Below are 115,343 nucleotides of genomic sequence, written 5' to 3'. Positions count from 1 at the left end.
CCCGACCGCTGGCTTTTTGCCCGCGACCCTTGGGAGGTACGCCGCTCCGATTTGAGCGTTAAGGTCTACTTTGGAGGTATTCCTTCTTCCCGAACCTCCGAAAGCGGGAGACTCTATTATGATCTAAATGGGGCAGAAGAAATTATTGCCACCCCTTATGATATGCCGATTGTAGGTTACGGTACGGACACGGTAAACACCCTCCGCCTTTGGGAAGCTTCTTCCGATGACGGCTTTGATCTTCCGCTTTTTAACAGCATGGAATATAACAGGGCCTTCCAAAAACAGATAGATGCCGAGAGCATCTCCTGTATTCTATATCCGAATGATTCGGGCCCGCCCGGAATGAATTTACGCTTAAAACAGCAATACTTTTTTACTTCTGCAAGTTTACAGGATATTATACGCTCCTTTATACATAGAGAAGGTACGGATTTTACCAAGCTGCCCGACTATGTTGTAATCCAGCTAAACGATACCCATCCTGTTGTGGGAATCCCTGAGCTTATGCGTATTTTGATGGACGATTATCATCTTGAATGGGATGCCGCTTGGGATATTACAAAGAAGGTTTTTGCTTACACAAACCACACGATTTTAGCGGAAGCCTTGGAAAAATGGCCGATAGATGTTTTTCAAAAACTTTTGCCTAGGATTTATCAAATCGTTGAAGAAATAAACAGGCGTTTTTTGGCAAAGCTTTACGAAAAATATCCGGGGGACTGGAAAAAGCACAATAATATGGCGATTATGGCTGACGGAAAAATTCACATGGCCCGTCTTGCCATAGCCGGCTCTTTTTCGGTAAACGGAGTGGCCGCTCTTCATACCGAAATTCTAAAGCACAAAGAACTCGCCGATTTTTACGACCTCTATCCGAATAAGTTTAACAATAAGACAAATGGAGTAACTCAGCGGCGCTGGCTTTTAACGGCCAATCCTCTGCTTTCCGAGTTTATCACAAAATACATAGGCGGCGGCTGGATAACTAATTTAAATGAATTAAAAAAACTTGAAGCCTTTATAGATGATGAAGAATTTTTAGAAGGTTTTATCGAGGTTAAACATAAAAACAAAATCAGGCTTGCCGAATACCTTGAAAAAAATCAAGGCATATTTATCAATCCCGATTCTATCTATGATGTTCAAATCAAACGCCTCCACGAATATAAAAGGCAGTTACTGAACATTCTCCATATAATGACCCTTTATAATAGAATTATCAATGACCCGTCCTATGACCCTGTTCCGCAAACCTTTATCTTCGGAGCAAAAGCTGCGGCAGCCTATAGGCGTGCAAAGGAAATAATAAAACTCATCAACACGGTTGCCGACAGAATAAATAACGATCACAGGGTTGCCGGAAAATTAAGAGTTGTCTTTGTTGAAAACTACCGCGTATCTGCTGCGGAAAAAATCTTCCCTGCTGCCGATATTTCGGAGCAAATTTCTACAGCCGGAAAAGAAGCCTCCGGTACGGGCAATATGAAATTTATGATTAACGGAGCCGTAACCATCGGTACCCTTGACGGGGCTAATATTGAGATTATCGAAGAAGCCGGAGCAGAGAATGAATTTATCTTCGGGCTTAAGGCTGAAGAGATTTTAAAGATGGACAAGGAAAACACCTATAATCCTAGGGAATATCTTGCAGCAAATCCCGAACTGGAAAAGGCCGTCAATCAGCTTATTGACGGGACCTATACCTTGCCGGGAGAACAAACCTTTAGAGGGCTTTACGATTCTTTGATTTACGGTGTTGAAGGACAGAGGCCCGATACTTATTATATTCTTGCCGATTTTAAGAGCTATCAAAAAGCTCACGAGCAGATTATAAGCGAGTATTATCACCGCCATTCTTGGGCAAAAAAATGCATTTTAAATATAGCACGCTCAGGAAAATTCAGTTCGGACAGGACTATTCAAAATTATGTTGATGAAATTTGGAAACTGGAAAAAATAAATGTCAATCAATAAAACAAGAAAGTATGATTTTGAAAATACTCTTCCGCGAAAAAACATAGGTTCCGCTAAGTGGGAACTTATGTACCGATGGAATCCGGATGTTCCGGACGGCATAATTCCGCTTTCCGTCGCCGATATGGAATTTAAAAACCCGCCCGAAATAACTGAAGGCTTAAAAAGCTATCTCGATAGACTGATTTTAGGTTATTCTATGAGATACCCCGATTATGATAATGCCGTAATAAATTGGCTTAAGCGTAAGCATGATTATACCGTAAGTGCCGAAATGATTCTTCAGACTCCCGGTGTTGTAAATGCTTTTTTTGCTGCAGTAAATGCCTTTACCGAAAAAGGAGACGGCGTAATAATTATGAGGCCGGTATATTATCCCTTTTCTATGGCAATCGAAATGAATGACAGGGAGCTTGTAAATTGTCCTCTTCTATGTGATAAGGACAATTATTATACAATAGATTATGAGAAATTTGAACGTTTGGCAAAGCAGCCTAAAAATAAACTTTTGATATTTTGCTCTCCTCATAATCCTGTCGGCCGTGTATGGAAAAAAGAGGAATTAAAAAAACTTGCCGAAATAGCTTTGGCAAATAATGTTATAGTTTTTTCCGATGAGATTTGGAATGACCTTGTAATGCCCGGCTATAAACATACCATCATGGCAAGTATTTCCAAAGAAATAGGTTCAAATACCATAACTGCGACTGCTCCTTCAAAAACCTTCAATGTTGCAGGACTTGCTACATCAAATATAATTGTCGAAAATGAAAATCTTAGAACAAAATATTATGATATGCTTCAGAGGATGAGATCTTCAAGTGTAAATGTTCTCGGGTTTAAAGCTTGCGAAATAGCTTATACTCAGTGCGACAAATGGCTTGATGAGCTTCTTCAAGTTCTCGATACTAATCAAAAGCTGGTTAAAAACTATTTTGATTCCAATTTTCCTATGCTTAAAAGCCGATTTATCGAAGGTACTTATCTTCAATGGATTGATTTTAGAGCCCTCGGAATGGATAACCAAACTTTGGAAAATTTTATGCATAATGAAGCTCAATTTTTTACGGATGAAGGTTATGTTTTCGGCTCTGAAGGAGACGGTTTTGAAAGAATCAATGTCGGCTGTCCTACTAAAATTTTACAGCAGCATTTGGAGATGCTCGGTGATGCATTAAAGAAAAAATTGTTATCGTTATAATATCGTATTATTTATAAGGAGTATATATGTCTGAAAAAAAATTATCTTATTCTATGATTTTTTTGGCTATTGCCGTGATGTCTACAGTTTTAGGGCTTGTATGTATTTTTAACCCTGACAGTATAACAAGAATTATTGTGACTATTGTAGGTATTTCGTTAATCGTTTACGGACTTGTCGAAATTTATCAGTTCCTTTCAATCAAAATGAATACCTTTTTGGTTTTGGGTATCATTCTTATAGGACTGGGGCTTTTGTGTCTGGTAAATCCAAGTGCCGTTCTCGGTCTTATCGGGCTCGTCCTCGGGCTGTTTTTGATTTGTTTGGGAGCTGTTGAGGTCAAAAAGTCCTTTGATCTAAAAAGATACGGTGTGAAGCTGTGGTGGCTTTGGCTGATTTTTGCCGGAATTGTATGCCTAATAGGGCTTTCGGGGCTTTTTAATCCTGCAAGCATTTCAGGCCTCTTTGCAAGTTTGATAGGTTTTGGTTTTTTGATAAACGGAATAAGCAGCATTTGGCTCTTCTTTGTATTGAAGAAAAGGATCTGATTTTTATATTATCACTATTGACATAAAATCCGTTTTTTTTTATACTTATTCGGTTGATATAACTATAATCTATAATATTTTACTAGGAGGCAAGTATGGCTGGTGCAAGTAAAAACTCACGAACTGCTGCTGCTACTCAAAAATTTAATTGTCCCTGCGGCGGAGACATCGTATTAAAAACAATGGTCGATAACGGTAAGATTAAAAATATTGCAGAATGTTCAAAGTGTAAAAGAGTTGAACGACGACCTAAAGACTTTCATTAATCGATCTGGTTTAAAAGTTCTTAAAATGCCGAAGAAGGGAGGCTCTTTCTGAAAGATGAAAGGTCTCCCTTTGTTGTTTTTTGATTAGATTTAGGAGAATTTGAGAAAATGAGCAAGGATGATATTTTTAAATCGAGTTTAGGGGAAGAATGCGGGATCGCAGCTGTCTGGGATTCAAACTCCTATAAGACGGAAAATCCGGAAAGGCTGCCTTTCAGGCCGGATGACGCTGCCCGCTCGGTTTTTTATGCTCTTTTTTCTCTTCAACACAGGGGACAAGAAGCTGCCGGAATGGCTGTTTCAAACGGAAAACATATCCGAGTCTTCAAAAAACCGGGCCTTGTTTCCAACATTTTTACCGAACACGATATATCGAACCTTCAAGGTTATGCTGCCATAGGCCATACCCGCTACTCAACTACAGGTTCTTCTTCTTTTGGAAATATCCAGCCCTTTTATATAGAAACAATGCACGGGCCTATAGCCCTTGCTCATAACGGAAACCTTGTAAACGCTCCGCATTTAAGGCAAAAACTTTTGGAAAGAGGGGTGGGGCTTTCTTCTACCTCCGATACCGAAGTTATGATTATGATGCTTGCCGCTGCCAAGGGCGATTCTTGGGCTGAGCGTATAGCTTCATGTATGAGAGAATGGGAAGGAGCTTTTTCGATTGCCGTTTTAACGGTTGAAGGAATTTACATAGCCAGAGACCCTTGGGGATTCAGGCCTCTTTGTGTCGGAAGTTTTCAGGATGGTGTATCGGTTGCGGCAAGCGAATCTTGTGCTCTTTTAACGCTGGGCTGTAGGGATGTTACTGAGGTAAAAGCCGGTGAGATTCTAAAGCTTGTCGATAACGGAGCCGAGCTTTGTATGCGCATTCCGCCTAAGGAGCCTCTTTCCCCATGTATTTTTGAGTATGTCTATTTTGCCCGCCCCGACTCGGTTTGGAACAATGCTTCGGTTCACGTATCCCGTGTAAATTTCGGCAAGGAGCTTGCAAAAAGCTCCCCCGTTGAGGCCGATATAGTTATAGCCATTCCCGACTCGTCCCGTTCGGCAGCCATAGGCTACTCCCAAGAATCGGGTATTCCATATGATGAGGGCTTTTCAAAAAACCGCTACATAGGACGCACATTTATTCAGCCTACCCAAAAATTGCGTGACCAAGGCGTTGCGATGAAATTCAATGTTCTTTCCGAAGCTGTCGAAGGAAAACGCATCGTAGTGGTCGATGACAGTATTGTCCGCGGAAGCACCATGGGGCCCTTAATCAAAATGCTTAGGGGAGCAGGTGCAAAAGAAGTACACATCAGAATATCTTCTCCTCCGGTACGATACTCCTGCTTTATGGGTGTAGATATGGGAGACCCCGAAAACCTCATCGCCCACAAAAAATCGGTTGAAGAAATCAGGATACACATCGGTGCAGACTCCTTAGTCTATCTATCCCAAGAAAGTATGCTCAAGGCGATGAAAGATGCCGGAGCAAACACCCGCTTTTGCTGTGCCTGCTTTGACGGAAAGTACCCCGTCGATGTCAGCGGCGCCGCCGATAAAAACAGCTTTGAGTAAAAGGATATCGGCTTTTAAAGATATTTAAAAATTAGCCGATATTGGTATAATAGGTATTTATATGAGATTAGATTGTTCCAATGTAGGAAAAATAGAAAAAGCCTCAATAGAATTAAATTCTATAACCCTTATAGCCGGATTAAACAATACAGGCAAGAGCACTATAAGTAAAACTTTGTATTGTATTTTTAACAGTTTTTATAATGTCAAAACAAAATCGGAAGAAGTTCTTAAAAATAATATTGATAGCGTTTTTAAAATGTCTTCGTTTGACTTCTTTATTGAATATCCAAGAGTAAATTTAAGGCAAATAAGGAATACAATAAAAGAACTTCTTGAAAATAGGGAAAATATTACTGAAAAAATAATCACTGATATAATTACTAAAAATCTAGGTAACGATTTTGTTAAGGATACAGGAATTGATATAAGCCGTCTTTTTTCAATTTTGACGCTTTCTCAAGCAGATATAAATAAAAAAATATTGGAAAATTTATTTAACTCCGAATTTGAAGGTCAAATTCAAAATTTTGCTACCAAAAAAAGTGCCTCAATAAATTTACAGGTTAAGGATGAAAATGTAAAGATAATAATAAAAGATAATGTTATTACCGAATTGGAAAATCCGCTTAATTTAACCCATGAGGCTATTTATATTGATGATCCTTTTGTGTTAGACGGAGTCTCAGTATTGAGAAGATTTAACCGCATACCTCATAGGTCAAGTATCGAAAAAAAATTACTGCACAATAAGTTTGAAGAGCAAACTATCGGACAAAATATTGATACTCTGTCTGTACAAAAAGCTATAAATGACTTATTGGTAGAAGGTAATTTAAAAAATATCTACGCTGAATTAAATAAGGTTTGTGACGGTTCTTTGGTAAGACAGGAGTCGGGAATTTTATCTTTTATAAGTAATTTTGATGGTAGGGAAATAAGTATAGCAAATTTGTCTACAGGCTTGAAGACATTTACAATCATAAAAACATTGCTTTTAAACGGCTACTTAGAGGAAAAAGGAACTTTGATTCTTGATGAGCCTGAAATCCATTTACATCCTGAGTGGCAAATAGTATTGGCTAAAATAATAGTACTTTTGCAGAAAGAATATAAAATGCATATTTTGATTAGTTCTCATAGTCCTTATTTTATTCATGCAATAGAGGTTTATTCTAAAAAAGAGAAGATAAACAACCCCAAATTTTATTTGACACAAGAAAATAAGAATGGTTTAATAAGTATGAAAGATGTTTCAGCTAATTTGGAGCCTATTTATAATTTGTTATACAAACCCTTACAGGAGCTGGAAAACTTAAAAAGTTTTTCTGAAGATTAAATGTTGAATTTTCAAGCTTTAGAACAAGACTATAATTTTACAACAACATTAGAAGACTCCTCCTATGATTCTGCCAATCAAATTTATCTAACTAATTTATCCATCGAAGTATATGATTTTGATAAAATAAAAGATGAGTATGTAAATCGTATTATAAAAAACTACCAAGGTTTATCTGATGATAGTTTTAGATCAAATGATGCTCTTTATCGGAAAGAAAACAGATTAGTTTTTATCGAATTTAAGAATGGAAACATTACCTCTAAACTTGAAAAGGAAAAAATACGCAGTAAAATAAGTGAAAGTTTATTAATTTTAACTGATATTCTTAACACTACATTAAGCGAAATAAGAAAAGATTGCTGCTATATTCTTGTATACAATAAAAAGAAAAATTCTTCTTTTGAAAAAGAGCGTAATTCATCAATAAACATGATTAGTGATTGTATGGCAAATTTATCCGGTACAAACCATCTGATTAAAGGTTTTTATAGGTATAAAGTTTTTTTTGATAAGGTTTATACCATCAATGAAACAGAATTAGAAGGTATTGTGAATACTTTATAGCCTATATCTTGTAAAAAATCAATTGCAAAATTTGCCTCTTTTTGATATAATATCCCTAGTAATTATTTAGGGGGAAATATGATTTATACATCGGAAAGTCTGCTTGAAGCTGCAAAAAACGCCGTTCCTAAGGCGGAGCTTGTAACTTTACGCATTCACCGCACAAGGGAAACTTTCTTTGCGGCTCAGGATGGAGCTTTTGAATCTTCCGGTTATTCGACTGATCAGGGGTTTATGGTTGAAGTCTTGTATAAGGGGCATATTGCTTATGGGGCAACTCAAAATATGACGCCTCAAGGGGCCGCCGAAGCTGCCTGTCAAGCTTTTAATGCCGCTCAAAGCGCTTCAGCCTTTAAAATTGCCGATTTTGACAAAAATGTCAGGCCGGATACGGAATTAAAATACGAGACTCTTAGGGGTAAAAAGACCCGCCCTTCCAAAACGGAAATTTTCGATTATCTTTTTGAGATATGCAATATTTTAAAAGTCTCTGATGAAGTTATTGACACTCATGCTTATGTAAATTTAGGCGAAGAGATGATAGAGCTTTTAAGCTCAGGCGGGGCAAAAATCTTACAAGATTTTTACACAATAGGTTCAAGTTTCGGTGCTGCTGCCCGCCGAGGGGACATAATTCAAAGACGGACTTATAATGGCTCAGGTGCCCGTACCTTTCAGGGAGGCTATGAGTTTTTAAACTTTGCCAAATCCAAGGTAGAAGCTAAAAGGGTTGGGAATGAAGTAATAGAGCTCTTGGGAGCCGAGTCCTGTCCTTCCGACAGGCGTACCCTTGTTCTTATGCCCGACCAAATGCTTTTACAAATTCACGAAAGCGTCGGCCACCCCTTGGAAATTGACCGCATTTTAGGTGATGAAAGAAACTTTGCTGGCGGCAGTTTTATAAAGCCTGAAGATATAGGAAGCTTCCAATACGGCTCAAAGCTTATGAATATCTGCTACGATCCTACAATTCCATATCAGCTTGCCACCTTTGCCGCCGATCAAACAGGAGCTCAGGCAAAGAAAACCTTTATAATCAAGGACGGAATTTTAGTCTGTGCCTTGGGAAGCCTCGAAAGTGCAGGTCGCCTCTATGCAGGTAAACCCGTTCCGCCGGACAAGATGGTCGCAAACCAAAGAGCAACCTCGTGGAACCGGCCGCCGATAGACAGAATGGCAAACCTAAACCTTGAACCGGGAACCAGCAGCTTTGATCAAATAATTTCTTCAATCGAAAAAGGAATTATTATGACATCGAACCGCTCATGGTCGATAGACGATTACCGCAATAAATTTCAATTCGGATGCGAATACGGCCAATTAATCGAAAACGGAAAAATTACCAAAACCGTACGCGACCCGAATTACCGAGGCGTATCTCAAAACTTTTGGCGAAACCTCTGTGCCGTAGGCGACAAATCCACATTCCATGTTTACGGAACGCCTAACTGCGGTAAGGGAGAACCGAATCAGGTTATCAGTGTAGGACACGCAAGTCCTGTATGCGCATTTTCTGATGTAGAAGTTTTTGGAGGCGGAAAATGAAAATGAGTTTTAAAGAATATTTTGAATCGATTGCCGATTTTATGCTTTCGGAACTGCTTGAGGGAGAAAAAATTTCGATTTCTTTTTCGGGCGAAAAGAGCTATTTTATGCGTTTTAGCAAGGCTAAGGTACGCCAAAACGGAATGGTTGATCAAGGCTATTTTTCTTGCACTTTTTGGAAAAAGAACCGCACCCATGATTTCCGTTTCGGTATTCAGATGAGTATGGAAAAGGATAAGAGGATGGCTGCAGCGGCTCTTCAAGAAGCTAGAGACTCTATAATGCTTCTGCCCGAAGACAAGTACCAGTCAATCCCGGAAGCCTCGCAAACCTCTTCGGCAATATACACGGGAAAACTTTTGCCCGAAGATAAGATACCCGAAACTATTTTATCTCCCGTTAAAGGCCTTGACTTTGCAGGCCTTTATTCTCAGGGCGTTATTTGTAAGGGTGTTATAACTTCAGCAGGGGCAAGCCATTGGTTTCAAACCGAAACCTTTGTTTTGGATTATTCGGTCTGGCTCGAAAACGGCCGCGGTATAAAATCTCTTTATTCGGGAACGGAATGGAGCGATGCTCAATATAAGGTAAAGATAGAGCAAGCTCGAAAGGGCTTGGAGGTTTTACATACGCCTCAAAAAAAATTAGCTCCCGGAAAATATAAGGCATTTATAAGTGCCGATGCCCTTCTTGATGTAACGGACTTTTTTTCGTGGAACGGTTTTAGCGAGAGGAGTATGCAGCAAGGCTCAAGTGCTTACCTTGCCTTAAAAGAGGGAAGGGAGCATTTTTCAGATAAGTTTAATTTGACTCAGGACTTTTCACTTGGGCTTGAACCTGCCTTTAACTCAAATGGAGAGTTAGCCCCCGAAAAATTAAGCATAATCGAAAAGGGTAAGCTTAAAAATACCTTGGTCAGTTTAAGAACCGAAACCCAGTACGGGGTAAAATCCAACGGTGCTCCTTTAAGTGAAAGTATGCGTTCAATAATTATCGGAACGGGAAACTTAAACGAAGCTGATGCCGTAAAAGAGCTGGGTACGGGTATTTATATTTCGAACTTTAACTACCTAAATTGGAGCGATACCTCATCGGCCCGCGTTACGGGAATGACCCGCTTTGCCTGCCTTTGGGTAGAAGACGGAAAAATCGTTGCCCCCATTGCCGATATGCGCTGGGACGAATCCTTGTACAATATGTTCGGGGAAAACCTTTTGGCCGTAACAAAGGAAAGCCGCATCTTTGCAAACACCGGCACCTACGGCAGCAGAAGCACCGGAGGAGCTTCGCTTCCCGGCATCTTGGTAAAGGATTTTAACTGCACGCTCTAAGGTAAAAATAAATGTTATTAAAGCAAAGGCAGCAGCAGATTTTATCTCAAAAAATGGTGATGAACCAGCAAATGCTGAATGCTGTTGCCATGCTTAATTTATCGAGCGAAGAACTTCAGGAAGAGGTAATAAAAGAAGTAAAGCGGAATCCGGCCCTTGTTTTTAAAACCTCTTCCCGAGTGAGTGCCGCCTCCGCTGAAGAGGGGGATAAGCATCAAAGTTTTTTGGAGAGCATCGAAGATGATTCCCGCAAAACCCTTCAAGCTCATCTGATTGAACAAGCAGGAGAATCGATTGCGGACGAGTATGTCTTAGATGCGGCAATGCTCATAATTCAAAATTTGGATCAAAACGGTTTTTATTGGGTCCCTCTTGAAGAACTCTTTGCAGATCTGCTTGCCGAAAAAAAAATAAACCATGCGGAAATAAAAAAAGCTCTTAACATTGTCAGGCGCTTTGAACCGATAGGCTGTGCCTGTTCCGGTTTTAAAGAATCGCTTATTGTGCAAGCCGGAATCCTTTGCGAGTCGCCTAAAACACATGAAATCCTTGATATTTATAAAACCATACATTCTCTTTGCGTAAAGATAATAAAAGAACACTACGAAGTTCTTGTCTTTGTTTCCGATTTAAAACTTTTTATAAAAAAACTTGCTCAAAAAAAAATCGATATAGATTTGGAAACGGCGGAAGAACTTGCAGGATTGATAGGTGCCTTAAACCCTAAGCCGGGGCTTGCCTATGCAAGCAAAGGAGACGGCGAAAAATTTATTACGCCGATTGCCGAGATAAAACGGGAAGGGAATGAGCTTAAGATTATAATAAATGATGAAGAAGTTCCTGCCTTGGAGATTTCACCCGAGTATGAAAGAATAAAAAATTCCGGTTCAAAAGAAGAAAAAAAGGAGGCTTCGGAGTTTTTAAACAAGGCAGCTCTTTTTATGAATGTGCTTGCCTACCGCAATCAGACTATATTAAAAGTTTTAACTGCCCTTGTAAATTTTCAAGAGGCCTTTTTTTTAGGCCGTCCCTGCAAACCGTCCTCTGAAGGGGAGAGTGACAAAATGCAGGCAGGCTATTTAAAGCCCTTAAAACAAATCGATATTGCAGAAATTGTGGGCCTAAGCCCTTCTACCGTTTCGAGAGTTTCAAACCAAAAGTACATAAGATGCGAGTGGGGTCTCTTTGAAATTAAAGACCTGTTTTCGCCGGAAGTAAGCGGCGGCCTTTCAAAAGACTTTGTAGAAAAAGCCATACAAGAAATCATCGAATCGGATACCGAAAAAAAAACCGATGCCCGTATTTCGCAAATCTTAAAAGAACGCGGAATCGATATCGCCGTAAGAACGGTAAATAAGTACCGCAAAGAAATAGGCCTTCCTTCTTCTTATCATCGCAATTGACATTTTTATAAAATTGCCGTATAAAAAAGGTATGGAAATTACGGAGATTTATACCGGCCCGCTTTTTGTAAAGACTTGGGCTCTTCCCTTGGATAAAAAAACGGTTCTCCTCGTTGATCCGGGCGGCACGGATGAGGAATTGATGGAATACCTAAAAAACAAAAATGCCGAAAGACTCGAAATTATGCTTACCCACGGACATTTTGACCATGTGGGCGGCGTGCCAGAACTTATGCTAAAATATCCCGGTTCTTCTTTGTGGATTCATCCTGCAGATGCGGGCTATCTGGGCAAAAACGGAAAAGAAAAACATATTGCATGTTTTAGTCAAATCCGTGCAGAAAGATATATAAAAGCTTTAAAATACGATTTTCCGGAGCCTACTGCCTTAGTAAAAGACGGAGATATTGTAAACGGTTTTAAGGTTTTATATACTCCCGGTCATACCGAAGGCTCTGTTTGCTTTTGGAATGAGGAAGCAAGAGTCCTCTTTTCGGGAGATACCCTTTTTTACCGCTCCCATGGAAGAACAGACCTTTTGGGCGGAGACGATCAAAAGATGAAGGCTTCACTAAAATCTCTTTTAAATTTGCCTGATGACACTACCGTTTATCCCGGGCACGGTTCCAATACTTCGATAGGAGCTGAAAGAGGCTGGATAGAAAAAATTTAGAGAATCTTAAATATTCCCCGGATAAACATATTTTAAATTTCTTTGGGCTGTCTTACATAGGTGCTTGATTGTTTCAGGCCTTGTGGGGGGCTTATCCCTCATCTTGTAGGCTGGATAGAAGGCCGAGATATGAAGGGGTATGTCGGGTCTTATTTTTGAAAGCATTTGGGAGAGGGCGTCTATTTCATCGTCTCCGCTGTTATACCCTTCTATAACCAAGCAGGTAACTTCAACATGAATTTGTGAGGCAGCTCTTTTTATAGTGTTTATTACGGGTTCTATTTTTCCCTTACAGATCTTGGTATAAAATTGCGGGGAAAATGACTTTAGATCGATATTCATCGCGTCAACCATCGGAAGAATTTTATGTAAGGGTTCTTCTTCGATAAAGCCGTTTGTTACAAGCACTGTTTTTAAATCTTTTTCTTTTGCAAGCGGGAGGACATCCTTTATATACTCATACCAAACCGTGGGCTCGTTATAAGTAAAAGCTATGCCGATAGAGGGCGTTTTTAAAACAGCCTCAATCAGTTCCTCAGGGCTGACCTCATCCCGATAATTGTTAGGTTTCTTTTCTGTTTTTTCTTCTATTGGAACGGAATGAACGAGGGAATGGTTTTGGCAAAACAGGCAGTCAAAGTTGCAGCCGAATGTTCCTACCGAGAAGATATAAGAAGAAGGATAAAATCGGTATAGGGGCTTTTTTTCGATTGGGTCGAGGGCTGCTCCCAGTACCTTGCCGTAGTTTAAGCTGTAAAGTTTTCCGCCTATGTTTTTGCGGCTAAGGCATCGGGAGCTTTGCCCCTCTTTTATAAGACATCTGTGAGGGCATAAAAGGCAGCGTATTTTATCGTCTCCATTTTCTAAAAAAGAAGATTCGTTTTTCCAAAATTCCGCTTCTTTCATAGCCCTCCTAAAGTTCTTTTAAAAAACTATTTTTTTAAAAGTCAAGGTTTACTTCTTTTTTGCAGTTCCCTTGGAAGGTTTGGCTGCCGGTTTCTTTGCTGCTGCCTTGGGAGCCTTTTCTGCAGGTTTCGCCGGTTTTGTCGTCTTAGTAGGCTTCGCCGACTTTGCCGGTTTTTTAGCGGCAGGAGCCTTAGCTGTGCTTACCTTTACTGCGGCAGGTTTTGCATTCGGAAGCTCGATTCCGAGTTTTTCACTCAATTTTTCGAGCATATCCTTTGTCATGCTTTCAAGGTTGTACTTGGGCTTCCAACCCCATTCTTTTTTGGCACAAGAATCATCGAGGGAGTTAGGCCAAGAATCCGCTATAGCCTGACGTACGGGATCGACATCATAGCTCATCTTAAATTTGGGTATATGCTTTTTGATTTCTGCAGCTATCGTTTCGGGAGCAAAGCTCATAGCCGTTATATTAAATGCGTTTCTGTGTTTTAATTTTGCAGGGTCTGCCTCAAGAAGTTTAAAGATAGCGTTTAAGGCATCGGGCATGTACATCATGTCCATAAGGGTCCCTTTTTTTATAAAGGAAGTATAGGCTCCTTTTTTTAAGGCCTCATAGTAGATATGAACTGCATAGTCGGTTGTTCCGCCGCCGGGGAGAGCCTCATAGGAGATAAGGCCGGGGAAGCGTACACCTCTTGTGTCTACGCCGAATTTTTGGTGATAGTAATCGCACAAAAGTTCTCCGGCAACCTTTGTAACACCGTACATTGAGGTAGGCCTCTGGATTGTGTCCTGCGGAGTCTTATCGGCAGGAGTCGAGGGGCCGAAGGCTGCGATTGAGCTGGGCACAAAAAGAGAATATTTTTGTTCTCGTGCAAGTTCCAACATATTATGTAAACCTGTAAGGTTAATCTGATAGGCTAATTGAGGGTTTTTTTCGGCAACGGCTGAAAGAAGGGCTGCAAGGTGGATTATCGTGTTGACCTTATATTTTTTGCAAACCTCAAGAGTTTTTTTGCCGTCAAGGACATCTAGTTTTTCAAAGGGGCCGCTTCCGATAACCTTGGGTACATCTTTTTTTTCGATATCGGAAGCTATAACATTGTCGTTTCCGTACTCTTTTCTTAAAAACATAACCAATTCACTTCCGATCTGTCCGAGTGAACCGGTAACCAAAATTTTTCTTTTAGTCATACTATCTCCTTTTTTTTGCAGTATGTATTCCTGCCAAAAAATCTGTTTTTAAGTTTACCATATTTTTATTTTATGTGCTAGATGTTAAAAAGCCTGCTTTTAAGAAAAAACTTAAAAGCAGGCTTTAATTTATAGATAATATTTAACTATACAATATTATAAGGATAAGGGATTCCCTCTAAAAGTTAATGTTGACTCTGCTGTTCCTCCTTCGGTAACTTTTACTCTTATAGTACCATTTTTGTTATCGGTAATAGTTGCAGTGATTTGTTCTCCGGGATTATCTTCTCGGCTGCCGTTGAAGGTATAGTTTGGACCGTTTCCGGTGATTGTTCCGCTGTAGCTTTTGTGATTATAGTGTCCTCCTTGATTTTCTTGCATTGATAAACCTCCTTCGATTGTTCCATTAGGGGCGTTCCTTACATATATATTTGAAATCCAAGAGGGTTCAGAAGACGAGGATTCTGGATGATACTCCCATCTACCTTTATTTTCATACCAAGGTTTTGAAGGATTGTAAACTTCGCTTGTTTCAAAGCGCAAGTTTCCTTCCGAGTTTTTTACTATAGAGTAAGTATAGGTGTGAGGTTCTTTGAGGTTTTTTATCTGTTGAGCTACAAATTTCTGAAATCGTTTTTTATATTCAGCCAATATATCTTCTGTTGATGTATTTTCAGGTAAACCTACACTCCCAGCCATTTCTTTTTTTAATCCTATAAGTATGGCTTTTATTTTCTCTGTTTGTTCTTCAGCGGAAAGAGTTACAAATTCTTCATAGGTTTCAGTAAATAAGTAGGGCGGTTTTTTTAGAACATTTTTAAAAAATTCTTTATCATCGTATCCTGACATATCTTCATGAGTAAAGTTTTTAAAAGCTTCTTTTAGTTCTGTGATACTTATAGTGGGTTTACTTAAAAGAGCATCAATGCTTTCCAACTGATTTTTTAGAGCAGTAATCTTCATGTCTGTCATAAGACTAGCGTATTCTTCAATGGTAATCCATTTATTGTCTTCCGGTGAAAGAACAGATGTCAGTCTTACGGTAATTTTTTTGGTTTCACCATCTAATGTATATGAGTACAGGATACCTCCTGAAAGCTTATCCTCCCGAAATCTTTTTATAGTTATACTGTTTTGTGTAAACTCATAAACTTGTTTAGTATTCGGACCGTGGTTAATTTCAATCTTTACAACAGGTAAAACTGTAACTTCAAAGTCTTTTGTTCTTCCGTTTGCGGTTGCTGTCAGCTTTACCTTACGCTCTACAATATCAAACACAATTAGGGCCTTTGGATTTGTCCCTGAGTCGTCAATTTTTATGATATTTTCATTTTCAGATGACCAAGTAATTTGTGTACCGTTTTGTAATCTTTTAGGCAGATCAAAATCATCGCTTGCTTTTTCGGGAATAGTTAAGGCTGCCAAATAGTCTTCTTCTGATGGGGTTCCTCCGCTTTTAAATACTTTTACCGTAAAATCCCTTGATTTTGAAGTACTATTTTTTGTTAGGGTAATAGTAATTTTTACATTTGCGGTTTCCGGAGGTAATGCTTTGACCTTCAACTGATTAGGTGCTTCATATTCGATAAGTTCGATGTTATTTGAAGATATTTCAGCCGTTACCCCTGCTGCTGAGGGTAAATTGGAAATTGTAATAGTTTCGAGGGCTGCGGTAATAATAGCTTTGTCTAAGCTTATTTTTCCTAAAAGAGCTGTCAACTCGGTTTCTTCCGCATTGACAACAGGCGGGGTTAGCGTTCCTCCCGAATTGTTATTGCCTGATGGGCCTGTTCCCGTAGGACAAGCTGTAACTAAAAATACGGCACTTAAAGCTAAGATTAAAAGTGCGGCCATTGAAACAAAATTCTTCTGTTTCATAAAAAACTCCTTGTTCTGCATTCTGCAGGATTATAATTTTATGAGCTTTCATTTTTTATATAAATCCGTTTAAAAACAGCCTTATTGCAAAATATGAGAACTTTCTTCCATTATACCCCCCCCCCCGAAAAAGTCAATACTACGATATTTTAAAATATTAGAATATTCAGCACTCTTGACTTTTATCCCTTTTATTGATATAATCCACAATCTTTAATGTGTATTGTCCTTAACAGGATTGTATTGAAATCTTTGAGCGGGGTTTCCCGCTCTATAATATAAGGAGTCTAGTTTATGAAACGGACATATCAACCAAGTAAAACAAAGCGGGTTCGACGCTTCGGATTCCGTGCACTTATGAAAACAAAGGGCGGAAGGGCTGTTTTAAGCCGCCGCAGAGCAAAGGGCAGACGCAAGCTTTCAGCTTCCGACGAAAAAAAACCGTTCTAAGTTTCTCTTGAGTGAGTAATTTTACATTTTCCGGAGAAGAACGGTTAAGGGATAGGTCATGTATTAAGGCCGTATTTCAAAAAGGTCTTAAACTGAGCTTAAACGGAGTTAGTTTGTTTCTCCTGCCTAATGGATTGGAGTACAATCGATTCTTATGTACTTTTCGACGAGGTTTCGGTTCCGCAGTTATGCGGAACAGGTCTCGGAGAATATCAAAAGAAGCCTATAGACATATAAAACATAGGTTAAAAACGGGAAACGACATTATCCTGCTGGTTTTTTCAGAAAAGGATTCTTATTCTCTTCGTTTAGAACAACTTACCGCCCTCTTTTTAAAAGCGAAAATGTATAATGATGAGGCTTTATGAGAAAACTTTTAGTAAGTTTTTTGTGTGCTTGTATAATCTTTTATCAAAAGGCTATTTCTCCTCATTTCCCGCCTAGCTGCAGGTATGAACCTACTTGCTCGCAATATGCTATCGAAAGCATAAAAAAATACGGCCCATTTAAAGGTACCGGTATGGCTTTACTTAGGATTTTGAGGTGTAATCCTTTTTGTAAGGGAGGATACGATCCTGTTCCTTAAAATGATTAACCTATAGAAAAATTTAGGAGTTATAATTGAAAAAAAATACTGTTTTGGCCGTTGTGCTGTCAATGCTTGTTTTCGGAGGGTGGCTGTATATCCAGCAAAAATACTTCCCTACCGAATATAATGTTCCACAAAAACCTGTTGCTCAGGCTCAGGGACAAAATCCGGCTTCATCTGAAAATGCCGTTCAAACTTCTTCAAATCAAATTTCTAATTTGATGATTGAGGCTGTTGCAGATTCGGACTATCCTTCAAGAGAACAAACCTACGTTATTGAGACCGATATTATTCGTGCTGTTTTTACAAACAAGGGCGGAGATATTATTTCTTATAAATTAAAGGAACATGCTTCAGCAGGAAGTGATGAGCGTGTTGAAATGATAGAAAATGTTACCGAAAGGAACAGAGCCCTTTCTTTGGCTTTCGGCGGCTCTGATGCTCAGGCTGTAGATTTACTTTTTAATGTAAAAGAAGAAAGTCTTTCCGACGGGCGAAAGCAGATAGGCTTTTACCGGGACATAAAGCTAAAAAATACGGACGGTTCGGAAACCGTTTTTACTCTTGCAAAACGCTATACCTTTATCCCCGGTGATTATATGTTCACCCTTGAGGTTACTATTGACGGAAAAGAGGGAATGAGGGGTCTTTCTTTCGGGGATAGTGCTTATACTTTACGAAGTGCTCCTCAGATCGGCCCTGAATGGGATAAGGTAAACGATAAATACGAATACAGAGCACTTTCTTATTTTGCAAATGAAAAGAAAAAGGAAGACCGCAGTATTACAGACGGAAAAACAAAGGCTGTAAATGATTTAGCTTCATGGGTAAGCGTTTCAGGCAAGTACTTTTCCTTTATCATTATACCCAAAGATCCAATCCAAAAAATATTTTTTTCAGGGGCAAAGGAAGAAGGAGCAAAACTTCACAATTCCCAATTTTTTATTTCACGGCAGCCGATTGTGGGAAATGCAGCCTATGACCAATACAGGGTCTACATAGGACCGAGTTCCGAAAAGATATTAAACTCTTATAATTCTGCAGCAGCCAATAATTACGGTTACGAAAATTTAAGAATAGACAGCCTTGCTGCATCAAGCGGTTTTTTAGCTCCCTTGGAAAGAGTTTTAAAATTCGTTATGGAAATTTTTTACAAAATTATTCCTAACTGGGGTGTAGCCCTTCTATTACTTACTCTTTTAATGCGCATCATCTTTTTCCCGCTTACCAAAAAAAGCTCGGAAGCCACAAAGCGTATGCAGGAGCTTCAGCCCCAGATTAATGAGCTGCAGCAAAAGTATAAAAATAATCCTCAAAAGCTCAACGCAGAGATGGTCAAGTTCTATAAAGAAGCAGGTTATAATCCTGCATCGGGCTGTCTGCCTCTTCTTATTCAGCTTCCGTTCTTGTTTGCGATGTTCGGATTATTCAATAATTATTTCGAATTTAGAGGGGCTAGTTTTATTCCCGGCTGGATTCCTGACCTGTCGGTGGGTGACAGTATTTTGAAATTCGGTTTTACTATTCCGTTTTTAAATTGGACGGATTTAAGATTGCTTCCCATCATTTATACCGCTTCTCAGCTTTTGCATGGTAAGCTGACGCAAACTCCGGGGCAATCTCAGCAAAATCCTTCTATGAAGATAATGATTTATTTTATGCCTTTGTTCTTCTTCTTTCTTTTTTATAATGCTCCTTCGGGGCTCTTATTGTTCTGGACCTTTTCCAATATTTTGATGCTTTTACAGCAGCTTATAATCAATAAGTCCATGAAGAAATAAAGGATAATTATTTTAGTACTAGGAGAATAGATATGATATATGAATTTGAAGGAAAGACGGAGCGGGAGGCTATCGATATTGCGGTAGCCAAGCTCGGTCTTGAAAAAGATCAGTTTGATGTTGAAATTTTAGAAATTCAAAAAAATTCTTTGTTTAAAAAAGGTCATGCAAAGATAAGGGTGCATGTTGATGAGTCTTTAAGGACTAACATGAGAAATAATTCCGAACAGTCTGAAGAAGAGCAAACCCTTAAAGAAGATAAGGATTTAAGAACCTCTGAAGATATTTCGGAAGGAGCGGAAAAGACAAGGCTCTTTATTCAGACCCTCGTTGAAAAAATAGGTTATGACTGTTCCGTTTCATTAATCGCTTGCGATAAAAAACATTTTTCTTATAGAATTAACTCTAAAGATGCTGCCATGCTTATAGGTAAGAAGGGGAAAAATCTTGACTCCATACAGCTTTTGGCAAATGTATACGCCGGTACCATAGGTCATGCCTACGCCAGGGTGTCGGTAGATTGTGAAAGCTATAGAATGAGAAGAGAGGAGCTGCTTATCCGAATGGCTTACGATGTAGCCGATAAGGTCCGCATGACAAAGAAATCTCAGCTTTTAGAGCCTCTTAATCCCTATGAGCGCAGAATTATACACACAACCTTAAATGCCGTAAACGATATTGAAACCAAAAGCGAGGGAGATGGTTTATATAAGCAGGTTCGTGTGTTCTATAAAGGTATATAAGTATAGCAGGCGGACTCAATCCCCGCAGAGGGAAACCATGAATTTTAGGAGATTTTTATGAAAAAAATTAAAACGCTATTCATATTTTTTGCAGTCTGTCTGTTCCCTATTTTTTCAGATAAAGGCGTAGATACACGCAATATTGAGCAGAGACTCTCGGATATTCTTGATCCAAAGATAGCTGCGGAGCTTGTTCAAAAAAAAGAAATAATTAAATTAAAATATGGAGCTTCAAACATGAACCCCGAAATGCGGCCGGTTTCGGCTCTTTCGGAAAAAATGTTTCCATTGTTGGCGAAAAAAAAGCCTGCTTTTTTAGGTGAGTTTATATCTTTGTATAAAAAAGAGGGGCCGAATAATCCTGATGTTTCTAAAATATTGCGTCATATTTCCGGTCTTGAAGGTATTGAATACTTTTCAAACAGCTATCAGGAAATGAGGACTCTTTATTTGACTTCCCATGCAGTAAAAGAAGTAAAAACTTCGGGCAGTGTTGTTTATGAGCCCATAGATGATCCTTTAAATGAGGGCTTTGACGGCTTGGAAATTCTTGCCCGGCACATCGATGCAACCTTCGGAGATTTTATTTATAAATACAGATATTTAAAAGAAGGCAATGATATTGGTATGATATGTGTAAATACACAGAAGATTACGCATCCGGATATGAGTCTTATAGCTCTTCAGCCTGAAGCGATGATTTTATCTTTGGCTGTATATGATCTTGATGATTATATTTTAATCCATTGTTTAAGTACTGCAAAATTTCCTACAATACCTTTTATAGGCGGCAGAGTAAAAAGTGCTTTTTCTTCACGGTTGACGGCTGTTTATAATTGGTTTATGGATGAATATAAATGTGCCGAACAAGGCATCGACTATAGTGCCAAAAAAAAGAAGAATTCTGATAATTAAGGAAAGATAAAATGAAAAAATTATGGATCATGATTATTGCAATTGCGTTTATGATTTTAGTTGCAGGAACTGCTGCGGCTATTATAATAACAAATTCCGGTTCGGAAAAAGGAGATAAAAATATGAACAATTTAAAGAATATAGAAGCTTTAAAAGAAGATGGGCTCTATGCTGCTATCGATACCGATAAAGGTTTGATTGTATTAAAACTTTTCTACAAGGATACCCCTTTAACGGTATGTAATTTTGTAGGATTGGCTGAAGGAACCCTTGATTCCGCCAAGGGGAAACCATTTTATGATGGACTCACCTTTCACAGGGTAATAGCCGACTTTATGATTCAGGGCGGAGATCCTACCGGTACAGGTTCAGGCGGCCCCGGTTATAGATTTCCTGATGAGATTGTTGATGCTTTAAAGCATGACGGCCCCGGTGTTTTGTCAATGGCTAATTCAGGTCCCGGAACTAACGGTTCACAGTTTTTTATTACCCATGTTGAAACTCCATGGCTTGACGGTAAGCACACGGTTTTCGGACGAGTTGTTGAAGGTCAAAATGTTGTAGATTCAATTCAACAAGGCAACAAAATTAAAACCGTTAAAATTATAAGAACAGGAAATGAAGCAAAGGCTTTTAAAACCGACCAAGAGGCCTTTTATAAATACCTTGCCGAAACTAAGGAAAGCGAAAAACGCAGAGCAGAAGCCATTGCAAAAAAAATGGAAGATTTGATTAAAACGAAATATTCTCCTGCAAAACTTGATGATGATGGTGTATATTCTTTTGTTATAAAACAAGGTAAGGGAGAGACTCCTAAACAAGGGCAAACCCTAACTATGAAATATAAGGGTTCCCTTTTGGAAAACGGAAAGGTCTTTGATGATTCCGATATGCATAAGCCTTTAGAATTTCCTGTGGGACTTGGCCGTGTTATTCCGGGCTTTGATTCCCAATCGGCAAAAATGACTTTGGGTGAAAAACGAATTATCATTATTCCTCCTCATCTTGCTTACGGTGAAGCAGGTGCAGGCGGAGTCATTCCCCCGAATGCTTATCTGGTTTTTGAACTTGAATTGTTAAATATAAAATAACATAAAGAATAAGGAGTTGTTTATGAAAGTAAATTTTGTTAAAAAATTTGTTTTACTCTTGTGTGTTTCGTTATTTGTCTTTGCTTCTTGTACAAAGGAAGACGCAACGTCAAAATCCGAATCTGAAAAACCTGAGTCTATTGATTCAATGGAAAAAGATTCTCCTAAAGAATCAATGACTGGGGTAAATGAAGACGGAGTTATCTATGTGCATCGTGCAGGACTTTATACCGAAACGAATGACGGTAAAATGAAATGGACGGCAGAAGCTTCATTGGGCGATGTTGCTATTTATCTTGGCGAGAAAAAGGAAGCTCAGAGAACTGACGGCCAAAAGCGGGAATTCTTCCATATTTCTTTAAAAGATAAGGAATATTGGATTCAAGACTATTGTTATGAGCCTAATACGGTTGCAGGATTTATTTCTGCTACAGATACGGTTTTATACAAATCGGATTCTTTAACGGCAGTTACAGATGAAATCATACCTCAGTATTTTATTGTTGCCGTTTATAAAGACAGTTTAAACAGCTCTAATCAAAAATTTGTAAAGATTGCAGCTTATTGCCCTGAACTGGTAACTTCGTGGATCGTAAAAGAAAAGTATGCCAAACGAGATACTGTCGAATTTCAAAAAGAAAATGTGGCAGCAATGGTTCTTGCACAAATTGCAATGGAAACTCAAAGTGAAACAAGCAGGGCCGAGCTGTTTCAAAATGCTATTGAAATGGATTCGAGATATAGTGATGATATAGCAATTTTACAAAATCTTGCTCAAGTGATGGATGCTGAGGCTGCTTTTTTAAAAAAACTTGAAGCCGAAAAAGTAGAAAAGAAATTTACGGCAAAAGAAGATATAGATCTTTTGAGTATTCCGTCTTCGGAAGGTGAGCCAAGAGTATTGGCATCCGTAAAAGCCGATACCATTCTTCATGCTTCAAAAAAGGTAATCATTATTAATGATGATAGCTCTCAAACCGAATGGTACTATGTACAAAACAAACAAAAGAAAGGTTGGGTTCAAGCTTCATATCTTGAAGAAAAATAAGTTTTTTAGCGAAAACCGTCTTGGCTTTAAAAGGCCGGACGGTTTTGTTTTAGATTAGTTCTATATTAGACTTAAGATCTATCGTCAAAATGAATTTTAATTTTTTAAGTTTTTCCGATTTTATTTTTTCACACATTAATTTTTTTATTTTATTGTCTGCAATCATTCTTGATTTTATTTTAGGGGATCCTTATTCTTTTCCTCATCCCGTAAAATTTATCGGGAGCCTTATAAAAAAAGAAGAAGCCCTTGCACGGTTTTGTTTTAATTCTCCGAGAGGCTTAAAGTTTGCAGGTTTTTTAATTGTTGTTTTCAATATTAGTTTCAGCTTTTGTCTTGTTTTTTTCTTTTTAAAATTATTATATCCTTACAAGGTTTTATACTTTATTTTTTCCGTATGGATCAGCTATACCTGCATTGCAGCCCGCTGCCTTCAAAAAGAATCTATAAAAGTTTTTAAAGCCTTGCGTATAAGTCTTGAAGAAGGAAGAAAGCAGATTGCAAATATCGTCGGCAGGGATACCGGGCTTTTGGATGAAAAGGGAGTGAGCCGTGCTTGTGTTGAAACCATAGCCGAGAATACAAGCGACGGGGTTATAGCTCCATTGTTCTTTATGATGCTTTTAGGCCCTGCTGGCGGTATAGCTTATAAGGCTGTAAATACCATGGATTCTATGCTCGGCTATAAAAATGAAAAATATGCCGACTTGGGATTTTTTCCGGCAAAGGTTGACGATATTGTAAACTATATTCCTGCCCGTCTTTCGGCCTTGCTTATTCTTGCAGGTTCTTTTTTTTGTAAACTGCGAAGGCCCTCACAAAACGGTTCACAAAAAAAAGTTTCAAACAAAATAATGACGAAACTAGCTGCAATAAAAAGAGGTTTTAAAATTTGGCGGAGGGATTGCAGAAAACATTCAAGTCCCAATTCCGCTCATCCTGAAAGCGCTGCTTCCGGTCTTTTAGGTTTAAAGCTTGGCGGCCCGAACTATTACGGCGGAGTGCTTGTCGAAAAACCCTTTATAGGGGATGATATTTTTGAAATTGAAGATGAAGATATAAAAAGATGCATACAGCTGATGTATGCATCCGAGATTTTTATGTTTGGGCTTTATGCTTTTTTTATTTTTCGGGAATATCTTTTCGGTTTTTAGCTATTTTTGAAATAAGACCGTATTCTACGGATTCTTCTGCATTTAGCCAGCAATCCCTGTCCGTATCCTTTGCAACCTTTTTTTCATCAGTGCCTGTTTCTTCTGCAATGAGCTTATTTATTTTTACCCTCATCTTCTCAAGTTCTTTGGCGTGTATTTCTATTTCGGTTGCGACTCCCTTTATGCCGGATAATGGCTGATGGATAAGGTAGTGGCTGTTAGGCATACCGAAACGGCGTTCCTTGCTTGCTGCAAGAAGAATGATTGAGGCTGCGCTGGCAACAAGGCCCATACCTATTGTGTAGACGGGTGCCTTGATAAATCTTATCATATCGAAGATTGCAAAACCGGCATCGGCATCTCCCCCGGGAGAATCTATATAAATATAAATAGGCTTTGTTGCCGACAAGGATTCCATGAGTAAAAGCTGGCGTACTATTTTTTCGGAAAGCTCCTTGTTGATTTCTCCGGCCAAAATAATTTGGCGTGTATTAAGAAATTTTTGCATCAAAGCATCGTCATCATTTGTTTTATTTTTTTTCTCTTCGTTTGTTTCATTTATAAAATTCATGTAAGCTCCTAAATTTTTTTCGTTCACAATGACTAATATACAAAAAATTTAAACTATTGTACAGGGGGTAATTTTTTAAACCCTATTGTACAAGATATTCCAAAGTTTCAATTTTTCGGTCATCTCGCAGTTTTCATAAGAACCGGTTACCCTCCATTGCCAGTTTCTTCCGACTGTTGAAGGTGCATTCATTCTTGCTTCAGAATTTAAGAACAAAAGGTCCTGCATCTGCACGGCTGCAAAATCCGCCACGGAAGAAAACGCTTTTCGGATTATTTCGGAGGCCAATTCTTTTTTAAATTCATAAGTGTTTAAAATGGAGCAAATCCTTTTATCTTCTTTTTTTCCATAAAGATAGGTATAAATAAATTTCAGCATCTCATCGGAAGAACCTTCAAGCCAACCCATGATTGTGTCGTTATCGTGGGAACCGGTATATACGGCACAGTTTTTTTTGTGGTTATGAGGCAGATAAGGATTAGTCATATTTTCCGATTTTAATTCGTTTAAGTCAAAGGCAAATTGCAATATCTTCATCGTCGGGAAATTAAAATCATCTCGTAGGCGGGCAACTTCAGGGGTTATAACTCCCAAGTCTTCAGTTAGTATGGGAAGTTCTATCCTATATTTTTCATCCAATGAAATCAGATCCTTTTGTATTTCTTCGAAAAAATGATGGTCAGGTCCTTTCACCCATTTTCCTTCTTGAGCCGTTTTTGCATCTTGGGGGATAGCCCAAAAGGCTTCAAAGCCTCTAAAATGGTCGAGGCGTATTATGTCGAATAGTTTTAGAGTATGTCTTATTCGGGCCTTCCACCAAAGGTAGCCGTCTTTTTTCATCTTAGCCCAGTCATAAAGAGGGTTGCCCCAAAGCTGCCCCGTAGGACTAAAAAAATCGGGAGGCACACCGGCGACAGCTTTAGGCTTAGCTTCTTCGTCCAGTAAAAATAAACTTTGGTTTTGCCAAACATCGGCTGAATCCATTGCCGCAAATATCGGAATATCCCCTATAAGTTGTATGCCGTTTTTTTTGGCGTATTCTTTTAATTTTTTCCATTGAGAAAAAAAGAAAAACTGTATAATCTTTTGGGCTTTATATTCTTCGGAGTGTTTGTTTAAAAATTCTTTTATCTTACTTTCTTTATTTAAGGCAAGTTCCTTGGGCCAAGCCGCATTCCAGATTCCTTGCGCTAAATTTTCTTTATTTGCTCTTTCTTCATATTCTTCTTTAATTGTCATAAAGGCTGCATACCCGTCCAGCCAAAAACTTTCTCCTTGGTAGAAATGTTCAAGTTCTTCTTTTAAAGATGAGTCTGTTTCCGTTTTGTGCAATAAAAATGCTGCCGCTTTTTTTAGCATTTTTGTTTTATGGTAATGGATTAAACCAAAATCCGTTCTTTTAGGATCAGTATTTTCTTGTACGATTTTTTTGTATTCGGCAAAATCTTTTTCTTCTAAAAAGCCTTTTTCACAAAGATCTTGAAGACTTATAAGATAAGGATTTCCTGCAAAGGCCGAAAAAGATGCATAGGGTGAGTCGCCGTAACCTGTGGGTCCTATCGGAAGCATTTGCCAAACTCTTGTTCTTGTTTTTTTTAACCAATCTATAAAATCAAAAGCTTCCTTACCGATTGTCCCTATGCCTTCATCATTAGGTAACGAGGTGGGATGTAAAATAATACCTGAACTTCTTTTCATAGGTTTTGCTCCTTTATCAGTTTATAATTTATCAGTTTATAATTTTCTGCTATATAAAATATAATTCCCGTAATTCCCGGAAATATAAATAGGGCAGGGAATGAAACAAGTAATTTTAGGGCACTGAAAAATAAAATTTTATATGTAAAAAAAGAATTTTCAAAAAAAAGATAAAAGGATTTTTTTACGTTGCAGATTATTCCTCTCTTCTTTTTTTGAAGACCGATTATTGCAGGATACCAAAAAAGAGAAAGCTCAAAAATAAAAAAAATAAAAATAATGAATACTGAAAAAAAATATCCCGTAATGGTTTTTAGTTTTAAAAAGTATCTTAATAAAAAAATCAGTGCCGATAAAAATGATAATTTTATTACAGATATAATTAAAGCTTCAATAAAATTTTCTTTTACACCGGATATAAGACTTTTTATATTTGCCTCATCCTCTTTATAGTAAAAAGAATATAAGGCAAAACTTATTATCTGAAAGATTATATAAAAACTTATGTTAAAGCCTAGAGCTATAAAATAATTTTTAGGTAAAATTACCGGCATAAAAATAAATAGAATGAGTAGAAAAATAAAAATTATGTTTAAAAAAAATATTTCTTTTTTCTTTTTTATCATCATGCTATTTAAGATTGACGGCAGGTTTTGAGTTTTCTGTCTGTCTTAAATCTATCTATTGCAAGCTCTATTAAGTGCATTATAAGCTCGTTATATGGAAGACCTGAAGCTCCGCACATTTTGGGAAACATTGAAATCGATGTAAAGCCCGGAATAGTGTTTACCTCGTTTAAGTATATCTTGCCGGTTCTTTTGTCGATAAAAAAATCCACGCGAGAAAGGCCTGATAGATCCAATGCTTCATAGGCCTTGATAGCGGTTTCTCTGATTGTCTTTCTTTGAGTTTCATTTAAATCGGCCGGAATCTTTAATTCGGCTCCGTTTGGATCCGTGTATTTTGCTTCGTAGTCATAAAATTTATGGGTGGGAATTATTTCTCCCGGAATGTAGGCAACAGTTTTTGTGTTTCCCGTAACCGAACATTCTACTTCTCTGGCCTCAATACATGCTTCGACTAAAATTTTATTATCCCATAAAAAAGATTCTTCTGCCTGCTCTAAAAGTTCGTTTCTGTTTTTTACCATTCCGGCGCCTACCGAGCTTCCGGCCCTGCACGGTTTTATAAAGAGAGGATATTCCAAGTCCTTTTCGGCCCTTGCTAAGATTGCTTTTTTCTTTTCAGGATCATCCCAGTCCTGCCTTTTGATTGCTATATAGGGTACAATGGGAAGGCCCGAATAATCCCAAATCATCTTGGTTTTTTCCTTATCCATCGAGATGCTTGTGGACATTACATCGCCCCCTACATAGGGTAGGTCGGCCATTTCAAAAAGACCTTGAATTGTGCCGTCTTCTCCGAATCTTCCGTGTAAAACGGCAAAGACCGCATCAGTCGGTAAAAACTCGTCTCCTGCTTTTAAACCTTTTTTTGCGCCGCCTCCGGGAATTACGGTTACTCGCTTTGCCTCATCTTTTTTTATTTTTAAAACGGCCTTTTCATTTTTTATAATCCTTTCTCTTTCTTCATCTCCATGTAAATACCATGCTCCGTTTTTAGAAATACCTATTAGGTGAAGTTTGTGTTTTTTATCTATTGTCCTTATAATCGATGATGCCGACTGTAGGGAAACCTCATGCTCGCTTGACTTTCCGCCATAAATGATTGCTATATTCATATCTACTCCTGATAGCCTTTATAAACTAACCTTAAAATTCATTCTATCATTATTTTATAAAATTTTCAATCAGATGAGATTTTAAACCCCATTAAAAACTTCAATACCTTTATAAGTGATTTTATCTTTGTTATCCGATAAAAAAACTTCTAAGATGCTGATTGTAGAATTTTTAGGAGCAAATTTATTTCTTAAAGAAAAATTATCCAAGGCCCATGCGAGAGCCATAGTTATTGTGCCGTAGTGAGTTACGATGATTATGTTTTCGCCTTTTAAGGCTGCTTCTTCTAAAAAGTCGGAAGTTCTCTTAAAATGCTCAAAGGAGGTTTCGCCTTCAGGCGGGGCTGAGCTGTCATTGTTTTCAATCCAGCTTTTTGCTTCAATAGGATATTTTGTTTGAGCTTCTTCAAATGTTAAGCCCTTAAAAATACCGAAGTTATATTCTTGGAGTCTCTTATCGGTTTGAATGTTTTTTAAGCCTAAGTACTCGGCTGTTTGTAAGGCTCTTTTGAAGGGGCTTGAATAAACTTTAAAAGAAGAAAAATCCTTTAGTTTTGGTTTTAAAGCGTCAAGCATGGGATAGGCTTCTTCTGCCAAGGGGCTGTCATCAAAACTAAAAACTTTTTTTTTGTTTGTTACAGTGATTCCGTGTCTTATTAAAACTATTTTCATATTTTATCCTTGGATTTTTATAAATGGACGTTTATAAAAAAACTTGTGCTTAAAACTGCCAGTTCCGTTAATTCGACAATGAGGCCGTTTACATCTCCTGTGGTGCCGCCTATTTTTTTATATGAAATTCTTATTACTATAAATGTTAGAATAAATGCGGTTAAGGGAAGAAGTAAATATTTTAATCGTTCTGTTAAAATAAAAGTTCCTTGCATTTTTGAAAAAACGGCTATCTCAGGCGTAAAAAGGGAAAGGAAACATACGAGGACCAGCCAAAAGAAAAAACTAAACTTTGATGCCGACTTATGGAAGAGCAGGCCAAGGCCCGTATCCTTTGCAGGTTTTGAAAAAACTACAACTGCCAAACCTGAAAGCCTCGAAATTATTCCGGCTAATATGAGCAGGCCTGCATCAGGCATTATGGTAGAATAGTTTATGTACCTAAGAAGCAAAAAGACATTAAGCCCTATTGTTCCGTATGTTCCTATTCTCGGATCCTGCATAATTTCCAATATTTTTTCTTTTTTTCTTGCAGAAAAAAAACCGTCTATAGTGTCTCCGACTCCGTCAAGGTGAATGCTGCCTGTTAAAAATAAATAGAGGAGCAAACTTATAAATCTCGACATTGCAATATATTTTTGCGGGATAAAATAGATTGGAAGAAGAACAATACATGCAATAAGTCCTCCTATAAGAGGTAAAAAATAAAAAGCTCTTTTAATGTTTTTTTCGTTAAAGTCTATGTTTATGTTGATGGGGATGCGGGTAAAAAACTGCAAGGCTAAAATAAAACCTTTCATATTGATGCTCCGTCTTTTATTTTTATGGGTAGGCCGCAAACGCAGAGAACAACCTCATCTGCAAGTTCGGCGATTTTTGCATTTACTATTCCTTGAATATCAGAAAAAGCTCTTGATACGGGATGCATAGGTACAATAGAAGAACCTACTTCATTGGTTACAAGAATTAAAGAGCCGTTTATTTTTTTTATTTCTAAAATAAGATTCTTAATTTGAGTTAATGAAGTTTCTATTGTTTTTTGAATGTCCTCTTCGCTGGGCTTTTCTTTTTCTCCTGTTATTTGAAAAAGAATTCGAGAAATTAAATTTGTTATGCAGTCAAGTAAATAGTGTTTTTGTCCGTTGACGGCTTTTTCTAAGTTTAAAAAGCCTTCATAGGTACGCCACTTTGGGTTGCGTCTTTTAATATGTTTTTTTACTCTTTCCTGCATTTCTTCATCATAGATTTTGGCAGTCGCTATATAGACAACATCATCTATTCCGTCTAAAAGTTTTTCGGCATAGGCCGATTTTCCGCTCCTCGATCCGCCTGTTATAAGTGTTATCATAAGATAATTATATCAAAAAAAAGGAAAATGGTAAGAGGGTAAAGAAACTGAGTAAGAGATTTTAAAGAGCCTTATTTTTAAAAAATGCCAAACGCATAAAAAAGCCTTTTACGGCAGGGAGACTTTCATAATAAACCGTTCCGTCCGTCTCTTTTACTCTTTCTTCGATAGCTTTTAAGCCTATTCCTTTTTTGATGTCGGTACAGCCGTCTCCATTGTCCTTCATAGTAACTATTAAAGATGCTTCGGTATAAGAAAAGTGAATCGTAATTTTTGAAGCATTGCTGTACTTTGCAGAATTGGATAGAAATTCCTGAACAGCCTTATATACTGCATGGCTTTGTTTTTCGTTTAAACTCCAAATATCTTTGGAAAAAGTAAACTGTACATTGATATTTGTCATTTTTTTAAATTCCCCTATCAGATTGTGGACTAGGATTATTATTTCATATTTATTATAATCTACCGGTTTTAATTCTCTCAAGGCAAACCTTACTTCTTCTAAATTTTTTTTAGCAAAGGCGTTTAAATCTAAAATTTTTTGAGGTAAATCATTGTTGTTGTTCTTTGCAGCAGCATAGAGTACATTTAGCTGAATAATCATTGTAGAAAGTCCGTGCCCTACGCTGTCATGTATTTCTCTGGAGATGCGGTTTCTTTCTTTTAAGGTCATAAGGTCTTCTATCGACTCATTGTAGATTTCCAAATCATGAATGGAATTTAAAAGCTCGTCTCTTTGAATATTTAATTCTTCTATTTTGTTTTGGGAAGAAATAATTTTATTTTGATTTAGCTTAAAATATTCTAAAACTCCTCCGCTTAAAATAAAAAGAGCCGTATAGTTTATGATTATTCCCATATCAAAATTTTTTAGTGAAAATATACAGACTGCAAGTCCTATTATTCCCAATATGTAGGTATACGGCTTTGAATTATAATAAAAACCGTCTATCAAGGGAATTAAAAATAAGAGGAAGGGAATTGTAAGACCCGTAATATGTAGAAAAAAACAAAGAGCCCAATCGGTTAAACAAAGAGCAAAAAAAAGAAAAGTTTTTCTATCTATATAAAAGAGCCTAAGATTAAATAATATAATAAAACAAAGATATAATAAAAACTGAATTCCTGTAATCCTATCTCCGGTTACACTTATTTGGATGAGACTTGATGCTATTAAAAAATAATGGATAAAAATAAAAAACTTATTTTTCATAAAGCCGATTATATTATAATAATTAAGTTTTTGCAAGGTTTTAACCCAAAAAAAGGAGGCAGAAGCTGCCTCCTTTAAATTGATTTTAATTTATTTCGTTGTTAAACTCTTTTATTTTCCAGCTTCCGGCTGTAAAAATAGCGGCAGTCATCGCCCAGACTATCAATATGTTTGGAAAAAGTTTTTCTTTATCCAGCATTTCCAACAGCCAATATAGGGGTGAAAACATTGAAATATTTTTAAACACAGGCGGGATTGAAACAAAGGGCATTACAGAAATAATAGCAAGGAAAAATAAAACTATTGTAAGAAGGCTTGTTATATTCGAAGCAAGAGCCAGTTGAGATTCTTTTTTAAAAATTCTCGCTATTAAAATAGCTATGGATAGAGCAAAAAAACTTGTTGAAACCACGGCTAAGAATATCAATGGAAGTCCCGTAATTTCTAATTTAAATATTATTGTTGCAGAAATAAAGACTATCATATTTACTACCACTTGAATAAAGACAAAGGCTAATAAAAAGCTTCCCACCATTTTAAATTCGGAGTTTGGGCTTATTATTGCACGTGCCAACATCTTTGTTTCCCTAAATTTTATTAAGTCGGTTACAATCGCTGTTGAGCCGAAAATAATCATATACAGTACAACTAAGGTCATTATCTTTAAGCCTAAACTTATAATATTTTTATTGTTCGGTGTTTTAAATACAATATTTATATTGTTGTTTAAAAGGTTTTCTCCATTTTCGGCTAGACCCGAACTTTTAATAAAATTATCCATGAGATAAGCATTTATACTTAAATTGAGTGCTTGGACTCTATTGTCAAGAATAATGCTTTCTTCCGTTTTTAAAATTTCAAGTTCCGGTTTTTCATTTTTTGAAATTTTTTCGGAAAAATCTTTGGGTATAATTATAAGACCGGGTATTTTTCCGGTTGCAAGTTTTTCCTTAACCTTTGCTAATTCCTCTTCTCTATTTTCAGGATGAACTGTAGATTCGGAACCGGCAAAAAAGTTTTTCCATAAATCTCCCGTATCATCGACAAAATAGTTTACCTCACCCATTTGAACGGTATAATCGGTCTTTTTAGCTTCCGAATCATCGGTATCTTTCGGATCAAGAACAAATCTTATTACAAAAATAAGAATTATCATCGCAAAAGGGAAAATAATCAACATACTGGCATTTGTTATATTTTTTGATATTCTTTTTAGCTGTGCTAAACATAAACCTACGAATTCCTTCATATCATACTCCTTAAATTTTTGTTTTTTTAAAACTTGCCATCAGTAAACCCAGAGTATAAAATACTGCACCAAAGGTGAGCATTATGAGCAAACTGCCTATCATTCCTCCAAAAGAATTTTCTACAACAATATTCCTAAGAGGGTTTGTTATAATTTGTGAAACGTTACATTTTAAAAATAGTTTTGCAATTTTGTTTTCATTTGGAATTGAAAAGAGAACTGTTCCCAAAACTCCAAATACAAAAAATATGATTATAACTATTGTGTATACAAGTTCTTGTTTGTTAATACTTACTAATGAACATGCAATACATCCGGTTACAAGGGAAAAACTTGCAGCGTATATAAGAAGAAGAATGGGGTTACCCATAAAAGAAATTCTTAACAATCTAAAGATTAAAAGATAAATTGTTATAGCAACAAATACTTTTAAGGCCAGACTTATTATTTGGGCATTAAAGATATAAGCAGCCTTTTTAGGCATCGAGTTAATACGCAGGGTAAGACCGGCAGCTTTTTTCTTATATGTGGGATTAAGGATTTCCATAACAAACATAAAAAATAAAAAGATGCTTATGGATATTGCATAGACTTCATAACTTGACATACTATGCAGGGCGGGATGCATAAAAGTTTTTCCTATAGGTTTAGCCGCTTCTTTTTGAATATTAAGATACTTATCCATAAGCTCTTTAGATTGTCCGGAAGCTGTAATCGCCTTAGCCATTTTATAATTCCCGTTAATGGAACTGCTTATGTTTTTAATTATATTCGATAAAAAAGTAATTGATGCAGAAGACTTCTCTTTACCGATAATTAAAATATCAAACTCTTTGTTTTCTTCAACTGCGGTTTGGTAACCTTTAGGAATTTTGATTTTATATTTGGCATTTGTTTCATCTTCAATTTGTATAAAATCTTTTAAAGAGCTTGAATTTAAAGTACTGATTAGTTGTTCCGATAAGAAAGTCTTATCTTCATCATCTAAAAAAACGGAAATGGTCTTTTCATTAGTTTCAGCTTTAAATCTATCTTTTTGTAAAAAACCGTTATAGCCTACAAAAAAAATCGGAAGACAGAGGTAGACTAAAATAAAGGTAATAAAGTTATCTTTTATCGCTATAAGCGTAATTTTTAAAAATGCTTTCATTTATAATTCTCCTACTCACGTAATTTTTTTCCTGTAAGCTGTAAAAATACCTCGCCTAAATTCAGCTCATTTATTTGTATGGCCTTGATTACGGCTCCGGATGTTTGCAAAATTTTAATAAGCTCATCAAGATTGACCTTGCTTCGTTCATAAAGGATATTCAAGGTATTTCCTTCTTTTCCTACATTTAAGGCCCCATCTAAAAGGCTGATTTTTTCTATTAGGTCTTCATTTATGTTGTCTGCCTTTATTTCGATGGTTACTGTTCCGTTGGCCTTTTCCTTTACGGAATTAAGGGAGCCGTAGGCGATCTCTCTTCCTTCATCGATTACAAAGATATTTTTGCAAAGTTCTTCGACCTCTTCCATATAGTGGGATGTATAAAGAATTGTAGTTTTATCTTGCGAATTTACCTTGCGCAGATATTCAAAGATATTGTTCCTTGACTGAGGGTCAATGCCTACCGTGGGCTCATCTAAAATTAAAAGACGGGGCTTGTGCATAATGGCTGCAGCAAGGTTGAGCCTTCTTTTCATACCGCCTGAAAATTTTTTCACTTTTTCTTTTTTCTTTTCGGTTAAGCCGACCACTTCCAAGGCCTCATTTACAGCTTCTTTTAATTTTTTTCCTGAAAGGCCGTATAGGCTTGCAAAAAAATTGAGGTTGTCGATTGCCGATATATCCTCCGATAAGGCTAGTTCTTGAGGTACGAGGCCTATGAGTTTCTTTGCTTCTATCGGCTTTTTTTTGATACTGTGCCCGCCTATAAGCACCTCACCGTTTAGCGGATCCAATATTCCGGTTATTATATTTATCAGGGTGGATTTTCCGGCTCCGTTAGGTCCGATTAAACCGAAGATATCGCCTTCTTCAATATCAAAAGAAACGCCGGAAAGTACCTGTTTTTTTCCGTATTTTTTTGATACATCCTTAACTTCCAATATTTTCATAAAACACCTCCAAAAAGTTTTTTTGATTGATATGCCTCAATTTTAATCGATTTTGCCTAAAATAAAAGTGCCGAAAGTCATTTTTTATAGGGAAAATAGTAATGATTTTTTTTCTTCCATAGGCTCTTGTATAAAGGGCTTTTTTTTGCGAAAATGAACATGATGAATTTTTATGATGAAATAAGAAACCGATACGGGAATGTAAAAAGAGCACGGGGCTTTTATCTTTATACCGAAAAAAATGTAAGACTTTTGGATATGTACCTCGATGGAGGAATGTCGATTTTGGGTAGAAGAGAAAATCAGGCTCCATTGGTTTTTAAACAAAGTATAGATAGGGGCTTAAATGCCTTCCTGCCTTCTTCAGGCGATTACAGGCTTAAAAAAGCCTTAAATTCCCTTTTTCCGGAACATCCTCATTTTTACCTTCTTTCGGAATGGACCAAGGCACTTTCGTTTTTGGAAATAGAAGATAATAAAACCTGTCTTAACTCTTGTATTATGGAAAATGTTTGGAAGCCTTTTTTGCCCTCATCTGGAAATTTAAAGAAAAAAAAAGTCTTTTTTGTAAATCCCCCGTTTTGCACTTCAATAAAAATTGCGGTTTCTAAAGATGTTCTTCCTATTTTATCGTGTGCAGTTTCTGCGGCCGAAAAAGAAGTTTTAGCTAAGGCTTTTTTTGACTTGATAGGACTCATTAACCTGCGGGAACACGAGAATAGGCTTTCGGATGAAGAATTGATAAATTCGGCCCGAGGAAAAAAGAAAAAACAGCAGCTTGCAAAAAACATAAAATCTTATAAAAGGGTTGCGGAGTTATGCTCCCATTTTTGGAATATGGAAGGTCCTTATCTTTTCCCAAAATTGAATAAAGAAAAATATGAGGACTTTTTTAAGAATGCCCTAGACTCTCATATTCTTTTGTCTCCTTATTTTACTATTCCTTCGATATTGCCGAAAATAAGGGTATACACCGAGCTTGAGAATTTTCTTAAAACTCAAACACAAAACGTAAGGATTAAATAATGAATGATTTGATGAAATTTTTATCGGAAGGTTATCCTATTTTATTATTTACAAAATTGTTTTTAGGAGCGGTTGCCGTTTTTTTCGCAATTATAGTATGGAGCAAAACCAAGAGGCTTTCTATGATTCTTTTTGTGCTTGGTATGTTTTTAATGTATATTTCGATTTTAACCGATACGCTTACATATTTCGGTTTTATAAATACCAAATTTTTTACTATCGGAAGTCTTCCTTTGCTTTCCATAATTTTTGAAAATGCGCCGATAGTTTTTTTTATTGCGAGCTTTTGTGTGTTTTTACGCGAGAGAATTTTTTAATTCCGATTTGGTTTTTGAAAGTTTAGCTTTTATAAGCCCTTACAATGTAGATGGGATTTTCTCCCTTAAAAAGACCGGCCCTTCCCATTGATGCGGTTTGAATAAGATCGGCCTCAATTTCGGTATATCCGTATTTTGGGAGGAGTTCTAAAAATTCGTTTAAATTTTTTATAAGAATAAAATTAGCGCAAATTATCCCGCCTTTTTTTAAATGGCTTTCCAGATAATCAAAAATATTTTTTAACTCGCCGCCGCTTCCGCCTATAAAACACTTATCGAACTGTAAGTCCTTATATTCGCTGGAAAAAAGAGCTTCGGGTGCTTTCCCTAAAATAAGATTTATTTTAACTCCAAATTTTTCTGAGTTTTCTTTTATGAGTGCGTAAGCCGTTTTATCGAATTCAACTGTTGAAACTTCTGCTCCCTGCAAGGCCGCCTCAACCGAAACGGAACCCGTGCCTCCGCCGATATCCAAAAACTTATCTCCTTTTTCTATTTGAAGATGAGCGATAGACAGGCTTCGTATGTTGAATTTGGTCATCGGCACCTCGCCTCTGATAAATTCCGAATCTTTAATATTTTTCATTTTGAACCAATACCGTATTTAAAAAAGATTTTACTATAATTTTATCTCCTATGGTATATTCTTCAATCGATTCATCCGGATATGAAAGATTATAGCCTACAAAAAGCCTTCCTTTAAAGCCTTCTTCTTTTAGCCTTGCCGAAATTGTGCCGGGATTGTTTGTCTTATCGGTAAGAATAAAAAAGCTTTCTTTGCTGTGCATTTCCGTAAAATCCACCTCTCTTCCGTGAAAGGAATAGAAGGGCAGGGCTTGCCACTGTTTTTGAATTTTTGCCATAAAATATTGCATTGAAGATATGCCGGTTATTACTTTTTCTATTTTTATATTTTTATTTTTGATAAACTCGGTAATTCCGAAAAAACAGGGGTCGCCTGAGGCAAGAACTAAAACTTTTTTTGTTTCTATAGGAAGATCAAGAATTTCTGAAATTCCCTTTAGAGTTTTTACGTCATTTCTTATCGGCCTGACATCGGAAGCTATACGCTCAAAGCCTGCAACTATATCCGCATCTTTGATTGCACGTATAGCTTCTTGGGTTAAAAGTTCTATATTTCCGGGTCCTGCCCCGGCGACCGTTAAAGGCATAATTTATTTTTAGTTGACAGCTTTTAGGGCTTTATCAAAAAGTTTTTCAAAACCTTCCTTACTTAAACTTCCAAGGTGAAGGGTTCCGGGAATAAGTTGTCCTTTTTTATCTACCATAAAGCTTGTAGGAAAACCTGCAAGCTGCTCATACATGGGCAGAAAGCTGTCAACGGTTACAAGTGCCTTAAAGGTACATCCTGCATCCTTCCATATTTCTTTGGCCAAGGCCAGAGTTTCTGCATCGTCTTGAGGGAGGTCGGCCGTAATACCAATAACGTTTACTTTTTTATCGGCATAAGCTTTGTAAGCGGCTTCCAAATGAGGTAATTCGGTTTTGCATGGACCGCAAAATGTTCCCCAAATATTTACCAATGTAACATCGTAGTTTTCAAAAATGTCGCTGGTAACCGTATTCCCGTCAAGATCCTTTGTTGAAAATGTAAGGCGGTTTTTGCTAGCTTTTAAAATGTTTGATTCTGCTGCTGTTGCTGCAAGTTCTTTTGCGGTTAAAGGCTTTTCTGCCTCTTTATCTCCATGTGCTTCGGTTTTTGTGCATGAAGCAAATAAAATACCCGCAAAGATTGCGGTTAGTACATAAAAATGTAACTTCTTCATTTGTAAACTCCTATAGTTTAAAATAATTCTAAATTTCCCAGTCAATATACCTAGTACTTACAGAATAATCAAGGGTTTTGAGAAAATTTATTATTCTTTTTTTATGTTTAACTTCATATTTGTATTTTTTTCCGTAAAAAGAAAGCTGTGCTCGATAGCTTTTACGGGACAAGCCTTGATGCATTCTCCGCATCTTATACATTCAGGGCTGTTTGGGGTCTTATATGTCGGGATATCCAGCTTACAGGTTCTTTCGCATTTTCGGCATTTTATACACTTGCCGTTTATTTTTAAACGGTAGAGGCTTATAGGATTGAACATTCCTAAAAAGGCTCCGAGGGGACATAAATAGCGGCAAAAGGGCCTGTAAAAAATCATTGAAAGCATTGTGATGATTGCTAAAACCGTAAATTTTAGGCCGAATAAGGCTCCTAAGGAAGCCGTGAGAGCTTTGTTCATCGAGATAAGCGGAATTGCTCCGAATAGGATGCCTGACGGGCAGATATATTTACAAAAGTAAGGGTCGCTCATTCCGTATTTGTCCTGCAAGGCAAAGGGGAGAACAAATACAAAAAATACAAGGATAAAGTATTTTAGATATTTTAAAACCTTGTTTACTCTTTGCGGAACCTTAATTTTTTTTAAGGGAATCTTATCCAACAGGTCTTGGAAAAGTCCGAAAGGGCAAATATAGCCGCAAAAGAGTCTTCCTGCGGCTATTGCGAATAGCGACAATAGACCTACTACATAAAAAGCAAAGTTAAATTTGCTGCTCCCAATGGTTGCCTGTATCGAGCCGATAGGGCATCCGAATAAAGCTCCCGGGCATGAATAACAGTTTAAAACAGGCATACAGACTTTTTTCATAGGGCCCTTATAAATTTGCCCCTTTAAAAAGCCTATAAGGTTTCCGTCTATTGCCAACATTCCTAATGCTTGAATTGCATGGCGTTTTTTATTCAGTGTTTTTTGTTTGTTTTGTTTAGCCAATTCCTATACACTCCATACATATATTTACAGCCTTTTTGAGAACTACAGCAACTTCTCCGCGGTATATTCCTATAAGGGTAAAGCTTAATGCTAAAATAATAACAAGTATTGCCGCTATTTTCTTTTTCATTTATTTTCCTACAGCTTTTAAAGCTTTTTCCATGGCTTCGGTAAATTCTGCAAGATCGCGGCTTCCAATGATGATATCATTAACGGAAGACACTATAATATTTCCTTTTTTGTCTACAAATATAGTTGTAGGCCAAGCCGCAAGATTATCCAATATAGGCTTTAATGTGTCATTGTATTGAACCACAGTGTACTTGCATCCGGCTTTGGAAATTAATTCTTTGGCTGTTGGAAGAGCATCTTGTTCATCAGGGCTTACATCACCGGTAATACCGATTATGTTACAACCCTTGTCCTTAAAGGCTTCATATAGTTTTGCGATTTCAGGTAACTCGGCTCTGCATGGAGGACACCATGTTGCCCAGATATTTATCATTGTAACATCGTATTTTGCGAGGATATCACTTGTTATTTTGTTGCCTTCAAGGTCAACAGTGTTAAAGTTTAAGCCTTTTACATTTTTTATCATTGCCGCTTCAGCAGAAATAGGGTCGGTACACTGAATTGTCGGAATGATGGGGCGGACTTGAGAAATCATATCTTTATAAATTTCAGCAGCCTTTTCGCTTAAGCCTTCGGCATTAAAATCGGCGATAGCTAAAACTTGTGTGAATTCTTTTGTTTTTCTGATGACTTCGTTGTTGGGAAGCCCCGTCAGCTCGGCAAGTGTTTTTTTACCTATTAGAGGGGTGCGCAAAACAACGAGTTTATAAATAGGTTTAAGATAGGGATTCACTTCGTTGTTTATCTTTTCAATTTTTTGGTTTCGGCTTAACTCTTTGTCGCTTACAATTGCATCATATTTTTCATTTAACTCATCGGAAGCAAATTCATACAAATAAACTTTGTATACGACCTCATCGGTTTTTTTGTCTTCTTCGCCGACACTGCTGTCTGCATTAACATTCTCGACGTAGGTGTCAAAGAATGCGGGACGGTGCAGCTTAAATCCGATGGCTTTAAAATAACGCCATCCGGCTTCTCTTTCTTCTTTTGTCAGTTCTTCAATTTCCACCTTTTTAGAGCAGCTTACGAAAATTATCGATGTCATAAACAAAAAAACAACAGCTGTCATAAAAATTTTGTAAAATTTTTTCATGCAAATCCTCCTAATTAATTGAAATGCTTTTTCAGTATATAGGTTTAGTTATAACTCGTCAAGTGAAATGTTTTTTGTTTTGTTTTTGCAAGAAAAAAACTTATTTGCTCACGCTTACCCATGCTACGGCTTTTGATGCTTTTTCAAGTTCTTGAACATTCATGCGGACGGCCGTATTTTCGGTTCCCGCTGCAGGATAGACCCAATCCAAGGGCCTTATGGATTCGTCTATATAAACAGGAACTTGAGTCTTTAAACCGAAGGGGCAGACTCCGCCTGCAGGATGGCCGATAAAATTGAAAAGCTGTTCTTCATTCATCATTTTTGTTTTGCAATGAAAGGTCTTTCTGAATTTTGCATTGTCTATGCGGGCCGAGCCTGCAAGAAGGATGAGTATAGGATCTTCTTTTACCATAAAGGCTAGGGTTTTTACGATGAATTCGGGTTTACAGCCTACCGCCTCTGCTGCAAGTTCTACGGTTGCACTTGAGGTGTCGAATTCTATAATCCTGTCTTCCAGTGAAAATAAGCTTAAATGATCGCGTGCTTCTTTTAATCCCATTTATTTCCTCCTTAAAAGATAAACGAAAAAAGGGCCGCCGACCAAGGCCATCAGGGTGCCGACGGGTAATTCTATGGGGGCTGCTATTGTGCGTGCAAAGGTGTCGGCTATCAGTAAAAATATCCCTCCGTTTAATATTGAAAGGGGTAAAAGATATTTATAGTTGGGGCCGGTGATAAGCCTTACGATGTGGGGAATTACAAGGCCTACAAAACTTATGACTCCGACGAGGGAGGTGGAAATAGCTGCCAAAAAGGAGGCTGTGAGCGAAATTAGAATTCGGCTCCTTGTAATGTTTAAGCCTAAACTTCCTGCCTTTTCGTCTCCGAATAAGAGGAGATTGCTCGGACGGATAGCTGCAAGGGCGGCTGCAAGGCCTATGAGGGAGTAGGGCAAGATAAGCTTAACATCGTACATGCTGCGTCCCGAAAGGTTTCCGCTTAGCCAAAGCATGATGTTTTGAATCTTGTCGTTGTTTAAGATTGTGATAAGATAGCTTACTCCTGCAAAAAAAGCGTTTACTGCAACACCTGCCAAAATAAGGCGGACGGTTTTTACTCCGCCCTTCCAAGCAAAAAGGTAAACCAAGACTGCCGCACCCATTGCCCCTATAAATGCGAAGAGGGGGGCTGCCGTAACAAATTGCGGAAAAATCAAGAGGGCCAGTAAGAGGCCAAGCTTTGCTCCGCTTGAAATGCCTATTATTCCGGGGTCTGCCAATGGGTTTTGAATAACCGCTTGGAGAAGGGCACCTGAAGCTGCAAGGTTTGCTCCGACTATCAAAGCTAAAATAATTCTGGGAATTCTTATGTCCCAAATAATTATGGCAAAATCGGAATTTCCATGATAGAATATGATTTTTATAATCTCACTGAGGGGGATTTTTGTGCTTCCGAAATAGATTGCAGCCAGAACGGATAAGGCCAGAAGAATGCAAGAAATAAAGAGAAAGATGAGTATTTTTCTTCGGCGTTCTTCCAGCATTTTTTTACCCTTTAGAATTTAGTCTTCGGTTTCTCCGTAGATTATTTCTTTTAAATTATCGACAGCCTGCATTATTTTAATATTCCGTGAAACGGTGTATAAATTACTGTCAAGGTCGTAGATTTTATCTTCTTTTACGGCCCTTACCTTCTGCCAAATTTCATTTTTTGCGAACTCGGCCCTGAGGCTCTCGGCAGTGTCTTCGGAATTTGTGTGGGTAAGGCGTATGATGACATCGGGCTGATGTTTTACGATTTCTTCTATATTTATGGGAACGTATGATTTGTCGAAGTTTCCTATATCGTTTGCTATATTGTGAATTTTTAAAACTTCCATCAAGCTTCCTGTGTAACAGTTTTTTGTTCCCATCATCAATTTTTTTGGAGAACCTAAAAGCATCAAGACCTTGGGACTTTTTTTGCCGTAAATGGCGCGGCGTACTTCAAGGGTTTTTGCTTCAATTGTTTGAATAACATGTTCCGCCTCTTTTTGTTTTGAAGTCATTTCTCCCAGATGTCTGATAGTATTTAAACATGCCTCATAGGAATTTAAATCGACATATTCCGTTTTTATGTTTTGGTTTTGAAATATCTTATCCAATGTGGGTTTTGAGCCTAGGGAAGCCAAATAGATATCCGCATTCAGCCGTTTTACCGTTTCGATATCCGGCTGCAATGGCATTCCGATTTTTTCGGTTTTTGCATAAAGCTCAGGCATAGCGTGACGGCTTGAAGGCACGCCTGCAACATTTTTATAGCCGAGGTCATCTAAAATTTCGACTATGGACATAGTGCCTGCAATAACACGCGGCCCTGCCTCTGCCGTTGTCCGGTCAGGCAAGTCTTTTTTATCTTGTTTAAAAAAATTATTAATTTTTGAACAGCTTGCGGCGAATAAAGTTAAGGAAACAACTAATACGAAGTATATAAGAGTTTTTTTTGTTTTCATAGCAGAGTATTCTAATGTTATACCTATTTCTTTTTAATATGCAGTTCAGGTAGGTTAAGCTCGGTATCGCGGACTAAGGCTGCCCTGTTTTCGTTTTGAATTTCTTGGTAGATTTCTTCACGGAAAACCTTGACCGAAGGCGGTGCATCTACACCTATTTTTACCTGATCTCCCCGAATGTCGATTATGGTAATCTCTATATCATCTCCGATAAGTATTTTTTGGTTTGTTTTACGGGACAGTATGAGCATCAGTTCCTCCCCGCAGCATTCAGCTCTGCAAGAATGTCGTGTTTGGTATTCCATTTTCCGTCATTTAAGACAGCCTGAAAAGCCTTCTTATTCTTTTTGTTTATGATAAGAGGTCCCTGCAAATTTGCGGTAATCGGGCTTCCTGCAGGCGGAATGGTAACAAGGGCAAAAACCAATAGGTCTTTAGGAGATTCTGCCTCAATAGGCTTTAAGAGTTCATCATCTATATCCAGCTCATAATCGGGTCTGAACAAAAAGGGATCGATAACGATGAAGGCTAAATTTTCATCGTCAAGGGATTGAACCCAAAAGAAGGGCTCCTTTCCCGAATCCAATAAGGCGTATTTATGAAATTCTTCAAATCCGTAAAATCCGTCAACCAATTCTATTATCTGTTCATCTTGAATCTCAACAAGCCCCATAGCTTTTGTCTTAATTTCCATCGTAAATTCCATCCTATTTTATCTTAAGTAGTTTAAAAGCGAATCCCTGTAAAGTCTTCCCAATACGCTTAAAGAAGCTTGATGCGTATGTTCAAACATCTTTAGGTCGGTTATCGCCTTTGTAATATCCAAGTCGGCTTCGCGTGATTCTGCTGCCGTTACATTTAATGTTTGCGTATCAATTCGTGCCAAGATAACTTCGGCTCTTGAATACTTGGAACCTGTTTCGGCCATTCTTGTAGTAAGATTATGTATGCCCTCATCGAGGCTTCCCAAAACCTTTCCGCCCAAGGCTTCTTGATCTCCCGAAAGGAAGGCATCGCGGACGGCAATGGCTGCATCAAAAAGAGAGCCTCCCGAAACGCGTACCGAATTTGCCAAATTGTAGGGAGGCCGTTGTTCGGCCTTTATCAAGCCCAATTCGGATAAAACGGCGCTTCCTTCCGCATCTCTCAGCCAAAGCTGGCGGGCATCGGTAGTTGTAAGGTTTAAGCCGCTTGTTATCGGGTCAAGACTTGCTTTTACTGCGGCTCCAGAATCGTTTATCTTTGACATAATTGCATAAACATTGTCGCCTGCAATTAAGGGAATCTCAACCCCGTCAACCTCGATGCTTGTGTCTTCTTTTATGACAAAGTTTCGGGCATCGGTTTCTGAGATAAGAATTTGCCGCTCGGCCCAAAATACCCTGTTACCGGCCTGATCTGCCCTCATAAAAGAAAGCTCATCGGTTTCAACTTCCTTTGAATCGACTGTGCCGTTGTATCTTACCTGAGTTATAAGGGCGGAACCTGCTCCGTCCACATCTCCCATTACGGTTTCAAAGGGCTCGGTAAAACTTTTTGTTCCCGAAAAAACTCTGACACCGTCCGAGTTTACGGCATTTCCGTTTTGAACAAGTTCTTTTAAAAGTTCATCGGCCTCGGCTGCCATATCTTTTAAGTCGTCCGGCGTATAGGTTCCGTTTGCTCCCTGTACTGAAAGCTCTCTTAAACGCTGAACAACTTGGAGCGAATTATTCATATAGGTTTCGGCCGACATATATTGATCTCTCAAGGTTTTTGTGTTCTTTTCAAACCTTTCGAGGCGGGCAAGGTAGGATTTATATCTTACCGAGTGTCCTGCAGAAACGGGGTCATCTCTAAGCTGGTTTATCCTTCGTTGGGACTGAATCTGATTATTTAGATTATGAAGCCTCGACTCCTGATTCCTCATCGAAAAATTGCTGTCCGTGTGCTGAATATTCGTACTAATTCTTTTCATCATATTTTACTCCAAAACTTAAAAGCTAGACACCCATTCTGTTTATAACTGTGTCTATCATTTCGTTGATTACCGAAACAAATCTTGCAGAAGCGTTGTATCCGTGCTGAAATTTGATAATATCCGATAGTTCTTCGTCTATGTTTACGCCCGATACGGAATCTCTCATATCGTGTAATTCCTTTACAATGGCTATCTGTGTGTTTAAGGTCATTTCTGCCTGCTCGCCTTTTAGACCGATTTCGGTTACCGTATCGGCAAAAAAGTCGTCAAATGTGGCTGAGTGCCCTACCATTACGGGAGTATTTCTGATTGCAGCTATTGCAAGAGCGGCTCTGTTGTCTCCCGGATAGGCGACTCCTTCGGGGCCCTTATAGCCCGAAGCTATATTTTGTATATCGCTTTTGATTACGGGATTTATTTCCATCCAGCCTGAAGGATGGGCTATAGGAGAAACCGCATATTGGGCTCCTGCCAATACATCAACTGCATTTGCTCTTCCCCAATCATAGGCACCTTCCGGCCCGGCCTGAGAAAGCACACCGGAATAGCCTGCTAAAAATCTTCCCGAATCCTCGATATGACGGATAACAAAGTCAGGATTTTCTTTATCAAGGCTTGTCATACCTTTTAAAACAAGTTTATTGTTTTGGTCAAGGTAAGCAGCCACTTCGGAGCCTGATCTGTTAATCCTTTCTACAAGGTCTGAAACCATATCCGTCGAATAATAGGGTACCTGCACAATACCGTCCCCCGAAGAAAGGGTTAAAGTTCCTTCAAGTCCTATTTGTTCACGCGGATCCAGGGTGTTGGTGCCTATAATTCTGAAGATATAGGAAGAATCATATTCCCCGTCGCCGTTTCTGTCAAAATTACCGAGAGTATTGTTTATAAAATATTGTTCTTTAAAAAAATCGATGCCTGTTTTTCCGTTGGGACTCATAGCATTTCTGTGTACATCGTTTACCAAATCGACAAAGTTCATTGTCATTGTATCCAGTTTTCTGATTTCGTCCCGAATATCCGTATCCCTAAGCTCAATCAAAGCGGCCAGTTTTCCCGATTCAAAATGAGCTAAATTACCGGAATCCTCCCAGATAACATCTGCATATTTATCGTTTTCAGTTGAGGCCTTAAAATCAAAGGTTCGGTGTGTTCTTCCCTGTACTATTTCAAGACCGGCTGTATGAATGACATAAGTTTCGTCTTCATCTCTTTTATCTACGGAAATATCAATAAGAGAAGAAAGTTTTTCGGTTAAAAGGTCTCTTTTATCCATCAAGTCATTGGGATTATCCCCCATAGCCTTAACTTTAACTATTTCTTCATTTAGTTTGGCTATCCGGCCTGTTAAGTCGTTAATCTGCTTTACGGTTGCTTCTATGTCGCCGTGTACCATGTCTCTTATGCCCTGTAAACCGCGGAATTGATGATGAATGGCATCCGTTAAGGTTTCGCTTCGGGTGCGGACAACCTGACGGGCAGCATCCGACTCAGGGTAGAGCGACAATTCCTGCCAAGCCTCCCAAAATTGGTCCATTCGGGTTCGGACGGAAATGTCTTCGGGCTCATTGTGAACCTGTTCCAAAAGGGCTATATAAGAATTTCTTGTTTCCCAATAACCAAGGTCATCGGTAGCCCCTATAATTCTTTGATCTAAAAGTTCATCCCTTAATCGGGTAATAGAGCCTATGGTAACACCCTGTCCTATTTGCCCGGGAGTTTCGGCTCTGGTTAAATCGGGTCTGTAAAGAGGCTCAAAAGCATCGAGGTTTACCCTCTGCCTTGTATATCCCTTTGTCGAAGAATTCGAAATATTGTGACCTGCCGTTTGAATCGACTGTTGGTGAGCAAACAAACTCCTTTTTCCTAATTCTATTGCATCAAATGTCGCCATCTATATCCTCCTTTATAAGACCTCATTTAAAACGAGGCTTGTTATTTCCGTATTAACCCGTTTTCCTGCTGCCGTATAACATTTTCCGTTTCTTTCTTCCGAAATAATATCGACCACGCCCTTAACCAAGGCTTGAGCATGGGAAACATAATTTGAGAAGACGTCATTTTCAATCTTTGAATAAAAAACTTTTTCTTTTAGTTTTTCATATAAAGAATCGATCTTTTTTTTCTCAGATGAAGTAAATTGCTTTGTATGCATGTAAAAGTCAAATTCTTGAGAATCTTCATCATCAGCCTGCAAAAGTCCGTATAACCTCTTGTCCAAATCCGAAAATTTTACGGAAGCCTCATTTAAGGAACTCAAATTTTTTTCACTTTCCTGCCAATCTCTATCTAAAACGCCTTGGTACATAGCCTTTTGTAATTTATAGATATTATCGATTAAATCGATTTGTTCATGTAAAATGCTTTTTATGTCTGCTGCAACCGAATGTTTTTCCATAGCAATCTACTCCTCAGAACCAGTATCGGCATATAGAAAAAAAGCATTAGAGATTTTTTAATTTATGAAAGAGGTAAAATTTCAGTTGACGTAAGCCGAAAATAAATGTATTATAGATGGTATGAGAAAGACTTTTTATTTTTTAGGCTTATGCCTTGTTCTAATTTTAATAGGTTCATGTGCCTCCGCACCCGAAACAAAGCCCGTCCCTGCGGCTGAAGCTCAGGTAAATGAAGAAAAACCTCAGCAAGCTCAAAAACCCGCAGTTGTTGAAAAACCTGTAGAAGAGGCAAAACCTCAAGCTGAAGCCCCCAAATCGGCTGATGAAGAGGTTATAGCTCAATTTGAGGGCGTATCAATTACTAAAAAGGACAAAGAGATAGCAAAATCCGAAATTGAAGAGGTTGTAAAAAAACTAAACGAGATAACGGCAAAAAAGGACTATGGACGTTGGAGATACTGGCTTTCAAAAGATTATATAAAAGAATTTTCAAAGCCTGAAGTGTTAAAAAAAACCAGTGAAGGCCTTCCCTCAAATTTAAAGGGAAAGCAGTTAAAAAGCATCGAAGATTATTTTTACTATGTTTTTGTACCATCAAGGCAAAACGGAAGGGTAGATGATATTGCCTATTTAACACCTACTAAGGTTCAGGTTTTAATGATGACTTCTACTCAGAAGCTGATATTTTATAATCTTGAAAAAATTGATGACAGATGGCTTTTAGTACCTTAATAAGACCTAAAAATAGACCTAAAAGTAGAAAAAGCCGATTTTACTACTTGACTTTACAATGAAAATGATTGAAAATAGAGATATACGTACCAAACTAAGGGGGTAATTGGAAATGCGACGAAAGTCTTTAGTTTTTATAATGATGATATTGTTTTTGGGATCAGCCATGGTCTTTGCACAGGACCAGAGCTCCGATTCTATGATGACTGTCGAAGAGGCCTATCTTAATTCGATGGAAGGCATAATTCTTAGAGAGATGGTTCTTTCTGAAGGAAGAGATTCTAAATTTGTAGCCTTACAAGTAATCGAAGAAGCTATTGAAGGCGGAAGGGTAACTCCCGAATTACAGGAAGCTCTTGATTCTCTTGCGACTGTAGGTCTTACCTCGGTTGTACGTGAAAACGGAAGGCTTGCAAACAACTATCCTGATGTCAGAAGAGAAGCCTGCCGCCTTTTAGGAAAAGTTAAAAACGAGCAGGCAAAGAAGTCTCTTATGACGGTTATGTACACCGATAATGAGCCGATAGTAATAATGGAAGCCGTTAAATCCTTAGGTGAGTTAGGTTTTAACAATAATGATGAAGTTGTAGACATGATAAACTTTATCAATCGAAAATTCGACATTATCAATCCTACAAGCTCCTTAGCTCTTGAAGTTCTCAATGCTTATGAAAAATTAGCTCCCACCGTAAAAAATAAGAGAGGGATGACTGAAAGTATTATGAGAATTGCCAATAACTTTAACTACATAACTCCTGTTAGAAACAGAGCTCTGGAAGTTTTAAAATCAATAATGGCCGGACAAAATAAGAACTAAAATTTAACTAAAATAATGAAAGAGCTGATTTTAGCCTCTGCATCACCCAGACGAAAAGAGATACTCGATTCGCTGGGTGTTTTATTTTCCGTTGAAATTTCAAATTTTGATGAATCTTCAATAACCGAAAAGGATCCCGTAAAAAGGTGTATTTTAACTGCGCGGGGTAAGGCTGAAAGCCTTTTTAAGACCTTGCCGCAAAATGAGGTCTCTCAAAAGCTTATCTTGGCGGCAGATACCCTTGTTTTTGCCGAAAATACTGCCTTTCCAAACGAGAAAATAATCTTCGGCAAGCCTAAAAACGAAAAAGAAGCCGAGATGATGCTCAAAAGTCATTCCGGCTCGTTTCATTTTGTGGTGAGTGCAATCTGCCTGCTCGATTGTAAAACAGGCCAAATAAACGAAAAACACAGCGTTTCTAAAGTTTTCTTTAAAAAGCTTTCCGATAAAGAAATTTCCGCCTATCTAAAAACCGATGAATGGAAGGATGCTGCAGGGGCTTATAAAATTCAAGGTAAGGCTTCCTTTTTTATCGAAAAAATCGAAGGCTCATATACCGGCATAGTCGGTCTTCCGGTCAGGGAATTGTATGAAATCTTAAATAAAACCGAATTTAGGATTCTTTAAACGAAAAACCGCCGAATTTCAAGTTTTTAGATAAAACTCTTTTAGGTAAATCTTGTCAAGCACTATACAAAATCTTCAAAAAACTATATAATAGCCCCATGCCGTTTTTTACGGTAAATATCCGGGAGGATGTACAGCTCTAAGATCAGCCCCTAGGGGGGCTTGATGGGCTGTAGTCTGTTCCGAGAAATAGAGAAGGCAGGAGCTTTTTAGCTCCAAAGGAGAAACACATGGCAGTAGTAACCATGAAAAACTTACTTGAATCAGGCGTACATTTCGGCCATCAAGTAAAACGCTGGGATCCGAGAATGAAAAAATACATTTTTTCGGAAAGAAATGGAATTCATATCATCGATTTGCAAAAAACAATCGTTGCAATCCGTGAGGCCTATGAAGCTGTCCGCAAAACAACTTCTGAAGGAAAGTCGGTTTTGTTCGTAGGAACAAAAAAACAAGCCCAGCAGACAATTCAAAAAGAAGCTGAAAGATGCGGAATGTTCTATATTAACAACCGCTGGCTCGGCGGAATGCTCACAAACTTTTCAACAATCAAAAAGAGCTTGGCTCGTCTTAAGAAAATCGAAAAAATGGAAGTTGACGGAACATTCGATAACCTAACAAAAAAAGAAATCGCTTCCTTACAAAAAGAAAAATCAAAGCTCGAAAAAAACTTAGGCGGTATCAAAGAGATGAAGGACCTTCCCGGAATTCTCTTTATTATCGATACCCGAAAAGAAGAAATTGCTATCAGAGAAGCCCGCTCCTTAGGTATTCCCATCATCGCTGTCGTAGACACCAACTGTAACCCTGAGGGCATCGACTATCCTATTCCCGGAAACGATGATGCTATCAGAGCTATTTCGCTTTTTACGGGCGTAATCGCCAATGCCGTTATCGAAGCCGATAACGAGCACGGCCTTAAAATCATCGAAAACCTTCAAGAAGATGAAGAGTCCGGCGATTCAGGCGTTGATCCCTATCAGGATAGAGAAGAAGAAATTACCGATTATTCAAACTACACTCCCAAAGATGAAGCTTCCGGAGATGATGAGGATGAAGAAGATAATTCTCTCGTAAGCGATGAGGATTTATACGACGACAAATAAGGAGAAATTTTATGGATATTAAAGCATCTGATGTAAAAGAATTACGCGATAAAACCGGTGCAGGTATGATGGAGTGCAAAAAGGCCTTGCAGCACTGTAACGGAGACGCTAAAGAGGCTGAAAAATACTTAAAAGAAAAAGGTTTGGCCGCTGTCGAAAAGCGTGCTGACAGAGTAACCAGCGAAGGTATCATCGTTATTAAAAGCGATCACAAAAAAGCCGTTATGCTCGAAATGACTTGCGAGACGGACTTTGTTGCAAAAAATGCGGACTTTATCGCTGTCGGAGAAGACATTGCAAAAACAGCCTTTGATAAGGACATTTCTGAAGTTACACCCGAGCTCAATGATAAGCTCTTGGATTTAGCTACCCGTGTACGAGAGAACATGAACCTTACACGCTTAATCAACGTAAAGGCCGGTGCAGACGAGTACCTTTCACGCTATATTCACTCCGACAAAAAAACCGGTGTTATTATAGTTTTAAAGTCGGATAAGCCTGAAATCTTTGAAAAGACTGAGGTACAGGAATTTGCTTATGACTGCTGTTTACATGCAGCCGCCTTTATGCCTCTCTATGTTAAAAAAGAAGATGTAGATGCATCTTATATCAAAGAGCAAGAAGAAATCTTTAGAGGCCAGGTTGCCGAGTTGAATAAGCCGGATAACGTAAAAGAAGGAATTGTTAAGGGAAAAATTTCAAAGCACTTATCCGAAATCTGCTTCCTTGAGCAGGCCTTTGTTAAAGATGATAAATTTTCCGTTTCAAAGAAAATGGCTGAGGTCGGCAAAGACGCCGGCGGCTCTTTGAACTTGTCAAAATTGGTTATTTTTCAATTAGGACTTGGAATGTAAATTAAGACCTTTTAATGCTGCGGGGTTTGTCCTTGCAGCATTAATTCTTATGTGTTAAAATAAAATGTAATCGGAGGCAAATTATGATAGAGGAAGTTAAAAAAAATTGTGAAGAAAAAATGAAAAAAGCGGTTGCTGCATTAAAAGAAGAATTCAATATGCTGAGAACCGGACGGGCATCTTCTGCTCTTTTTGATAAGATAAGAGTAAATTGCTATGGCGAGTCCACTCCTCTTAACCAACTTGCAAATATTTCTATTCCCGAAGCAAGGCTTGTAGTAATTCAGCCCTGGGATAAGGGTTTATTGGTCGAAATCGAAAAGGCTGTTTTACAGGCAGACCTTTCGGTTAATCCTACAAATGACGGAAAGGTTATCCGTATTGCAATTCCGCCGTTGACCGAAGATCGCAGAAAGGACCTTGCAAAAAAGGCAAAGACCATTGCCGAAAATTCAAGAGTTTCAGTGCGTAATATCAGACGTGACGGAATTGATGAGGCAAAAAAATTACAAAAGGACGGAAAGATAAGCGAAGATCAGTTAAAGACGGCTGAGGACGCTTTCCAAAAATCCACCGATGCTTACATTGCCGAAATAAACAAGGTACTTGAAGCAAAAGAAAAAGAAATAATGGAAAACTAAATGTCCGATGAGCTAAAACATATCGCCATTGTCATGGACGGCAATGGCAGATGGGCAAAAAAGAGAGGCCTTCCCCGTTCTATGGGACATAAGGAAGGGCTTAATACGGTAAAAAGGATAACAAAGGCCGTATCCGATTTAGGAATTCCTTATATAACGCTTTATATATTTTCTACCGAAAACTGGAAAAGAACCGAAGCGGAGGTGGGCTTTTTAATGGGGCTTATTAAACAGCATTTAAAAGCCGAGCTTAAATTTTATGCCGATAACAATATACGCATTGAGCACATAGGCAATTTAAGCGGATTACCTCAAGACATTCAAGATGAAATTAATTCTGTAAGGGATAAAACTTCCTCTTATACGGGAACTTCAATTGTGCTTGGTATAAATTACGGAGCACATGATGAAATCTTACGAGCTATAAAGAAACTGAATTCCGATGAGCTCGCTTCGATAAATGAAGAATCGTTTTCTTTAAAATTGGACACGGGGAAAATTCCGCCTGTAGACCTGCTTATCAGGACAGGAGGAGAAAAACGTTTGAGTAATTTTTTGCTTTGGCAAAGTGCCTATGCGGAACTTTATTTTACGGATACCTTGTGGCCCGATTGGACTGTAGAAAATTTATATGAAGCAATAGAAGATTATAAAAAAAGAAACAGGCGTTACGGAAATGCCTAATGTAATAAAGGGAGAAATAAAATGAAAATTAAAAAACTGATTGAAAGGCTTATTATATTTTTTGTAGGAGCACCTTTAGTTTTAGCTTCAATTTATTTTTTACCTCATTATAATTTTTTGGTTTATCATATCGAATTGTTTATTGCAGCCCTTATTGCAAATTATGAGATCTACAATATTTTGTCCCAAAGGTCTCCTGCCTATCCTAAAAAGATTCTTGCTTTTTTCGGTACAATTTTAGTTCTGTCATCATACCTGATAGGCTTACATGCCGTACCGTTTCAATATATCTTCATTGTGTTCGGCTGTGTAACAGTCGGAATGATGTTTATGGAAGTTCTATTTTCATTCTCGGGAAATTTTACCAACAGCATTGCCCGTCTCACGACCGGAGTGTTTATGCTGATTTATCCTTGGGGATTGACGGTTTTTTTATCTGCAATTGCGAGCCTTCCAAATGCAGGCGCCCTTATCATCATGTTTTTCCTTATGACATTCGGCTGTGATTCCTTTGCATGGCTTTTCGGTATGCTGCTCGGAAAAAACAACAGAGGTTTTATTAAGGCAAGCCCCAAAAAAAGTATTGTAGGTTTTATAGGCGGTTTTATAGGTTCCATCACAGCTGCCGTTGCTTCATTTTATTTTTTTAATAAACAATTTAACGGAAAATTAAGAGAGCTTATAATCATAGCTCTTTTTACAGCCCTCTTTGCCATAATCGGAGATATAATAGAATCTATCTTGAAGCGTTCTGCAGACGTAAAGGATTCGGGGAAGGTAATTTTAGGACGCGGCGGAATTCTTGACAGTATTGACTCCTTGCTTATAGCAGCTCCCGTATTTTATACCCTTTGTATGTTCTTATTAGGCGGCTTTTAATGGGGAAAAAAAGGGTTATCGTTCTTGGTGCCGGAGGCTCAATCGGAAAAAACAGTCTGGAAATAATAAGGAGATTTTCCGATAGGTTTGTTCTTGCAGGTTTTTCGGTTCATTCGAATTCTGGTTTTGCAAAAACTCTTCTAGCCGAATTTGCTGATGCACAATTTGTTTCTACAAAAAAAAAGGATTCTAATTTAAAACACGAGATAGATGCGGAAGCTGTTAGACGACTGATTGAAAAATCAAAGGCCGACATTGTTATAAACGGTATAGCGGGTTCGGCAGGTTTAAGGGCCTCGGTAGAAGTTATAAAAAGCGGCTTGGATTTGGCTCTTGCCAATAAAGAAACTATAGTAGAAGCAGGGGAGCTGATTTTTCAAGATGCCGAAAAGTCGGGCAGTACAATAATTCCCGTCGATTCGGAGCACGCTGCAATTTTTCAGCTTATAAATGCCCACAAAAAAGAAAATATCGAAAAGATTATAATTACCGCCTCAGGCGGCCCCTTTTTAAATACGCCGAGAGAAAAGCTTAGCACAATTAAGCTTGAAGATGCTTTAAAGCATCCGACATGGAAGATGGGCGGAAAGATTACGATAGATTCGGCTTCTCTTGCAAATAAGGCCTTGGAAGTGATTGAGGCCGTAAAGCTCTTTTCTTTTCCTCCGGAAAAAATCGAAGTTACGGTTCATCCTCAAAGTATAATCCATTCGATGGTACAGTGTAAAAACGGAGAGATATTTGCTCAAGCTTCTCCTCCCGATATGAAAAATCCTATTTTAAATGCTTTAAGTTTTCCGAAGGTGCCTGAAAGCTTTTTAAAGCCCTTGGATTTTTCTCAAATTATAAAGTTTGAATTTATGCCTCCCAGAACCGATGATTTTCCCATGCTGTCTTTGGGTTTTGAAGCGGCTAAAAAAGGCGGAGCCTATCCTATAGCCTTTAATGTTGCAAATGAAGAAGCCGTTGATGCTTTTATCAAAGGAAAAATAGGCTTTACGGATTTAGCCGATATTACGCAGGAAGTTCTAAATTCAGATTGGACTATGAAACCTTCTTCTTACGAAGAAGTTTATGACTATGAAAACAGGGCAAGAGCGATAGCTTTGGCTAGGATACTTGACAGAGCAAACGGCTTGCAATAAAAGTAAAACGGAATAATTTATGGTTAAGATTTTAATAGGTTTGATTATATTGAGTATCATGGTCTTTATCCATGAGCTTGGACATTTTATTGCCGCAAAACTCTGCGGTGTTGTGGTCGAAAGTTTTTCGATAGGCTGGGGCCCTGTTCTTTTTAAAAAAAAGAAGGGAGATACTGAATATAGAATTTCTGCAATTCCCATGGGAGGTTATTGCGGCATGAAGGGTGAAAAGGCCTTTCAGCAAGCTATTGAAGAAAACCTTGCTGCAATCCCGAAAAAGGAAGGAGAGCTTTACGGAGTACATCCTTTTAAGCGGATTATAATTGCCTTTGCCGGTCCCTTTGCAAACTATATAAGTGCTGTTCTTGCTCTTGCTATTGTAAGTGCTATAGGTTCAAGCTATTACACAAGCTCGAATAAGATAGCTCCCGTTTACTATTATAACGAAGCCGACGATTCTCCCGCCCGCGAGGCGGATTTAAGGATGGGGGATGTAATTTTAAGCATTAACGGCGAAAAAACCGAAACCTTTGCCGATATCGTGCGCCTCATTGTGCCTGAAGCAAAGGAAGAAGTTACGCTGGAAATAGAAAGAGAAGGACAAATCCTCACAAAAAAACTTAGGCCCAAGCTCGATCCAAAAACCGGTGCAGGCATAATAGGTTTTTATTCTTTTATTCCTCTTGAAATTAACGGTGTAAAGCCTTCTTCATCTGCCGAACTTGCAGGGCTTAAAAAAGGCGATCTTATTACGGAAGTAAACGGAATTGAAGTTGCCAATACGGTAGACTTAAACCGTGCCCTAGACGGTATAAGCGGCAAGACTGCCGAATTAGGCATTTTAAGGGACGGAAATAAGATTACAAAAACCGTGAGTCTTATCAGAACCGAAAACGGAATAGACCTTGGGCTAAATATTAAAAACATCAAGGTAGAGATTCCAGGAACAGGCTTTTTTAAAAGCATAGTGAACGGTTTTGTCTTAACTCACAAGGCCTTTGTTTTGACATTTAAAAGTTTAGGCCTTTTGTTTAAGGGAGTTGATTTTAGGCAAGCTGTTTCGGGCCCCGTACGCATTACCCACATGTTGGGCGATGTTGCCGCCCAAGGTTTTAAGGCCGGCTTTTTAATCGGCCTTTCGGATATCTTAAACTTTGTAAGCATAATTTCTATTTCTCTTTTTATAATGAATTTGCTGCCGATTCCGATTTTGGACGGAGGCTTAATTCTTTTTGCTTTTATTGAATTTATTTTTAGAAGGCAAATTCATCCGAAGGTGCTGTACTATGTTCAGTTTATCGGCATAGCCTTTATCGGCGTAGTTTTTATATTCGCCCTCTGGGGAGACATAGGATATTTTTTAGGAAGGTAAGTTTTTTAATATGAAAAAGATTTTCTTTGTGCTTATAATTTTTGCTTTGAGTATTTTTTTATTTTCTTGTAATGTAAAAAATGATGAAAAGATTGTTTCGGGTGTTTTTGAAGGAAAGGCCGAAAGCTTGATGGGAAATATAAGCGTAAGGGTTGTGATAGAAAAAAGCAAAATTAAAAATATAGATATCTTAGAGTATGCCGATACGCCCGGCTACAGCGATACCGTTTTTGAATACCTGCCTAAGAGGGTTATCGAGAAGAATTCTACAGATGTGGACCTTGTGGCCGGTGCTACCTTAACGAGTAAGGCTTTTTTAGAGGCGGTAAATGACGCCTTAAAAAAAGCCGGTCTCTATGTCGAAAAAGAATAAGCCTTGTTAATTAGGGGTTCCCTTACTGTACTACAATATTTACAAGCTTATCGGGCACTGTAATTATCTTTTTAATTTCCTTGCCTTCAATGTTGCGGATGGCTCCCTCATTCGATAAAGCTAGGCGTTCCAGTTCCTCTTTAGAGGTTCCAGCTTCTGCCTCAAACTTACCTCGGAGTTTTCCGTTTACCTGTACTACCACCGTGCAGGTTTGGTCAACGCAGAATTTTTCGACAAACATCGGCCAGTGAGAATAGGCTATCGATTCATCATTACCCATCTTTTGCCAAAGTTCTTCGGCCAAGTGAGGAGCGTAGGGGTTTAAAAGTTTTACAAAATTATACCAAACATAGTGGGGTATTTTTTTGTGCTTTGAAACCTCATTTATAAAAATCATCATCTGGCTTATGGCAGTGTTAAAGTTAAGAGAGGCTGTGTCCTCGGTTACCTTTTTTATGGTCTTATTTAAAAGAACTGTCAATGTCTTGGTTTCAGGGGTTGAGGTATCGTTGACGGGAGTTTTATATATTTCCCTGTCGGACAGATTCCAGATTTTTTCCAAAAACCTAAATACGCCCATGATGCCGCTTGTGTTCCAAGGTTTTGAAACCTCTAAGGGGCCTAAGAACATTTCGTAGAGGCGCAGGGTGTCTGCCCCGTATTCTTTTATGATGTCGTCGGGATTGATAACATTCTTTAAGCTCTTGGACATCTTGGCTATTACCTGCTCAAGTTTTTCTCCGGTTTCGATGTCTTCAAATTCGGTTTCCGATATTTTTTTAACCTTATCGACAGGAACAAGGCTTTTGTTTTTTCTCATATAGGCAAAGGAGGTTATCATTCCCTGATTTATAAGCCGTGTAAAGGGCTCTTTTGTAGAAACCAATCCCAGATCATACAAGACCTTGTGCCAAAACCTTGCATACAATAGATGGAGAACTGCATGTTCTGTTCCTCCGACATAGAGGTCTACAGGCATCCAGTAATCGCATTTTTCTTTGTCGGCAAAGGTTTCGTTGTTATGAGGATCTATAAAGCGGAGATAGTACCAGCAAGAACCTGCCCATTGAGGCATCGTATTGGTTTCCCGTTTTGCTTCCTTTCCGCATTTGGGACATTTTGTATTTACCCAAGAGCCGATAGCCGCCAAGGGGCTTTCGCCTGTACCTGTGGGAGCATAGCTTTCTACTTGGGGCAGGGTTAGGGGGAGGTCATGTTCGTTCAGGGGAACTATGCCGCAAGAGGGGCAGTGTACCAATGGTATGGGCTCTCCCCAATAGCGTTGACGGCTGAAAATCCAGTCACGGAGTTTGTAGTTTACGGCTCTTTTTGCAAGGCCTAAGTTTTCAAGATATTCCGTGATCTTTGTCTTTGCTTCTTCCGTTTTTAGACCGTCAAACTGTTTTGAGTTTACCGAATAGCCGTCCTCGGTTGTACAAGCCTTAGGCTCCTCCGAAAAGTCTCTTTTTCCGCTTTCCCATTCTTCCGCACCAGCTACAACCTTTATTTTGGGCAGATTGAATTGGGCAGCAAACTCAAAGTCTCTTTCATCATGGGCGGGGACTGCCATAATTGCTCCCGTGCCGTAGGAGATTAAAATATAGTCCGAAATCCAGACGGGGATTTTTTGTTCCGTCAATGGATTGATTGCATAGGCTCCGGTAAAAACACCGGTCTTGTTTTTTGCGAGGTCCGTTCTTTCGAGGTCGCTTTTTTTTGCGGCCTCTTCGACATAAGCGGCAACGGCTTTTTCTTGGTTACTTGTAGTTATGCTTTTTACGAGCTCGTGTTCCGGGGCCAAGACCATGTAGGTAGCTCCGAAGATAGTGTCGGGGCGGGTTGTATAAACCTTGATTTTTTGTCCAGTTTCTTTTCCGTCCTTATCGGCGAGGGCAAAGTCAACCTCGGCCCCCGTACTCTTGCCTATCCAGTTTTTTTGCATGATTTTGATGGATTCGGGCCAGTCAAGTTCATCCAAGTCTTCCAAGAGGCGTTCGGCATATTCGGTTATCTTTAAAATCCACTGTCTCAAATTTTTGCGTTGAATTTGAGCACCGCATCTTTCGCATTTTCCGTCCTTTACTTCTTCATTGGCAAGGCCTGTTAAGCAGGAAGGGCACCAGTTGATGGGAGCTTCTTTTTCGTAGGCCAATCCCTTTTTAAATAATTGGAGGAATATCCACTGGGTCCACTTATAATAGGATTCTTCGCTTGTAGAGATTTCCCTATCCCAGTCATAGCTTAAGCCGATGGACTTTATCTGCTTTCTAAATGTTTCCATATTTTTTCGGGTAGTGATAAGAGGATGAACTCCCGTTTTTATGGCATAGTTTTCTGCAGGCAGTCCGAAAGAATCAAAGCCCATCGGGTGGAGTACATTGTATCCGCTCATGCGTAAAAACCGGCTGTAAATATCCGTTGCTGTATAGCCTTCAGGGTGCCCTACATGGAGCCCGTCTCCCGAAGGATAGGGAAACATATCCAAAATATAGAGTCTCTTATCCTTAGGATAATTTTTATCTTCAACTGTTTTAAAGGTTTTGTTTTCTTCCCAATACTTTTGCCATTTGGGTTCTATCGTGCTAAAAGGATAAGCCATATTTTACTCCAAGAAAATTGATGAATCTATCAAAATTGACGGAAGATATTTTATAGTAAAGGGGAGAAAAATGCAAGTGCCGATGAAAAATGTACTTCCATGTACATTTTTCATCTTAGAGTTTTAGACTTGCGTCTAAAACTCTCAAGGCTGGAAACACCGGCATCCGTGCCGGTTGGGGAATGTACATTCTGAGTCCGATTTTCATCTTATAGAAAATATTGTAAAGACAACAGGCTTAAGCCGTGAGGAAATTGAAAAGATCAAATAAATAGGGGAGGACAGCCTCCCCGGCTTGTTACAAAGTTTATGGTAAATTCTTATATTGCCCAGTTTCCGTTTTTTAGGATTTGAACTTGGGTTCCGTCTTTTTTTACGCCTATAACGGAAAGTTCGGGGCCGCCTACCATGAAGTCGACATGAATGATCGAATTATTCATTCCTATTTTTTTCTTGTCGTCATCGGAAAATTCTGCTCCGCCTTTTATGTTTTCGCTGTAGGCATTTCCTATGGCAAAATGACAGGAGGCATTTTCGTCAAAGAGTGTGTTTTTAAAAAGGACTCCGGTATTGCTGATAGGGGAATCGTCTGCGACTAAAGCGACCTCGCCCAATCGGCGGGCTCCTTCATCGGAATCTAATAGGGATTGAAGCACATCTTTTCCTTCTTTGGCATCGAAGTCTATAACCTTTCCGTCCTTAAAGGTAAAGTGGAAATCATTGATAATTCTTCCTCTTGCAGCCAAGGGCTTTGTGGCTTTTAATGTTCCGTTTACCTTAAAGGCATGGGGCATCGAAAATACTTCTTCAGTCGGGATATTGGCCATAAAGACATCACCTCTGGTGCTTTTGCCTGAGCCGCCTACCCAGCGATGCCCTTCGGTAAGATACACTTCCAAGTCTGTTCCCGGTCCCTTGTATAAAAGTTTTTCAAAGGCCATTTCGTTTAAAAAGTTTTGATGTTTTTTTAAGGCTGCATCATGTTCTTTCCATGCGGCGACCGGATCCTCCATGCTGACCCTTGTTGCATCAAAGACCTTTTCCCAAAGTTTTGTAATGGCTTGCTCTTCAGTCAATTCCGGAAAGACCGATTTTGCCCAAGCCGGAGTAGGGTGGGCTGCAACACACCATTTTACATGGTTTTCCATAGTGTATTTCATTATGGGTTTTGAAGCTATGGCTCTGGTTTTATTCCATTCCGAAACTTTTTTTGCATCTGCATTTTTTAAGAGCTCCGGATTGTCGGCTACTATTGCAAGGCGATGATAGTTATTTTTATAAGCCGCTTCCATGTAGTCGATTTTAAATTTGGGCATTTCCTTAAAGATGCTTTCGTCTCCATAGGCATAGCGGGCAAGAGTCATCTCATCATCCGAAAAATCATAGACAACATCCTTAGCTCCCATCTTATAAGCCTGTTTTGTAACTTCACGAACCATGCCGATTGAGTGTTCGTTTACAAGCACAAATATTCCGTCGCCTTTTTGTATATTAAGGCCGACTTTTAAAATAAGTTCAACATACTTTTCTATATTTCGTTTAAAATCCATAAAGTCCTCCAATGAATACTTATATGTCCGGTACTGTAACATAAATATAGAAAAAAGTAAATAAAAGCTTGAAAATTCGTTTATTCAATGGTAAGATTATAATAACTTTGACTAAGGTTTTCTTGGTCTTAAAAATAGGAGGGAGCTAATGAATAAAAAGCTCGTATGGATGATTTTTATAGCATTCATCCTTGGTTTGGTTGTCGGTATCGTTCTTTGGCAAACAGGCGTCGATGTCGGCGGTTATGTAACTTGGGTATCGCCTTTTGGAAATATCCTTGTATCTATGTTAAAGATGATCGTTATTCCGGTTATCTTCTTGTCTCTTATTTCCGGTGCTGCTTCTTTGCCGACAAAAGAATTCGGTAAGATAGGAGTTAAGGTTATAATCTGGTATTTTGTTACCTCATTGTTTGCAGCTATTGTAGGATCCTTTCTTGCCCTTGCCTTTAATCCGGGATCGGGAACTTCACACTCAGAATGGGCGAGCCTAATGAGCATGGGTTCAGTCGAGATTGCTCCGGCTTCTGCAGGCTCTCTTGCAGATGTATTTTTAGATATGTTCCAAAATCCCTTTAAAGCCCTTGCTCAAGGAAACTTCTTGGCTATCATTGTTTTTGCTATTGCATTCGGTATTGCTTTAAAAATAATTTCCGAGAAAAATGATGCAAAATTACAGGAAGGTGCAAAGCTATTTTTAAATATCGTTGAAACTTGTAAGGAAACCGTATTTAAGATGGTTGACTGGATATTGGCTTATTCGCCCATAGGTGTGTTTTGTTTAACTTCTGTAAACTTTGCACAATACGGTTCAAAACTTTTCGGCCCATATATAATGCTTACATTGGGTGTTGTTATCGGTATTCTCGGTATGGTCTTCGTGGTTTATCCTGTTATGATTGCCGTTTCTACCCGTAAGAATCCGATTAAGATTATGATGCAGATACGCGAACCCATGCTTACTGCCTTTGTTACCCGAAGCTCTGCTGCGACTCTCCCCGTTTCATTGAGAACGGCAAAAGAAACCTTGCACATAAGCGATAACCTTTCATCATTCGCTCTTCCCCTAGGCTCGACCGTAAATATGGACGGGGTATGTGTTCACTTACCTATGTTTGCAGTTTTAGCGGCCAATATGTTCGGGGCGGATATCGGTTTTACAGCTCTTTTGGTTTTGGTAATTACAACAGTCCTTGCCTCGGTAGGTGCAGGCGGTGTTCCGGGCGGCAGCTTAATGCTCTTATTCATTATTTTGCAGAATATGAATTTGGATCCGGGCCAGATTGCCATTATAGTCGGACTCGCCCTCGGTATCAATCCAATCCTTGATATGTTTGAAACGATGAACAATGTCGCAGGAGACTTGGTCTGTACCTATTGTGTTGCCGATATGTCTGATATGATTGAAAAGGACTCTTAGTCTTTTATTATTGTCATATCGTTTGCCTGATATTCGGGCATAAAGCGTTTTATAAGGCCGGTTTCAAATTGGATGTTTACCACAAGTTCTCCGCTTGAAATATCGGCCTTAATTATTGCCCCGTAGCCGTAATCGTCGTGATAAATTTTTTCTCCCTTCTTCCATTTGGAAAGGAGGGGATGTTCTTCTTTTTTTGTTCCAAAATCGGCAGGGATTTGTTTCCCGAAGCTGCCTGAAAAAGCAGAATAAGGAGATGAAGCCTCCGAGATATTTACGAGGTCTTTATCTATTTCGAAGATAAAGCGGCTTGGCTGGGTAAAGGTCAGGCTGCCGTATAGGCGGCGCGAGGAGCAGCTTGTCATGTAGAGTGCATCCTTTGCACGGGTGCAGGCTACATACATAAGTCTTCTTTCTTCTTCAAGCTCATCAAAGTTTCCGTTGTCGCGGGGAAAAACTCCCGTTTCAAGGCCCGTGATAATTACGTTTTTAAATTCCAAGCCCTTTGTGTTATGAATGGTGATGAGGTTTACGGAATCTTTTTTTTCTTCGGAGCCGGCAAGGCTTCTATCCAATTCGATGTGCTCTAAAAATTCGCTCAAACCCTTTACCGAAAAATCGTAAAGCGATGCTGTGTTTGCAAGCTCATTTAAGTTTGCCGTCTTTTGAGTGCCGGAAGCCGAGTCTAGCGATTCGTAATATTCGGCGAAGCCCGATTGTTTTAAAACCTCATAGATAAAAGGCGCCAAGCCTTCGCCCTTTGGTTCTTCTTTTTTAAAAAAGATGTCTCCTGCTTCTATTATGCTGCGTAATTCCTTTATTGTGTTTAAAAAATTCTTTAGGCCTTCTTTTGCTTTTTTTGTGAGGGAGACCGAATTCACGAGGGCAGACATAGCCGAGATATAATCGTCCTTGGACTCCAAACTGAGCTCATCGCTTTTTTGAGAAAACATAAGTTCTCGGGAAAGATCGATTAATTTTTTTTGAGTAATTTCTCCCACACCTCGTGCAGGCTTGTTTATGATACGCCTTAAAGAGACCTCGTCCCTTCCGTTTGAGATAAGGGCAAGAACGGCAAGAGCATCCTTTATTTCTTCCCGCTCATAAAATTTTAAAGTACCTATGACCTGATAGGGAATTTTTTTGTGTAAAAAATCCGTTTCAAAATTTAAGGATTGGGCGTTAGTTCTGTACAAGACAGCCCAGTCGGAATATGCTCCTCCGTTTTCGACTTCTTGCGATATAAGGCGGGCACAAAGTTCCGCCTCGGTTTCCTGATTGGGCAAAAAATAAATGTGAGGCTTTTGTCCCTTTCCTCTTTCGGCTACAAGGGTTTTACCGAGACGGCCCGTATTCTTTTTTACAACGGAATCTGCGACCGCAAGAATTTCCGAATATGAGCGGTAATTTTTTTCGAGCCTTATTATCTTCGTGTTTTTAAAAGTGTCGGCAAATGTTAATATGTTTTGAACTTCGGCACCGCGGAAACGGTAGATAGATTGGTCATCATCTCCTACAACACAGATGTAGGTGTTCTCTCCTGTGAGGACTTTTAAGAATTCAAATTGGGCTATGTTCGAGTCCTGATATTCATCGACCATTATTACGGAAAAGCGGTTTTGAAGAGAGGCTCTGATTTGCGGATTTTCTTTTAAGAGCATAACAGGAATCATGATAAGATCCCCGAAGTCTACGTTTCCGGTTTCTTTTAATCTCTTTTGATAGTCGGCATAGATTTTTGCAAACTCTGGATTAGGATCGACTTCCTGCAAAAGCGGATCATCGGGGAGAAGGCAATAATCCTTTGCACGCGAAATTTTTTTTATGATGCCGCGGGCTGCATTTTTTGTAAGAGCAGGGGAGGCTTGGGTTAAAAGGGAAAGAGCGTCGTCATCATCATAGATTGTAAAATTATGTGAAAGCCCTGCCCATTCCGCATACATGCGTAAAATCCATGCTCCAAAAGAATGAAAGGTTCGGATCATAGCCCGCTCTGCTCTTTTATCCAGATAAGATGCTCTTTCGGACATTTCTTTGGCGGCCTTGTTTGTAAATGTTACGGCGAGGATACGTTCAGGTTCGATATTATGTTCGGCAATAAGGTATGCGATCTTGGTGGTAATAACCCGAGTCTTTCCTGACCCCGCCCCCGCAAGAATCAAAAGAGGAGAACCCTGATGCTTAACAGCCGCAAGCTGCTCTTCATTAAGAATATTCAAATAATCCGGTTGAGCCAAAACAATCCTCCAAAAAAATTAAAAACCTTTCAGTTAAGCTAAGGTTTTGCATTGTACCACGTTTTTACGGATTGTACAAGGGAAGAATTGAAGGGATTGATTGATGGTGCTTTTAAACCCCGCATCCATACACATATTCAGTTTTTTATGGTATAATATAAGCCGTAGGAGCTCCCGGTTACATGAAATCTAAATCCATAAAAAAAATAGCCTTATGCATTATTTTTCTTTTTGCTTTAATTTTAATAGGAATTGTAAGTATAAACATCTACATGCTTAACTATTCAAAACCTTATATTTATAAAAACATTTCCGCCTTGCCGGAAAAATATGTTGTGATTGTCCCCGGAGCTAAGGTATATAAAAACACGGTTTCGCATGTTGTGAGGGATAGGATCGAAGCCGCCGTAAATTGTTTAAAAAACAAAAAAGCCGAAAGAGTTTTGATTTCAGGCGACCACGGAAGAAAGGGCTATGATGAGGTAAACAGAATGCGTATTTTTATGCAGGATATTTACGGCACTGATGAGAATCTAATCTTTATGGATCATGCAGGTTTTTCTACATATGAAACAATGTACCGTGCCCGGGAAATCTTTTGTGTTGAAGATGCCGTTGTGGTAACACAGGCCTTCCATACCGCAAGAGCCGTCTACATAGGAAGAAAATTAGGCCTCGATGTTATAGCCTATGAAGCTCCTGAGGTTTTAAGGTACAGCAGGGAAACCCGTATAAGCTGGGAAATAAGAGAAGCTCTAGCAAGGGTAAAAACCTTCTTTTTGGTAATGTTCAATGTAAAGCCTACATTTCTCGGTAAGAAAATACCGATAACTGGAAATGCAAAAGACACATGGGATTTTTAAAAATTAAAACCCCGCCCGGCCGTTTAAAAGACAGCAAGGCGGGGTTATTTTTAGATAATCGTAAAATCGATTAGATGTGGATAAATGCTCCGGGGCCGAGGGGCAGACCGAAGATGTACCAAATAATCATGAGGCCTATCCATGAAAGCAAGAACGCGATTGAATAGGGCAGCATGGTTGAAATCAATGTTCCAAGACCGGAATCTTCATCGTATTTTTTCATAAATACAACAATCATTGCAAAATAGCTCATCAGGGGAGTGATGAGGTTTGTACTTGAATCTCCGATTCGGTAAGCTACCTGTGTTAAAGCAGGTGAAAAGCCTAGGTTTACCATCATGGGAACAAAGATAGGAGCCATAATAGCCCACTTTGCAGAAGCCGAGCCCATGAAGAGGTTAAGGAAGGCCGAAATAATAACGAAGGAGATTATAAGCGGCAAGCCTGTAAAGCCGATGCTCTTTAAAAAGTTTGCACCGTTTACCGAAATGATTGTTCCGAGGTTTGTTTTTCCGAAGTAGTTTACAAACTGTGCAGCGAAAAAGCTCAATACGAGATAACCGCCCATCGAGCTCATAGCCTGAGACATACCCTTAACGAGGTCATGTGAAGAATTAATCTTTCCTGTTTTCTTTCCGTAAATAAGACCGGGAATCAAGAAGATTAAAAGAATTACCGGCAAAAGACCTCCGTGCATAAAGTTTGAAATTGAGCTTTCCCCTGTTTTGGGATCGATTTCTCTTAAAACTGCAAGACCGGGGAGCTTGGGAAGACCGAAAAGGCCGATAATTAAAAGAACTAAAACTACTAAAATTGAAATACCTGCAAGTTTGAGTCCCTTGTTTTCAACATCGGAAATAGGCATGTTGTCCGGCTTGTATGATCCGTTATATGTTCCTAAGTTCTTTTCAACAATTTTTTCCGTAACAAATGTACCTACAACCGTAAGAAGGAAAGTGGAAGCAATCATAAAGAACCAGTTACATGTCGGGTCGATAGCTATATCCATTCCTGCATTATGCAAGGCTTCAGCTGTAATACCTGTCAAAAGAGGGTCGATTGTACCGAGCATAAGGTTGGCAGAGAAACCTCCCGAAACACCTGCAAAAGCGGCTGCTAGACCGGCCATCGGGTGGCGGCCTGCATTAGCAAATACGATGGCTCCAAGGGGAATAACTACAACGTATCCTGCGTCCGAAGCGATATTGCTCATAACACCTGCGAAAACAACAACAACAGTCAAAAGTCTGGGGTGAACGCCTGAAAGAAGTTTTTTAAGAGAGGTATTGATAAGTCCTGTCCACTCTGCAACACCTACACCGAGCATGGCAACCAAAACCGTTCCCAAGGGTGCAAAGCCTGTAAAATTCTTTGTAGCGGTGTTTAGAATGTACCTAAGACCGTCAAGGTTTAAAAGCGATACAGCTCCGATAGTAACTTCTTTTCCCTTTTTTGCATCAAAGTAGGTAACGGGAGTGCCGTAGGCTTCTGCGAGTGCAGAAACGATGATTACAATGATACTTAAAATTAAGAAAATCATAGCAGGATGCGGCAGCTTGTTTCCGATCCTTTCAACTCCTTTTAGGAAGCCTGAAACTTCCTTGTTCTTTTTTTTATCCATGAAGAACTCCTAGAAAATGTATTTGCCTCTGTGAAAAAGGCAGTTTCGGCATTATATATGATGATTCAAAATATGACAAGTTGTCTTTCTTCAAATTCGTCTGATATTTTAAGATTAGATTGTTGATTTTTTCCCGAATTTTTATTATTTTTTATACATGAATATAGATAAGTATACAGTTAAGGCATCGGAAGCCGTTCAAGAGGCTTCTTCGCTTGCCCAAAGAGACGACCACAGTCAGGTTGAAAGTGAACATCTTTTGTATGTTCTTTTAGAACAAGAGGACGGAATTGTTCCGCCTTTAGTAGAAAAAATCGGAGTAAGTCCCGAAAGTCTTTTGGATGACCTCGATAAAATGCTTGACAGAAAGCCCCGTGTTACGGGACAGTCCGCTCAAACTTATATTTCGCCCTTACTTGCAAAGGTTTTTGCAAATGCCGAAGGCTATGCAGATAAATTAAAAGACGAATATGTTTCTACCGAACATCTTTTACTCGCTCTAAGTGAATCTAAGGACGAAACGGGAGAACTTTTGCGTTCACGGGGTATCAATCTAAAAAATCTCCTTTCTGCGCTTAAAGAAATCCGCGGAAACAACAGAGTAACAAGCGAAAATCCCGAATCTACATTTAGAAGTTTGGAAAAATTTTGCCGTGACCTTACACAGCTTGCAAAAAACGAAAAGATAGATCCCGTAATCGGACGGGATGAAGAAATAAGGCGGGTAATGCAGGTTCTTTCCCGCAGAACAAAAAACAATCCCGTTTTGATCGGAGAACCGGGAGTCGGAAAAACAGCCATAGTCGAAGGCCTCGCAAGGCGTATCGTTTCAGGCGATGTACCCGACAGCTTAAAGGGAAAAAGACTTTTATCCCTCGACCTCGGAGCCTTGGTCGCAGGAGCAAAATTCCGCGGCGAATTTGAAGAAAGATTAAAGGCCGTAATTTCCGAAGTGCAAAAATCCGAAGGCCGAGTCATTCTATTTATCGACGAGCTTCACACCCTTGTAGGTGCCGGAGCAAGCGAAGGCTCGATGGATGCTTCAAACTTATTAAAGCCGGCCCTTGCCCGCGGAGAGCTCAGGGCGATAGGAGCCACCACCTTAAACGAATACCGAAAATACATCGAAAAAGATGCCGCCCTTGAACGCCGCTTCCAACAGGTTTACTGTCCCGAACCTACGGTTGAAGACACGATAGCAATTCTGCGCGGCTTACAGGAAAAATATGAAGTTCATCACGGGGTACGCATAAGGGATGAGGCCCTCATAGCGGCAGCTGTACTTTCCAACCGTTATATCACAAACCGCTTTTTGCCCGACAAGGCAATCGACCTTGTGGATGAGGCCGCAAGCCGCCTTAAAATGGAAATAGAAAGCCAGCCTGTTGAACTTGATCAGGTTGAGCGCAAAATTCTTCAATTGAATATCGAAAAGGTTTCTATAGGAAAAGAAAACGATACGGCCTCAAAGGAAAGGCTTTTAAAACTTGAAGAAGAATTGGCAGAGCTTTCTTCAAAACGGAATGCGATGCAGGCCCAATGGCAAAACGAAAAGTCCCGCATTAACGAATCCCGCAAATACAAGGAAGAATTGGAACAGCTCCGTATCGAAGAAACCAAGTACAGCCGGGAAGGAAACTTAAACAAGGCCGCCGAGCTAAAATACGGAAAAATTCCCGAGCTCGAAAAAAAGATAGCTGCCGTTACTGCCGAGCTTGAAAAAAAAGCCGGTCAGCAGGGACAGCTTTTACGCGAAGAGGTTTGTGAAGAAGATATAGCCCGAATCGTTTCAATGTGGACAGGTATTCCCGTTGCAAAAATGCTTGCAAGCGAGATGCAAAAATTCTTACAGCTTGAAAAAGTTTTACAAACCCGCGTCGTCGGACAAGATGAAGCCGTAAGGGTGGTTTCGGATGCTATAAGAAGAAACAAGGCAGGTCTTTCCGACATGAACCGTCCCTTGGGAAGTTTTTTATGTATAGGCCCCACCGGTGTCGGCAAGACCGAATTAGCCAGAACCCTAGCCGACTTTTTGTTCAATGACGAAAAAGCTCTTACCCGAATTGATATGAGCGAGTACATGGAAAAACATTCCGTGAGCCGCCTGATAGGAGCACCCCCCGGATATGTGGGCTATGATGAGGGAGGCCAGCTTACCGAGGCCGTAAGACGCAGGCCCTACAGCGTAATCCTCTTTGACGAAATCGAAAAAGCTCATCAAGATGTGTTTAACGTCTTTTTGCAGATTTTGGATGACGGGCGTCTTACCGACGGGCAGGGCAGGGTAGTCGATTTTAAGAACACAATTATAATTATGACCAGCAACATAGGTTCCGAGTATATATTGACCGCAAAGGATATGGGAAGTATAAAAGAAGAAATTACCCAAATCCTCCGCGATAATTTTAGACCGGAATTTTTAAACCGCATCGATGAAATCTTAACCTTTAACAGGCTCGAAAAAGAGCATATACGAAAGATCGTCGATATTCAGCTGAGGTCAGTTGCAGAACGCTTGCAGGCCCGCAGACTAGGCTTAAAAGTTTCGGATAAGGCTAAGGATTTTCTTGCAGACATAGGCTACGACCCTATGTTCGGTGCCCGCCCCCTGAAGAGGGCCATACAGGCCGAGCTTGAAAACAAACTCGCCCGCGAAGTCCTCGAAGGCAAATTCCCCGAAGGAAGCACAATACTGGTTGACAAGGGGGATGAGAGCCTTATCTTTAAGAAGGGGTAAGAGGATGCTCAGTCCTTGTCTTTAAAAAAAGAATATAGCTTGAAAAAGACTGTAAATTATGATAGTATCTCGGCCTGAGGGAGATATTTAAAGTTCGTAATTACAGGGGTTATAAGTAATGAGTAGACAAGAAACTGGGCAAACTAAGGTAAGGTTTTCGATAGGAGCAAAACTGGTTGTAATTATATCTATTTTGATTATCCTATCCTTGGGCGGAATTACGGCTTTAGTTACATGGTTCGGCCGCTTGGATGTTCAGCTCACGGCTGAAGAAAACAACCGAACTGTAAACAAACAGGCGGCATCTTCGACCGAAAAAGACTTGACGGCATTAAGAGCCAATGCTTCTTTACTCTTAGATATGCTTAATACAAATGAAAATTCAAGCTCTTTTTCGAATCAGATATCGTCCTTATATTTCGAAAAAAATCCCTATGTAGCGGCAATACTGGTTACGGACTCCAAGAGAGAAGCCGGTGTGGAAACAAAACTTATAAGTTCCCGTTTTTTTGCTTCAAATGATATTGATTTTGACTTGGTAGATAAATTTTTGCTGCAATCAAAGGATTCCTTGCTTCAAGCCGAAAAAGGTATAACTCAGGTCTTAAATGCCGCTTGGCTTTTTGATATGCCCATGCTGGTTTTTTTCTACCCTTATACCGAAAAGGGTTTAGCTCAGGGATTGGTTGTTTTCTTTTCGGCCGAAAAGCTTTCAGAAAGTTTCGGCGCCGGCACAATGCAGACAACATATCTTGTTAATAATAAAGGTGATGTGCTTATTCACCCTGACTTTAATCTTGTTAAAAACAAAGCAAATGTAAGTAATTTTCCTCTTTTTACACAGATGCGGGAAAACGGCGATAATGACAGGCAGGTTCTTGTAAAAGATGAGGACGGTAAAGAATATTTCGGTTCATATAACAGGCTGTCATTGGGAGATCTTGCAGTTTTAACGAGTGCCTCGGCAGATGTTCTTTTGGAGCCTGTAGAAAATACCGCAAAAAGGAATATCTATTTAAGTATAATTGTTTTGTCGTTTTCCGTAGTCTTTGTATGGTTCTTTTCCAAATCTATAAGCCGTCCGGTAAAAAAACTTGCTCTTGCCGCAGATGAGATAAAGCAGGGTAATTATGAAATAGACTTAAAAGCTAAAACTAAGGATGAACTTGGGCTTTTGACAACAAGCTTCGTAGAAATGGGGAAGGGTCTCGCCGAAAGAGAAAGGCTAAAAGATTCTTTCGGCCGCTTTATAAACAAAGAAATAGCCGAGCTTGCAATGCGTGGAGAATTGGCTCTTGGAGGCGAGACAAAGGAAACGACTATATTCTTTTCGGATATCCGTTCTTTTACGGCGATTTCGGAAAAAATGGATCCGTCTGAGGTTGTAGAATTTTTAAATGAGTATATGACCTTGATGGTAGACTGCGTAAATAAAACAAACGGAGTTGTAGATAAATTTATAGGGGATGCCATCATGGCTGTATGGGGCGCTCCCAGATCTACAGGTAATCCGGAAGAAGATGCTTTAAACTGCCTTCGTGCAGCTCTTAAAATGCGGGCTGCGCTTATATTTTTTAATAGAGGCCGCGGAGGAGATAAAAAACCTATCATCAGAATAGGCTGCGGAATAAATTCCGGAGCAGTGGTTGCAGGGCAAATAGGTTCTCATGAGAGGATGGAGTATACGGTCATAGGGGATGCGGTAAACACGGCTTCAAGAGTCGAAGCTTTAAATAAACCCATGGGCACCGACATCCTTATTACCGAATATACTTATAATTTGGTAAAAAATCATGTTGTTGTTGAAGAAATGCCCTCAGTTACCGTTAAGGGAAAAGCAAAACCTTTACGGGTTTTCGCCTTAATAAATATGCCGAATGAAACAAATATTCCCGGTGCCGGATTAAAAGGTCCTAAAAATTTAGCACAAATAAGGAAGGTGTTGGGAATCCCTACTCCGGATTTTTCAAAGGTAGATGTAAATGAAGACGAAAAAAAATACAAGATACAATCCTAAAATTGATAATAAATTTGCCGACATCTTTGTTGTTCTCATCTCATTATTGATAGCCGGTTCTACCGCATTTTTATTTTGGAAAAATTTAAACAAAACGCTTGATAGGGATAAGCCTTCGATTGCAATTGTAAGTTATAAAGAAAAAAGTGTTCAGCGCAAATTTATAGACAGGGCTGTTTGGGATAGACCTGCTCAGTATTCCCATGTATATAACGGGGACACAATCCGTACTGCATCGAATTCGGAAGCGACTATTTATTTTACCGATAAAAGTACGGTAAATGTCGGCGAAAACACTATGATTCAGATTTTTAAGCCTAAGGACGAAAAAGATGTTTCAGTTCAAATAAGTGAAGGAAATGTTTCGGTTAAAACCGTGGATTCTAAAATGCTTGTAAAATCAGGAAATGCTTCGGTTGCTATCGAAAAAGAGTCGGTTCTTCATACTTCAAAATCCGGAGAAAATCCGATAAAAATTGCAGTCGAAAAGGGTGAAGCCTCGGTATCTAAACCTGCAAACGTTCAAGCGGAAAATCCTTCCGAGTCTGTTCTCGAACCTTCGGTTTTAAAAGCCGGAACGGTTTTGGTTGAAGACGGTAAGCCTTCCATTACCATGATAAGTCCGTCTTCTTCCGAGAAGATTTTTAATTTCAATAAGGATGGAGAAGCTGTAGATGTTTTGTTTAGCTGGCAAAGTTCTTTTCCCGAAACAGAAGACCTTATATTTGAAATTTCTCCAACACGCAATTTTAATGCCGATACCGAAAAAGTTCAATTAAAGGGCTTGAACAAATTACAGCGAAGTATTTCATCAGGGAATATTTATTGGAGGCTTTATTCTTCGACTCTGGGACCGGAAGATATTTCGGCGGCAAATGGGAAGCTTAACATTGCCGATGCTCCTCCTCCTAAACTGCTTGAGCCCGTTTTAAATGAAGAATTTTCTTATATAAACGATTTACCTGCGATAAGATTTTCTTGGGAGGGAAACTCTGCCGCTTCAAATTATTTGATTGAGCTTTCAGATAATGATTCGTTTAAAAATCCGAAAATCAGCCGGATTATAAATACTTCGTCGGTAAACCTTAACGGTATTGAAAACGGAAAATGGTACTGGCGTGTTGTCCCTAATTATATTACGGAAGAAGATTTTTTTCAAACTTCCGAGACAGGTGTCTTTTATGTTCAACAGGCAAAAAATAAAGAGACTATTGTTTTATCCGGTTTTCAAAATATGAGCAAGACGCCTGAAGGGAGTAAGGTTTTCTTTTCTTGGCCGTCAGTGCCGGAGGCAAAAAAATATAATTTCCGTGTTTTTACGGATGAAAATATGTCTAACATAGTTTTCGAAAAAGTATTAACTTCAAACTATTTTGAAATAAAAGATTTTGAGAAAACCCTGCCTTCATCGGGCTATTACTGGAATATCGAAGCTCTGGATAAAAATGAAATTTCATTGGTTTTAAGCAAACCCGAAAAACTAAAAATCGACGGAGAAGAAATTTTTGTCCGGTCAATTTTTCCTCCCGACGGTTATATTATTGCAGACTCTTTTTGCAAAGATACAAGGTTTACATGGAAAACAAATACAACTGATGAATACTTTTTTCAGGTTTCATCATCGCAAGATTTTAATAAACTTGAAGTCGATAAAAAAGTGACCGGCTCTTCGGCAGAAGGTATCTCATTGGAAAACGGTGAATGGTATTGGCGTGTTTTAGCAAAAAACAAAAACGATTCTATAAAGAGTGAAACAAAAAAGCTGATTATTGTTCCGCCGCTTCCCAAACCGGAATTTATAAATTTAAAAAATAAAATAATTATTTTACCTAAGGGGGAAAATAAATTTAAGTGGACGCAAGTTCCTGAAGCAGACTATTATCAGTTTAGGATTACCCCTGAAGGATTGAATCAAAAACCGGTATATGAAAACTCATATATTACGGGGACTGAAATTGATGTAGATATCAAATCTATTGATGACGGTTCTTATATAATAAGTGTTCAAGGTTTTACATCTTTAAATGAAAGAGCCGGCAAAAGATACGGGTTTACTGCTGACAGTAAAGTAGACTTAATGCATTTAAAACCTGTTGAACTTATATATCCTAGTGAAGGTATGAGCATTAAGGGTATAGATGCCGTTTTAAAGCCGGATGTTTTAAAATGGTCTTCCGTTGAAGACCCTGAAGATTCGCAGTTAATTTTGATTAAGGCAGGAGAAAAAAAGCCTGTTCTTTCTATAAAGAATCCTGAACAAACTGTACAATTACCGCCTCTTGAGGCCGGTAAATATATATGGCGGGTAATCGCAAAAACTGCAAAGGGCTTTGATATTTCAAGCCGAAAGGATGCTTCATTTAAGATTCTTTCGATTCCTTTATTAGAAGCGCCGGATATACTTATGCCTAAGCAAGATACGGTATTGGATGTCGATTTTTTTAAAAATAATCGGAGCATAAGATTTGTTTGGAGTAGGAGCCCTGAGGCTACCCATTATCTTGTAAGAATATATAATTCTTTAAAAACGATTTATAGAGAGAGTGTTCCTCAAACCGTCTCGGGCAATATTGAATTAAATTTTACAAAATTGAATTTGTTGTCGCGAGGTGTGCTTTATATCGAAGTAAAACCTCAACAAAAATTTGACGGAACCAATATCGTTCAAGATGGAAAAACTGCCGTTAAAAAATTTAAGATAGAATTACCTCAGTCAAAAAAAGTTTCTACTGATGAAACCGGAGTTATGTATGGTCAATAGAATATGTTGTGTTTTATTTATTTTACTGTTTTGCAGGCCTGACTATTTATACTCTCAAGGAGTTGAGGGTGCAATTAACAATGATTCAAAAACTCAAAAAAGTTATTTTATAGAGGAAGGAAATGAAGGCTCTTCTTTGTACCAACACTTGTCATGGGAAGCAATAGACGACATATTGGGTTATGAATTTTTACTTGAAAAATATCAATCCGAAAAATGGATACAAATAGACAAAAAAACTTTAAAGAAGAATTCGATAAATGTTTCATTAAAACCGGGTAAATACCGTTATAGGGTAGCAGTTATTAACCTTCTCAATCAGGTGGAAATTATAAGTGAATATAGAAATTTTGATGTACGTGTTGCATATCAGCCTGAAGTGCTATCCTTATCCATTGACTCTATATATTTTGATGAGCCAAAAGCAGATTATATTATAGTTTCGGGAAAGAATATATTTCCTGAAACCGTATTTACATTGACTAAAGATAATGAAACTCCGGTACAATGTGATATTATAGATTCCGATAAATCGGGTAAAAAAATTACAATTAGACTTAACTTTTCAAAATTAAAGGCCGGAACCTATGTTCTTACGGCAAAAGATCCCAGCGGTCTTTATGATAACTCAAAAACTATAAATTGTAAATTTCAAAAACCTATCGATATTTTTCTTTCTCTAGGTTATACTTTTAGTTTCTTTGTTAAAAATGAAACTCTTTACAAGTATTTTAAATCCAATATTTTCCCCTTAGGAGGCTCTTTAAGATTTGCTTTTATGCCTCTAAAAAGGGCATATGGGCATTTCGGTTTAGGTTTAGGCCTTTCTTTAATGCAGCTAAAAAATAAACCCGATTCATATATATTAAAAGCCGGTTTTATTTTACCTCAGGTTAATTTTGTATATATATTTCCAATAATTAAGCGAAGACTTAATTTTGATTTGCACCTTGGCGGAGGTGTTGCATCTATGTTTCAGGCAAAATTTGAATATTCGGGAACGGATATCAAAAGTCCTCCATATTGGTTTTGGTGTCCTTCCATTAATGCAGGAACGGCCTTGCAAGTTTATCTTTATAAAAAATTATATATTGAATTAAATTTAGAACATACTTTTCTATTTAGAAAAGATTTCCCGAAATATGTAATTCAGCCCTCTCTTTCTTTAGGTTGGGAATTTTAATCTATAGGAGAATTAGAAGATTATGAAAAAAATTTTGATTAACTTTTTGACCTTCTTGTTTTTGTTCAGTTTGATATCATGTAAACAGTTGATTATCGGAATTGAAGAAACTTTTTCATATTGGACAGATATAGCAAATATAATCGGAATTGAAATTCCCTCAGGAGTTCCGGTTGACGAGGACGGCTTTTTCTCCTTGCCCTCAGGCGAAGATGCACACATTTATTTTAAACTTCATAACTCCCAAAAATTTGAATTTTTAATGCCCAATGATACGGGCGCTCCGGCTGACATTATCATCTTTGATAAAAATGTAAAAGGACAACACGGCGGGAGCCCTGAGGCGGGAATAGATTATTCTTTAGTTCAAAAAGCTTTCGATAAACTCGAGCTTACTTATACAAAAGAATTTTTACTTAAAAACGAACAGGGAAAAGCGAACCTCAATCCTAAAATAAACCTGTATAATAAAAGAGATAAAAGAAGGTTCGAGCAAAATTACAATTATAAACTTAGAGCTAACACGGTTCCGCCTAAGCCCGAATGGCTTACTACAGGAAAAATACAACAGGGTTCGGATTGGTATTATGTTTTAATCTTTAAATTTGAAAGCATTCCACAATCCATAAATCTTCATGGTGATATATCTGAGGTTTACCTGACTTTGGCAGGTCTCCAAAAAGCTCCCATTCCAATAAAATTAACAACAGAAGGCTTCGATGTGAGCGTCTCTCAGGAGTTTCTTATTCCTCCGGATGAAATAATCACGCCTTTTGCAGCAACAGGTTTTCCGCAGATTCCTGCTGCAAATTCGAATGAAAGAAAATGGGTACTTTGTATCAAAACCGAAGTAAAAATCGGAGAGAGTTTGAGCTATGAGGCCAAGGTAAAAGATTGGAAAGGTCTTGTTTCTGAGGAAACCTCGGGTATAACCAATTTAGCAAAACTTCCTGTTCCGCAAATTTCTTACGATTCCGGAATGAGTACATTAATAACCTCCGGAGTCTATACGGATAATGAAAGTGCATTGAGCACCGGAACAGCTACGAATCCGATTCACATATCTTCATGTTTTGGAAACACTGTTGTACTAAAAGCTCATAATACTGCTTATCCTTCTTCCGGTGTAACTATAGATGCTGAGGTAAAACTGTCGGCTTCTACTCCGGCGCCCTCAGATTTTACAGGGCCTAAAGGCAGCAGCCAACAAAGCGGAGGTATTACAAAGATATTACTGGACCCGATTCCGGGAGTGGATGAAATATACGAGGTCAAATTAAAGGCAAGAGGGCCTAATTATACCGACAGCGATGAAAAGACTTATTATTATAAAATAAAAAAGGAAGTGCGCTCCGGTAATGGTTCATGGCAGATTCTTAAAAAGGCTGTAAACCTTGTCTCTGCCGGGGATACTGTTTATATAAACGGGCATATAGTTTCAACAAATGAAGCAGATAACTCGGGAGAAATTGAGGTACGCGAAGACATAAATATCCAAGGTCTAAACGGAAAGGCCGGTGACATCATCGATGCCAATAAGGACGGTTCTAATAAACCCGGTACCCTTCATCGAATATTTACGATAAAAATCGGAAGAACTTTAAACTTGACAGGCCTTACACTTCAAAACGGAAAAGCCGGCATAGGCGGAGCTGTCATATCCGAAAACGGATCGGTTTTAACTCTTAGCAATACGGATATCAAGGATTCGGAAGCAAGTACATCAGGAGGGGCTATATATACAGGCGGAACTTTAAATATTAATGATGGTTCCGTCATAAGCGGAAACAAAGCTCATCAGGGAGGCGCCGTCTACAATAACGGAACTTTCAAAATATCCGGTTCTGCAAAAATCACTATTGACCCAACCACGAACGATGTTTATCTTCCATCAGGAAAGGTAATTACAGTTACCGGACAATTAACTGAAGCCAATGTCGCCAGAATAACACCTGAAGCCAATACCTATACTGAGGGTAGAGAGGTAGTAAAAGGAGATGGCTTCACCTTGCCGAACACTTATGTATCCAAATTTAATTTGACGCCTAAAGCAGGTGAAAATTGGCTGATTCAAAAACATGATACACAAAATGCTCTTGTACTAAAACAACAGATTACTGAAATTACGAGCTGGCAAGTACTTCAAGATGTTGTAACTGCAGCAAATTCCGGCGATACCATAATAATAAAAGGACACATAAAGGCTGGAGACCATACCCAACAAATTTCAATAGATAAAAATCTGACCATAACAGGTTCAACCGGAAAGGCCGTTGATATTATAGATGCAGACTCCAAGCATCGCATATTCGAAGTAAAGGAAAACAAATCTCTTACCGTGAGAAACATCACCCTTCAAAAAGGAAAAGTTGAAGGAAGTCCTTATGAGGCTACAGGCGGGGCTATAAAAGCCGGAAATGGCTCGGTTTTAACTCTCGACAATACCGATATAGCAGATTCTGAAGCCGGTATGGCAGGAGGAGCTATATCTTCAACCGGTAATATTGATATTAAGGGTAATTCTATAATAAGAAACAATAAAACTATTTCTCCGAACGGTTTAGGAGGAGCCGTCTACAATAGTGGAACTTTTAAAATATCCGGTTCTGCAAAAATCACTGTTGACCTAACCAAAAACGATGTTTATCTTACTACAGGAAAGATAATCACAGTTACAGGCGCACTAACTGAAAACTCTATCGCCAGAATAACACCTGCAGAAAATCCCTATACTGAGAGTAGACAGGTAGTAAAAGGAGAAGGCTATATCTTAAATGATGGGGACATATCCAAATTTAGTTTAACTCAGAAACCCGGGCAAACTTGGTCGCTTCAAAGGGATTCCTCACAAAATGCTCTTGTACTAAAAAAAGAGATTACTAAAGTTACGACATGGCAAGGACTTCAAGATGCCGTAACTGCAGCAAATTCCGGCGATACAATAACCGTAAAAAATACTCTTACAGCAAATAATAGTACTTCAGAAATTTCAATACGTAAAAACCTTACAATCGAGGGAGAAGGTCCTTCGGCTGTACTCGATGCCAATTACAAGCATAGGATATTTAAGGTTCATAACGGGGCAACTCTTAAATTAAAAGATATAACTCTTAAAAAAGGAAAAGATGATATAGGGGGGCTCGGGGCAGGAGTACATGTAACAGGAGCATCATTAGAACTTGAAAATGTAACTATAACTGAATGTAAAAATAATACAAATTCAGGAAAAGGCGGCGCAATTTATATAAGCAGCTCTTCTGATGGGCGATTATGGATAAAGGGTTCATCAAAGATTGTATCCAATGAAGCAGAAAAAGGAGCCGGAATTTACATTACTACCAATTCAGGGGAAAACATAATTGAAGGCTCTACCGAAATAAGCGGTAATACTTGCACAAGTAACGGTAAAGGAGGGGGTATATATCTTGATAAAGGAAGTCTTGTTTTACAAAATAATGCACAAATATTAAATAATGAATCGAGAGTCGGTGCTGACGGTGGAGGAGGTGTTTATATTTCGGACCACGGAACTCTTACTATAAAAGGTTCTTGTATTATACAGGGAAATAATGCAAAAAAATCTGACGGAACCATTGTTACAGGCAATGGCGGAGGTATATATAATTCAGGTACACTCATAATGGAAGGCGGAGAAATAAAAGAGAATAAAGCAAAACTGGGAGGAGCCGTCTACAATAACGGAACTTTCAAAATCTCAGGTTCTGCAAAAATAGTCCCTTCTGCTGTACCCGATGAAAATACCCTGGGAAAAAACGATATTTATCTTCCTGCAGATAAGGTAATCACTGTTACAGGCTCACTAACTGAAACCCCTGTTGCCAGAATAAGTCCCGTCGCCCCATACAATGCTAGTAGATCGGTAGTAGAAGCCTCTTCCGGAGTTACTCTTGCAGATCAAGTATCGAAATTCAAGGTTACCGATGATACTGATGGTAAAAAGTGGAGAATCAATGCTGCCGGACAATTGGAAGAAGATAATCAAGGTAAGACTGTTACAACTTGGGCAGAGTTAAAAACCGAGGTTCAAAAGATCAGTGGAGGAGCTGAGCTAATTATAGTACAGGGTACGCTTACTGCAGGTGGTGTCTCTGATGAAATTAATGTGAACCGTAATGTAACTATTAAGGGCAAGGATAGTTCTGCAACTCTTAATGCTAATGAAAAATGCAGGATATTTAAGGTTGATGATAAGGCTATACTTAAACTGGATAATATTAAATTAACTAAAGGTAAAGTAACAAATCAGGGTGGTGGAGCTATAAAAATATTAGAGGGTGAATGTATAATTACCAATACCGTTATCTCCAATTGTGAAGCAAAAGACGGCGGGGCCATCGACATAGATCTTAAATCAGGAGGAGAAAAAGCTCACTGTACTCTTAAAATTGGAACTAAAATAGAATATTGTAAAACAATATTTACCGGAGGAGGAGTTCGGATATATGGTGATAAGAGTAAGACTCTGCTTACTATGGAAACGGGGTCTTCTATATCATCATGTACGGCTGATACTAATGGCGGAGCTGTATGGAGTAAAGCAACATTTAATATGACAGGCGGCTCCATTGAAGAAAATATGGCAGGCCTCTCTAATTTAACGTCAACCATGGTTGGATCCGGAGGCGGTGTTTTTAATGGTGAGGGCGGGATATTTAATATGAGTGGAGGTAAAATCATAAAGAATAAGGCTATTGTCGATGACTCCAATTCTTTTGATAATAGCGGTAATGGAGGAGGTGTCTGTATTCATAAAAGTAACTTTACAATGACGGGAGGTATTATAGGAGGTGATGAAAATGGAGAAGCAAATATTGCTACAAAAAAAGGCGGAGGAGTTTTCCACCTTGGAAATAAATTTGAACTTTCAGGCAATGCCAAAATAACACCTTCAAGCGGTACAGATGAGTATACACACGGTAAAAATGATGTTTATCTTTCCAATAAGAAGAAAATTAAAATCATAGGCTCCTTAACTGCCGGTCAAAATCAGGCCGCAAGAATTACCGTGCCTGATGCTAATTATACTGAAGGGAAACTAGTACTGGAAGGTGATGCTACTGTTAATCTTTCAAATGAAGCTAAAAAATTCAAAGTTACAAAGAAGGAGACTCAAAACTGGTATGTGGATAATGATGGGAAATTAACAATTACTGCCCCTAGTCCATAGAAAGCTGACTTTAAAGCCGGGGCTTAAAGCCCGGCTGTCTTAAAAATAAAATCCATATCGCTGTTCTCTTCGATGAGGGCAGCGAGTTTATCCAGCTCTTTTTCGAGCTCGGCATCGCTTTGGGCTTGGGTATTGCATTTTTTATCGTCGTCTATGAGGCTGTCCTCATCGGCAAGTTCCAAGTGCATGTAGGGAATAGTTGCTATCACAGGAATCTTTACGAGGTCTTCAATCATCTTGATGCCGGGATCTAATAGGCTCTTATCTCCGCGGAATTTATTTATGATCATGCCATTAATTCTTTTTCTGTCTTTTTCGGGGAGGAGCATTACGGTTCCGTAGAGCTGGGCAAAGACGCCGCCCCTGTCGATGTCGGCAATCAATAGAACGGGAGCGTCGGCCATCTCGGCCATGCCCATGTTGACAATGTCGTTTTGGTTTAGGTTTATTTCGGCAGGACTTCCTGCTCCCTCTATGACCACAATATCGTTTTCCTTTTCAAGTTTTTGAAAAGTTTCCAAAATCATAGGTTTACAGGTCTTTTTATACTCAAAATATTCCCTCGCCTTCATCTCCTTTTTTTCTTCCCCCAAGATTATAACCTTAGAGCCTACGTCCGTTTTAGGTATGAGGAGAATCGGATTCATTTCGGGGCGGGGCTCAATACCGGCAGCCCTCGCTTGAAGGGCTTGGGCACTGCTTATCTTTTTTCCGTCAGCTGTGGTAAAAAAAATCGAAGACATGTTTTGAGATTTAAAGGGAACTACTTTTAAGCCCTTCTTTTTAAAGATTCTGCAAAGGCCTGTACAAAAAAGGGACTTGCCCGCAGAGGAGGTAGTCCCTTGAATCATTATGCTTGCCATCAGTTTAGAGCACAAAGGCCATAAGGTGGGCGACAAAGCCTGCAAAGAGGCCGCCTATTGTGTGGCTTAAAATAGCCTTGCCTGTCATCTCCTTTGTGTCGAGGGCATCCATCATTGCGATATGGGTAGAAATATAACCGCTCCAGCACATGCAGATGGCTGTAAAGACTGCTATATCGTTTGCATTTATTTTTCCTGCTAAAGACATTTCTTTTACAATGCCGAGGGCTGCTCCTGTAGAACCTAGTGCCGTAATCGGAACGGAGATAGCTTCAGGGCTGCTGAAGCCATACATAGGATTCAATATAAAACTTAGCTTTTGACCGAGCCATGGAAGAACAGCAATTCCTTCTCGGGCTCCTCCCGTATATGTACCGTCGGCACTTGGGCCGTTTGTAAGCATTATGACTATTGTGCAGATAATTACTACGCCAGGAATAATAGCCAAACCCATGCTGACTCCGGATTTTCCGCCGTAAAGCATGGCCTGTATAAACCTTCCTCCCGGGCCGCCTGCTATAACGGGGCGCATTTTTTCGGGGATGGGCTCAACTCTTTTTGTGGAAACAAAGGCTTCCGTTCCGTAGCGTTTTTTTGAAAAGTAAATCATCAAGCGGACTGAAACTATACTTCCGGCTATGGCTCCGACATTTCCGATTAAAGCTGCCGGAACTGCCGATTTTATGTTTAAGCCCATCATTGCCGTTGTGGTAATCAAGCCCATACCGAAGGCTGTACCGAGGTTTGTAAGGGCAGGAAGCTGGTACTGTTTAAAATAGCGTCTAAAATTATCGTCATCGGCAAGGGTTAAAATTGCGGGATTATCCGATAAAAAGCAGTTTAAGATACCGAGGGAGGAAGCTCCCGGTAAGTCGTACAAGGGTTTCATCAGTTTGGACAAGATTTTGTTAATCAAAGCAATGGTTCCGAATTCCGAAAAAAGACCCGAAATAGCTCCAGCCAATACTGCTACAGCCATTAGATACAAACAGATATTGATAAGCAAATCAAAGCCTGTTTCCATCATGGTCTTAATCATATTTACGCCGCCCATAACCGAGCCGACGCCGAAAAAGAAAGCAGAAAACAAAGCTAAAAATATAAAGTTTTCCGGTCCAATTTCTTTCTTAAATAAAGATTTAGTTTCCATTCTAAATGCTCCAAGAGTAAATTATTTTTGGATTATATTCAAACTAAAGTTTTTTTTCAAGCGGGGGATAAATTAACGATTATAAAACGATTGTAAATTGAAGATTAGGAATTTACACAATCCCGTTTTTGAAGGCAAAGGCGGCAAGCTGTGTTCTATCAGAAACAAAGGTCTTATCGAATATTACCGAAATATTGTTTTTTATTGTACCTTCCGAAAGTCCCTGTTTGTAGGCAATCTGCTTGTTTGAAAGCCCTTCCGAAACAAGCTTTATAATTTCTATCTCCTTTTGGCTTAAACCGAACTCGTCTTGAATTTCAGCCAATGGCCTTATAACTCTTTCTTCTGCTTCTTCATGATTTTCAAAAAGCATGGTTGTTGCGACTTCAGGATTTATAACGATGTTCCCTGAAATAGCGGCCTTGATCCCGTCATAGATTACGTCCGGCGAACTGTCTTTTAAAAGATAGCCCGATGCTCCGTATTGAAGGGCTTTTTGAATATATTCGGTATCGTTAAAGGTTGTGAGAATCAATATTTTTATATCAGGGAAACTCTTTTTTATTTTTTTTGTTGCTTCTACACCGTTACATTCCGGCATCCTTATATCCATGAGGAGAAGCTCAGGATTTTTTTCTTCGCATATTTTTAGTGCATCGTTTCCGTTGCTGCCTGTTGCAATAACCTCAATATCGGGATAGGATTGAAAGATAATTTTTAGTCCCTCGCAGATGAGCTTTTCATCGTCTATAATAGCTATTCTCATAAGCTTAATATAACACAGTTTTGCCGGGGAATCAAGAATGCACCTTTTTAAAAGCTCTTTACAGACTTAACTTTTTTAATTAAAATTAAAAAACGTTTATTTTAACATTTTAAGAGGTATTATATTTTATGCAAAATTTATTGGATAATGTTCAAAAATGGCTTTCGGAAGATTCGGTGAGAGGCGATATTTTTTGGCTGATTGTTGTTTTGGCTGTTTCTTTTATTCTTCATAAAGTGTTAAAAAAAATATTGTCGGGAACGGTAAAAAAAATACTGTCCCGCTTTACGGCAAAAACAAAGAGTAAACTGGATGATTATATTTTCGATAAAATTCATGTAGAACGTGCTTCGCTTATTATATATATTTTTGCCTTTAATTTTTTGTCTCTAAAATTAAGTTTCGGAGCGGGGATTATGCAAAAACTTGCAAGCCTTATTTCGATATGGATAATAATAAGACTTTTGCACGGCCTCTTGGACGGGCTTACAGCCTATACTGAAAATGAACCCCGATTTGCGGGAAAGCCATACCGCAGTTATGTTCAGGTTTTTATCTTAATTGTTTATATTGCAGGCTTTATCATTGCTGCAGGAACAATCAGCGGAAAGTCTCCATGGTCTCTTTTAAGCGGAATAGGAGCTATGACGGCCGTTCTTCTTTTGGTCTTCCGCGAGACGATTCTTTCTTTTGTGGCAAGCCTCCAGATTTCTTCCTACGATTTGGTTCGCCGCGGTGACTGGATTTCGGTTCCAAAATATGATGCCGACGGAGATGTTACCGAGGTCGCCCTACATACGATAAAAATTCAAAACTGGGATAAGACTATTTCCGTTTTACCGACAAGCGACCTGATGCAAAGCGGTTTTAAAAACTGGCGAGGTATGCAGGAAACCGGAGGAAGGCGCATCAAGCGTTCAATCTTTTTGGATGTTTCTTCCGTAAAATTTATGGATGAAGAGCTGAGGCGAAGGGTAGGAAAGATAGACCTTTTAAAATCCTACTTTGCCGAGGTCGAAAGCTCGGACATAAGTGCCCAATACGGAAACGATACGGAGCATCCCTTAAACGATAGAAGGCTCACCAATATCGGCACCTTTAGGATGTACGTTACGCGCTATCTTCAAAGCCTTGATACTTTAAGAAAGGATTTAACCTTTTTGGTGCGTCAGCTTGAACCGGGAGCTACAGGCGTTCCCATGGAGATTTATGTTTTTACCGCAACCACCGACTGGGGAGAATACGAAAAGATCCAAGCCGATATTTTTGACCATCTTTTTGCGTCCGTCCACGAATTCGATCTTAGAATTTTCCAATATCCTGTAGGCGGCTTTTTGCCAAACAAATAACAGAGCAAATAAGCTCAGAGCCTCTATTGAATATTCGGCTCCCATTTTGTATAATTGAGTATGCTTAAAAATAACCGGAAGAGCTTAAAATTATATGAATTCCTTAAATATGTACTTTTTGCAATAGTGCTTATTATAATTGTAGGTTCCGTTTTTTCTCTTTTTAAGAAAAAAAACACCGGCGAGGTTTTAAGATCTGAAAGTCCTTCGGAGATACGCGGAAAAAAGGCCCTTTATTCCGACTTGGGCCGGCTTAGGATTCCTACAGCCGATATCCACACGGGAACCCTTGTAGTTTTTCCCGTTTTGGAGTATAATTCTGAAGATAAGGCCTTTGAGGAAGAACTTGTCCAAAAGAAGGAAGATATCCGAAAAAGCCTTATTGACTGGTTTTCGAAAAAAACCGTATATGAGCTTTATACCATGCCTGAAAACGAGGTTAAAAAAGAGGTGTTGGCCGAGATAAATTCTATTCTAAATTTATCCCGTATAAAACGCATATATTTTAAGGACTTCGTTATTTTGGAATAAGGTTTATAAAATCATATTTTGGAGGAATTGAAATGAACGGACAACCCGTTGCGGCTGCGCAAATTATTATAGCTGTTGTTCCTATAGTCGGTATTGTTATGGCCGGCGTTTTAATTTTTTTCTACTTATTTTGGCGTAACAAGCAGATAATCTGTCAAATTCAAACTAAAACATATATTCCGATAAAATTTAATTTGTCGGGTTTTTGCCTTATTTCGGGCATTCTTTTGCTGATGATAGGAAGCGTATTGACCATTTTATTTTCTGTCATAGACGGACTGAGCTACGTACTTTTAGGAGGTCTTGTACCCTTAAGCTGTGGTATAGGCCTTTTGCTCTACTATTTTATTTCATCAAAGGCCGGAAAGGAGAGGCTGAAAGATGATTAAATTTTCAAATTTACTCAGAAAAGAATCTCCTGAAGCCGTGCAAGACCGCCTCTTATGTAAGGCCGTCCTTGCGGGAAATACCGAGGCCTTCAGCCTAATTGCTGCAAAGTATCAAAAGCGTGTCTATTCTTTGGGAATGAGCTTTTTTAAAAACCATGATGATTCTGAAGATTTTGTGCAGGATATAATGCTTAAAACTTTTTCGGCCCTGCCTAAATTCCGCGGAGAATCTTCTTTTTCTACATGGCTTATGAGGATTGCCTATAATTCGGCGATAAACTCGGTTAAGCGTAAAAGAGAATTCGTTTCCGCCTTTGACGATTTTGAGATAAAAACAAACGATTTAACTCCCGAAGAAAGGCAAATCCAAAACTGTGTAAAAAATGCAATCAGACGGGCTGTAAACGATCTTCCCGAAAAATACAGAATATGTATCGACCTTTATTTCTTTTATGATATGCCCTATGCGGATATAGAATCCGTTACGGGCATACCCGTAAATACGATTAAGTCCCATATTTTCCGCTCAAAAAAGATATTAAAGACCGAGCTTGAAAATCAGGGAATTTACGGGCAAGAGGAAAGCCCCGAATATCCCGTTTTGTTTAAATTGAATTTGGCCTATGACATGTAATGAAGCTATTAACCGTTATATGATGCTTGATAAGCATGAGGCTGTTCCTTTTGCAGTTACCTTTCATCTTTTGCGGTGTAAAAAGTGCCGAAGCCTTGTCCGTGCTCTTACCCAGGCTTCAAATCTATATACTTCTTCTTTTCAGACCAAGGCAGATGATGTGCTTACGGAAAAAACGATGGTAAAAATTCAGGCTGCAATTCCTGACCTTTTAAGCCTTCAGGCAGAAAAATACCGGCTGCCTAATGTAAGTATTTTGCCTTGGGCCGTCGTAGGCATATTGATGATTGTCGGCCTTGCTTACATACCGTTTACAGAGATAGGTAAATGGGCGGCAGAGAATTTTAAGTTTAGTTTTGTAATTCCTTTTGCTCTTGTATTTGCAATATTCGTAAGCGTTTATTCGGCTATTTTTGTTTACCGTAATCTTGACTTTTTTGTAAAAAAATTCGATCTAAAAAAAGAAAAGGCTTAGTTCCATACGGCAACAGGATTTATCGTCGCTCCGTTTTTGTAAACCGTAAAATGAACGTGAGGGCCGGTACTTCTTCCTGTTGTGCCTACGGTTCCTATCTTGCTTTGGGCGGTAACATATTTTCCGCGTGATGTTAGAATGGAATTCATATGCCCGTAAAGGGTTTGGTAGCCTGAGTGATGCCTTATTATTACATAGTTGCCGTATACATTGCTGTAACCTGTTGCGGCTACGGTTCCCGGAAGGGCTGCATAGATTGGGGCTCCATGATATGTCGCAAGGTCTATACCGTTATGAAAGCTCCTGTTTCCTGTAAAGGGGTCCCGTCTCCACCCGTAACGGGAAGTTACCCTGTATCCTCCATGTATAGGAGATTTAAAGAGGTCTCCGTTTATTTCTTGAATGGTTACCCAGTCCAGTTTTGCATCAGGCAGAAAGATGGCGGCTCCTGCTTTTAGTACATTGTTATCCGAAATGTTATTGACCAGAGCCAATTTTTCAAGTGAGATTTTATAGGTGTCGGCCAATTTTTCGGGGGTATCACCTTTTTTCGGGGTATAAACAATTCCGTCCATTGAGGGAATTTTTAACAACTGTCCGATTTGGAGGGTTCTTGTGTTTCTAAGTTTGTTTAAGCTTATAATCGCATCCTGACTTACCCCATAGCGGGATGCTATTTCTCCAACCATGTCGCCTTTTTTTACCGAATAGACTATGTAGTCGAGAGGCGGGAGCGTTATTTCCGAAATTTCCTTATCGGGTCTAAAAGTCGGCAATCTTGTATCTCCTCCTCCCATTCCGTCATCCAATGCAGTTTTGGGAGTACCAACGGGAGTGGATATATCTAATGCAAAATAGGCTGTACCTAGTACCAGGAGAAAAACGATTATACCTGCAAACAAATAGTTAGTTTTTTTCATTATGAACCTGCAAAACTTTTTCCATTTAATTATCGGCAAAAGAGTGGAATTTATTCACTCTTGTCGGATAGAATTATAATAAAAAACAAAAAAAATTGCAAGGTAAGGCAACCTTAAATCTTTTAAACTGTCTAAATAGTTATGAAAGAAGAAAAAATTAAACGCAGATATTCTATAGGTGAAGAAATTGCAAATGCCGTAACTCACGGCATAGGGGTAGGTCTTTCGATTGCAGCCCTCGTGCTTTTAGTTATAAGGGCTGCCCGTTATGCTCCGCCGGATTTAAAGGCCGGTTACGTAGTAGGCTTTACCATTTTCGGAGCTTCCTTAATAATCCTCTATCTTTTTTCGACCCTATACCATGCTCTTCCGCTAAAGGCAAAAAAGGTATTCGGAATCTTCGATCACTGTTCAATCTACATACTGATAGCCGGAACCTACACTGCCTACTGCCTTTCGGCCCTTCACGGAGCTGTCGGCTGGACAATCTTCGGCATTATCTGGGGCTTGGCTGTCCTAGGAATAGTTTTATACTCGATATTCGGAAGCAGGGTAAGGGTTCTATCGGTTATTACCTATATACCCATGGGCTGGCTCATCATCTTTGCGGCAAAGCCTTTAAAAGAACAGCTGCCGCTTTTAAGTTTTAAGTTTTTACTGATAGGCGGAATTATTTATACTGCCGGCTGTATTTTTTATGCAATGAAGAAGGTAAAATGGGCACACAGCATCTGGCACCTCTTTGTTATAGGCGGGAGTATAATGCATTTTTTTTCGCTTTATTATAGTTTGTAAAAAGAAAAGTGGGCCCAGCTGGACTTGAACCGGCGACCCGCGGATTATGAGTCCGCTGCTCTAACCAACTGAGCTATGGGCCCTTAAAAGAGTTTTGAGTATATCAAAAACTTAAAAACTTGTCAATCAGTAAATTAAAATTTATCAGGGTAAACTTGTGCCGGTTTTCGGTAAAAAATTTGCTTCGTTGTTCACCAAATTGGGAGAGGGGTTGGGGCCGAATTCGCTGACTCCGTATTTATCGAATTTTTCTGCCGGTTCTTTTAAAGGTGCCGAAAAGCCCAAGTCTATGTCAGAAAAAGAAGCACTCATCGAGATGAATTTTTTAGGCTTGGACGGCGAAAGGGCTAAAATTTTATCGGTATAGGCTTCCCCGTTATATAAGAATTTTTCACATTTTTGTTTTGTTACAAAGAGGTTGCAATCCGCCTTTTCTTCGGCTATTTTAATCTTTGCCGTTGAGGTGTTTAAGCAAAAATCGGCCGCAGTTACAATCCCGTTATTAAAGATCAGGCTGCCGTTTGAAAGTGCAATCAGGCTGTTTTTTAATCGGGAGCCTGTAATTTCAGCCCGATTAAAATTCCCCGAAACCGAAAAATGAACGGCCTTTATGCCTTCAATTTTTATTGAAGAATGACTTGCAAGAATTCTGCATGATTCAAGTAAAAAATCTTTCGGAACATAGATAAAAAGTTTTCCGCTTGCCGGTTTTATCTCGGTAAACCTTAACTTCTTTTTATGTTCAACTATCGAAAGTTTTGTGCCCGTGCTGAGCTCTGTTTTATAAGCTATTGTGTCCCCGTCATAGGTACTTATAAAAATATCGACTTCCGACACGGCGGCTTCTATGTTTACAATCCTTTTTTGAACCCTTGTCAAAGCGTCAAAATCTTGGGCAAAGGAGTAAAATAGAAAAAGAGAAAAAAGACATAAACCAAAAAGTCTAACCTTCAATTTTTGCATTTTCGTTCCAATAATAGGAATCGGGATAATTTCTTTTGCCGAAAATTGCCGTACCTACTCTTATTAGGGTTGAGCCTTCTTCGATAGCAACTTCAAGATCTCCCGTCATTCCCATAGAAACAACCTCCATCGAAACATTGGGAATGTTTTTTTCGGTTATTTCTTTTCGAATTTTTTGCAGGAGCTTAAAACAAAGTCTCACCTTATCCATATCATCGGAAAAAAGTCCTATTGTCATAAGGCCTTTTATTTTTAAGCAGGGAAGTTTTGCAATTTTTTCGGTTAGAGCGAGAGCTTCTTCAGGCTTACATCCGAATTTACTTTCTTCTTGAGAGGTGTTTACCTGAATTAAAATATCCATGGTCTTCCCCTCGGATTCAAGTCTTTTGCTGAGCTTTTCGGCTAAGTCAAGCCTGTCGACAGATTCAATGCAGTCGGCATATTTTATTACGTCCTTAATCTTATTGGTTTGCAGGTGCCCTATAAAATGGGTCTCGTGTTTTACCGATGAAAGAGGCTCATACTTTTCGCATAGCTCCTGAACCTTGTTTTCCCCTATTAAAAGTTCACCGTATTCAAAGGCCTTTAAGATTCTTTCCGGTGTAACGGTCTTTGTTGCCATAAGAAGCCTTATCTCTTTAGGATCCCTTCCGCAGGCCTTACAAGCCTTTTCCATCCGTCTATGCACTTCTTCCAAATTTATTTTAATATCGTCCTTCATAAATTACCTCACATTTGTCTATGATATAATCAGGTTTAAAATATATAGATATGTTTTTTTTCATATCAAACATAGTTTTTGCCATAGACAATAGCTTATTATAACACATTGTGCAGCCTTTTCCAAGTGAAAGTACTGTAATTTTTGAAGATATAAAATAAAACCGCCAAGCCCGCAAGGAACGCCAAGGGTAAATTTAAAAATGTATTATTAAGATAGAATAAAAACATCTTTGCGAAGTTTAGCGTGAGCTCAACGCTTTGCGCTCGCTGCGGTTAAAAAAAATTCCCGGAAAGTTGTAATTTATTGCGAAAAGTGTTATATTAAGCGTCGATGACAGACAAACGCACCGATAGCAATTACAAAAAAATATGTTTTACATATTGGAACAATTCAATCAAAAATATGAAAAACATTTTAAAGATTTTAACTACACTTGCTGCACTATTGGCAGTCTTTATATTTTCAACTTGTAAACAATTTACTGATGACCCTGAAGAATTCTTCGACTACTGGTCGAAAGAGGTTGTTCCCAGGTATTTCCACATGAACTGTGATCACCCCTCGATAGGCAGATCATTCTGCATACCGTCGGGCCAAGATGTTAGGATTACGATCGGCTTGAATAATCCGAAAAACATTGACTTGATTATGCCTACCTCCGACGCAGATGCGGGAAGGGTTATCTGCTTTCCGGGCCTTCCTCCAGATCAGCAACCTAGATACAGCACTGACTACACCCTAGAGGAAAAGTCAATCTATGAGCTGGAGCTGATATACAAAGCTGATTTTTTAAAAAAACACGAGTGGAGTAACGGCGGAATAGGCCCCGAAATTACCCTTATTTCCACAGACGGCAGAATATTCAGTAGAAAGTTCAGTTTAAATATCGAAGTAAATACGGCCCCGCCGGATGTCGGGAATATAACGATAGCAAAGACGCAAGTCGAAAGTAACTGGTACTACGCACTGTGTTTTGATGAAACCGCGGGCATGACACCTATGTTGGACGGAAAGCGTTTGCATAAAGACATCAAAGCGATTCACATACAGGAAGAAGGCGGCTCAGAAGTAATAATACCTCTTACCGTAAAGAAGAATGGATCCGGATTCAATATACCCCCAACTCCGTCAGAGGGCCTTTTATCATCGGTTGATCGGGTTTTTGACGTACCTCCCGGCCCTGGAAGCTGGATAGTTTATGTTAAAACGAATGCATCACCATCCTCGACCGATGCTCTCTCCAAAAAATACAGGGTATGGCTGACCGACGAAAAAGGACTATCTTCGGCACCAAAAGAAGCGGAGACCTTAGGCTTCATCCCTGATTTAAGTGACTTCGATACGGCATGGCACAATCTAAAAACGGCTGTTGCCAAAGCTAGGCCCGGCGGCCTTATAACCATAATGAATGATGTGAAAGCAACAAATGCACCCGGTAACTCCGGTACTATCGAAGTAAACAAAAGCCTTACGATAAAGGGCAAAAACGGAGCTGTTTTTGATACACAGCTCGGCACATCAGTTTCGAATAAACCTGTTTCCAACTTCCGTATTTTTACTGTAACGGGAGATAATACGGAGTTTACGCTCGAAGACCTGAAACTTAAGAATGGTATTGAAGGGGGCCCCTCTGAGTACGGCGGTGCCATTTCTGCTGTAAGTATAAAAACCTTGGCGCTTAAAAACTGTACTATTACAAACTGTACAGCATACGGCGGAGGCGGTATATATTTGAACGGCGGGGTAGAGGCAGTACTTGAAAGATGTACCATTACGGGCTGCCAAACAATGAATGCAGGCGGAGGGGCAATCTTTGCGGGCAATAGTTCCGACAATCAGCCGATTGTCCGCATTAAGGGCGGGATTATCAAAGATAACACCGGGCACATAACAGGCGGTGCTATCAATATTACCCGCGGAAATCTGTATATCAACACGGATGAAAACGGTGACCCCGACACTATGAGTACAACAACAGAAATAAAAGATAATACGCTTATAGCGTCGGGCGGACAAGGCAACTTAGGCGGTGGTATAAACTGCTATTGGGATCCGGACAAACCCGGCGAGCTTAAAATACAAAACGCAAAAATCAAAAACTGCAATATCAAGTATGCCACCCACCCAGCCGACAAGACCGGACGCGGAGCGGGCATATCCGTTTACGGAAAGGGAGAGGTGTCTTTATCAAACGTAACACTAAACCAATGCGGGTTTATCGGTGAAACTGCCGCCGATAAGTTCACTATAAAACAGGGAGGAGGCATGTATCTGAAAAAAGTGCAAACGGCAACTATCAAAGACTGTACTATTGAGAATAGCACAACCGCCAAAGAAGGCGGCGGTATCTATGCTGAGGACAGTTCACTGACAATACGGGATACTAAAATTCATGATAACTATGTGAAAGGCAAGGGCGCAGGGCTCTATGTTCTAGCAAATAATTCCAAGGGCAAGCTAACTATAGATATGGATACCGAAGATACGGGTACCGAATTTGTAAACAACAATACAGATACCTCAATTGGTGATGGCCTTGGTGGCGGCATCTATATGAAAGGTCGTAACCCACAAAACTCTGTGATAGCGACTATGAGCGGCGGCAAGTTTATATCAAATGGAGCAAAAAATGGCGGCGGTATATATATCGACAAACATGCTAATTTTTTGATGAATAACGGTAAATTGTCAAACAACACAGCTCTGACAAGCAGCGGAGGTAAAGGCTGTGCTGTGTACATTAACACAAACGGAACCTTTATATGGCGCGGCGGTACTATTACGGGACATACATCCGGATATGTTATTCAAGGCACCGGCGAATTTCTAAATGCTACTGACCCTCATCAGACGGAAAACTGAAAGGTATAATCGCATTGTATGAACAAGGCTATATCCGTTTTAAATAAAACCAACCCCATCTCGGCCGAGCAGGCATTGGAGCTTATTCTTGAGGCTTTAAGAGAACTGGTCGATTACGAGCTTGCCGTTGTTATGGGCTTTGAAGATAAAAATGTTCTAAAGGTAAGAAAGGCCATAGGCCCGCTTTCTTCAAAATTGCTGGACGATTTTACGATTAACTTAAACAAACGGAAAGACATTGCCCGAATTTTAGATGAAAGAAAGGCTTTTTTGTTTGACGAAAATATTCCCCACATCGATACCTATGACGAAATAATGAAGCTGCCCGACAATCATTCTTGTTTGGTGGCTCCACTTTACATAGGAGATAAGGCCATCGGAATGATGACCTTGGATCACAGTATGTGTTCCCGCTTTACGCCCGAAATCGTCCGTTTTATATCTACAATTTCAAAACTTATTTCGGTTGCCTTGGTTCAAACTGATGCCTCCCAATCCCTCATTCAAAAAACCGAAAGCCTCCTGCTTGAAAGAAATGTTTTGCTTAACGCTTCGACAAATGTTTTTAAGGATATGGTCGGTTCTTCCAGGGCTTGGACTACGGTTTTAGATTCGATAAAGCTGGTTGCGGCCTCTGATGTGCCGGTTTTAATTTCGGGAGAAACGGGAACGGGAAAAGAACAGGCAGCCCGCACCATTCACAGGCTTTCCAACAGGGCTGAAAAACCCTTTGTGCCCGTAAACTGTTCTGCCCTTGTGCAGAGCCTTGCTGAAAGTGAAATCTTCGGGCATGAAAAAGGTGCCTTTTCAGGGGCTGCGGCCTTGCGGAAGGGGCGGTTTGAACTTGCCGACGGCGGCACCCTCTTTTTGGACGAGGTGGGGGATCTGCCCTTTGATTTACAGCCCAAACTTTTGCGTGTTCTTCAAGACGGAAAATTCGAGCGTGTCGGCGGGGAAAAGCCCGTTTCTGTGGATGTGCGCATAATAGCCGCAACCAATGTCGATTTGGCCGAGGCCGTTTCGATGGGGCGCTTCCGTGAAGACCTGCTTTACAGGCTGGATGTTTTTCCGCTAAGGCTTCCGCCTTTGAGGGAACGCGACGACGATACGGCCCTCTTAGCCGAACACTTTATTTCGGATATACGCAAAAGGAAGGGCTTTGAAAACACAAGCCTTTCGATGGCTGCAATCGAAAAACTTATGTCTATGCCTTGGCATGGAAATGTCCGCGAGCTTAAAAATGTTGTAGAGCGGGCTGCAATTCTTTCGCAAGGCGGAGAAATCCCTGCCGAGCACTTGGTGCCGGGAACAAGAGAATTCTACATTTCAAACGCTGCCAAAAAAAAGCCCCTAAAGCCTGCGATAAATAAAGATGCCGAAAAAGATAAGGTTTTGCCTGAAGATATTAAACCTTTTGATGAGGCTCAAACCGAGATTATTCAAAAAGCTCTTTTAGCCTCAAACGGAAAAATTTACGGCAAAGACGGAGCTGCCGCTCTTTTAAACCTAAAACCGGGAACCCTTCAAAGCAAGATGAAAAAACTGGGAATAAAATATTAGGGCATTAAAAAAGCCGATTAAGTTATCTTGCCGGTATACAAGACTACTTAATCGGCTTTTAGCGGGACCGGAGGGACTCGAACCCCCTACCTACTGCTTAGAAGGCAGTTGCTCTATCCTGATGAGCTACGATCCCAAGGTTTTAAGGATCGGGATGGAGGGATTTGAACCCCCGATCTTCTGGTCCCAAACCAGACGCCTTAGCCCCTAGGCTACATCCCGATGCGAGTGAACATAATACGCAAAACGGGAATGAATGTCAAGACCTAGGAGCAAAGGTTTTTATAATTTGATTTTTAATCCAAGTTTTAAACCTATCGATTTTGCCATATCAGGCAGTGAGCCGGATTTGATACTTGTTGTTGTGGTGTTGTTACCTGTTTTTGTTGATCGATTTCCTACTACAGGTTTATAGTATAGTGCCGAAGCTCCTGCATACATTCCGAATTTTCCTGTAAACATATAAGAAGCGGTAAAATTTATTCCTCCGCCTATATTGAAGTAACTATCGGTTATAATCTGATTTAAGTTTGCCCACTGAAAAGCGGAACCGCCGAATGCAAAAGCTCCGCCTAACAAGAGCTCAAAACCTTTTCCGGGCTTAAATATATAGCCTACTCCAAGCATTGTATCGTTTACAAATATATTGTTAAATGTAAATGTAGTATTTGCAAAGACGGCCCAGTTTTTGGGAAGAGGGTAGGAAATACCTATATTGAAGCCTCCCAAGTCTTTTGAGCTTATTCCATGGTATCTGAAGCCGTTAGAACCATAACTGCTACCGATTGTATGTAATTGGTGGTTGTTATAAGCCCCTCCGACTTCCAAATCCAAACCGATCGATTTTGCCGTCAGCATACCTGTAAAAAGCAAGGCAAAAACAAGAAAAACAAAAAATAATTTTCTGTTCATAAAATTCCTCCATAATGAATAAAATTGTATTATAAAATACTTATATCGTATTTGAGTATCCGATAATTCTCAAAAATTGTCAAGCTGTCCGTTAAATGTATCGTTAAATTTTAGTCTTGACAGAATTCGAAATAAAAAGTACAATTTTGCTATGTTAGACTATAAATTTATTAAAGAAAATGTTGAAGCCGTAAAACAAAATATTAAAAACCGGCATATGAATGCGGATGCCGATAAGGCAGTAGAACTATATGATAAGCGTACTGCCCTTGTTACTTCTTTGCAGAACCTGCAAAAAGATCGAAACGATAACTCCCAGTCAATGAAGCAAAAATTAAGTACCGAAGAAAGACAAAAACTGGTTGATCAAGGGAAGGCTATAAAAGAAAAAATCGCCCAAGTTGAAGCCGATCTTGCTGAAGCCGAAAAAGCCCTGCACGAGGCTGTAAGTAAAATTCCGAATATGGCCCATCCAGAAGCCCCTGTCGGCAAAGAAGATTCGGACAATTTGGAAGTTAAGCGCTGCGGAACCGTGCCCAAGTTTGACTTTGAGCCCAAGGACCATGTTCAGTTGGGCCAAGATTTGGATCTTATCGACTTTGAAGCCGGAACAAAGGTTTCAGGCGTCAAATTCTATTTTTTAAAAAACGAAGCCGTATTTTTGGAGCAGGCTCTTACGATGTACGGTCTTAACATATTGCGGAAGCACGGGTTTAAACCCTTTATCACTCCTGACGTAGCAAAAGAAGAAATCTTATACGGTATAGGCTTTAATCCCCGCGGCGAAGAATCAAACGTCTATTCTCTTGAAGGCGAGGGCACTTGTTTGGTTGCAACTGCCGAGATTACTCTGGGTGGCTATCACTCGGACGAGATTATCAAAAAAGAAAGCTTGCCGTTAAAATACTGCGGTCTTTCTCATTGCTTTAGACGTGAAGCGGGAGCCGCCGGACAGTTTTCAAAGGGGCTTTACAGGGTTCATCAGTTTTCAAAACTCGAAATGTTTGTTTATTGTACGCCGGAAGAATCCGATGCTATCCATGAGGAGCTCCGCTTAATTGAAGAAGAAATCTTCAACGGTTTGGGAATTCCATTCAGGGTTGTCGATACTTGCACGGGCGACTTAGGGGCTCCTGCCTACCGAAAGTGGGACTTGGAAGCATGGATGCCCGGAAGAAACGGAGGAGAATGGGGCGAGGTTACCTCTACTTCAAACTGTACCGATTATCAGGCACGCCGCTTAAATATACGCTACAAGGACGATGACGGTAAAAACAAATTCCTTCATACCCTAAACGGAACTGCTTTGGCGATGTCGAGGGCTATGATAGCCGTCTTGGAAAATTATCAGCAGGCTGACGGTTCTATTAAGATACCGGAAGTGCTTGTTCCCTATTGCGGTTTTGATAAAATCGGTTAAACCGATTGATAAACTTTTTGATGCTTTTTAGATATTAGGTTTGTATAAAAAAAAGGCCGGAGCATTGTCCGGCTTTTTTTATGTTGTTGATGTAAGCTCCGAAATATCTTTTTTCCATTGGTAGAGCTTATTTTTATCTTCCCATTCAATTAGTTTTATGATTTTAAAGTTTTTACGAATTTTGGGATTTTCAAAATAGGCGACGGCAAAGTTCCCGTTTCCTATGTAAATGATTTCTTCTCCTTCTTTTAATTCTTCCGCTTTTTTTAAAAATTCGATAACGCAGTCAAAGTGTACAGGCAGGCCGCTTTCCTTATCGGCAATGGCCGAGCTTAAGTCCTGTATAATTTCGCCGCACTTTGTGCATTTGTATTTGGGATATTCTATTTTTTTAAAAGCCGGTTCTCTGTTTTGGCCTTGAAAAGTTTTTGCTTTTTTTATTTGTCCGTCAAGGGGGCGTTTTTGCGGGGTATCATCTTCCCGTTTTTCCGTCCTTTGACTTCTCATAGGTTTAAACCTTCTTTTACTCATATTCTTATCCTCTTTTTGCAATTCATATTTTCGTAATCGAGTCCGCCGTTCAGCACTCTTTCCGTTATAATTGAAGCCAGTCTATAAATAGCGGCATTTATGTACTCGGGGTCTTCAAGTTTTAATTCCATTGCATGAATTTCCTCATCCGTTAGTACGGTATTATGGGTAGAGGTGTTTTTTTTAGGTGGAAATAAATTCACACTAGTCATAGCAATCTCCAAAGGCGTCTTTTAAATGTAATATCTCAAGCGGCTGTTCCAAAAAAGGGTTTGATCGTAATACAATCACATCAAATCTTATATACATCTTATTATATTTTCGATTGTTTGCGAGAAAATGTTTAGCGGTTTTTATAATCCTCTCTTGTTTTTTTTTGTTGATAATAAGATCTAAATCGGATAGTTCAGTTTTTAATAAGGTTTTTACTTCTACAAAAACCAGAACCCCGCCGGATGATGTTTGCTCCGTTTTATCTAAAGCAATTATATCTATCTCTCCGGTGCGAGTTCTCCAATTTTTTTCTAAGATAAGATAGTCCTTATCGGTCAGCCACTCGGCTATTCTACTTTCTCCTTTTGAGCCCAGAGAATCCATTATTTATTTCTGTAAGTTCGCGGATCGATAGCCCGAACTATAAAAAGATTTTTATTTTTCTTTAAATCTACAAGCTCTGAATTCTCATCCAAAATCTCTCCTGTTGAGTCAATTAATATACGGATGAAGGGGCGCATCGGTGCTTCCGGCGAGCTTTTAATTACTCTGGCAAGAGAAGCATCATTCATTAAAACGATGGAGCCTATAGGGTAAATTCCCACACTTCTAATCATGGCCTTTATTATTTCGGGATCGAAAATGCGGGCATTATCTGAAAGAAGATTTTTCATGGCTTGATATCCCAGCATTAAATCCCTGTATGGCTTGGGCGTTATCATTGCAACAAAGGCATCGGCTACGGTTATAATTCTTGCTCCTATATCTATATCCTTTCCTGAAAGACCGTTAGGATAGCCCTTTCCATCCCATCTTTCGTGGTGCTGCATAATGCTCAAGGCAATTTCCCGTGTGTACATGAGTTCACTCATAACTGTCTTGTAGCCATAGGCTGTGTGAGCTGCAACAGCCTGCTTTTCAATATCAGTCAGGGTTTCGGTTTTATTGAGGATTTTTTGAGGTATTTTTATCATTCCGACATCGTGTAAGAGGGCTGCGATAGTTATTTCGTTAATTCTATTTTTGGGAAGCTCGAGAGCCTCGCTTAAAATGATGGCTAAGATAGCCGTATTTACGGACGAGCGGGCCAAATTATCTTCTTCAAGTTCGGTTCCCAATATAAAACCTACGCAAAGAGGAGGATTTTTTCTGACCAGTTCTATCAACTGTGTAGCATGATAGTTTACAGGCATATTATCCACCGGTTTTCTGGCTTTGAAATTTTCAAATACTTTTTCAAGGCTCTTTATAATTTCCAGATATTCGGTATGGAGCTGCATTGAGCGGGAATCTTGTGTAAGCTTTAGAATGCAATCGGCAGAAATTTCTTCAATTTCGGATCTTTTAATTTTGGTCCCGCTGATGGGATAGTCTTCTTGAACTTCCTCTATTTCCTCCGGATCTTCAAGAGCTTCAACCTCATCTAGCTCATCAAGCTCTGCTATTTCATCATCTAAGGTCTCACCTTCCGGTACAGGATCGCCGGCAGTAACAACATATTGAACTTTCCATCTTTTTAAAGTGTTCAATTCATTTTCACTTAATGCCATACCTTTTAAAAGAAACATGTTTTTCCCGTCATCAAAAAATACGGGAGCCGAAAAACGCTCTCCAATTTTTAAATCAGCCGTTTTAATTTTTTTTAACATTCCAAATCCCCTTTTAAGTTAATCCTTTTTCAGCAAAAAGGCAAAGATAGCGGCAACAGCTTTATATGTATACTCGGGAATACATGAACCTATTTCGTGGTGGATAAGAATGTTTGCCAAGGTTTCATCTTCTATAATTTTAATTTTGTTGCGTTCGGCTGCCTCTTTAATTCTTTTTGCCGTCAGCCCCCTTCCTGATGCCGTAATTATCGGCGCTTTTGCCTCTAAAGCATAGCTAAGGGCTACTGCACAATCAACTTTCTTTTTATCTGTTTTTGTCATAACTCCATTATATCACAAATATGAAAAAAAACAAGGAAGCAAAGAAATTTTCAAATTTTTTTCTGTGTAACTTGACTTAAAAGTCATTGTTTTAGTATTATAATTATGTAGTGAGGTTAGATATATGCGTAAATTAAAAAATCCGCTTTCAGCGATGGCCGGAATTTTATTTATTATGCTTGTTTCGGTTGTTTTTCTTTCAGCCCGATGTTCAAGTAATCCCGAAAATGCTTCTACAGTGTATGCCGATCCGGGGCTAAAGACCGAGCTGAGTAAAGAGTCTGTTTCGGCTCTTGAATCTCTTCAAAAAGCAAATCGAGAGCTTACTTCCATGATTTTACCCTCGGTAGTTACCCTTGATGTTGTAGAAACAAGAAAGGTTCAAAACAATATAGACGGTTTTCCTTGGTTTTTCTTTAACCGCCCTCAAGATCAAAAAGACGGTCAGGGGGAAAGGGAATATGAAGCCGAAGGTATGGGCTCAGGTGTTATCGTAAGAAAGACGGGAAAAACCTATTATGTTCTGACAAACCAGCATGTTACAGGCAATGCCAAGACAATTTCCGTTATACTTTATAACGGGGATAAGGTTCAAGGTAAGTTAATTGGTTCTGATCAGAGGAAGGACGTTGCCCTTGTTTCCTTCGATTATGATAAGGATTTAAGGGTTGCCGTGTTGGGAGACTCAAATACCGTACAGGTAGGAGATCTTACATATGCAATCGGTGCCCCTATGGGCTATGTGTCTACCGTTACAAGCGGTATTGTAAGTGCGGTAGGCCGTTCAGGCGGACCTAACAGAAATAATATAAACGATTTTATCCAAACGGATGCAGCGATAAATCAAGGCAACTCAGGCGGTCCCTTGGTCAATATCTATGGTGAAGTTATAGGCATAAATAACTGGATTGTTTCATCAAGCGGCGGATCTCAAGGTCTTGCCTTTTCGATTCCTATAAACAACCTCAAAAAAGCTATCGATGATTTTATTACTTCGGGTGAAATCAAATACGGCTGGCTCGGCGTTCAGCTTCTTGAAATAAACGATAAGTTTAGAGAAAACTTAAACTTAAAGGATATTGAAGGTGCTTTTGCAGGACAGGTATTTTTAGGTTCGCCTGCGGACAAGGGCGGTATAAAGCCCGGTGATTATATTACCGAGGTAAATTCGACAAAAGTTAAAAATGTTGACGATATACTGCGTGTTATCGCCGACTTAAAGCCGGGAGAATCTTCATCCTTTAAGATTTTACGAAAAGGAAAAGAAATCTCCGCAACCGTAAAAATCGAAGAAAGAGATGAAAAAAATGTAGCGGATTCTTCCAAACTTTGGCCCGGTTTTGTTCCGTCTCCTTTAACTGAAGAAATTATAAAACAACTGGAGCTTAAAAAAGGTCAAAACGGCGTTTTGGTAACAAGTTTACAGGCTAAGAGCCCTGCTGCCGTTATGAGTTTACAGCCGGGCGACCTTATAGTAAAGGTCAACGGAAAAGATATAAAAGATGTTTTGAGCTTTTATGATGAGCTTTCAAACGCAAAGGGCGAGATTTGGTTTGACTTTATAAGAGAAGGTCACAATTTGGTTACCCCAAAGATTAAAAGATAAAATCTTTAAATAATTTTACCTCCTTTTTGGGCTAAGGCGGCATACTTAAAACTGTGCTGTTTTAGCCCTCCTTTTTTCCAAAAATATATTAAAAATCAATATTAAAAATATCATAATAGGGAACCAATCCTTATACGAGGCATAAAATGTTTTTTTGTGTCCGTAAACAGGGACTTCCGTATAAACGGATTCTGCCTTGAAGAGGGAAAGGTCTGCAATAACTCTTCCTTTAGGGTCTACAACTACGGAGTAGCCTGAATTGGTTGAGCGTACCAAGGTCGTTCTAAGCTCTATGGCTCTAAAATGGGCAACGACAAAATGCTGATATTCGGCACTCTTTGTTTTAGACCAAGAATCGTTTGTTATGTTTATAAGAACCTCACTTCCAGCATTGTGTAAATTAAGGCAGACTGCAGGAAAAGCATCTTCAAAGCATATGGGAACAGTAAAATTGACCGTCTTTCCTTCCGAATTTTTAATACCGAATACCTTATATTCGGTTCCCGGATTCCAGCCTGAAGAAAAGCCGACCAGCTTATCAAAAAAACGGACAACAAGGGGGTTGTCTATAAAAGGAATGTACTCGGCAAAGGGGACGAGTTGGATTTTTGAATAAATATCTAAAATTTTCCCTTCAGGGGATAAAAGATAGGCTGCGTTATATTGTTTTTTTCCGTCTATATACGGGGAGCCTACTATGATCGGGGTATCCGTATCGGCTAAAAAACGGGTAAACGGGTCACCATAAGGAAGAATTCCGTAAAAATCCTCGTTGTCCTTGTAAGGAACTATAAGGGATGACTCGCTCCAAACTATAAGATCCGGCTTTTTACTTGCAGAAAATATCGCCTTACGGCTTAAATCTTGAGAGGTTTTTATATTTTCTTCAAATTGGGAGTTATCCCATGGGTCGGTGTTTTGCTGGACAATTACGGTATTTAAAAAGGTTGCAGGCTTTATCTCTGCCGACAGAATTGTTATTCCGTAAATGTTTATAATTAAAACCAAAAAAGCTGTAAAAATCAGGGGGCTTTTAATTTCGGTTAAACCTTTAAAAAAGGTCTTTGAATTTGCCGAATACGCATACATTTGTAAGGCTTCGCCTAAGCAGGCTGCAATAAGGGGGACAATAAAAGAAAGCCCCCAAACTCCCGTTATATCTACAAACTGAATAAAAGGCTTTAAATTAAAGCAGATCATCGGGGCCGTTCCCCAAGGATAGGCTAAAAAGCCTGTAGATTTTGCAAATTCCCAGAGGAGCCAAACGGCGGCAAAGAAAAAGGGGCGTAAATTTTTCCTTTTTTGAAGACTATGATAAAGTAAAAAGCCGAAGGGCATTGCTATAAAAAAATATGCAAGGGTGCTGGCTCCAAGCGTAAATATTGCAAAATCTTCAAAAAATGCAAGCCAAAAACTTGACATCAAATGTACAAAAGAAACAAAAAAACCGTACAAAAATGCCGCTCTTTTATGTGAGCCGCAGTTAAGAAGTGCATAGTATACTAAAACTAATCCTGAAAAACCTGCAATAGCAGAGCCGAAATTTAAAATTTCATTGGGGATTCCGAAAGAAAATAGGACCGAAGAGATAAAAACAATAAAAAAAGATAAAAAAAATCGCATATTTACACATCTATTTAATCATTTTTATTGAAAAATTTCAATATAACGAGTATTATATATTTATGCAAAAAATAGTTACATTTCATATTGACGAATATGGAGATGAACCTGAAGTATGTGCTGCCGCTCCGGGGCGGTTTCATCTTCTAGGTGAACATACATGGTTTGCACAAGGAAATACTCTTTCCATGAGCATTAATCACTATTTATATGCTTGTGCATCCAGGCGCAGTGATAATAACTTTAGGCTGTTTTCAATTTCGCTTAATGAGCGGAAGAAAATATCTTATTCAGGTCTCAGATATAAGAGGGAAGACAGATGGGCTAATGCGGTTAAGGCCGTTATTTCGGCATTTAACGACTTCGGACATCATGTTTCCGGCTTAAATTTTACTATTTTGTCCGAAATACCTGCGGATGCGGGCTTGGGAACGCCCAACGCTCTTAAAACGGCAACAGCCCTCATATTGAGGAAGATGTTTGCCCCAAAACTTACCAAAAGCGATTTGGTAGATATTCTTGAACATGCTAATGTTCAACATTTAAATACTTATGCACATAGAGCGGATATTTTATGTGCTCTTTTTGCAAAATCCAATCACTGTGTGCGTACCGACCATCGAAAAAAAACTGCGGATATTTATCCTTTTCCAATCGAGGGTCATTCCATTATATTAACGGATTCCCGTGTACCCCGCATAATCGCCCGCGAAGAGTTGACGTCCAGATTGGATGAATGTGTAGAGGCCTATGAGCTGGTAAAAAAACAGCCGGATATGCCTAAAAATATGATGCATTTGACCGAAAAAATGCTTGAAGAAATCGATATCCCCGAGTCGGTGAGGAGAAGGGTTACCTATATTATAAGAGAATCTTTAAGTGTTGATGAAGCTGTGGACGCCCTAAAGCGCAAAGATAATATAATGCTTTCACGTATCTTAAACCGCTCGCATGACGGGCTTAGAGACCGCTTCGAGATTTCCTGTCCCGAATTGGATTGGCTGGTCAAGCGCTCCCTTGAGTTTATGGAGCCTTCGGTAACCAACCTTGTGTGTTCACGAATGACGGGAAAGGGATTCGGCGGCTGTACTTATACTATTCTTAGAGATGAAGATGCAAAAGCTTATATAGAAAAAGTTGGAGATTACGAAAGAATTTTCGGATTTAAACCTTTGGTATACATGGCTAAGCCTACAGGCTCTGCAAGAACCTTTTAATAAGGGTTTTAAGATTAGTAAATTTTTAAGTGTTTTTCTCTGCTATTGTGTAAAAAGTTTTTTTTCTGTATAATTTGAAAAAGGGAGGGTTTCATGTATTCCGAATTAAAAGAGGGGATAAACCTATATAACAAAAAAGACTATCAGGAAGCTTTAGTTTTCTTTTTAAGTGTAAGCACTGAAGATGTTCTTATAAAAATCGAAATAAACTATTATATAGGACTAATATATTCCCGCTTGTCGGAGTATGAGCAGGCTCTTGAATATCTTGAGCAGGTAGTAACTGCAAGCAAGGATATTGCAAAGGTTTATCAATGCAGATTGATATTAGCCTTTATCTATGCAAATACGGGCCGAACCAGACTTGCAGAGTTTGAGCTTTCAAAACTTATCGAAGCCGGTTATGAGTCGGTACAGGTTTTTTCTTCATTGGCTTATGTTTATTATGAACACCATGAAACCGAAAAGGCCATCGACTATTATGAAAAAGCCTTAAAAACCGCTCCGGAAAACAGCACGGCCTTAAACGGCCTGGCCTATATCTTGGCCGAAACGGATAGAGATCTGACACGCTCCTTGCTCCTCTGCAAAAAAGCCGTAGAAAAACAGCCCGAAAATCCGGCTTATTTGGATTCGATGGCTTTAATCTATCATAAGATGAACCTCCCTTCGGAAGCTAAATCCTATATTACTCGAGCTAAAGAAAAATTACCCGATAATAAGATTATACTCAAACACTTTGAAATGATAAGTTCTGATGCACGGGAGGCTTAGGATGAAATTCGGTAGAAAATGTCGTATAATTGTTTTTATAAGCTTAGTCTTATTTACTGTTCCTGTTTTTTCACAAGATAAGAATTTTACCGATAAGCCGTCCTCGTCGGATAAGAGAGTTGCTTCCGAAGAATTTAGGCGGGGTGTTCAAGCCTATTATCGCGGAACCTTTAACGAAGCCATCCTTTTATTCGAAAAAGCTCTTTCTTATCTGCCCGATGAGTCTTTAATTTTAGATTGGCTTGGAAAGGCCTATTACAGCTCAGGTGTTGAAGGTGCAGCTCTGACTCAGTGGGAATTGGCCGAGGCAGCAGGTTACGGCGGAATGCTTTTAAAAAACAAGATAGAAATTCTAAAAGAATCGAGGAGCCTTACTCCCTATTCTTCAGATAACATAAAGTATGTGGAAAACTCTTCTTTTAGCTCAAAGAACGGCACTGTAGAGCTTTTCCGCCAGCCCCTTTCGATAGCGGCTGTTTCCGACGGCTCCTTTTGGATGACGGCTTACGGCTCAAACGAGCTTTTGCATTTTAACGTAAACGGTATTATCTTGGACAGAACAAAGGGGCCTATTCAAGGCTTTGACAGGCCCTTCGATGTTATAGCCCTATCGGACGGAAATCTCTTGGTTTCGGAATTTGCCGCCGACAGGCTTTCTCTCCTCGATAAAAACGGTTCTTTTGTAAAATCTTTCGGAGCGAGAGGCCGCGGAAACGGAGAATTTATAGGCCCTCAGTTTTTAGCTGAAGACGAGTACGGCAATATCTATGTTTGCGATTTTGGAAATGCAAGAATTGTTGTTTTTTCTTCTGCAGGAGAGCCTCTTTTTACCTTTGGAAAAAAAAGCGGTCTTTTCGGGGGCTTTACGGCTCCTTCGGGGATAGCTGTAGTCGACGGGCTTGTCTATGTTGCCGATGCAATAAAGGGCGCCGTTTATACCTTCGATACGGCCGGCAACTTTGTTCAATCTCTCCTGCCTGAAGGCACCTTAAAGCAAATAGAATCCCTTAGGGAATGGAACGGCAATTTGGTTGCTTCTGCAGGGAATAAGGCTTACCTTATCGATATTGCTTTTTCGACTGTAAGCGAGTTGACGAGTCTGGGAAATGTTCCTACAAAGATTACGGCTGCGGTTCCCGATGTGAACGGAAGTCTTCTTTTAATAGACCATAAAAATCAAACGGTAGAAATAACTTCAAGAATAAATGAACTTGCAGGCGGCCTTTTTGTATTGATAAAAAAAGTTTATTCAGATAAATTCCCTGAAGTCTTGGTTGAAGTAAGCGTACAAAACCGCGACGGCAAACAAATTGTAGGTTTGACTCAGGATAACTTTATAATCACGGAGGGAAACAGGCCTGTTGCCGATTATTCTTTGACCGGTTCTTCCTATCTTAATAAAACTTGCGATATAGCCGTCATTGTTGAAAGATCTCCCAATTCCTTAAAGGAAAAGGCCTTAATAGAGGCTGCCTTAAAGGAAATTGCAGAAGCAATGCAGGGCAGGGGAAAGATAAGCCTTATTTCAGCCTCATCTATTCCCGCTCTTGAGGGAAAATTCTCTCCTGCCGATTTGATAACCCTGCCTAACCGCATAAAGGCTCCGGCCTCGTCCGACTGGAAATTAGATCTTGCTTTGAGGCTTGCCGTCGGGGAGCTGATAAATGCCGAACAAAAAAGAGCCGTTCTTTTTTTGAATTTCAGCGATCCTAATTCGGATAATTTTAAGCAGTATAATTTAAACGACCTTGCTTCATACATGAAAAATAACAATATACGTTTTTATCCGATTAGTTTAAAAAAGGGAGCTCCTGCTTCCGAAATGAGCTATCTTGCAAAAAAGACTGGCGGTAAGACCTCATACATCTATGCCGAAAGGGGCTTAAAACCTCTTATTGATGATATTATCGAAAAGCCTTTGGGAATGTACCAGCTGAAATATACTTCTACCATGTCAACCGACTTCGGTAGGTCTTTTTTACCCGTAGAAGTAGAGGTTCAGCTTTTGGAAAGATCAGGCCGGGATGAAATAGGGTACTTCGCTCCCTTGGAGTAGAAATCAATAGGGCTGTTTCTTTGTTCTTTCCGGATTGATATAAACGTCCATCTGCGGGAAGGGAATATTTATTTCGGCTTCTTCGAAGAGTTCGGCTATAAGTTTAAAAATAGAATTCTTTATAACAAGAAAGTCTTCATTTTTTCCCCAAGCATAGAAGGCAACTTCTATACCGGAATCTGCATAAGCCGACCAGAAAACAAAGGGTTCGGGGCTTTTTAGAATTTGAGGTACTCGGTTCGGGATTTCCATTAAAACGGATTCTACCTTTTCCATGTCGCTTCCGTATGCAATGCTTATCTTTGTTTCGATTCTCCTTATCGGGAGGCTTGAGTAGTTTATGAGGTTTCCCTTTATGACTACCTCGTTCGGAATACGCACGATGTTTCCGTCAAGGGTTTTTACCCTGATAGCCATAAAGTCAATCGATTCTACATTTCCCGTTATGTCTCCAAGTTGGATACGGTCGCCTACCTTAAAGGCTTTTTCTGCAAGGACAAAGAAGCCTGAAATTATATTTGACACCGAGGTTTGGGCTGCAAAACCTATGGCAACACCGGCAATACCTGCGGCTCCTACAAAGGCATTTATGTTTATACCGAGCTTTTTAAATATCGTCATCAAGATAACGGCCAGACAGGTGTATTGTAAAATCTTTGTTATAAGGTTTTGAATTGCAGGGCTTACCTTGTTCTCCGTAAATTTTTTAAGCGATTTAATTATAATTTTAAAAAAGATGTATGTTATTAAAATTATCCCCAAGAAAGACAATATGGATATAAAAGAGGGCAGGGTAAAGTTTTCCTTAACAAAAGTTTGTATTTGTTCTAAGTTTATGTTCATTTTTTTAATCTATCAAATTTTTTGTAAACTTCCAAGAGGTAGACAAAGCCTTACATTTATAGTATAAAATCATATGAAGTACGGTATTTCTGCTATAGCATTTGACATTGACGGTACGCTTTATCCTTCATGGCGCTTTAATTTACGTATAATTCCATTTCTGTTAAAAAATTTTAATTTTATGTCTGCTTTTAACAAGACCCGAAAAGATATAAGACTTTGGCAGGAAAAGAATCCCGATAAAGTTTTAAGCAACTTTTTTGATTTTCAAGCCGAAATCTTGGCAAAACACGCAGGAAGAAATAAGGAAGATGTTAAAAACTTTTTGGAGACGGAAATTTATGAGGGCTGGAAAAAGCGTTTTGCAAGGATAAGACCTTACTTTTTTGCAAGGGAATCTATAGAGGAATTTAAAAGATGCGGGCTTAAAATAGCCCTTCTTTCGGACTTTTTACCGGAACAAAAAAATGATGTGTGGGGTATTTTACCCCTCTGTGATGCCGCTTTCGGGACAGAGGCTATAGGGGCCTTAAAACCTTCTCCTCTCCCCTTTAAACGGTTGGCAGAAGCCCTTGATCTGCCTTGCGATAAGATTCTCTATGTGGGAAACAATCTCAGGTACGATGTTGCAGGGGCCAAGGCAGCAGGAATGCACACTGCCTGCATAAAGAGCAGGTTATTTATCTTACTTAAAAAAGTTTTTGCTCAAAAAGATAATGAAAAACCGGATATTTATTTTTCAAACTATCGCCAATTATTGAAATTTATGATATAATTTGATATTATAAGCGTAAAAAAGGGTGGGAATTTTTAATGAATTATATTTTATTCAATCTTATAACATTGGTAATTTGTATAGGTATTATTATTGCTTTTAGACAAAGCGATAAAAATAACCGATCCATCGAAAAAGCAAAAAGATACGGGGATAAAATAAAAGAAGACCTTGAAGCTTTTGTAAACGAAAAAAATTCTACTTTAAGCGATCTTTCTACGGAATTGGGAGTGCAGCAAAGTAAGGCTATTGCTACAGTGAAGCGGCTTGATGAACTTCGAGCCGATTTTTTAGTGCAAAGTCAAACAGTAGAAGAGCGCTCCGCCACCATTCAGGATATAGACAGATACATTACCGAATCCGGGCAAACCATTCAAAAACTTATGGATATGACGGCCTTGGCAGAAAAAAATTTAATGGAAATTACAAGGGAAGCTGATTTTGTCGATTCTCTTGCAAAATCGATTAACGCTGCAAGGGTTCAGCTGAATAATCTTACTGAAAGTATTCCGGAATTAAAACAAAATTTTGCAGCCGAAGCCGATGCCAAATTAAGCGAATATAAAAGCAAAATATTGGATGAAATGGGCCTTGTAATCAACGATGTTGAAAACCGCCTTGCTTCGGCCCAAAGAGATACGGGCGAACTCTTGGAAGTAACATCAATTAAACTTCAAGACTTATATAAAGAAGCATATAATTCTGCAGCAGACAAGGCGGGAGCTCTTCAGGAAGCTGCCTTTGCTAAGTTAAAAGAGGAAACTGCAGAAAGGGTTCAAAGCTACCGCAAAGAATTTGAAGAAACAGCTGCAGAGATTGAAACCCAAATGGATGACAATTTAAACCGGACAAGGCAGATGGCTTCGGATTTTAAGGCAGAATGGGAAACTCAGGCAAAGGACTATCTTGCTCAAATGCAGTCGGATTTTTCCCGGACCGAAGAAAATATTTCGTTACGTATAAATTCCATATCCGAAAAATTGAAGGAAACTGAGGATGCAGTTTCGGTACGTTCTGATGCGATTGCTGCCGATTTAAACCAAACCGAAGCTACAATGAGGTCTCAGTTTAACAGCCTTGCTTCTAACTTCCAAGATAACGTAAATTCTCTTTCTAAATTTACGGATAAAAAGTTAAATGAGTTTAAGATTCAGACTGAAGAAAGATTTACCAAATTTGAAAAGGCTATTGAAAACGTTGACAGCTTAAAAGAAGAAATCGAAAAATCTCAAGCCCTTATTAAAAATGAGATTATAGCCGACTTCTCTTCTTACGTAAATTCGGCCAAACAAAGTCAGCAAAACTTTTTTAACGAATTTACTAATAATTCGGAAAAAATCCGTGAACGCATGAAGGCTATAGATGCAGGTATCGATGACCTAAAAGCTAAGGCCTATACAAACGTTTCGGAAAAATTAAAAATGTTTGAAGACGACTTCTTTGCAGACCTTGCAAAGAGGAGCGAGGCTATTAATCTAAGCTTCGATCAGTGGAAAGATGATGTTTCTGCCAACATGACCCTTCTTGCTTCTGAAAACGAATCGGCACGGAAGGATTTGGAAGAAAAATATAAGGCAGAGCTGCGGGTAAGGCTTGGTCAGGCAGCCGAAGAATATAAAGCTCTTTTTACCAAACTGGATGAAAAGGTTAAAGATGTTGAAGCCGGTTTAAATTCGCGGGTTTCTGCAATGGACGGCACTGTAGAGCAATACATAGAATCTTTCCGTGCAGACGTAGATCAGATAAAAGCAAAGGCATCTCAGCAGATTGAAACTGAGCTTGCTTCATATAAGGAGCAGGTTCGCGAGGCTGTATCCAATCAAAACGCAGAGCTTGAAAATACTTCAAAGAGCATGCAAGAAAAACTCCTTTCAATTCGGGAAGAGTCGGAAGCCAAGTTTGAAACTATTAAAAAAGATTTTGAAGCTTGGAAGAACCGCACGGATCAGCAGTTTACGGATGCCCGTTCATTCTTTGACGAGAAGATTACAAACTTTGCAGGCTTAACGGAAAATGCAATTAAAAATCTTGATGCCAAGTATAATGCCCAGTACAAAGACTTTGTAGCAAAGAGCGGAGACGCCTTTAACGGTATTCAGGCGAAGCTTAATTCCGTTGATACTAAGGTTGCATCTGCAAACAAGGCCATTGATGAGCATGCTTCAGAAGTTACAAACCGCTTTAATACCGAAGCAGAAAAACTAAATGAGGTAATCAATAAAAGAATTAAGGAAGCCGCTTCTGAGGCTGCGCTGTCCGTACAGGGCATCAATGATATGATTCTTGAAGTTCGTAACCGCCTTGATGAAACCCAAGAGAAGGTTCGCGAAAAGATTCAGGCTGATGCAGACCGCCTAAATTCGCTTATAGAAGAAATAGATAAAAAACAAAATGACTTTATTACACAAACCAAGGTCTTTGAAAGGGCTGATGAATTAAAAGAAGGTTTGGAAAAAGATATTGCTTCTCTTAAAAATGAGGTTACTAAATTTGAGGTTTATAAAAATGCAATGGATGACCTCACTCTTCAATATGATAAGGTTACACATTTGGAAGAAGAAGCTAAACAAAAGGTCAGCCGCTTTATGAATGAGCGCAAAAACATTGAGCTTCTTGAAGGCGAGTTTATAAAACTTAATGCTCTTTCCGACTCTATGGACAAAAAAATCATCGAGCTTACTTCCGTAAATGATGACTTACAGCAATACCAAGTTCAAATTAGAAGATTGGAAGAAGGTATCGGTGATGTAAACACCCGCTATGAAAGGCTTGAGAAAAAAGAAGCCGTATTAAATCAAACTCTTGAAAGCATTGATTCCGCTTTTGAAAATTTAAAGACTCTTGAATCGGATATTAAACAATTTAAGACTGAGGTAAGTGTAATTCCTCCCGAGATGGAAAAGATAAAGGTAACGCTTGAAACTCTTTTATCAAATCAGGGAAGGGCAGAAGCTGTTTGCGAAAAGATTGAGAGCGTCGATTCTACATTGGAAGATTTGAACTCAAAGATGGATAACCTAAAGCAGGCCAGAAGCTGGCTTGCCGCCACCGAAACCAGATTAAAAGAAATTTCGAGCGAATCGGAAGCTCAGCTAAAGCTGATGGCAGACCTCTTTAAGGGAGAAAAACCCGAAAGGAACGAAAGCGGAAGTCCGTCATTAAATGTGCAAGAAAACGTACTAAAACTGTCACGCCAAGGTTGGAAAAACAACGAGATTGCAAAGGCTTTAAACTTATCCCTCGGGGAAGTAGATCTTATTCTTGAGTATGCCGACAAAAGATAAGGCATGAGGCAAGGGCGGCAACGGCCTTGCCTTTTCCTATTATTCCTATGCCTTCTCCGGTTTTTGCCTTTATAAAAATTTGCTCTTTTTCTATTTTTAAAATACTTGCTATCGATCTTCTTATCTCTTCTCTGAATGGGAGGATTTTTGGTTCTTCAATTATTATTACGCAGTCAATGTTTTGAATCTTCCATCCTGCTTCGCTTATTATTTCCCATACTGTTGATAAAAGTTCTGCGGAATTTGCGTCCTTCCACTTTTTATCGTTTGGCGGGAAAAACTCTCCTATGTCTCCCATTCCGCAGGCTCCGAGGAGGGCATCTGTAATGGCATGAAGGAGGACGTCTCCATCCGAGTGGGCTTTTTCACCTTTTTTAAAAGGAATATGAACGCCTCCCATCATAAGCTTTTTTCCTCTGACTAAGCGGTGTAAGTCGTAGCCTAAGCCTGTTCTCATTTTATATCTTCCTTAAAGGTTATTTTTTTGTTGGATACTTCTCCCGTGCAGATAAAAACGTCTCCGGCAAATTCTCCGTAAATCTCACTGTCGTCGGTGTATTCTTTTCCGTTTTCTAGAGCCTGTTTATGAGCTGCCAATATCTTTTCAAAGCCGAATCCTTGAGGGGTCTGTACCGAATATACGGAACTCCTTTTTAAGTGTTGGGTTATTTTACCGGATTTATCGGCGATTTTTTGTGTATCAACGGCTTGGTAACCGGGAATTACCGCCTCCCGCTTGCTTACCTCATCGGAGACTCGTTTTATAAGCTCAGGGCTGACCCAGGGGCGGGCTCCGTCATGGATTAACACAAAGTTAAAATCGGCTTCTTTTTTTTCTTTAAGCTCGCCGAGTTTAACAAGGGCTTTAAATACGGAAGTCTGTCTTGTATCGGCTCCGGCTGTAAAGATTATTTTTGTATTTTTTTCAATCAGAGTTTTTTCAATTCTTTTATCGTTGAAGATTAAATTATTTGCGTCCGAAATATCTTTGGCGGGAACAGTAACAACTATGACTTCAAACAGCTTTGTTTGTAAAAATTTTAAAAGGCATTCGGAGAGAACCGTAACGCCCTCTCCGTATTCAGGTAATCTTAAATATTCTTTTTTTGTATCTAAATTCATTCGTTGGGATTTGCCTGCTGCAGTTATTACGGCGGCAAAGCCTAAACTTTTAATCGTCCTCATACATATCCGAGTCTTCTATGTCGTCTTCATCCATATCGTCATCATCAAGTCTTTCATCATCATTTGCGATTAAATCGTCGTCGTCGTCATCATAGTCATCCTTGAATTTTTCGATTGGGCCGCCTAGCGGTTCAAGGTGTAAGTGTATAGCTGCCTCTACTTCTGTTTTTGTCATCTTTAATGCCGCTGCTATTTCGTCTTGAAAAATTCTATAGGCTGAGTCATAGAGCTTTCTTTCTTGAATGGGAAGCTCCTTTGTTTTACTGCGTTGGTAGAGGGAGCGTACGACCGAGCCTGTGTCCAAGATTTTTCCGCTTTTAAATAGGTCCATATTCATTTGATAGCGGGCCTTCCAATCTATCGGGATAGGTTCAAAATCTTCGGATAGGAATTTGAGGGCGGCTTCAGCTTCTGCCTTTGTTACTATACGTCTTATTCCCAGATTATCGATTCCGGTAATAGGGACTAAGACCGTCATATCCGAATCGGACAGATAAATAACATAATAGTCAATGACTTCTCCGGCTATCTCTTTTTTGGTAATATCCGTGATAGTACCGACGCCCTGACCCGGGTAAACGACAACTTCTTTTGCTGAAAAAACAAATTTCTTACTCATATGTTTGAGTATTATAGCATAAATATCTTTTTTAGTCTACGAGGCCGAATTTAGCTGAGTTTAGCTGTATGAAAAGTCGCTGTCGCCGATAAATTCGCGCAATATGGATTGTCCGTGTACAAAACTGGCCGGAAGCGGTAGGAAGTTTCCTAAAAAGGTTAATAACCTCGACGCTTCGTTATATTCCTTTTGGTTCGGCTTTACTGCTTTTAAAAGAGGTTCTGCATAAACCTTTAAAACTGAAAGTTCATAGTCCAGAGCCGTGTTAAAGACAGCATCGGCATTTCCTTGGAAGGGGAAAATATATTTTGATTCTCCGCTTCTTACATCGCCCCACATTCCTATTGTTTTTGAAGCAGGACTTCCTCTAAACTGGGCATCTCGGACTATGCGTCTTATAAGTCTGTTATCTGAGGTCGGAATGCGGTTATGGTCATCCAAATTAAGCTGGGTTAGAGCCGAAAGGTAGACCTTAAATTTTAATGACTCGTCTATTTTTGCCGTAAGCTTATTGTTTAGAGCATGGATTCCTTCAAGTATAAAGATTGTGTTTTGTTCCGGGGTAAACATCTTACCTTCAGGTCTGCGGGCACTTACCTTAAAATCGTAGGAAGGCATTTCGACTGTTTCACCATTGAATAGACGGAGAAGGACATCGTTTAAGAGTTCAATGTCCAGAGCCTCAACACATTCAAAGTCGGGCCTTCCGTCTTCTTTTTTCGGTGCTTTAGCAATACCCAGATAAAAATCGTCAAGGCTTATAACCTTAGGTATGTACCCAAGAACCTTAAGCTGCATTGAAAGCTTTTTAGCTGAGGTGGTTTTTCCGGAACTTGAAGGGCCTGCTATCAGTATTACCCTTGCGGTTTTTTTAGCCGTTATTTTTTTTGCTATTTCGGCAAGTTTATTGTTTTGAAGTATCTCGGTAATTTCTACATAGTCTTTTATTTTTCTTGAGGTAATTAAGTCGTTCAACTGACCCACCGATGAAACCCCTACAAGTTTTCCCCATTGTTTATATTCTTTATAAATTTCAAAAAGATGGGGGATGTCTTTAAATTCCGAGAGCTTTGTAGGAGATGATGTCCTCGGAAACCTGAGTAAAAAGCCGTCTTCATAGGGCATTACATCAAAGACTTTGACTTCGCCTATTCTATCCATGAGGGGTTGAAAATAGAGATCTTCATAGCTGCCTAAACGGTTTATTAAAATTCGGGGTTTACTCGTGTAGTTTAAAAGTCTATGGGTTTCGGGTTGATTTGAGTGTTCGAATTTTTCCAAGGCTTCTTCGTAGGAAAGCCAGCGGGTATCGATAGGCATGTCTTGAGCTACCATTTCATCCATTTTTGCCTTTATAGCCTTAAAATCCACCTTACTTGAATTTTTTCCTTCAAGGGTGTAATAATAGCCGTAATCCAGGCTGTGTCCCATTAAAAGCCTTAAGCCGGGGTAGAGTTCTTTTGCTGCAGCAGCTAAAATCAGGCAGAGAGTCCTTCGGTAAAAATTTGAGCCTTCTCGGTCGGCTAAGGTTACCGGTTCTATATTGGATTGTACATCGATGGTTTTGTTTAAGGGTACTACCAAATTGTTTACCTTTATGCCTACTATAGGAGCAGGGCAGGCAGGAAAATATTGTACCAGCTCACGCGCCGACACCGGATTAACAAATTCTTTTTGAGTTCCGTCAGGAAAAGTTATTTTAAATGAAGCCATAAGACTCTCCTCTTTATTTTTCTATCTTTAATTATACCATATTTTTTATAAAAGTCCAGCTATTGACTGTTTTTTAAAAGACTGATATTCTTACGCCTTCTATATATTTTATATTTATAAGGATTTATTCTATGAAATTTATTAAAAATTTTACTCTTATTTTATGTTGTGCCTGCTTGTTTTTTGCGTTTACATCCTGTAAGGACAAAAAAGCGGAAACTGAAGTTTCTTCCGAAAACAATGCAGCCGATGAAAAGGAAAAAATTTCGGTAACCGAGGAAGAGGTAGGCTAT

106 protein-coding genes and 3 tRNA genes (2 of these 109 running past the window's edge) are annotated in these 115,343 nt (G+C 39.2%); 56 read left to right on the top strand and 53 right to left on the bottom strand.

The features are described from left to right. The 11 genes from HGJ18_RS08430 to HGJ18_RS08380 form a co-directional block, all read left to right on the top strand. Positions 1-1,977 carry the 3' portion of a glycogen/starch/alpha-glucan phosphorylase gene (locus tag HGJ18_RS08430; RefSeq protein ID WP_253695756.1) on the top strand. It extends 477 nt beyond the left edge of the window, so only the last 1,977 of its 2,454 coding nucleotides appear in the window; the start codon falls outside the window, past its left edge; the stop codon is at positions 1,975-1,977. Next, entirely contained in the window at positions 1,964-3,178 is a 1,215-nt protein-coding gene (locus HGJ18_RS08425; protein ID WP_253695755.1) for a MalY/PatB family protein, read from the top strand. Before HGJ18_RS08430 ends, HGJ18_RS08425 begins: the two co-directional genes overlap by 14 nt. Before the next feature lie 26 nt (positions 3,179-3,204). Beyond that, complete coding sequence (locus HGJ18_RS08420; RefSeq protein ID WP_253695753.1) at positions 3,205-3,726, top strand: DUF308 domain-containing protein; 522 nt, start codon at positions 3,205-3,207, stop codon at positions 3,724-3,726. A gap of 95 nt (positions 3,727-3,821) precedes the next feature. Then, complete coding sequence (locus HGJ18_RS08415) at positions 3,822-3,992, top strand: hypothetical protein (RefSeq protein ID WP_002667639.1); 171 nt, start codon at positions 3,822-3,824, stop codon at positions 3,990-3,992. A 108-nt stretch (positions 3,993-4,100) separates the two neighbouring features. After that, a complete protein-coding gene (gene purF, locus HGJ18_RS08410; RefSeq protein ID WP_253695751.1) occupies positions 4,101-5,564 on the top strand; it encodes an amidophosphoribosyltransferase in 1,464 nt (487 codons plus the stop codon). Positions 5,565-5,625: 61 nt separating this feature from the next. Then, positions 5,626-6,903: an AAA family ATPase gene (locus HGJ18_RS08405; protein ID WP_253695750.1), complete on the top strand. Its 1,278-nt coding sequence runs from the start codon at positions 5,626-5,628 to the stop codon at positions 6,901-6,903. Continuing rightward, positions 6,904-7,470, top strand: a complete 567-nt coding sequence (locus HGJ18_RS08400; protein WP_253695748.1) for a hypothetical protein — start codon at positions 6,904-6,906, stop codon at positions 7,468-7,470. Positions 7,471-7,548: 78 nt separating this feature from the next. Continuing rightward, the gene (locus tag HGJ18_RS08395; RefSeq protein WP_253695746.1) at positions 7,549-9,015 is read left to right on the top strand and encodes a TldD/PmbA family protein; all 1,467 of its coding nucleotides are present in this window, start codon (positions 7,549-7,551) and stop codon (positions 9,013-9,015) included. Further along, entirely contained in the window at positions 9,012-10,346 is a 1,335-nt protein-coding gene (locus tag HGJ18_RS08390; RefSeq protein WP_253695744.1) for a TldD/PmbA family protein, read from the top strand. The genes HGJ18_RS08395 and HGJ18_RS08390 overlap by 4 nt, the downstream gene beginning before the upstream one ends. A gap of 11 nt (positions 10,347-10,357) precedes the next feature. Further along, positions 10,358-11,749, top strand: coding sequence for an RNA polymerase factor sigma-54 (gene rpoN / locus HGJ18_RS08385; protein WP_253695742.1), 1,392 nt, complete (start codon positions 10,358-10,360; stop codon positions 11,747-11,749). Positions 11,750-11,780: 31 nt separating this feature from the next. Next, a complete protein-coding gene (locus tag HGJ18_RS08380) occupies positions 11,781-12,422 on the top strand; it encodes an MBL fold metallo-hydrolase (protein ID WP_253695735.1) in 642 nt (213 codons plus the stop codon). Positions 12,423-12,428: 6 nt separating this feature from the next. Here the strand turns inward: HGJ18_RS08380 and amrS are convergent, their stop codons facing one another. The 3 genes from amrS to HGJ18_RS08365 all read right to left on the bottom strand — a co-directional run bounded on the left by amrS (position 12,429) and on the right by HGJ18_RS08365 (position 16,400). Further along, positions 12,429-13,328: an AmmeMemoRadiSam system radical SAM enzyme gene (gene amrS / locus HGJ18_RS08375; RefSeq protein WP_253695733.1), complete on the bottom strand. Its 900-nt coding sequence runs from the start codon at positions 13,326-13,328 to the stop codon at positions 12,429-12,431. Between the two features lie 48 nt (positions 13,329-13,376). Next, on the bottom strand, positions 13,377-14,522 hold the full coding sequence (locus tag HGJ18_RS08370; protein WP_253695731.1) for an L-threonine 3-dehydrogenase: 1,146 nt from the start codon (positions 14,520-14,522) through the stop codon (positions 13,377-13,379). 156 nt (positions 14,523-14,678) lie between these two features. Next, entirely contained in the window at positions 14,679-16,400 is a 1,722-nt protein-coding gene (locus HGJ18_RS08365; RefSeq protein ID WP_253695729.1) for a hypothetical protein, read from the bottom strand. 294 nt (positions 16,401-16,694) lie between these two features. On the opposite strand from HGJ18_RS08365, the gene rpmH reads away from it, so the two are divergent. The 9 genes from rpmH (at position 16,695) to cbiB (ending at position 24,171) form a co-directional block, all read left to right on the top strand. Beyond that, entirely contained in the window at positions 16,695-16,850 is a 156-nt protein-coding gene (gene rpmH / locus HGJ18_RS08360) for a 50S ribosomal protein L34 (RefSeq protein WP_002667651.1), read from the top strand. An 11-nt stretch (positions 16,851-16,861) separates the two neighbouring features. Further along, a complete protein-coding gene (gene rnpA / locus HGJ18_RS08355) occupies positions 16,862-17,218 on the top strand; it encodes a ribonuclease P protein component (RefSeq protein ID WP_253695727.1) in 357 nt (118 codons plus the stop codon). After that, positions 17,215-17,436 carry a membrane protein insertion efficiency factor YidD gene (yidD, locus tag HGJ18_RS08350; RefSeq protein ID WP_044909961.1) on the top strand — a complete coding sequence of 74 codons (222 nt, stop codon included), beginning with the start codon at positions 17,215-17,217 and terminating at the stop codon, positions 17,434-17,436. The genes rnpA and yidD overlap by 4 nt, the downstream gene beginning before the upstream one ends. Positions 17,437-17,471: 35 nt before the next feature. Then, on the top strand, positions 17,472-19,220 hold the full coding sequence (gene yidC, locus HGJ18_RS08345; protein WP_253695725.1) for a membrane protein insertase YidC: 1,749 nt from the start codon (positions 17,472-17,474) through the stop codon (positions 19,218-19,220). Between the two features lie 32 nt (positions 19,221-19,252). Then, positions 19,253-19,963 (top strand): RNA-binding cell elongation regulator Jag/EloR, encoded by a 711-nt coding sequence (jag, locus tag HGJ18_RS08340; protein WP_253695724.1) that lies wholly within the window; start codon positions 19,253-19,255, stop codon positions 19,961-19,963. A 57-nt stretch (positions 19,964-20,020) separates the two neighbouring features. Next, positions 20,021-20,878: a DUF6675 family protein gene (locus tag HGJ18_RS08335; RefSeq protein ID WP_253695722.1), complete on the top strand. Its 858-nt coding sequence runs from the start codon at positions 20,021-20,023 to the stop codon at positions 20,876-20,878. Between the two features lie 11 nt (positions 20,879-20,889). Continuing rightward, a complete protein-coding gene (locus HGJ18_RS08330; RefSeq protein ID WP_253695720.1) occupies positions 20,890-21,969 on the top strand; it encodes a peptidylprolyl isomerase in 1,080 nt (359 codons plus the stop codon). A gap of 22 nt (positions 21,970-21,991) precedes the next feature. Continuing rightward, a complete protein-coding gene (locus HGJ18_RS08325) occupies positions 21,992-23,017 on the top strand; it encodes an SH3 domain-containing protein (protein ID WP_253695718.1) in 1,026 nt (341 codons plus the stop codon). A gap of 89 nt (positions 23,018-23,106) precedes the next feature. Continuing rightward, the gene (gene cbiB, locus HGJ18_RS08320; RefSeq protein ID WP_253695717.1) at positions 23,107-24,171 is read left to right on the top strand and encodes an adenosylcobinamide-phosphate synthase CbiB; all 1,065 of its coding nucleotides are present in this window, start codon (positions 23,107-23,109) and stop codon (positions 24,169-24,171) included. Here cbiB and HGJ18_RS08315 read toward each other — a convergent pair. From HGJ18_RS08315 to HGJ18_RS08265, 11 genes are all read right to left on the bottom strand, one after another. Further along, complete coding sequence (locus tag HGJ18_RS08315; protein ID WP_002675859.1) at positions 24,140-24,742, bottom strand: ATP-dependent Clp protease proteolytic subunit; 603 nt, start codon at positions 24,740-24,742, stop codon at positions 24,140-24,142. The two genes, cbiB and HGJ18_RS08315, sit on opposite strands and share 32 nt — an antisense overlap. A 75-nt stretch (positions 24,743-24,817) precedes the next feature. Beyond that, positions 24,818-26,440 carry a 4-alpha-glucanotransferase gene (gene malQ / locus HGJ18_RS08310; protein ID WP_253695709.1) on the bottom strand — a complete coding sequence of 541 codons (1,623 nt, stop codon included), beginning with the start codon at positions 26,438-26,440 and terminating at the stop codon, positions 24,818-24,820. Continuing rightward, positions 26,437-27,069: a hypothetical protein gene (locus tag HGJ18_RS08305; protein WP_366792950.1), complete on the bottom strand. Its 633-nt coding sequence runs from the start codon at positions 27,067-27,069 to the stop codon at positions 26,437-26,439. Before HGJ18_RS08305 ends, malQ begins: the two co-directional genes overlap by 4 nt. A 5-nt stretch (positions 27,070-27,074) precedes the next feature. Continuing rightward, on the bottom strand, positions 27,075-28,181 hold the full coding sequence (locus HGJ18_RS08300) for a D-alanine--D-alanine ligase family protein (RefSeq protein WP_002674165.1): 1,107 nt from the start codon (positions 28,179-28,181) through the stop codon (positions 27,075-27,077). Between the two features lie 81 nt (positions 28,182-28,262). Continuing rightward, positions 28,263-28,853 (bottom strand): histidine phosphatase family protein, encoded by a 591-nt coding sequence (locus HGJ18_RS08295; RefSeq protein ID WP_253695700.1) that lies wholly within the window; start codon positions 28,851-28,853, stop codon positions 28,263-28,265. Positions 28,854-28,870: 17 nt separating this feature from the next. Further along, positions 28,871-29,653 carry an adenosylcobinamide-GDP ribazoletransferase gene (gene cobS, locus HGJ18_RS08290; RefSeq protein ID WP_253695698.1) on the bottom strand — a complete coding sequence of 261 codons (783 nt, stop codon included), beginning with the start codon at positions 29,651-29,653 and terminating at the stop codon, positions 28,871-28,873. Continuing rightward, positions 29,650-30,201, bottom strand: a complete 552-nt coding sequence (cobU, locus tag HGJ18_RS08285) for a bifunctional adenosylcobinamide kinase/adenosylcobinamide-phosphate guanylyltransferase (RefSeq protein ID WP_253695696.1) — start codon at positions 30,199-30,201, stop codon at positions 29,650-29,652. Before cobU ends, cobS begins: the two co-directional genes overlap by 4 nt. A 61-nt stretch (positions 30,202-30,262) precedes the next feature. Continuing rightward, entirely contained in the window at positions 30,263-31,414 is a 1,152-nt protein-coding gene (locus tag HGJ18_RS08280; protein WP_253695694.1) for a sensor histidine kinase, read from the bottom strand. 85 nt (positions 31,415-31,499) lie between these two features. Further along, positions 31,500-32,663 carry an ABC transporter permease gene (locus HGJ18_RS08275; protein WP_253695687.1) on the bottom strand — a complete coding sequence of 388 codons (1,164 nt, stop codon included), beginning with the start codon at positions 32,661-32,663 and terminating at the stop codon, positions 31,500-31,502. A 10-nt stretch (positions 32,664-32,673) separates the two neighbouring features. Further along, positions 32,674-33,813 carry an ABC transporter permease gene (locus HGJ18_RS08270; RefSeq protein WP_253695685.1) on the bottom strand — a complete coding sequence of 380 codons (1,140 nt, stop codon included), beginning with the start codon at positions 33,811-33,813 and terminating at the stop codon, positions 32,674-32,676. 11 nt (positions 33,814-33,824) lie between these two features. Continuing rightward, positions 33,825-34,763 (bottom strand): ABC transporter ATP-binding protein, encoded by a 939-nt coding sequence (locus HGJ18_RS08265; RefSeq protein ID WP_253695683.1) that lies wholly within the window; start codon positions 34,761-34,763, stop codon positions 33,825-33,827. Positions 34,764-34,916: 153 nt separating this feature from the next. Here HGJ18_RS08265 and HGJ18_RS08260 point away from each other — a divergent pair, with 153 nt between their 5' ends. Together HGJ18_RS08260 and HGJ18_RS08255 are read left to right on the top strand one after the other, a co-directional pair. Beyond that, positions 34,917-35,789, top strand: coding sequence for a hypothetical protein (locus tag HGJ18_RS08260; protein WP_366792946.1), 873 nt, complete (start codon positions 34,917-34,919; stop codon positions 35,787-35,789). Continuing rightward, a complete protein-coding gene (locus HGJ18_RS08255) occupies positions 35,789-36,106 on the top strand; it encodes a hypothetical protein (RefSeq protein WP_253695680.1) in 318 nt (105 codons plus the stop codon). The genes HGJ18_RS08260 and HGJ18_RS08255 overlap by 1 nt, the downstream gene beginning before the upstream one ends. Positions 36,107-36,128: 22 nt before the next feature. Here HGJ18_RS08255 and cbiT read toward each other — a convergent pair whose 3' ends face one another. The 14 genes from cbiT to HGJ18_RS08185 form a co-directional block, all read right to left on the bottom strand. Further along, positions 36,129-36,692 (bottom strand): precorrin-6Y C5,15-methyltransferase (decarboxylating) subunit CbiT, encoded by a 564-nt coding sequence (cbiT, locus tag HGJ18_RS08250; protein WP_253695678.1) that lies wholly within the window; start codon positions 36,690-36,692, stop codon positions 36,129-36,131. Continuing rightward, positions 36,679-37,278, bottom strand: a complete 600-nt coding sequence (gene cbiE / locus HGJ18_RS08245; RefSeq protein WP_253695677.1) for a precorrin-6y C5,15-methyltransferase (decarboxylating) subunit CbiE — start codon at positions 37,276-37,278, stop codon at positions 36,679-36,681. Before cbiE ends, cbiT begins: the two co-directional genes overlap by 14 nt. Before the next feature lie 9 nt (positions 37,279-37,287). Further along, the gene (locus HGJ18_RS08240) at positions 37,288-37,893 is read right to left on the bottom strand and encodes a TlpA disulfide reductase family protein (protein WP_253695675.1); all 606 of its coding nucleotides are present in this window, start codon (positions 37,891-37,893) and stop codon (positions 37,288-37,290) included. A gap of 90 nt (positions 37,894-37,983) precedes the next feature. Continuing rightward, complete coding sequence (locus HGJ18_RS08235) at positions 37,984-38,883, bottom strand: 4Fe-4S binding protein (RefSeq protein WP_253695673.1); 900 nt, start codon at positions 38,881-38,883, stop codon at positions 37,984-37,986. Further along, positions 38,876-39,013, bottom strand: a complete 138-nt coding sequence (locus HGJ18_RS08230) for a CD1871A family CXXC motif-containing protein (protein WP_002674194.1) — start codon at positions 39,011-39,013, stop codon at positions 38,876-38,878. The genes HGJ18_RS08235 and HGJ18_RS08230 overlap by 8 nt, the downstream gene beginning before the upstream one ends. Beyond that, a complete protein-coding gene (locus HGJ18_RS08225) occupies positions 39,014-40,111 on the bottom strand; it encodes a TlpA disulfide reductase family protein (RefSeq protein WP_253695671.1) in 1,098 nt (365 codons plus the stop codon). 100 nt (positions 40,112-40,211) lie between these two features. Then, positions 40,212-40,673: a YbaK/EbsC family protein gene (locus tag HGJ18_RS08220; protein ID WP_253695669.1), complete on the bottom strand. Its 462-nt coding sequence runs from the start codon at positions 40,671-40,673 to the stop codon at positions 40,212-40,214. Then, positions 40,674-41,657, bottom strand: a complete 984-nt coding sequence (locus HGJ18_RS08215) for a FecCD family ABC transporter permease (RefSeq protein WP_253695667.1) — start codon at positions 41,655-41,657, stop codon at positions 40,674-40,676. 18 nt (positions 41,658-41,675) lie between these two features. Further along, positions 41,676-42,605 (bottom strand): ABC transporter substrate-binding protein, encoded by a 930-nt coding sequence (locus HGJ18_RS08210; RefSeq protein WP_253695665.1) that lies wholly within the window; start codon positions 42,603-42,605, stop codon positions 41,676-41,678. A gap of 23 nt (positions 42,606-42,628) precedes the next feature. Continuing rightward, on the bottom strand, positions 42,629-42,856 hold the full coding sequence (gene csrA, locus HGJ18_RS08205; RefSeq protein WP_002667708.1) for a carbon storage regulator CsrA: 228 nt from the start codon (positions 42,854-42,856) through the stop codon (positions 42,629-42,631). Then, a complete protein-coding gene (locus tag HGJ18_RS08200) occupies positions 42,856-43,299 on the bottom strand; it encodes a flagellar assembly protein FliW (protein WP_253695663.1) in 444 nt (147 codons plus the stop codon). The genes csrA and HGJ18_RS08200 overlap by 1 nt, the downstream gene beginning before the upstream one ends. 18 nt (positions 43,300-43,317) lie before the next feature. Then, positions 43,318-44,565: a flagellar hook-associated protein 3 gene (locus tag HGJ18_RS08195; RefSeq protein WP_253695662.1), complete on the bottom strand. Its 1,248-nt coding sequence runs from the start codon at positions 44,563-44,565 to the stop codon at positions 43,318-43,320. Between the two features lie 22 nt (positions 44,566-44,587). Continuing rightward, on the bottom strand, positions 44,588-46,459 hold the full coding sequence (gene flgK / locus HGJ18_RS08190; RefSeq protein WP_253695660.1) for a flagellar hook-associated protein FlgK: 1,872 nt from the start codon (positions 46,457-46,459) through the stop codon (positions 44,588-44,590). 12 nt (positions 46,460-46,471) lie between these two features. After that, positions 46,472-46,963, bottom strand: coding sequence for a hypothetical protein (locus tag HGJ18_RS08185; protein WP_253695658.1), 492 nt, complete (start codon positions 46,961-46,963; stop codon positions 46,472-46,474). Between the two features lie 121 nt (positions 46,964-47,084). Here HGJ18_RS08185 and HGJ18_RS08180 point away from each other — a divergent pair, with 121 nt between their 5' ends. The 11 genes from HGJ18_RS08180 to HGJ18_RS08130 all read left to right on the top strand — a co-directional run bounded on the left by HGJ18_RS08180 (position 47,085) and on the right by HGJ18_RS08130 (position 56,194). Then, a complete protein-coding gene (locus HGJ18_RS08180) occupies positions 47,085-47,696 on the top strand; it encodes a cell envelope integrity TolA family protein (protein ID WP_253695657.1) in 612 nt (203 codons plus the stop codon). A 112-nt stretch (positions 47,697-47,808) separates the two neighbouring features. Beyond that, positions 47,809-48,513, top strand: a complete 705-nt coding sequence (locus HGJ18_RS08175; protein ID WP_253695655.1) for a HEAT repeat domain-containing protein — start codon at positions 47,809-47,811, stop codon at positions 48,511-48,513. A gap of 15 nt (positions 48,514-48,528) precedes the next feature. Then, the gene (locus HGJ18_RS08170; protein ID WP_253695653.1) at positions 48,529-49,140 is read left to right on the top strand and encodes a Maf family protein; all 612 of its coding nucleotides are present in this window, start codon (positions 48,529-48,531) and stop codon (positions 49,138-49,140) included. A gap of 230 nt (positions 49,141-49,370) precedes the next feature. Next, complete coding sequence (gene rpsB, locus HGJ18_RS08165; RefSeq protein ID WP_253695651.1) at positions 49,371-50,246, top strand: 30S ribosomal protein S2; 876 nt, start codon at positions 49,371-49,373, stop codon at positions 50,244-50,246. Positions 50,247-50,257: 11 nt separating this feature from the next. Further along, complete coding sequence (tsf, locus tag HGJ18_RS08160) at positions 50,258-51,100, top strand: translation elongation factor Ts (RefSeq protein ID WP_253695649.1); 843 nt, start codon at positions 50,258-50,260, stop codon at positions 51,098-51,100. 83 nt (positions 51,101-51,183) lie between these two features. Then, entirely contained in the window at positions 51,184-51,741 is a 558-nt protein-coding gene (frr, locus tag HGJ18_RS08155; RefSeq protein ID WP_253683644.1) for a ribosome recycling factor, read from the top strand. Continuing rightward, on the top strand, positions 51,742-52,425 hold the full coding sequence (locus HGJ18_RS08150; protein WP_253695647.1) for a di-trans,poly-cis-decaprenylcistransferase: 684 nt from the start codon (positions 51,742-51,744) through the stop codon (positions 52,423-52,425). It abuts the gene before it with no gap. Between the two features lie 21 nt (positions 52,426-52,446). After that, a complete protein-coding gene (locus HGJ18_RS08145; RefSeq protein WP_253695646.1) occupies positions 52,447-53,304 on the top strand; it encodes a phosphatidate cytidylyltransferase in 858 nt (285 codons plus the stop codon). Next, on the top strand, positions 53,304-54,449 hold the full coding sequence (gene dxr, locus HGJ18_RS08140; protein ID WP_253695644.1) for a 1-deoxy-D-xylulose-5-phosphate reductoisomerase: 1,146 nt from the start codon (positions 53,304-53,306) through the stop codon (positions 54,447-54,449). Before HGJ18_RS08145 ends, dxr begins: the two co-directional genes overlap by 1 nt. A 19-nt stretch (positions 54,450-54,468) precedes the next feature. After that, positions 54,469-55,821 carry an RIP metalloprotease RseP gene (rseP, locus tag HGJ18_RS08135; protein ID WP_253695642.1) on the top strand — a complete coding sequence of 451 codons (1,353 nt, stop codon included), beginning with the start codon at positions 54,469-54,471 and terminating at the stop codon, positions 55,819-55,821. A gap of 10 nt (positions 55,822-55,831) precedes the next feature. Beyond that, a complete protein-coding gene (locus HGJ18_RS08130; RefSeq protein ID WP_253695640.1) occupies positions 55,832-56,194 on the top strand; it encodes an FMN-binding protein in 363 nt (120 codons plus the stop codon). Positions 56,195-56,216: 22 nt separating this feature from the next. Here the strand turns inward: HGJ18_RS08130 and leuS are convergent, their stop codons facing one another. Next, a complete protein-coding gene (gene leuS / locus HGJ18_RS08125) occupies positions 56,217-58,793 on the bottom strand; it encodes a leucine--tRNA ligase (protein ID WP_253695638.1) in 2,577 nt (858 codons plus the stop codon). Positions 58,794-59,113: 320 nt separating this feature from the next. After that, positions 59,114-60,343, bottom strand: coding sequence for an aminopeptidase (locus tag HGJ18_RS08120; RefSeq protein WP_253695637.1), 1,230 nt, complete (start codon positions 60,341-60,343; stop codon positions 59,114-59,116). A gap of 148 nt (positions 60,344-60,491) precedes the next feature. Between HGJ18_RS08120 and HGJ18_RS08115 the strand changes: the two genes are divergently transcribed. Beyond that, the gene (locus HGJ18_RS08115) at positions 60,492-61,763 is read left to right on the top strand and encodes a dicarboxylate/amino acid:cation symporter (protein WP_253695635.1); all 1,272 of its coding nucleotides are present in this window, start codon (positions 60,492-60,494) and stop codon (positions 61,761-61,763) included. Here the strand turns inward: HGJ18_RS08115 and HGJ18_RS08110 are convergent. Beyond that, the gene (locus tag HGJ18_RS08110) at positions 61,760-63,997 is read right to left on the bottom strand and encodes an ATP-dependent helicase (protein ID WP_253695634.1); all 2,238 of its coding nucleotides are present in this window, start codon (positions 63,995-63,997) and stop codon (positions 61,760-61,762) included. The two genes, HGJ18_RS08115 and HGJ18_RS08110, sit on opposite strands and share 4 nt — an antisense overlap. 182 nt (positions 63,998-64,179) lie before the next feature. On the opposite strand from HGJ18_RS08110, the gene HGJ18_RS08105 reads away from it, so the two are divergent. After that, positions 64,180-64,860: a SanA/YdcF family protein gene (locus HGJ18_RS08105; protein WP_253695632.1), complete on the top strand. Its 681-nt coding sequence runs from the start codon at positions 64,180-64,182 to the stop codon at positions 64,858-64,860. Between the two features lie 70 nt (positions 64,861-64,930). Here HGJ18_RS08105 and HGJ18_RS08100 read toward each other — a convergent pair whose 3' ends face one another. Further along, positions 64,931-66,481, bottom strand: a complete 1,551-nt coding sequence (locus HGJ18_RS08100) for an AbgT family transporter (protein ID WP_253695630.1) — start codon at positions 66,479-66,481, stop codon at positions 64,931-64,933. A gap of 157 nt (positions 66,482-66,638) precedes the next feature. Here HGJ18_RS08100 and clpB point away from each other — a divergent pair, with 157 nt between their 5' ends. The 5 genes from clpB (at position 66,639) to HGJ18_RS08075 (ending at position 80,367) form a co-directional block, all read left to right on the top strand. Continuing rightward, positions 66,639-69,218: an ATP-dependent chaperone ClpB gene (gene clpB / locus HGJ18_RS08095; protein ID WP_253695628.1), complete on the top strand. Its 2,580-nt coding sequence runs from the start codon at positions 66,639-66,641 to the stop codon at positions 69,216-69,218. A 118-nt stretch (positions 69,219-69,336) separates the two neighbouring features. Further along, on the top strand, positions 69,337-71,235 hold the full coding sequence (locus HGJ18_RS08090) for an adenylate/guanylate cyclase domain-containing protein (RefSeq protein WP_253695627.1): 1,899 nt from the start codon (positions 69,337-69,339) through the stop codon (positions 71,233-71,235). After that, the gene (locus HGJ18_RS08085) at positions 71,201-73,996 is read left to right on the top strand and encodes a FecR domain-containing protein (protein ID WP_253695625.1); all 2,796 of its coding nucleotides are present in this window, start codon (positions 71,201-71,203) and stop codon (positions 73,994-73,996) included. The genes HGJ18_RS08090 and HGJ18_RS08085 overlap by 35 nt, the downstream gene beginning before the upstream one ends. Further along, positions 73,986-75,179 (top strand): fibronectin type III domain-containing protein, encoded by a 1,194-nt coding sequence (locus HGJ18_RS08080; RefSeq protein WP_253695624.1) that lies wholly within the window; start codon positions 73,986-73,988, stop codon positions 75,177-75,179. The genes HGJ18_RS08085 and HGJ18_RS08080 overlap by 11 nt, the downstream gene beginning before the upstream one ends. 22 nt (positions 75,180-75,201) lie before the next feature. Continuing rightward, a complete protein-coding gene (locus tag HGJ18_RS08075; protein ID WP_253695622.1) occupies positions 75,202-80,367 on the top strand; it encodes a right-handed parallel beta-helix repeat-containing protein in 5,166 nt (1,721 codons plus the stop codon). Positions 80,368-80,390: 23 nt separating this feature from the next. Here HGJ18_RS08075 and HGJ18_RS08070 read toward each other — a convergent pair whose 3' ends face one another. The 3 genes from HGJ18_RS08070 to HGJ18_RS08060 all read right to left on the bottom strand — a co-directional run bounded on the left by HGJ18_RS08070 (position 80,391) and on the right by HGJ18_RS08060 (position 83,146). After that, entirely contained in the window at positions 80,391-81,230 is an 840-nt protein-coding gene (locus tag HGJ18_RS08070) for a cobyric acid synthase (protein ID WP_366793601.1), read from the bottom strand. A gap of 4 nt (positions 81,231-81,234) precedes the next feature. Further along, positions 81,235-82,380, bottom strand: a complete 1,146-nt coding sequence (locus tag HGJ18_RS08065) for a CD0519/CD1768 family membrane protein (RefSeq protein WP_253695619.1) — start codon at positions 82,378-82,380, stop codon at positions 81,235-81,237. Between the two features lie 112 nt (positions 82,381-82,492). Then, complete coding sequence (locus tag HGJ18_RS08060) at positions 82,493-83,146, bottom strand: response regulator transcription factor (RefSeq protein WP_253695611.1); 654 nt, start codon at positions 83,144-83,146, stop codon at positions 82,493-82,495. Positions 83,147-83,274: 128 nt separating this feature from the next. On the opposite strand from HGJ18_RS08060, the gene HGJ18_RS08055 reads away from it, so the two are divergent. Genes HGJ18_RS08055 through HGJ18_RS08035 form a run of 5 tightly spaced genes read left to right on the top strand, consistent with a single transcriptional unit; the run spans position 83,275 to position 86,524 of the window. Continuing rightward, positions 83,275-84,495 (top strand): mechanosensitive ion channel family protein, encoded by a 1,221-nt coding sequence (locus tag HGJ18_RS08055; RefSeq protein WP_253695609.1) that lies wholly within the window; start codon positions 83,275-83,277, stop codon positions 84,493-84,495. Between the two features lie 60 nt (positions 84,496-84,555). Further along, entirely contained in the window at positions 84,556-85,026 is a 471-nt protein-coding gene (locus tag HGJ18_RS08050) for a flagellar basal body-associated FliL family protein (protein ID WP_253695607.1), read from the top strand. Between the two features lie 32 nt (positions 85,027-85,058). Then, positions 85,059-85,415 carry a hypothetical protein gene (locus HGJ18_RS08045; RefSeq protein WP_253695602.1) on the top strand — a complete coding sequence of 119 codons (357 nt, stop codon included), beginning with the start codon at positions 85,059-85,061 and terminating at the stop codon, positions 85,413-85,415. After that, positions 85,408-86,049, top strand: a complete 642-nt coding sequence (locus HGJ18_RS08040; RefSeq protein ID WP_002667790.1) for an RNA polymerase sigma factor — start codon at positions 85,408-85,410, stop codon at positions 86,047-86,049. Before HGJ18_RS08045 ends, HGJ18_RS08040 begins: the two co-directional genes overlap by 8 nt. Next, positions 86,039-86,524: a hypothetical protein gene (locus tag HGJ18_RS08035; protein ID WP_253695595.1), complete on the top strand. Its 486-nt coding sequence runs from the start codon at positions 86,039-86,041 to the stop codon at positions 86,522-86,524. The genes HGJ18_RS08040 and HGJ18_RS08035 overlap by 11 nt, the downstream gene beginning before the upstream one ends. On the opposite strand, the gene HGJ18_RS08030 is transcribed toward HGJ18_RS08035, so the two are convergent. Further along, positions 86,521-87,444 (bottom strand): M23 family metallopeptidase, encoded by a 924-nt coding sequence (locus tag HGJ18_RS08030; RefSeq protein ID WP_253695593.1) that lies wholly within the window; start codon positions 87,442-87,444, stop codon positions 86,521-86,523. The two genes, HGJ18_RS08035 and HGJ18_RS08030, sit on opposite strands and share 4 nt — an antisense overlap. A gap of 141 nt (positions 87,445-87,585) precedes the next feature. Here HGJ18_RS08030 and trhA point away from each other — a divergent pair, with 141 nt between their 5' ends. Continuing rightward, a complete protein-coding gene (trhA, locus tag HGJ18_RS08025; protein WP_253695591.1) occupies positions 87,586-88,239 on the top strand; it encodes a PAQR family membrane homeostasis protein TrhA in 654 nt (217 codons plus the stop codon). Positions 88,240-88,248: 9 nt separating this feature from the next. Here the strand turns inward: trhA and HGJ18_RS08020 are convergent. The 3 genes from HGJ18_RS08020 to HGJ18_RS08010 form a co-directional block, all read right to left on the bottom strand. After that, positions 88,249-88,322, bottom strand: a tRNA-Ile gene (locus HGJ18_RS08020). 61 nt (positions 88,323-88,383) lie between these two features. Continuing rightward, a complete protein-coding gene (locus HGJ18_RS08015; protein WP_253695589.1) occupies positions 88,384-89,202 on the bottom strand; it encodes a DUF4097 domain-containing protein in 819 nt (272 codons plus the stop codon). After that, positions 89,183-89,923, bottom strand: coding sequence for a YggS family pyridoxal phosphate-dependent enzyme (locus HGJ18_RS08010; RefSeq protein WP_253695587.1), 741 nt, complete (start codon positions 89,921-89,923; stop codon positions 89,183-89,185). Before HGJ18_RS08010 ends, HGJ18_RS08015 begins: the two co-directional genes overlap by 20 nt. A 405-nt stretch (positions 89,924-90,328) precedes the next feature. Between HGJ18_RS08010 and HGJ18_RS08005 the strand changes: the two genes are divergently transcribed. Both HGJ18_RS08005 and HGJ18_RS08000 read left to right on the top strand, forming a co-directional pair. Beyond that, positions 90,329-92,788 carry a right-handed parallel beta-helix repeat-containing protein gene (locus HGJ18_RS08005; protein WP_253695581.1) on the top strand — a complete coding sequence of 820 codons (2,460 nt, stop codon included), beginning with the start codon at positions 90,329-90,331 and terminating at the stop codon, positions 92,786-92,788. 18 nt (positions 92,789-92,806) lie between these two features. Continuing rightward, positions 92,807-94,348, top strand: a complete 1,542-nt coding sequence (locus HGJ18_RS08000) for a sigma-54-dependent Fis family transcriptional regulator (protein WP_253695574.1) — start codon at positions 92,807-92,809, stop codon at positions 94,346-94,348. 62 nt (positions 94,349-94,410) lie between these two features. Here HGJ18_RS08000 and HGJ18_RS07995 read toward each other — a convergent pair. The 3 genes from HGJ18_RS07995 to HGJ18_RS07985 all read right to left on the bottom strand — a co-directional run bounded on the left by HGJ18_RS07995 (position 94,411) and on the right by HGJ18_RS07985 (position 95,260). Beyond that, a tRNA-Arg gene (locus HGJ18_RS07995) sits at positions 94,411-94,484 on the bottom strand. A gap of 13 nt (positions 94,485-94,497) precedes the next feature. After that, positions 94,498-94,570 (bottom strand) — tRNA-Pro (locus HGJ18_RS07990). Positions 94,571-94,630: 60 nt separating this feature from the next. After that, a complete protein-coding gene (locus HGJ18_RS07985; RefSeq protein ID WP_253695572.1) occupies positions 94,631-95,260 on the bottom strand; it encodes a hypothetical protein in 630 nt (209 codons plus the stop codon). A 151-nt stretch (positions 95,261-95,411) separates the two neighbouring features. Here HGJ18_RS07985 and serS point away from each other — a divergent pair, with 151 nt between their 5' ends. Beyond that, entirely contained in the window at positions 95,412-96,680 is a 1,269-nt protein-coding gene (gene serS, locus HGJ18_RS07980) for a serine--tRNA ligase (protein WP_253695570.1), read from the top strand. A gap of 78 nt (positions 96,681-96,758) precedes the next feature. On the opposite strand, the gene HGJ18_RS07975 is transcribed toward serS, so the two are convergent. Genes HGJ18_RS07975 through HGJ18_RS07955 form a run of 5 tightly spaced genes read right to left on the bottom strand, consistent with a single transcriptional unit; the run spans position 96,759 to position 99,355 of the window. Further along, positions 96,759-97,211: a hypothetical protein gene (locus tag HGJ18_RS07975; RefSeq protein ID WP_253695568.1), complete on the bottom strand. Its 453-nt coding sequence runs from the start codon at positions 97,209-97,211 to the stop codon at positions 96,759-96,761. Then, positions 97,208-97,423, bottom strand: coding sequence for a hypothetical protein (locus tag HGJ18_RS07970; RefSeq protein WP_002675754.1), 216 nt, complete (start codon positions 97,421-97,423; stop codon positions 97,208-97,210). The genes HGJ18_RS07975 and HGJ18_RS07970 overlap by 4 nt, the downstream gene beginning before the upstream one ends. Next, on the bottom strand, positions 97,416-97,808 hold the full coding sequence (locus HGJ18_RS07965) for a YraN family protein (RefSeq protein ID WP_002674325.1): 393 nt from the start codon (positions 97,806-97,808) through the stop codon (positions 97,416-97,418). Before HGJ18_RS07965 ends, HGJ18_RS07970 begins: the two co-directional genes overlap by 8 nt. Continuing rightward, a complete protein-coding gene (locus HGJ18_RS07960; RefSeq protein WP_253695566.1) occupies positions 97,808-99,073 on the bottom strand; it encodes an HD-GYP domain-containing protein in 1,266 nt (421 codons plus the stop codon). The genes HGJ18_RS07965 and HGJ18_RS07960 overlap by 1 nt, the downstream gene beginning before the upstream one ends. A gap of 18 nt (positions 99,074-99,091) precedes the next feature. Continuing rightward, a complete protein-coding gene (locus tag HGJ18_RS07955; RefSeq protein ID WP_253695565.1) occupies positions 99,092-99,355 on the bottom strand; it encodes an EscU/YscU/HrcU family type III secretion system export apparatus switch protein in 264 nt (87 codons plus the stop codon). A gap of 124 nt (positions 99,356-99,479) precedes the next feature. Between HGJ18_RS07955 and HGJ18_RS07950 the strand changes: the two genes are divergently transcribed. Next, the gene (locus tag HGJ18_RS07950; protein ID WP_253695558.1) at positions 99,480-100,961 is read left to right on the top strand and encodes a Do family serine endopeptidase; all 1,482 of its coding nucleotides are present in this window, start codon (positions 99,480-99,482) and stop codon (positions 100,959-100,961) included. 45 nt (positions 100,962-101,006) lie between these two features. Here the strand turns inward: HGJ18_RS07950 and lnt are convergent, their stop codons facing one another. Next, complete coding sequence (lnt, locus tag HGJ18_RS07945) at positions 101,007-102,584, bottom strand: apolipoprotein N-acyltransferase (RefSeq protein WP_253695557.1); 1,578 nt, start codon at positions 102,582-102,584, stop codon at positions 101,007-101,009. A gap of 62 nt (positions 102,585-102,646) precedes the next feature. Between lnt and HGJ18_RS07940 the strand changes: the two genes are divergently transcribed. The 3 genes from HGJ18_RS07940 (at position 102,647) to HGJ18_RS07930 (ending at position 106,631) form a co-directional block, all read left to right on the top strand. Then, on the top strand, positions 102,647-103,801 hold the full coding sequence (locus HGJ18_RS07940; RefSeq protein WP_253695555.1) for a galactokinase: 1,155 nt from the start codon (positions 102,647-102,649) through the stop codon (positions 103,799-103,801). Positions 103,802-103,894: 93 nt separating this feature from the next. Then, complete coding sequence (locus HGJ18_RS07935) at positions 103,895-104,575, top strand: tetratricopeptide repeat protein (protein WP_253695553.1); 681 nt, start codon at positions 103,895-103,897, stop codon at positions 104,573-104,575. Position 104,576: 1 nt separating this feature from the next. Beyond that, positions 104,577-106,631 (top strand): hypothetical protein, encoded by a 2,055-nt coding sequence (locus HGJ18_RS07930; RefSeq protein ID WP_253695546.1) that lies wholly within the window; start codon positions 104,577-104,579, stop codon positions 106,629-106,631. A gap of 3 nt (positions 106,632-106,634) precedes the next feature. Here HGJ18_RS07930 and HGJ18_RS07925 read toward each other — a convergent pair whose 3' ends face one another. Beyond that, on the bottom strand, positions 106,635-107,474 hold the full coding sequence (locus HGJ18_RS07925; RefSeq protein WP_253695544.1) for a mechanosensitive ion channel family protein: 840 nt from the start codon (positions 107,472-107,474) through the stop codon (positions 106,635-106,637). A gap of 73 nt (positions 107,475-107,547) precedes the next feature. Between HGJ18_RS07925 and HGJ18_RS07920 the strand changes: the two genes are divergently transcribed. Both HGJ18_RS07920 and HGJ18_RS07915 read left to right on the top strand, forming a co-directional pair. Continuing rightward, complete coding sequence (locus HGJ18_RS07920) at positions 107,548-108,249, top strand: HAD family hydrolase (RefSeq protein ID WP_253695543.1); 702 nt, start codon at positions 107,548-107,550, stop codon at positions 108,247-108,249. Between the two features lie 38 nt (positions 108,250-108,287). After that, complete coding sequence (locus tag HGJ18_RS07915; protein WP_253695541.1) at positions 108,288-111,533, top strand: SpiroCoCo family coiled-coil protein; 3,246 nt, start codon at positions 108,288-108,290, stop codon at positions 111,531-111,533. Here the strand turns inward: HGJ18_RS07915 and ispF are convergent. From ispF to HGJ18_RS07895, 4 genes are read right to left on the bottom strand one after another with little or no spacing between them, the layout of a single operon-like run. Beyond that, positions 111,505-111,990, bottom strand: coding sequence for a 2-C-methyl-D-erythritol 2,4-cyclodiphosphate synthase (gene ispF, locus HGJ18_RS07910; protein WP_253695535.1), 486 nt, complete (start codon positions 111,988-111,990; stop codon positions 111,505-111,507). The two genes, HGJ18_RS07915 and ispF, sit on opposite strands and share 29 nt — an antisense overlap. Continuing rightward, positions 111,987-112,718 carry an IspD/TarI family cytidylyltransferase gene (locus HGJ18_RS07905; protein WP_253695533.1) on the bottom strand — a complete coding sequence of 244 codons (732 nt, stop codon included), beginning with the start codon at positions 112,716-112,718 and terminating at the stop codon, positions 111,987-111,989. The genes ispF and HGJ18_RS07905 overlap by 4 nt, the downstream gene beginning before the upstream one ends. Next, on the bottom strand, positions 112,705-113,337 hold the full coding sequence (locus HGJ18_RS07900; protein ID WP_010689757.1) for a CarD family transcriptional regulator: 633 nt from the start codon (positions 113,335-113,337) through the stop codon (positions 112,705-112,707). The genes HGJ18_RS07905 and HGJ18_RS07900 overlap by 14 nt, the downstream gene beginning before the upstream one ends. Positions 113,338-113,397: 60 nt before the next feature. Further along, positions 113,398-115,050 (bottom strand): nucleoside kinase, encoded by a 1,653-nt coding sequence (locus tag HGJ18_RS07895; RefSeq protein WP_253695531.1) that lies wholly within the window; start codon positions 115,048-115,050, stop codon positions 113,398-113,400. A gap of 131 nt (positions 115,051-115,181) precedes the next feature. Here HGJ18_RS07895 and HGJ18_RS07890 point away from each other — a divergent pair, with 131 nt between their 5' ends. Further along, positions 115,182-115,343: the beginning of an FKBP-type peptidyl-prolyl cis-trans isomerase gene (locus HGJ18_RS07890; RefSeq protein WP_253695529.1), read on the top strand. 588 nt of this gene lie beyond the right edge of the window; only the first 162 of its 750 coding nucleotides appear in the window; the start codon lies at positions 115,182-115,184; its stop codon lies beyond the right edge, outside the window.

Source organism: Treponema denticola (assembly GCF_024181405.1).
Taxonomy (GTDB): domain Bacteria; phylum Spirochaetota; class Spirochaetia; order Treponematales; family Treponemataceae; genus Treponema_B; species Treponema_B denticola_D.
This window is presented reverse-complemented; position numbering and strand designations above follow the sequence as displayed.

Bases quoted from the DNA above. Each gene is read 5' to 3' on its own strand.
- HGJ18_RS08300 (WP_002674165.1), bottom strand. From the start codon at position 28,181: ATGAATATAGCAATCATTTATGGCGGAAAGTCAAGCGAGCATGAGGTT.
- HGJ18_RS08055 (WP_253695609.1), top strand. From the start codon at position 83,275: ATGCAAAATTTATTGGATAATGTTCAAAAATGGCTTTCGGAAGATTCG.
- HGJ18_RS08395 (WP_253695746.1), top strand. From the start codon at position 7,549: ATGATTTATACATCGGAAAGTCTGCTTGAAGCTGCAAAAAACGCCGTT.
- HGJ18_RS07915 (WP_253695541.1), top strand. From the start codon at position 108,288: ATGAATTATATTTTATTCAATCTTATAACATTGGTAATTTGTATAGGT.
- cobU (WP_253695696.1), bottom strand. From the start codon at position 30,201: ATGATAACACTTATAACAGGCGGATCGAGGAGCGGAAAATCGGCCTAT.
- HGJ18_RS08265 (WP_253695683.1), bottom strand. From the start codon at position 34,763: ATGAAAATATTGGAAGTTAAGGATGTATCAAAAAAATACGGAAAAAAA.
- HGJ18_RS08275 (WP_253695687.1), bottom strand. From the start codon at position 32,663: ATGAAGGAATTCGTAGGTTTATGTTTAGCACAGCTAAAAAGAATATCA.
- HGJ18_RS08185 (WP_253695658.1), bottom strand. From the start codon at position 46,963: ATGGAAAAACATTCGGTTGCAGCAGACATAAAAAGCATTTTACATGAA.
- HGJ18_RS08085 (WP_253695625.1), top strand. From the start codon at position 71,201: ATGAAGACGAAAAAAAATACAAGATACAATCCTAAAATTGATAATAAA.
- HGJ18_RS08060 (WP_253695611.1), bottom strand. From the start codon at position 83,146: ATGAGAATAGCTATTATAGACGATGAAAAGCTCATCTGCGAGGGACTA.
- HGJ18_RS07970 (WP_002675754.1), bottom strand. From the start codon at position 97,423: ATGACTAGTGTGAATTTATTTCCACCTAAAAAAAACACCTCTACCCAT.
- tsf (WP_253695649.1), top strand. From the start codon at position 50,258: ATGGATATTAAAGCATCTGATGTAAAAGAATTACGCGATAAAACCGGT.
- serS (WP_253695570.1), top strand. From the start codon at position 95,412: ATGTTAGACTATAAATTTATTAAAGAAAATGTTGAAGCCGTAAAACAA.
- dxr (WP_253695644.1), top strand. From the start codon at position 53,304: ATGGGGAAAAAAAGGGTTATCGTTCTTGGTGCCGGAGGCTCAATCGGA.
- trhA (WP_253695591.1), top strand. From the start codon at position 87,586: ATGAAAGAAGAAAAAATTAAACGCAGATATTCTATAGGTGAAGAAATT.
- HGJ18_RS07930 (WP_253695546.1), top strand. From the start codon at position 104,577: ATGAAATTCGGTAGAAAATGTCGTATAATTGTTTTTATAAGCTTAGTC.
- HGJ18_RS08065 (WP_253695619.1), bottom strand. From the start codon at position 82,380: ATGGAAACTAAATCTTTATTTAAGAAAGAAATTGGACCGGAAAACTTT.
- HGJ18_RS08100 (WP_253695630.1), bottom strand. From the start codon at position 66,481: ATGGATAAAAAAAAGAACAAGGAAGTTTCAGGCTTCCTAAAAGGAGTT.
- HGJ18_RS08090 (WP_253695627.1), top strand. From the start codon at position 69,337: ATGAGTAGACAAGAAACTGGGCAAACTAAGGTAAGGTTTTCGATAGGA.
- ispF (WP_253695535.1), bottom strand. From the start codon at position 111,990: ATGAGAACAGGCTTAGGCTACGACTTACACCGCTTAGTCAGAGGAAAA.
- HGJ18_RS08145 (WP_253695646.1), top strand. From the start codon at position 52,447: ATGAAAATTAAAAAACTGATTGAAAGGCTTATTATATTTTTTGTAGGA.
- HGJ18_RS08000 (WP_253695574.1), top strand. From the start codon at position 92,807: ATGAACAAGGCTATATCCGTTTTAAATAAAACCAACCCCATCTCGGCC.
- HGJ18_RS08370 (WP_253695731.1), bottom strand. From the start codon at position 14,522: ATGACTAAAAGAAAAATTTTGGTTACCGGTTCACTCGGACAGATCGGA.
- HGJ18_RS08400 (WP_253695748.1), top strand. From the start codon at position 6,904: ATGTTGAATTTTCAAGCTTTAGAACAAGACTATAATTTTACAACAACA.
- HGJ18_RS07950 (WP_253695558.1), top strand. From the start codon at position 99,480: ATGCGTAAATTAAAAAATCCGCTTTCAGCGATGGCCGGAATTTTATTT.
- csrA (WP_002667708.1), bottom strand. From the start codon at position 42,856: ATGCTCATACTGTCCCGTAAAACAAACCAAAAAATACTTATCGGAGAT.
- HGJ18_RS07925 (WP_253695544.1), bottom strand. From the start codon at position 107,474: ATGAACATAAACTTAGAACAAATACAAACTTTTGTTAAGGAAAACTTT.
- HGJ18_RS08120 (WP_253695637.1), bottom strand. From the start codon at position 60,343: ATGGATTTTAAACGAAATATAGAAAAGTATGTTGAACTTATTTTAAAA.
- HGJ18_RS08335 (WP_253695722.1), top strand. From the start codon at position 20,021: ATGAAAAAAATTAAAACGCTATTCATATTTTTTGCAGTCTGTCTGTTC.
- HGJ18_RS08325 (WP_253695718.1), top strand. From the start codon at position 21,992: ATGAAAGTAAATTTTGTTAAAAAATTTGTTTTACTCTTGTGTGTTTCG.
- HGJ18_RS07935 (WP_253695553.1), top strand. From the start codon at position 103,895: ATGTATTCCGAATTAAAAGAGGGGATAAACCTATATAACAAAAAAGAC.
- HGJ18_RS08220 (WP_253695669.1), bottom strand. From the start codon at position 40,673: ATGGGATTAAAAGAAGCACGCGATCATTTAAGCTTATTTTCACTGGAA.
- HGJ18_RS07920 (WP_253695543.1), top strand. From the start codon at position 107,548: ATGAAGTACGGTATTTCTGCTATAGCATTTGACATTGACGGTACGCTT.
- flgK (WP_253695660.1), bottom strand. From the start codon at position 46,459: ATGGCGACATTTGATGCAATAGAATTAGGAAAAAGGAGTTTGTTTGCT.
- HGJ18_RS08180 (WP_253695657.1), top strand. From the start codon at position 47,085: ATGAGAAAGACTTTTTATTTTTTAGGCTTATGCCTTGTTCTAATTTTA.
- cbiE (WP_253695677.1), bottom strand. From the start codon at position 37,278: ATGCCTTTAACGGTCGCCGGGGCAGGACCCGGAAATATAGAACTTTTA.
- HGJ18_RS08010 (WP_253695587.1), bottom strand. From the start codon at position 89,923: ATGAAGGACGATATTAAAATAAATTTGGAAGAAGTGCATAGACGGATG.
- HGJ18_RS08225 (WP_253695671.1), bottom strand. From the start codon at position 40,111: ATGAAAAAATTTTACAAAATTTTTATGACAGCTGTTGTTTTTTTGTTT.
- rpsB (WP_253695651.1), top strand. From the start codon at position 49,371: ATGGCAGTAGTAACCATGAAAAACTTACTTGAATCAGGCGTACATTTC.
- HGJ18_RS08280 (WP_253695694.1), bottom strand. From the start codon at position 31,414: ATGAAAAATAAGTTTTTTATTTTTATCCATTATTTTTTAATAGCATCA.
- HGJ18_RS08420 (WP_253695753.1), top strand. From the start codon at position 3,205: ATGTCTGAAAAAAAATTATCTTATTCTATGATTTTTTTGGCTATTGCC.
- cbiB (WP_253695717.1), top strand. From the start codon at position 23,107: ATGAATTTTAATTTTTTAAGTTTTTCCGATTTTATTTTTTCACACATT.
- cobS (WP_253695698.1), bottom strand. From the start codon at position 29,653: ATGAAAGGTTTTATTTTAGCCTTGCAGTTTTTTACCCGCATCCCCATC.
- HGJ18_RS08075 (WP_253695622.1), top strand. From the start codon at position 75,202: ATGAAAAAAATTTTGATTAACTTTTTGACCTTCTTGTTTTTGTTCAGT.
- HGJ18_RS08260 (WP_366792946.1), top strand. From the start codon at position 34,917: ATGAACATGATGAATTTTTATGATGAAATAAGAAACCGATACGGGAAT.
- HGJ18_RS08040 (WP_002667790.1), top strand. From the start codon at position 85,408: ATGATTAAATTTTCAAATTTACTCAGAAAAGAATCTCCTGAAGCCGTG.
- HGJ18_RS08230 (WP_002674194.1), bottom strand. From the start codon at position 39,013: ATGAAAAAGAAAATAGCGGCAATACTTGTTATTATTTTAGCATTAAGC.
- HGJ18_RS08365 (WP_253695729.1), bottom strand. From the start codon at position 16,400: ATGAAACAGAAGAATTTTGTTTCAATGGCCGCACTTTTAATCTTAGCT.
- HGJ18_RS08390 (WP_253695744.1), top strand. From the start codon at position 9,012: ATGAAAATGAGTTTTAAAGAATATTTTGAATCGATTGCCGATTTTATG.
- HGJ18_RS08105 (WP_253695632.1), top strand. From the start codon at position 64,180: ATGAAATCTAAATCCATAAAAAAAATAGCCTTATGCATTATTTTTCTT.
- HGJ18_RS08050 (WP_253695607.1), top strand. From the start codon at position 84,556: ATGCTTAAAAATAACCGGAAGAGCTTAAAATTATATGAATTCCTTAAA.
- rseP (WP_253695642.1), top strand. From the start codon at position 54,469: ATGGTTAAGATTTTAATAGGTTTGATTATATTGAGTATCATGGTCTTT.
- frr (WP_253683644.1), top strand. From the start codon at position 51,184: ATGATAGAGGAAGTTAAAAAAAATTGTGAAGAAAAAATGAAAAAAGCG.
- yidD (WP_044909961.1), top strand. From the start codon at position 17,215: ATGAGAAAACTTTTAGTAAGTTTTTTGTGTGCTTGTATAATCTTTTAT.
- HGJ18_RS08305 (WP_366792950.1), bottom strand. From the start codon at position 27,069: ATGATGATAAAAAAGAAAAAAGAAATATTTTTTTTAAACATAATTTTT.
- HGJ18_RS08240 (WP_253695675.1), bottom strand. From the start codon at position 37,893: ATGAAGAAGTTACATTTTTATGTACTAACCGCAATCTTTGCGGGTATT.
- HGJ18_RS08130 (WP_253695640.1), top strand. From the start codon at position 55,832: ATGAAAAAGATTTTCTTTGTGCTTATAATTTTTGCTTTGAGTATTTTT.
- HGJ18_RS08295 (WP_253695700.1), bottom strand. From the start codon at position 28,853: ATGAAAATAGTTTTAATAAGACACGGAATCACTGTAACAAACAAAAAA.
- amrS (WP_253695733.1), bottom strand. From the start codon at position 13,328: ATGAAAGAAGCGGAATTTTGGAAAAACGAATCTTCTTTTTTAGAAAAT.
- HGJ18_RS07940 (WP_253695555.1), top strand. From the start codon at position 102,647: ATGCAAAAAATAGTTACATTTCATATTGACGAATATGGAGATGAACCT.
- HGJ18_RS08115 (WP_253695635.1), top strand. From the start codon at position 60,492: ATGAATAAAAAGCTCGTATGGATGATTTTTATAGCATTCATCCTTGGT.
- HGJ18_RS07900 (WP_010689757.1), bottom strand. From the start codon at position 113,337: ATGAGTAAGAAATTTGTTTTTTCAGCAAAAGAAGTTGTCGTTTACCCG.
- purF (WP_253695751.1), top strand. From the start codon at position 4,101: ATGAGCAAGGATGATATTTTTAAATCGAGTTTAGGGGAAGAATGCGGG.
- rpmH (WP_002667651.1), top strand. From the start codon at position 16,695: ATGAAACGGACATATCAACCAAGTAAAACAAAGCGGGTTCGACGCTTC.
- HGJ18_RS07975 (WP_253695568.1), bottom strand. From the start codon at position 97,211: ATGAGTAAAAGAAGGTTTAAACCTATGAGAAGTCAAAGGACGGAAAAA.
- HGJ18_RS08015 (WP_253695589.1), bottom strand. From the start codon at position 89,202: ATGCAAAAATTGAAGGTTAGACTTTTTGGTTTATGTCTTTTTTCTCTT.
- HGJ18_RS08315 (WP_002675859.1), bottom strand. From the start codon at position 24,742: ATGAATTTTATAAATGAAACAAACGAAGAGAAAAAAAATAAAACAAAT.
- leuS (WP_253695638.1), bottom strand. From the start codon at position 58,793: ATGGCTTATCCTTTTAGCACGATAGAACCCAAATGGCAAAAGTATTGG.
- HGJ18_RS08405 (WP_253695750.1), top strand. From the start codon at position 5,626: ATGAGATTAGATTGTTCCAATGTAGGAAAAATAGAAAAAGCCTCAATA.
- HGJ18_RS07955 (WP_253695565.1), bottom strand. From the start codon at position 99,355: ATGACAAAAACAGATAAAAAGAAAGTTGATTGTGCAGTAGCCCTTAGC.
- HGJ18_RS08080 (WP_253695624.1), top strand. From the start codon at position 73,986: ATGGTCAATAGAATATGTTGTGTTTTATTTATTTTACTGTTTTGCAGG.
- HGJ18_RS08210 (WP_253695665.1), bottom strand. From the start codon at position 42,605: ATGAAAACAAAAAAAACTCTTATATACTTCGTATTAGTTGTTTCCTTA.
- HGJ18_RS08150 (WP_253695647.1), top strand. From the start codon at position 51,742: ATGTCCGATGAGCTAAAACATATCGCCATTGTCATGGACGGCAATGGC.
- HGJ18_RS07905 (WP_253695533.1), bottom strand. From the start codon at position 112,718: ATGAGGACGATTAAAAGTTTAGGCTTTGCCGCCGTAATAACTGCAGCA.
- HGJ18_RS08005 (WP_253695581.1), top strand. From the start codon at position 90,329: ATGAAAAACATTTTAAAGATTTTAACTACACTTGCTGCACTATTGGCA.
- HGJ18_RS08195 (WP_253695662.1), bottom strand. From the start codon at position 44,565: ATGATGAAAAGAATTAGTACGAATATTCAGCACACGGACAGCAATTTT.
- cbiT (WP_253695678.1), bottom strand. From the start codon at position 36,692: ATGAAAAATATTAAAGATTCGGAATTTATCAGAGGCGAGGTGCCGATG.
- HGJ18_RS08170 (WP_253695653.1), top strand. From the start codon at position 48,529: ATGAAAGAGCTGATTTTAGCCTCTGCATCACCCAGACGAAAAGAGATA.
- HGJ18_RS08175 (WP_253695655.1), top strand. From the start codon at position 47,809: ATGCGACGAAAGTCTTTAGTTTTTATAATGATGATATTGTTTTTGGGA.
- HGJ18_RS08070 (WP_366793601.1), bottom strand. From the start codon at position 81,230: ATGGCAAGCATAATGATTCAAGGGACTACCTCCTCTGCGGGCAAGTCC.
- HGJ18_RS08380 (WP_253695735.1), top strand. From the start codon at position 11,781: ATGGAAATTACGGAGATTTATACCGGCCCGCTTTTTGTAAAGACTTGG.
- HGJ18_RS08330 (WP_253695720.1), top strand. From the start codon at position 20,890: ATGAAAAAATTATGGATCATGATTATTGCAATTGCGTTTATGATTTTA.
- HGJ18_RS07965 (WP_002674325.1), bottom strand. From the start codon at position 97,808: ATGGATTCTCTGGGCTCAAAAGGAGAAAGTAGAATAGCCGAGTGGCTG.
- HGJ18_RS08200 (WP_253695663.1), bottom strand. From the start codon at position 43,299: ATGGAAATTAAGACAAAAGCTATGGGGCTTGTTGAGATTCAAGATGAA.
- malQ (WP_253695709.1), bottom strand. From the start codon at position 26,440: ATGAAAAGAAGTTCAGGTATTATTTTACATCCCACCTCGTTACCTAAT.
- lnt (WP_253695557.1), bottom strand. From the start codon at position 102,584: ATGCGATTTTTTTTATCTTTTTTTATTGTTTTTATCTCTTCGGTCCTA.
- rpoN (WP_253695742.1), top strand. From the start codon at position 10,358: ATGTTATTAAAGCAAAGGCAGCAGCAGATTTTATCTCAAAAAATGGTG.
- HGJ18_RS08270 (WP_253695685.1), bottom strand. From the start codon at position 33,813: ATGAAAGCATTTTTAAAAATTACGCTTATAGCGATAAAAGATAACTTT.
- clpB (WP_253695628.1), top strand. From the start codon at position 66,639: ATGAATATAGATAAGTATACAGTTAAGGCATCGGAAGCCGTTCAAGAG.
- HGJ18_RS08255 (WP_253695680.1), top strand. From the start codon at position 35,789: ATGAATGATTTGATGAAATTTTTATCGGAAGGTTATCCTATTTTATTA.
- jag (WP_253695724.1), top strand. From the start codon at position 19,253: ATGATATATGAATTTGAAGGAAAGACGGAGCGGGAGGCTATCGATATT.
- HGJ18_RS07985 (WP_253695572.1), bottom strand. From the start codon at position 95,260: ATGAACAGAAAATTATTTTTTGTTTTTCTTGTTTTTGCCTTGCTTTTT.
- HGJ18_RS08415 (WP_002667639.1), top strand. From the start codon at position 3,822: ATGGCTGGTGCAAGTAAAAACTCACGAACTGCTGCTGCTACTCAAAAA.
- HGJ18_RS08045 (WP_253695602.1), top strand. From the start codon at position 85,059: ATGAACGGACAACCCGTTGCGGCTGCGCAAATTATTATAGCTGTTGTT.
- HGJ18_RS08030 (WP_253695593.1), bottom strand. From the start codon at position 87,444: ATGAAAAAAACTAACTATTTGTTTGCAGGTATAATCGTTTTTCTCCTG.
- HGJ18_RS07895 (WP_253695531.1), bottom strand. From the start codon at position 115,050: ATGGCTTCATTTAAAATAACTTTTCCTGACGGAACTCAAAAAGAATTT.
- HGJ18_RS08425 (WP_253695755.1), top strand. From the start codon at position 1,964: ATGTCAATCAATAAAACAAGAAAGTATGATTTTGAAAATACTCTTCCG.
- HGJ18_RS08035 (WP_253695595.1), top strand. From the start codon at position 86,039: ATGACATGTAATGAAGCTATTAACCGTTATATGATGCTTGATAAGCAT.
- HGJ18_RS08215 (WP_253695667.1), bottom strand. From the start codon at position 41,657: ATGCTGGAAGAACGCCGAAGAAAAATACTCATCTTTCTCTTTATTTCT.
- HGJ18_RS07960 (WP_253695566.1), bottom strand. From the start codon at position 99,073: ATGTTAAAAAAAATTAAAACGGCTGATTTAAAAATTGGAGAGCGTTTT.